This window comes from Winogradskyella sp., assembly GCF_003712105.1.
Taxonomy (GTDB): Bacteria; Bacteroidota; Bacteroidia; order Flavobacteriales; family Flavobacteriaceae; genus Winogradskyella.
The window spans coordinates 576714-692056 of sequence record NZ_RHLG01000002.1; the positions used below are offsets into that span (position 1 = coordinate 576714).

The 115343-nt window shown below is 33.8% G+C and carries 106 protein-coding genes and 3 tRNA genes (2 of these 109 cut by a window edge); 46 read left to right on the plus strand and 63 right to left on the minus strand.

What is annotated here, in order from left to right:
• The 16 genes from ED556_RS07190 to uvrA form a co-directional block, all read right to left on the minus strand.
• Nucleotides 1-115, minus strand: the start of a protein-coding gene (locus ED556_RS07190) for a DUF1801 domain-containing protein (protein ID WP_296321377.1). 320 nt of this gene lie to the left of the window's left edge; the window shows 115 of its 435 coding nt (coding positions 1-115); it begins with the start codon at nucleotides 113-115; its stop codon lies beyond the left edge, outside the window.
• A gap of 98 nt (nucleotides 116-213) precedes the next feature.
• Nucleotides 214-915, minus strand: coding sequence for a hypothetical protein (locus ED556_RS07195; RefSeq protein ID WP_296321381.1), 702 nt, complete (start codon nucleotides 913-915; stop codon nucleotides 214-216).
• Between the two features lie 48 nt (nucleotides 916-963).
• On the minus strand, nucleotides 964-1722 hold the full coding sequence (locus tag ED556_RS07200) for an AraC family transcriptional regulator (protein ID WP_296321383.1): 759 nt from the start codon (nucleotides 1720-1722) through the stop codon (nucleotides 964-966).
• A gap of 12 nt (nucleotides 1723-1734) precedes the next feature.
• Nucleotides 1735-2253 carry a GNAT family N-acetyltransferase gene (locus ED556_RS07205; RefSeq protein WP_296321385.1) on the minus strand — a complete coding sequence of 173 codons (519 nt, stop codon included), beginning with the start codon at nucleotides 2251-2253 and terminating at the stop codon, nucleotides 1735-1737.
• Nucleotide 2254: 1 nt separating this feature from the next.
• The gene (locus tag ED556_RS07210; protein ID WP_296321387.1) at nucleotides 2255-3172 is read right to left on the minus strand and encodes a PhnD/SsuA/transferrin family substrate-binding protein; all 918 of its coding nucleotides are present in this window, start codon (nucleotides 3170-3172) and stop codon (nucleotides 2255-2257) included.
• 115 nt (nucleotides 3173-3287) lie between these two features.
• Complete coding sequence (locus tag ED556_RS07215; RefSeq protein WP_296321389.1) at nucleotides 3288-4079, minus strand: sterol desaturase family protein; 792 nt, start codon at nucleotides 4077-4079, stop codon at nucleotides 3288-3290.
• A gap of 78 nt (nucleotides 4080-4157) precedes the next feature.
• The gene (locus ED556_RS07220) at nucleotides 4158-4724 is read right to left on the minus strand and encodes a Crp/Fnr family transcriptional regulator (RefSeq protein ID WP_296321393.1); all 567 of its coding nucleotides are present in this window, start codon (nucleotides 4722-4724) and stop codon (nucleotides 4158-4160) included.
• A 120-nt stretch (nucleotides 4725-4844) separates the two neighbouring features.
• Complete coding sequence (locus tag ED556_RS07225) at nucleotides 4845-5576, minus strand: hypothetical protein (protein WP_296321395.1); 732 nt, start codon at nucleotides 5574-5576, stop codon at nucleotides 4845-4847.
• A gap of 67 nt (nucleotides 5577-5643) precedes the next feature.
• Nucleotides 5644-6210: a Crp/Fnr family transcriptional regulator gene (locus ED556_RS07230; protein WP_296321396.1), complete on the minus strand. Its 567-nt coding sequence runs from the start codon at nucleotides 6208-6210 to the stop codon at nucleotides 5644-5646.
• Between the two features lie 226 nt (nucleotides 6211-6436).
• The gene (locus ED556_RS07235) at nucleotides 6437-7657 is read right to left on the minus strand and encodes an alpha/beta fold hydrolase (protein ID WP_296321398.1); all 1221 of its coding nucleotides are present in this window, start codon (nucleotides 7655-7657) and stop codon (nucleotides 6437-6439) included.
• A gap of 126 nt (nucleotides 7658-7783) precedes the next feature.
• Nucleotides 7784-8773: a DUF6090 family protein gene (locus ED556_RS07240; RefSeq protein ID WP_296321400.1), complete on the minus strand. Its 990-nt coding sequence runs from the start codon at nucleotides 8771-8773 to the stop codon at nucleotides 7784-7786.
• 317 nt (nucleotides 8774-9090) lie between these two features.
• Complete coding sequence (locus tag ED556_RS07245) at nucleotides 9091-9996, minus strand: hypothetical protein (protein WP_296321403.1); 906 nt, start codon at nucleotides 9994-9996, stop codon at nucleotides 9091-9093.
• A gap of 184 nt (nucleotides 9997-10180) precedes the next feature.
• A complete protein-coding gene (locus ED556_RS07250; RefSeq protein WP_296321405.1) occupies nucleotides 10181-12592 on the minus strand; it encodes a thiamine pyrophosphate-dependent enzyme in 2412 nt (803 codons plus the stop codon).
• A 155-nt stretch (nucleotides 12593-12747) separates the two neighbouring features.
• Nucleotides 12748-15591 carry a metalloprotease gene (locus tag ED556_RS07255; protein ID WP_296321408.1) on the minus strand — a complete coding sequence of 948 codons (2844 nt, stop codon included), beginning with the start codon at nucleotides 15589-15591 and terminating at the stop codon, nucleotides 12748-12750.
• Nucleotides 15592-15598: 7 nt separating this feature from the next.
• Nucleotides 15599-16285: a TIGR00730 family Rossman fold protein gene (locus tag ED556_RS07260; protein WP_296321411.1), complete on the minus strand. Its 687-nt coding sequence runs from the start codon at nucleotides 16283-16285 to the stop codon at nucleotides 15599-15601.
• 56 nt (nucleotides 16286-16341) lie between these two features.
• Nucleotides 16342-19170 (minus strand): excinuclease ABC subunit UvrA, encoded by a 2829-nt coding sequence (gene uvrA, locus ED556_RS07265; protein ID WP_296321414.1) that lies wholly within the window; start codon nucleotides 19168-19170, stop codon nucleotides 16342-16344.
• A gap of 121 nt (nucleotides 19171-19291) precedes the next feature.
• On the opposite strand from uvrA, the gene ED556_RS07270 reads away from it, so the two are divergent.
• The gene (locus tag ED556_RS07270) at nucleotides 19292-19819 is read left to right on the plus strand and encodes a hypothetical protein (RefSeq protein ID WP_296321418.1); all 528 of its coding nucleotides are present in this window, start codon (nucleotides 19292-19294) and stop codon (nucleotides 19817-19819) included.
• Between the two features lie 47 nt (nucleotides 19820-19866).
• Here the strand turns inward: ED556_RS07270 and ED556_RS07275 are convergent, their stop codons facing one another.
• The 4 genes from ED556_RS07275 to ED556_RS07290 form a co-directional block, all read right to left on the minus strand.
• Nucleotides 19867-22599 carry a zinc-dependent metalloprotease family protein gene (locus ED556_RS07275; RefSeq protein WP_296321421.1) on the minus strand — a complete coding sequence of 911 codons (2733 nt, stop codon included), beginning with the start codon at nucleotides 22597-22599 and terminating at the stop codon, nucleotides 19867-19869.
• 72 nt (nucleotides 22600-22671) lie between these two features.
• A complete protein-coding gene (locus ED556_RS07280) occupies nucleotides 22672-23388 on the minus strand; it encodes a hypothetical protein (RefSeq protein WP_296321426.1) in 717 nt (238 codons plus the stop codon).
• Between the two features lie 10 nt (nucleotides 23389-23398).
• Nucleotides 23399-25102, minus strand: a complete 1704-nt coding sequence (gene ggt, locus ED556_RS07285) for a gamma-glutamyltransferase (protein ID WP_296321430.1) — start codon at nucleotides 25100-25102, stop codon at nucleotides 23399-23401.
• Nucleotides 25099-25701: an acyl carrier protein phosphodiesterase gene (locus ED556_RS07290; protein WP_296321433.1), complete on the minus strand. Its 603-nt coding sequence runs from the start codon at nucleotides 25699-25701 to the stop codon at nucleotides 25099-25101. The genes ggt and ED556_RS07290 overlap by 4 nt, the downstream gene beginning before the upstream one ends.
• A 130-nt stretch (nucleotides 25702-25831) precedes the next feature.
• Here ED556_RS07290 and glmM point away from each other — a divergent pair, with 130 nt between their 5' ends.
• The gene (gene glmM / locus ED556_RS07295) at nucleotides 25832-27220 is read left to right on the plus strand and encodes a phosphoglucosamine mutase (RefSeq protein ID WP_296321438.1); all 1389 of its coding nucleotides are present in this window, start codon (nucleotides 25832-25834) and stop codon (nucleotides 27218-27220) included.
• 6 nt (nucleotides 27221-27226) lie between these two features.
• On the opposite strand, the gene ED556_RS07300 is transcribed toward glmM, so the two are convergent.
• Nucleotides 27227-28108, minus strand: coding sequence for a lysophospholipid acyltransferase family protein (locus ED556_RS07300; RefSeq protein ID WP_296321441.1), 882 nt, complete (start codon nucleotides 28106-28108; stop codon nucleotides 27227-27229).
• Between the two features lie 57 nt (nucleotides 28109-28165).
• On the opposite strand from ED556_RS07300, the gene ED556_RS07305 reads away from it, so the two are divergent.
• The 6 genes from ED556_RS07305 to hemN all read left to right on the plus strand — a co-directional run bounded on the left by ED556_RS07305 (nucleotide 28166) and on the right by hemN (nucleotide 31472).
• Complete coding sequence (locus ED556_RS07305; protein WP_296321444.1) at nucleotides 28166-28819, plus strand: rhomboid family intramembrane serine protease; 654 nt, start codon at nucleotides 28166-28168, stop codon at nucleotides 28817-28819.
• Nucleotides 28820-28941: 122 nt separating this feature from the next.
• Nucleotides 28942-29028, plus strand: a tRNA-Ser gene (locus ED556_RS07310).
• 78 nt (nucleotides 29029-29106) lie between these two features.
• Nucleotides 29107-29181 (plus strand) — tRNA-Pro (locus ED556_RS07315).
• 131 nt (nucleotides 29182-29312) lie between these two features.
• A tRNA-Arg gene (locus ED556_RS07320) sits at nucleotides 29313-29386 on the plus strand.
• A gap of 182 nt (nucleotides 29387-29568) precedes the next feature.
• Entirely contained in the window at nucleotides 29569-30033 is a 465-nt protein-coding gene (locus tag ED556_RS07325) for a hypothetical protein (protein ID WP_296321447.1), read from the plus strand.
• 77 nt (nucleotides 30034-30110) lie between these two features.
• Nucleotides 30111-31472: an oxygen-independent coproporphyrinogen III oxidase gene (gene hemN / locus ED556_RS07330; RefSeq protein WP_296321451.1), complete on the plus strand. Its 1362-nt coding sequence runs from the start codon at nucleotides 30111-30113 to the stop codon at nucleotides 31470-31472.
• A gap of 7 nt (nucleotides 31473-31479) precedes the next feature.
• Here hemN and ED556_RS07335 read toward each other — a convergent pair whose 3' ends face one another.
• From ED556_RS07335 to ED556_RS07380, 10 genes are all read right to left on the minus strand, one after another.
• Nucleotides 31480-31620, minus strand: a complete 141-nt coding sequence (locus tag ED556_RS07335) for a hypothetical protein (RefSeq protein WP_296321453.1) — start codon at nucleotides 31618-31620, stop codon at nucleotides 31480-31482.
• An 11-nt stretch (nucleotides 31621-31631) separates the two neighbouring features.
• Complete coding sequence (locus ED556_RS07340; RefSeq protein WP_296321456.1) at nucleotides 31632-32339, minus strand: sulfite exporter TauE/SafE family protein; 708 nt, start codon at nucleotides 32337-32339, stop codon at nucleotides 31632-31634.
• On the minus strand, nucleotides 32340-32786 hold the full coding sequence (locus ED556_RS07345) for a FixH family protein (protein ID WP_296321459.1): 447 nt from the start codon (nucleotides 32784-32786) through the stop codon (nucleotides 32340-32342).
• A gap of 22 nt (nucleotides 32787-32808) precedes the next feature.
• A complete protein-coding gene (ccoG, locus tag ED556_RS07350; protein WP_296321461.1) occupies nucleotides 32809-34230 on the minus strand; it encodes a cytochrome c oxidase accessory protein CcoG in 1422 nt (473 codons plus the stop codon).
• A 48-nt stretch (nucleotides 34231-34278) separates the two neighbouring features.
• Complete coding sequence (locus tag ED556_RS07355) at nucleotides 34279-35247, minus strand: cbb3-type cytochrome c oxidase N-terminal domain-containing protein (protein ID WP_296321464.1); 969 nt, start codon at nucleotides 35245-35247, stop codon at nucleotides 34279-34281.
• Nucleotides 35244-35438, minus strand: a complete 195-nt coding sequence (locus ED556_RS07360; protein WP_296321467.1) for a CcoQ/FixQ family Cbb3-type cytochrome c oxidase assembly chaperone — start codon at nucleotides 35436-35438, stop codon at nucleotides 35244-35246. Before ED556_RS07360 ends, ED556_RS07355 begins: the two co-directional genes overlap by 4 nt.
• A gap of 3 nt (nucleotides 35439-35441) precedes the next feature.
• A complete protein-coding gene (gene ccoN / locus ED556_RS07365) occupies nucleotides 35442-37646 on the minus strand; it encodes a cytochrome-c oxidase, cbb3-type subunit I (protein WP_296321470.1) in 2205 nt (734 codons plus the stop codon).
• 6 nt (nucleotides 37647-37652) lie between these two features.
• Nucleotides 37653-37835, minus strand: coding sequence for a cbb3-type cytochrome oxidase assembly protein CcoS (gene ccoS / locus ED556_RS07370; protein ID WP_296321473.1), 183 nt, complete (start codon nucleotides 37833-37835; stop codon nucleotides 37653-37655).
• A gap of 88 nt (nucleotides 37836-37923) precedes the next feature.
• On the minus strand, nucleotides 37924-38310 hold the full coding sequence (locus ED556_RS07375; protein ID WP_296321475.1) for a hypothetical protein: 387 nt from the start codon (nucleotides 38308-38310) through the stop codon (nucleotides 37924-37926).
• The gene (locus ED556_RS07380) at nucleotides 38307-40694 is read right to left on the minus strand and encodes a heavy metal translocating P-type ATPase metal-binding domain-containing protein (protein ID WP_296321477.1); all 2388 of its coding nucleotides are present in this window, start codon (nucleotides 40692-40694) and stop codon (nucleotides 38307-38309) included. Before ED556_RS07380 ends, ED556_RS07375 begins: the two co-directional genes overlap by 4 nt.
• A gap of 141 nt (nucleotides 40695-40835) precedes the next feature.
• On the opposite strand from ED556_RS07380, the gene ED556_RS07385 reads away from it, so the two are divergent.
• Entirely contained in the window at nucleotides 40836-41060 is a 225-nt protein-coding gene (locus ED556_RS07385; RefSeq protein WP_296321480.1) for a hypothetical protein, read from the plus strand.
• A gap of 96 nt (nucleotides 41061-41156) precedes the next feature.
• Here ED556_RS07385 and ED556_RS07390 read toward each other — a convergent pair whose 3' ends face one another.
• Entirely contained in the window at nucleotides 41157-41990 is an 834-nt protein-coding gene (locus ED556_RS07390) for a universal stress protein (RefSeq protein ID WP_296321483.1), read from the minus strand.
• Nucleotides 41991-42138: 148 nt separating this feature from the next.
• On the opposite strand from ED556_RS07390, the gene ED556_RS07395 reads away from it, so the two are divergent.
• The gene (locus tag ED556_RS07395) at nucleotides 42139-42405 is read left to right on the plus strand and encodes a heavy-metal-associated domain-containing protein (protein ID WP_296321486.1); all 267 of its coding nucleotides are present in this window, start codon (nucleotides 42139-42141) and stop codon (nucleotides 42403-42405) included.
• 19 nt (nucleotides 42406-42424) lie between these two features.
• On the opposite strand, the gene ED556_RS07400 is transcribed toward ED556_RS07395, so the two are convergent.
• The 5 genes from ED556_RS07400 to ED556_RS07420 are packed head-to-tail and all read right to left on the minus strand — an operon-like array spanning nucleotide 42425 to nucleotide 46268.
• On the minus strand, nucleotides 42425-43606 hold the full coding sequence (locus tag ED556_RS07400) for a class I SAM-dependent methyltransferase (protein ID WP_296321491.1): 1182 nt from the start codon (nucleotides 43604-43606) through the stop codon (nucleotides 42425-42427).
• Between the two features lie 7 nt (nucleotides 43607-43613).
• A complete protein-coding gene (locus tag ED556_RS07405) occupies nucleotides 43614-44708 on the minus strand; it encodes an AI-2E family transporter (RefSeq protein ID WP_296321493.1) in 1095 nt (364 codons plus the stop codon).
• A 38-nt stretch (nucleotides 44709-44746) separates the two neighbouring features.
• Nucleotides 44747-45250, minus strand: coding sequence for a TrmH family RNA methyltransferase (locus ED556_RS07410; protein WP_296321495.1), 504 nt, complete (start codon nucleotides 45248-45250; stop codon nucleotides 44747-44749).
• Between the two features lie 9 nt (nucleotides 45251-45259).
• Entirely contained in the window at nucleotides 45260-45592 is a 333-nt protein-coding gene (locus ED556_RS07415; RefSeq protein WP_296321497.1) for a hypothetical protein, read from the minus strand.
• A 13-nt stretch (nucleotides 45593-45605) separates the two neighbouring features.
• Nucleotides 45606-46268, minus strand: coding sequence for a DUF4159 domain-containing protein (locus ED556_RS07420; RefSeq protein ID WP_296321498.1), 663 nt, complete (start codon nucleotides 46266-46268; stop codon nucleotides 45606-45608).
• Between the two features lie 24 nt (nucleotides 46269-46292).
• Between ED556_RS07420 and ED556_RS07425 the strand changes: the two genes are divergently transcribed.
• A complete protein-coding gene (locus ED556_RS07425) occupies nucleotides 46293-47024 on the plus strand; it encodes a thioredoxin family protein (protein WP_296321500.1) in 732 nt (243 codons plus the stop codon).
• Here ED556_RS07425 and ED556_RS07430 read toward each other — a convergent pair.
• The 3 genes from ED556_RS07430 to tsaD all read right to left on the minus strand — a co-directional run bounded on the left by ED556_RS07430 (nucleotide 47021) and on the right by tsaD (nucleotide 49459).
• Nucleotides 47021-47728, minus strand: coding sequence for a 16S rRNA (uracil(1498)-N(3))-methyltransferase (locus tag ED556_RS07430; protein ID WP_296321502.1), 708 nt, complete (start codon nucleotides 47726-47728; stop codon nucleotides 47021-47023). The two genes, ED556_RS07425 and ED556_RS07430, sit on opposite strands and share 4 nt — an antisense overlap.
• Nucleotides 47729-48355: a peptidylprolyl isomerase gene (locus ED556_RS07435; protein WP_296321505.1), complete on the minus strand. Its 627-nt coding sequence runs from the start codon at nucleotides 48353-48355 to the stop codon at nucleotides 47729-47731.
• A gap of 81 nt (nucleotides 48356-48436) precedes the next feature.
• Complete coding sequence (tsaD, locus tag ED556_RS07440) at nucleotides 48437-49459, minus strand: tRNA (adenosine(37)-N6)-threonylcarbamoyltransferase complex transferase subunit TsaD (RefSeq protein ID WP_296321507.1); 1023 nt, start codon at nucleotides 49457-49459, stop codon at nucleotides 48437-48439.
• Between the two features lie 111 nt (nucleotides 49460-49570).
• Here tsaD and ED556_RS07445 point away from each other — a divergent pair, with 111 nt between their 5' ends.
• From ED556_RS07445 to ED556_RS07470, 6 genes are all read left to right on the plus strand, one after another.
• The gene (locus ED556_RS07445; protein WP_296321510.1) at nucleotides 49571-54013 is read left to right on the plus strand and encodes a translocation/assembly module TamB domain-containing protein; all 4443 of its coding nucleotides are present in this window, start codon (nucleotides 49571-49573) and stop codon (nucleotides 54011-54013) included.
• Between the two features lie 149 nt (nucleotides 54014-54162).
• Nucleotides 54163-55149 (plus strand): 6-phosphofructokinase, encoded by a 987-nt coding sequence (gene pfkA, locus ED556_RS07450; protein WP_296321515.1) that lies wholly within the window; start codon nucleotides 54163-54165, stop codon nucleotides 55147-55149.
• Between the two features lie 19 nt (nucleotides 55150-55168).
• A complete protein-coding gene (gene gap / locus ED556_RS07455) occupies nucleotides 55169-56170 on the plus strand; it encodes a type I glyceraldehyde-3-phosphate dehydrogenase (protein ID WP_296321517.1) in 1002 nt (333 codons plus the stop codon).
• Between the two features lie 87 nt (nucleotides 56171-56257).
• The gene (locus tag ED556_RS07460) at nucleotides 56258-57121 is read left to right on the plus strand and encodes an N-acetylglucosamine kinase (RefSeq protein ID WP_296321520.1); all 864 of its coding nucleotides are present in this window, start codon (nucleotides 56258-56260) and stop codon (nucleotides 57119-57121) included.
• Between the two features lie 97 nt (nucleotides 57122-57218).
• Nucleotides 57219-57395, plus strand: coding sequence for a hypothetical protein (locus ED556_RS07465; RefSeq protein WP_296321523.1), 177 nt, complete (start codon nucleotides 57219-57221; stop codon nucleotides 57393-57395).
• Between the two features lie 94 nt (nucleotides 57396-57489).
• On the plus strand, nucleotides 57490-58827 hold the full coding sequence (locus ED556_RS07470; protein WP_296321526.1) for a M24 family metallopeptidase: 1338 nt from the start codon (nucleotides 57490-57492) through the stop codon (nucleotides 58825-58827).
• Here ED556_RS07470 and ED556_RS07475 read toward each other — a convergent pair.
• Nucleotides 58805-60088, minus strand: a complete 1284-nt coding sequence (locus tag ED556_RS07475; RefSeq protein ID WP_296321529.1) for an MFS transporter — start codon at nucleotides 60086-60088, stop codon at nucleotides 58805-58807. The two genes, ED556_RS07470 and ED556_RS07475, sit on opposite strands and share 23 nt — an antisense overlap.
• Before the next feature lies 1 nt (nucleotide 60089).
• Complete coding sequence (locus tag ED556_RS07480; protein ID WP_296321531.1) at nucleotides 60090-61733, minus strand: carboxyl transferase domain-containing protein; 1644 nt, start codon at nucleotides 61731-61733, stop codon at nucleotides 60090-60092.
• 155 nt (nucleotides 61734-61888) lie between these two features.
• On the opposite strand from ED556_RS07480, the gene ED556_RS07485 reads away from it, so the two are divergent.
• The 7 genes from ED556_RS07485 (at nucleotide 61889) to ettA (ending at nucleotide 66779) form a co-directional block, all read left to right on the plus strand.
• Complete coding sequence (locus tag ED556_RS07485; protein WP_296321534.1) at nucleotides 61889-62419, plus strand: NAD(P)H-dependent oxidoreductase; 531 nt, start codon at nucleotides 61889-61891, stop codon at nucleotides 62417-62419.
• A gap of 2 nt (nucleotides 62420-62421) precedes the next feature.
• Nucleotides 62422-62703 (plus strand): GNAT family N-acetyltransferase, encoded by a 282-nt coding sequence (locus ED556_RS07490; protein WP_296321536.1) that lies wholly within the window; start codon nucleotides 62422-62424, stop codon nucleotides 62701-62703.
• 1 nt (nucleotide 62704) lies between these two features.
• Nucleotides 62705-63142 (plus strand): MarR family transcriptional regulator, encoded by a 438-nt coding sequence (locus ED556_RS07495; protein WP_296321539.1) that lies wholly within the window; start codon nucleotides 62705-62707, stop codon nucleotides 63140-63142.
• A 55-nt stretch (nucleotides 63143-63197) separates the two neighbouring features.
• Complete coding sequence (locus tag ED556_RS07500) at nucleotides 63198-64067, plus strand: pirin family protein (RefSeq protein ID WP_296321541.1); 870 nt, start codon at nucleotides 63198-63200, stop codon at nucleotides 64065-64067.
• Nucleotides 64068-64092: 25 nt separating this feature from the next.
• A complete protein-coding gene (locus tag ED556_RS07505; RefSeq protein WP_296321544.1) occupies nucleotides 64093-64809 on the plus strand; it encodes a pirin family protein in 717 nt (238 codons plus the stop codon).
• A gap of 96 nt (nucleotides 64810-64905) precedes the next feature.
• Entirely contained in the window at nucleotides 64906-65088 is a 183-nt protein-coding gene (locus tag ED556_RS07510) for a CAL67264 family membrane protein (protein WP_296321547.1), read from the plus strand.
• On the plus strand, nucleotides 65088-66779 hold the full coding sequence (gene ettA, locus ED556_RS07515; protein ID WP_296321550.1) for an energy-dependent translational throttle protein EttA: 1692 nt from the start codon (nucleotides 65088-65090) through the stop codon (nucleotides 66777-66779). The genes ED556_RS07510 and ettA overlap by 1 nt, the downstream gene beginning before the upstream one ends.
• A gap of 71 nt (nucleotides 66780-66850) precedes the next feature.
• Here the strand turns inward: ettA and ED556_RS07520 are convergent, their stop codons facing one another.
• Entirely contained in the window at nucleotides 66851-67075 is a 225-nt protein-coding gene (locus tag ED556_RS07520) for a hypothetical protein (protein WP_296321552.1), read from the minus strand.
• Nucleotides 67076-67360: 285 nt separating this feature from the next.
• Here ED556_RS07520 and ED556_RS07525 point away from each other — a divergent pair, with 285 nt between their 5' ends.
• From ED556_RS07525 to ED556_RS07540, 4 genes are all read left to right on the plus strand, one after another.
• Entirely contained in the window at nucleotides 67361-68707 is a 1347-nt protein-coding gene (locus tag ED556_RS07525; protein WP_296321556.1) for a microtubule-binding protein, read from the plus strand.
• An 83-nt stretch (nucleotides 68708-68790) separates the two neighbouring features.
• Nucleotides 68791-69822: a hypothetical protein gene (locus tag ED556_RS07530; protein ID WP_296321559.1), complete on the plus strand. Its 1032-nt coding sequence runs from the start codon at nucleotides 68791-68793 to the stop codon at nucleotides 69820-69822.
• A 33-nt stretch (nucleotides 69823-69855) separates the two neighbouring features.
• Nucleotides 69856-71817: an AAA family ATPase gene (locus tag ED556_RS07535; protein WP_296321561.1), complete on the plus strand. Its 1962-nt coding sequence runs from the start codon at nucleotides 69856-69858 to the stop codon at nucleotides 71815-71817.
• A gap of 15 nt (nucleotides 71818-71832) precedes the next feature.
• Nucleotides 71833-73068 carry a DUF6638 family protein gene (locus ED556_RS07540; RefSeq protein ID WP_296321563.1) on the plus strand — a complete coding sequence of 412 codons (1236 nt, stop codon included), beginning with the start codon at nucleotides 71833-71835 and terminating at the stop codon, nucleotides 73066-73068.
• A gap of 54 nt (nucleotides 73069-73122) precedes the next feature.
• Here the strand turns inward: ED556_RS07540 and ED556_RS07545 are convergent, their stop codons facing one another.
• Nucleotides 73123-75927 (minus strand): trypsin-like peptidase domain-containing protein, encoded by a 2805-nt coding sequence (locus tag ED556_RS07545; RefSeq protein WP_296321566.1) that lies wholly within the window; start codon nucleotides 75925-75927, stop codon nucleotides 73123-73125.
• A 122-nt stretch (nucleotides 75928-76049) separates the two neighbouring features.
• On the opposite strand from ED556_RS07545, the gene ED556_RS07550 reads away from it, so the two are divergent.
• From ED556_RS07550 to ED556_RS07580, 7 genes are all read left to right on the plus strand, one after another.
• Entirely contained in the window at nucleotides 76050-76586 is a 537-nt protein-coding gene (locus ED556_RS07550) for a hypothetical protein (RefSeq protein WP_296321569.1), read from the plus strand.
• Nucleotides 76587-76607: 21 nt separating this feature from the next.
• Nucleotides 76608-78296: a hypothetical protein gene (locus tag ED556_RS07555; RefSeq protein WP_296321572.1), complete on the plus strand. Its 1689-nt coding sequence runs from the start codon at nucleotides 76608-76610 to the stop codon at nucleotides 78294-78296.
• 27 nt (nucleotides 78297-78323) lie between these two features.
• Nucleotides 78324-79979 carry a SulP family inorganic anion transporter gene (locus tag ED556_RS07560; protein ID WP_296321575.1) on the plus strand — a complete coding sequence of 552 codons (1656 nt, stop codon included), beginning with the start codon at nucleotides 78324-78326 and terminating at the stop codon, nucleotides 79977-79979.
• A 33-nt stretch (nucleotides 79980-80012) separates the two neighbouring features.
• The gene (locus ED556_RS07565) at nucleotides 80013-80573 is read left to right on the plus strand and encodes a Crp/Fnr family transcriptional regulator (RefSeq protein WP_296321577.1); all 561 of its coding nucleotides are present in this window, start codon (nucleotides 80013-80015) and stop codon (nucleotides 80571-80573) included.
• A 90-nt stretch (nucleotides 80574-80663) separates the two neighbouring features.
• Nucleotides 80664-81461 (plus strand): type 1 glutamine amidotransferase domain-containing protein, encoded by a 798-nt coding sequence (locus ED556_RS07570; protein WP_296321579.1) that lies wholly within the window; start codon nucleotides 80664-80666, stop codon nucleotides 81459-81461.
• A gap of 11 nt (nucleotides 81462-81472) precedes the next feature.
• Complete coding sequence (locus ED556_RS07575; protein WP_296321581.1) at nucleotides 81473-82327, plus strand: hypothetical protein; 855 nt, start codon at nucleotides 81473-81475, stop codon at nucleotides 82325-82327.
• 145 nt (nucleotides 82328-82472) lie between these two features.
• On the plus strand, nucleotides 82473-82928 hold the full coding sequence (locus ED556_RS07580) for a hypothetical protein (RefSeq protein ID WP_296321583.1): 456 nt from the start codon (nucleotides 82473-82475) through the stop codon (nucleotides 82926-82928).
• A gap of 3 nt (nucleotides 82929-82931) precedes the next feature.
• Here the strand turns inward: ED556_RS07580 and ED556_RS14635 are convergent, their stop codons facing one another.
• Together ED556_RS14635 and ED556_RS07595 are read right to left on the minus strand one after the other, a co-directional pair.
• Nucleotides 82932-83882: a bifunctional helix-turn-helix transcriptional regulator/GNAT family N-acetyltransferase gene (locus ED556_RS14635; RefSeq protein WP_366663743.1), complete on the minus strand. Its 951-nt coding sequence runs from the start codon at nucleotides 83880-83882 to the stop codon at nucleotides 82932-82934.
• Between the two features lie 68 nt (nucleotides 83883-83950).
• On the minus strand, nucleotides 83951-84970 hold the full coding sequence (locus ED556_RS07595) for a formimidoylglutamase (RefSeq protein ID WP_296321586.1): 1020 nt from the start codon (nucleotides 84968-84970) through the stop codon (nucleotides 83951-83953).
• Between the two features lie 101 nt (nucleotides 84971-85071).
• Here ED556_RS07595 and ED556_RS07600 point away from each other — a divergent pair, with 101 nt between their 5' ends.
• Entirely contained in the window at nucleotides 85072-85956 is an 885-nt protein-coding gene (locus ED556_RS07600; RefSeq protein WP_296321589.1) for a chromosome partitioning protein ParA, read from the plus strand.
• Between the two features lie 64 nt (nucleotides 85957-86020).
• Here the strand turns inward: ED556_RS07600 and hutI are convergent, their stop codons facing one another.
• Both hutI and fumC read right to left on the minus strand, forming a co-directional pair.
• Nucleotides 86021-87262 (minus strand): imidazolonepropionase, encoded by a 1242-nt coding sequence (hutI, locus tag ED556_RS07605; RefSeq protein ID WP_296321592.1) that lies wholly within the window; start codon nucleotides 87260-87262, stop codon nucleotides 86021-86023.
• Nucleotides 87263-87365: 103 nt separating this feature from the next.
• Nucleotides 87366-88763 carry a class II fumarate hydratase gene (gene fumC, locus ED556_RS07610; RefSeq protein ID WP_296321594.1) on the minus strand — a complete coding sequence of 466 codons (1398 nt, stop codon included), beginning with the start codon at nucleotides 88761-88763 and terminating at the stop codon, nucleotides 87366-87368.
• 140 nt (nucleotides 88764-88903) lie between these two features.
• On the opposite strand from fumC, the gene ED556_RS07615 reads away from it, so the two are divergent.
• Together ED556_RS07615 and ED556_RS07620 are read left to right on the plus strand one after the other, a co-directional pair.
• Entirely contained in the window at nucleotides 88904-89548 is a 645-nt protein-coding gene (locus ED556_RS07615; RefSeq protein ID WP_296321598.1) for a GntR family transcriptional regulator, read from the plus strand.
• A 14-nt stretch (nucleotides 89549-89562) separates the two neighbouring features.
• The gene (locus ED556_RS07620) at nucleotides 89563-90813 is read left to right on the plus strand and encodes a serine hydrolase domain-containing protein (RefSeq protein WP_296321601.1); all 1251 of its coding nucleotides are present in this window, start codon (nucleotides 89563-89565) and stop codon (nucleotides 90811-90813) included.
• Here the strand turns inward: ED556_RS07620 and ED556_RS07625 are convergent.
• Nucleotides 90803-91465 carry an ABC transporter ATP-binding protein gene (locus ED556_RS07625; protein WP_296321604.1) on the minus strand — a complete coding sequence of 221 codons (663 nt, stop codon included), beginning with the start codon at nucleotides 91463-91465 and terminating at the stop codon, nucleotides 90803-90805. The two genes, ED556_RS07620 and ED556_RS07625, sit on opposite strands and share 11 nt — an antisense overlap.
• Before the next feature lie 30 nt (nucleotides 91466-91495).
• A complete protein-coding gene (locus tag ED556_RS07630) occupies nucleotides 91496-94069 on the minus strand; it encodes a DUF5916 domain-containing protein (protein ID WP_296321607.1) in 2574 nt (857 codons plus the stop codon).
• Between the two features lie 195 nt (nucleotides 94070-94264).
• Between ED556_RS07630 and ED556_RS07635 the strand changes: the two genes are divergently transcribed.
• A complete protein-coding gene (locus ED556_RS07635) occupies nucleotides 94265-94522 on the plus strand; it encodes a hypothetical protein (RefSeq protein ID WP_296321609.1) in 258 nt (85 codons plus the stop codon).
• A 44-nt stretch (nucleotides 94523-94566) separates the two neighbouring features.
• Here the strand turns inward: ED556_RS07635 and ED556_RS07640 are convergent, their stop codons facing one another.
• The 9 genes from ED556_RS07640 to ED556_RS07680 form a co-directional block, all read right to left on the minus strand.
• On the minus strand, nucleotides 94567-95145 hold the full coding sequence (locus tag ED556_RS07640) for a type 1 periplasmic binding fold superfamily protein (RefSeq protein WP_296321612.1): 579 nt from the start codon (nucleotides 95143-95145) through the stop codon (nucleotides 94567-94569).
• 56 nt (nucleotides 95146-95201) lie between these two features.
• Nucleotides 95202-97601 carry a TonB-dependent receptor gene (locus ED556_RS07645; protein ID WP_296321615.1) on the minus strand — a complete coding sequence of 800 codons (2400 nt, stop codon included), beginning with the start codon at nucleotides 97599-97601 and terminating at the stop codon, nucleotides 95202-95204.
• An 84-nt stretch (nucleotides 97602-97685) separates the two neighbouring features.
• Nucleotides 97686-98018, minus strand: a complete 333-nt coding sequence (locus ED556_RS07650) for a hypothetical protein (protein ID WP_296321617.1) — start codon at nucleotides 98016-98018, stop codon at nucleotides 97686-97688.
• Nucleotides 98015-98509 carry a DUF6787 family protein gene (locus ED556_RS07655; RefSeq protein WP_296321619.1) on the minus strand — a complete coding sequence of 165 codons (495 nt, stop codon included), beginning with the start codon at nucleotides 98507-98509 and terminating at the stop codon, nucleotides 98015-98017. Before ED556_RS07655 ends, ED556_RS07650 begins: the two co-directional genes overlap by 4 nt.
• A gap of 29 nt (nucleotides 98510-98538) precedes the next feature.
• The gene (locus ED556_RS07660) at nucleotides 98539-98976 is read right to left on the minus strand and encodes a DUF6146 family protein (protein WP_296321625.1); all 438 of its coding nucleotides are present in this window, start codon (nucleotides 98974-98976) and stop codon (nucleotides 98539-98541) included.
• Nucleotides 98977-99144: 168 nt separating this feature from the next.
• The gene (locus ED556_RS07665) at nucleotides 99145-99792 is read right to left on the minus strand and encodes a DUF937 domain-containing protein (protein ID WP_296321628.1); all 648 of its coding nucleotides are present in this window, start codon (nucleotides 99790-99792) and stop codon (nucleotides 99145-99147) included.
• 99 nt (nucleotides 99793-99891) lie between these two features.
• The gene (locus ED556_RS07670) at nucleotides 99892-100845 is read right to left on the minus strand and encodes a D-2-hydroxyacid dehydrogenase (RefSeq protein ID WP_296321630.1); all 954 of its coding nucleotides are present in this window, start codon (nucleotides 100843-100845) and stop codon (nucleotides 99892-99894) included.
• Between the two features lie 24 nt (nucleotides 100846-100869).
• Entirely contained in the window at nucleotides 100870-101931 is a 1062-nt protein-coding gene (gene serC, locus ED556_RS07675; protein WP_296321778.1) for a 3-phosphoserine/phosphohydroxythreonine transaminase, read from the minus strand.
• A 77-nt stretch (nucleotides 101932-102008) separates the two neighbouring features.
• Entirely contained in the window at nucleotides 102009-103055 is a 1047-nt protein-coding gene (locus ED556_RS07680) for an acyl-CoA reductase (protein WP_296321634.1), read from the minus strand.
• 161 nt (nucleotides 103056-103216) lie between these two features.
• Between ED556_RS07680 and ED556_RS07685 the strand changes: the two genes are divergently transcribed.
• The gene (locus ED556_RS07685) at nucleotides 103217-103570 is read left to right on the plus strand and encodes a 4Fe-4S dicluster domain-containing protein (RefSeq protein ID WP_296321637.1); all 354 of its coding nucleotides are present in this window, start codon (nucleotides 103217-103219) and stop codon (nucleotides 103568-103570) included.
• Between the two features lie 135 nt (nucleotides 103571-103705).
• Nucleotides 103706-104653, plus strand: coding sequence for a hypothetical protein (locus tag ED556_RS07690; protein ID WP_296321639.1), 948 nt, complete (start codon nucleotides 103706-103708; stop codon nucleotides 104651-104653).
• Between the two features lie 59 nt (nucleotides 104654-104712).
• On the opposite strand, the gene ED556_RS07695 is transcribed toward ED556_RS07690, so the two are convergent.
• Nucleotides 104713-105879: a vWA domain-containing protein gene (locus ED556_RS07695; protein WP_296321642.1), complete on the minus strand. Its 1167-nt coding sequence runs from the start codon at nucleotides 105877-105879 to the stop codon at nucleotides 104713-104715.
• A 185-nt stretch (nucleotides 105880-106064) separates the two neighbouring features.
• On the opposite strand from ED556_RS07695, the gene ychF reads away from it, so the two are divergent.
• The 3 genes from ychF to ED556_RS07710 all read left to right on the plus strand — a co-directional run bounded on the left by ychF (nucleotide 106065) and on the right by ED556_RS07710 (nucleotide 111980).
• Entirely contained in the window at nucleotides 106065-107159 is a 1095-nt protein-coding gene (ychF, locus tag ED556_RS07700; protein WP_296321646.1) for a redox-regulated ATPase YchF, read from the plus strand.
• A gap of 162 nt (nucleotides 107160-107321) precedes the next feature.
• On the plus strand, nucleotides 107322-109175 hold the full coding sequence (locus tag ED556_RS07705; RefSeq protein WP_296321649.1) for a DNA topoisomerase IV subunit B: 1854 nt from the start codon (nucleotides 107322-107324) through the stop codon (nucleotides 109173-109175).
• A 102-nt stretch (nucleotides 109176-109277) separates the two neighbouring features.
• Entirely contained in the window at nucleotides 109278-111980 is a 2703-nt protein-coding gene (locus ED556_RS07710; RefSeq protein WP_296321652.1) for a DNA gyrase/topoisomerase IV subunit A, read from the plus strand.
• 7 nt (nucleotides 111981-111987) lie between these two features.
• Here the strand turns inward: ED556_RS07710 and ED556_RS07715 are convergent, their stop codons facing one another.
• The 3 genes from ED556_RS07715 to ED556_RS07725 are packed head-to-tail and all read right to left on the minus strand — an operon-like array spanning nucleotide 111988 to nucleotide 113532.
• A complete protein-coding gene (locus ED556_RS07715; RefSeq protein WP_296321655.1) occupies nucleotides 111988-112776 on the minus strand; it encodes a TerC family protein in 789 nt (262 codons plus the stop codon).
• A 1-nt stretch (nucleotide 112777) separates the two neighbouring features.
• Nucleotides 112778-113164 carry a hypothetical protein gene (locus ED556_RS07720; protein ID WP_296321657.1) on the minus strand — a complete coding sequence of 129 codons (387 nt, stop codon included), beginning with the start codon at nucleotides 113162-113164 and terminating at the stop codon, nucleotides 112778-112780.
• A gap of 44 nt (nucleotides 113165-113208) precedes the next feature.
• Nucleotides 113209-113532, minus strand: coding sequence for a helix-turn-helix transcriptional regulator (locus ED556_RS07725; RefSeq protein ID WP_366663744.1), 324 nt, complete (start codon nucleotides 113530-113532; stop codon nucleotides 113209-113211).
• Nucleotides 113533-113876: 344 nt separating this feature from the next.
• Here ED556_RS07725 and ED556_RS07730 point away from each other — a divergent pair, with 344 nt between their 5' ends.
• Complete coding sequence (locus ED556_RS07730) at nucleotides 113877-115022, plus strand: M14 family zinc carboxypeptidase (RefSeq protein WP_296321662.1); 1146 nt, start codon at nucleotides 113877-113879, stop codon at nucleotides 115020-115022.
• Nucleotides 115023-115094: 72 nt separating this feature from the next.
• Nucleotides 115095-115343: the 5' portion of a winged helix-turn-helix transcriptional regulator gene (locus tag ED556_RS07735; RefSeq protein ID WP_296321665.1), read on the plus strand. It continues 231 nt past the right edge of the window; the window shows 249 of its 480 coding nt (coding positions 1-249); the start codon lies at nucleotides 115095-115097; the stop codon falls past the right edge of the window.

A 115343-nucleotide genomic window follows, 5' to 3' on the forward strand; every position in this document is an offset into this window, starting at 1 on the left:
TACTAATTAGCTTTATAAGTTCATAACTATCGGCTTTCTTTTGTTCATTATCAACATAGGATTCTATGAAATCAGAGACATTGACTTTTGTTTCGGTGGTTTTATTCTTTGCCATTATAGTGAAAATTGTCTTTCTGAAATTTACAAAATAAAAAGCAATAGCGAGATAGATTTAACCAACTCGCTATTAAATAATCCATTTTTATAAATCATTTATTTTGTATCTAGATTAGCATGTTTATTAATTAAATAGATATACATTACATACATTATTGCTAGAACAGGTATTGTGGTTTGAAAACCAAACTCGGTCGCAAAATCAATATTCATTGTAGCTAATAGGTCTCTTGTAGATAAATCTGCAATCGAAAACATGAAAATGATATTGAATGTAAAAATCCCGATAATCCAATTTCGTTGGCGTTTGGTTCTTTTAATATTGTTTTTCTTTTCAGTTTTAAAGAAAAGGTATAGAACTATTGCACTAAATATAAGTTCTAATGCGACAGCTAAATAGGGTTGTGAGTAGTATAATCCAGTACCAACAGATAATGTGTCAGTACCAAAAATATTGTGAGGATATCCGCCTAAATAATCAACCAATGCATGCAAAGCCAGAAGTAAAGCACTAGTTACACCAACTTTTTGACTTTTGAATAGCAATAGTCCGAGTGCATAAGATAAACCTATCCATCCTAGTATCGGTAGTAGATCATGGCTGTAAATCATCTCTACTGAGAGATTGTCTAAGGATACGTCTAAAACATTTGTGGGTTCTGTTGGTTCAATACCAAGAAAGTGGAGCACAAGCCATAATAAATCTGGAAGTTGAGATATAATAAGGAAGAAGATTAAGCTTCCTTTTGGCGCTTTTTGTTTGGCTATTAGTGCTGTTGTATAATGTCCTGCTAGCATAATTAGTGGTTTAATTAGTTAATAATTAATCACTAGCAAACTACTTAATTAATTTTCCGAAATATTGTACAAAACAGCTGAATTGATAAATGCTTTCGGTGTAAACCCTAGATTTTCTTTAAATGCTCTTCCATAATGAGCATTATCGTAAAAACCATAATGATGCGCAGTTTCAGATATACCTTTTTCTTTGAGCATCATTACAGACTCGCAGATTCTAATCCATAATTGAGATCGTCTAAAAGTGGATCCAGTTTCTTCATTAAAAAAATGTAAAAATCTACTTTTCGAAAGATGAATGAGATTAGCACATTCTTCGGCTTGAACCCATCTGTGTTTATTTTTGTAGATATAATCTAGTACTGACAGAATTCTTTCACTAGCATTTGATTCAAATTTTTTGAAACTGCTACTCTCTTCAAAATTCTTTTCAATACATTCAGCTAAGGATGCGATGTCTATTACATTATTTATAAAATCTTTTGCAGGCCTGACAAGGTTAGTAATTAACTCATCATTAAAATAATAGGGTTTATCTCTTATCAATGAATTTATATAAAAACCTATTCTTGAGTGTGGATTAAAGAAGATATGCAGATTATTTCCTTTCGATTCTAATCGGTGTAAAATATTTGGTTTTATAAAAACTGCAGTTTTAAAGGTTGTTTCTTCAGTATTAGCTATTAATGTTAAAGTACCTTCGATGGGTATGCTTATTTGAATGGCATAGTGTTTATGCATCTGATTTTTCTCCATGGAACCAATCAAAAACACCCAATCTTTTTTCCTATATACAGTAAGCTTCAAAATGTTATTTGTTTAGATTGTTTTGACATAAACATCAACACTTATTAATTCACCATTTTTAATCTCGCAATCTTTCATTGTTTTTTCATGGTGAAAATCAAGTTTGGCCATTGCTCGTTTACAATTTGTATTCTCCGTTTCTACGAAACCTTCAATTCGTTCAAGTTTAAGCTGATTTAATCCATAATTAGTTATTAATGGCATTACTTCATTCATAATGCCTTTTCCCCAAAACTCAGGCAATAACCAAAGGCCTATTTCAGCCTTCTTTTCTTTGTGGTTTATATCATTAAGTCCACCAGCTCCATAAAAGGTTTTATTATCCAAATCGCAAATTGCCCACCACATTTGTTTCTTATCAGCATACCATAGCATTTGTTCTTTTGTAGCTTCTAAGCTATCGAAGCTAATACCGTAATACTTAATTACATCAGGATGTGAAAGCCCTTTGAAGATATATTTCAAGTCTGAATCAATAATTTCTCGAAGCAGAAGTCTATTAGTTTTTATGGAAGAAACATTTTCACTCATTTTAAATGCCTAACATCTTTAAAATATTATCGAGATGAGTTTTATTACCATTAACTTCTCTAAATGAGTTGTAGTATTCATCAGAAATTTCCTGAAACTTATCAGCTTGTTTTGCCTCAGACCAACCCGCTTTTATCGATTCGAAAGCATCGGCGTTTTCTGTATGTAGATTTAACAAAAGTTCAGAAATGATATCTTTTTCTTCTGAAGACAATGCATTGTTTACCAAAACAGGACCTAGAGGTATTTCATCTGAGACCCATAATAATTTCACCTTATTTTTAAGTGTTGTATCTGCATGGATTTGTTTGTAGTATTCATTGCTGCCAATAGCACAAAAATCTGCTTCACCATTCAATAATTTCTGAAAGGTTGACGTATGATTACCGCCGTATTTTACCTCTTTAAATCTTGATTCAGGTTCAGTTATATTAATAGCACTTAAAAAAAGTCTCGGAACCAAATTACCAGATGTTGAACCTTCTTTTACAAACATCATTGTTAGCTTTTCAGCATTTTTATTTATATCAGAATCGTCTTTTATGCTATCGTTATTAGTCAGAAATACGGTTTTGTAATTATCTATTGCATCTTCTTTGATATGCATATTCGCAATAGGAAGCATGTGCTCATTATCTGACGAAAGCGCTAAATATCCTAATGTGTTAATTAATGCAATATCGACTTCATTCGATTTTATTCCTGTAATAAAAGATTCAACATCTGGATAACTCTTAGTACTAACATCACGCTGCAATTTATTCTCTAATTCTTGCGCTAACAGTTTCATGTTTTCTAATCTATTATTTGTAGCGTAAGTATAAGTAGCAAGTCTAATTGACTTCTTATTTAGGTTACAACCCATGCAAAAAAGGCCAGCAATACCAGCTAAAAATATAACATAAAGTATTCTCTTCATAATGTGTTTTATATGCTGCTAATAAGAAATTTGTCAGTTTACTTTAGTGAAACATAAGTGACTATTTCACATCGCAGAAAGATAGTAAATTGCAGCGAATTCAATTAAAAAATGCTTAAGCCTTATTTTTTAGGTTTGCTCTAATTGAGATGTCTTTAAAGCTTATCATTTCCATTATCTTACTCGAAGCTCCATCATAAAATCCTGTTTTATTTTCATAACTTTTTGGGTTTTTGAAGGTGCCAAATATGATATCATACAATGGTAGTCCGCAATAGTTATATGCATGAATGCCTCTGCCATGATGAATATTATGAGATTCAGGACGTTGAATTAGATAACCAATCCATTGTGGTGTTTTGACATTGGCATGTTGAAAAATGGACATAAAATTGGTAACAAGAATAATGAAAACTGTGGCTTCGGGTGTAAAACCAGCTACGAGCACCAAGCAAAGCGAACTAAGTGCAGTCCAACCTATCATATCAACTGGACTAAAATAAAATGCGCCAAAACTATCTAATCGCTCAGCACTGTGGTGCATTTGATGAAAAACTTTCCATAAGAAATCACTATTGTGCATTGTTCTATGCCAGATATATTCACCAAGTTCATAGACGAACACCCCAACAATTCCACCAAACACAGTACCTAAACTTGTAAGGTCTAACAATTGATATTTTGATAAAAAGCCATCCCATAAGTATGGTAAATAAGAGGATAATAGAAAGAATAAGATGAAAGATAAAAAGCCCTTTAACTTCCAAAAATTAACATGTGGTAACTTCTCTGCAGGACCTATTGCTTCCCAGATTATAAGCCCGCCATAAATAATATAGACTATGTACGAAACGGGATTCATGAATACTTCCTTTAATGATGGAAGTGTTGATAATAAATTTTCCATAGATTTTTAATTTTTACTTTTAAGCTGCAAAACTATATCAGCTGTCAAGTAAGAACTAAAAAAAAGGCTTGACCTATGTTAGGAATTTAGTTTTGACCTAATTCTGCTTAGACTTTCAGGATGAATACCCAAATACCGAGCAATTTTGTTTACAGGGATTTGGTGAAGATAATTTCTATGAGATTCAAACATTTGTAAGTAGCGTTCTTCTGCAGTTTTAGATAAGAAGTCTTTTTCTCGATTTGATTTTCGGATATAAGCTTGTTCAGTAATAATACGTCCAAATTGATTTACATCGATTGAATTAGCATATGCTTCCATCAGGGCGTCATGTTCTATTCTTTCCATTTCACAATCGGTCAAAGCTGTTAATTTTATATCCGATGGTGTTTGTGTTAAAAAGGATGTTAGGGCACAAACCATTTCGTTAGTAAAGAAGAAATCAATAATTTTTTCTGTCATGTAACTTTTAATGACCAACTCTACAATTCCACTGTTTATAAAGTAAACATGTTTTTCAGTTTGATTATAATCTGTGATTACATCACCCTTATTGAATAGAATTTTTTGTGTAGAAAATGGCAGTTTTTCAATGGTTTGATATTTGTTTTCAACCACACTTTTATAAAATTCGATAAAATGCATAATCTACAATACTAATACTTTTAAGTCTAATGTTAAATATAAAATCACGAAGTTTTAAGCGCTCTGAATCAGACGATTAAAAATAATAATTTTTCAGAAAGTAGAGTAGTGGTGATCTTTTTATAAGGACTCATTTTTTTCTAATAATTTCTTAAAGATTATAAAATGAAAGAAAATAATTGTTGCTGGAGCAAAAGCAGGAATCCAACTGAACGGAAATGTGCCAAATTGTTGTACTCCAGGTAGGCCATTTTCTATGGCATGATTAGTAATTATAGTTGCAGTTACTAATACCGAAATTATATCAGTTAACCCAATAAAATTCCATACCCAAGTTAAGCCCTTGGCATAAGACTTTTTTTGTCTTAAAGCCATAACTACAGGGATTACTAATATGGCTGTAATAATATCACCAGCGCCACCGATATATGCAAATGATTTTGGTAGCCCACCGTATGCATAAACTAAAAAGAAAAACACGCCAACAAACCTGAAAATATGCACATACACCAGTTGGTCTAATCTTATGTTTTGTAACACAGTTTTAAACCAGGATTGCCTTAATACATACAGCATGTAGAATGCTAAAAGTGGTAATGCCACAGTAACAACAATTAATGGAGGAAAGGTATTCTGAACAAAAACTCCTGTAAGCGATACTAAAGCAACAATGACGAGATATGTCCAGTAAAATATTAGGATTTTGTTTCGGATTTTTATCCCGGCTTCAGTTTTGCCTTTATAATATGCTTTGTTAGCAGCGTTTGCAATTAAAAATATTGGAATAGTTACAAATGAGACTATGAAGGTAATAGATAGCCATAATGGTACTTGAGTAATAGATAGGTCCATATTATTTTTTTTACAAATATGGACAGCATAATTAAATTACAAATTGCCATATGGTAACTTAAGGATTTTATTTAATCTCTTTACGAATTCTACTCAAAGAATATTTGGTGACACCTAGGTAAGATGCAATCATGTGTAACGGAACTTGTTGTACAATTTCTGGATGTGTCTTAATCAGGTTTGAATATCGTTCTTGAGCAGTTTCTTTATGGAGAGCTATCATGCGTTTTTTTAGAAAAACATGGTTAAGTGTAAGCATCATGCGACCCCATTCGCGAAATTCTGGTATATTATGAAAACAATATTGTACATCAGTAAAACTGATGCTGTGGAGTTTAGCATCAGTTAGTAACTCATAGTTTTCTTCGCTTGGTTGTTGCTCAAAAAACGATAAGAAATCATTTAAAAAGTCTGGAGCTGAAAAAAACCGAGTCGTAATTTCGTTGCCTTCTAGATCAATAATATAGCATCTTACTATTCCCGATTCTAAGAAAAATGACTTTTTACTGGTTTTGCCTTCATTTATAATCAACGTACCTTTAGTTAACGTTTCTTCTTTAAAAAACGTTGCTATTAAGTCTGCTTTATCATCAGACATTGATTTTATTTTTTTAAGGTAATCTCTAAGTTTCATGGGTATTTCAAATCCGAAGTGTACATAAACATCTAAAGAAAAATCTTCTCCTTAATTAGCTATGTTGCGTACACAAGCGTTGTCTTTTTCATAAATATGTATGTCATTAATTCATGGCAACCGCCTTTTACAATTGTTAGTTACGAATTTAAAGTTATTAATTTTCAATTATGCACTGGTCTAAGCAATTCCCAGTGCATTTTAACCTGTGCTGAACGCAGTCGAGTTACAATTGTGAAATCCAGTTATTTAAAAACTTTAAGTAATCTTCTCTAATCCAATTTGTATTTTTACTGAATAAGGCATGGCCTGAGTTTTCAAGAATTTTTATGTCTAAAGACAAGCTGGGATTACTTTTTAATAATTCCTTTATTCTTGCTTGACTCTCTGTAACTGGGACATTCTCATCTTCGTTTGCAAATATCTTTAAGATTTTAGTGTCTGATTTAGACATTAAAGGAATCGGATCAAATTCTCCATTTTTATCCCACCAAATTTTTCGTTTTCCTCTAGCTCGTTTGGCAAAAACTATTGAAAGTGGCTTAGCTACAAACTCAGGTGCTCCACTATTTTTTATATCATTCATGATCTCGAATTTTAATTGCTCATTTGGTGTTGTTGAAGCACCAACAACATCAATAATAAAATCTAAATCTTTAGTGTCTTTATTTACCAAATGGCTAATCCATCCGCCTTGACTAATTCCTATTACGCCTTTTTTGCTAAACTCAGTTTTTTTATTGTTTGATAAGTAGTTTAATGCGGCGGTGATATCATCAGAAAAATCTTGAAACGAAGCAGTATGCCATTCTCCTTCAGACTTACCACATCCTCTTTTATCTGGTAATAGTACCATATATCCATTACGAGCTAAATAATTGGCCTGATGCATATACCAAAAACTATTTCTATCACTTATACCAGACCCGTGAATAAAAACAACTGCAGTTGATTTGTTAGTATTATAAGGCGTCATTAATAGTCCTGCTAATCTAACATCTCCATTAAAATATTCTACTTCTTCTTGTTTGTAAAATTCATTTTTTAGTTTGGTAGCGGTAAATTCTGTTTTCGAGGTTTTTACATTCAAAATCGAAATAGAATCGATGTTATCAAATTCAAAATTTACTTCAACTGTTTTAAGATTTTTATCTGTGGAAAATTTATTGCCTTCAATATGTGTTAATCTTAAATTTTTGAGATTATTACGAAGACTATCAAAGTAATTTAATTGAAGCCCATCTTGAGATCCCCAAGTGATTTGATAGTTTTTATTGTTAGAGGATTTGTACCAACCAACTCTTGAATTTAGTAAAGGATTCTTTTCTATTTGCTTATAATCGTATTGAATTCGTTCTTGCTTTGGCGGGATAAAATAAAGACCTGTAAGTACTAAAAATATAAGAGCAAAAACTGCTAATAGTGATTTTAAAATTTTTTTAATCATAAGATTTAGATTTAGTAATGTGGAAAAATTTTACTTGTATATAGCAGTGCCATTTTGAAGTTAAACTTAAAAAACACTATCCAAAACTATAAATCAAGATAATCAGCAATTACTTATAAGCCATTGTCAATCTTTCGTTTTTTGCCATGTTACACTATCATTTTGTTTCAAAATAATCTCATCCTTCTCTTGCGTTATCGTATAAAAAAAGATATGAGTACTGATTAATTTACTTTTCGAAAACATAAAAAATTCACCAGACAAATCAATATTACTTTTATAAAGTAATCTATCGTCTTCTTCATATAATGTTACAACTGCGCCTGGGAAACCTTCAGATACCCAATCACCAATTAGAATTTTTGAAATGTCTCTATCAAATCCTAAAACTGTATAATCTAAAGGCTTATTAAGTAGATTCGCTAGTTCTTTATAACATGTAATCGCACTTTGCATATAATAAATTGCATGTTGAAAATGCTCATTAATCCCTCTTTCAGATAATAATTTGACATTAGCTTTATATCGGTCATCATTTAAAAAATATTCAGCAAAGGCATCCTCATTATATCTAATGGCCCATTTATAGTTATAAATTCGATAATCAAGAATATCTTTAACATACTCACCTATCCTATCATCCAATAAATCTACGTAAGATTTTTTTTGATTGAGTAGATACAATTCTTTCATTACATTACTATATTCTGCAGGTATAGCGCTGTTCATTAGAAGCAATTTATTATACACATTATTAGATAAATCAACTCTATCTGAAGTGCTTGTTAAGCGCCAAAAATCTAGAGTAATATAGCGATAATCTTGTTCCTTTAGATCCGTATTTAATACTAAATGCGTCAAGGAATCTTTTTCTTCGTAAAATGATGCAATATTTCTAACAGAACTAATGTTGGCGGCCAACTCCTCAAATAGTTCCTCAAAAACTAATTTCACTTTAGCTTCTGCATTTTTTTCTTCATTATAATTATTAACTGCCAGAGCAATTAAAATTCCGATCACAACAAGGATGATTTCTCCAATGGCATAAATCAAATACTTACTGAATTTATTTTCGGAGAGTAATCTCTGGCGGATTTTTCTGAAGAACTTAATCATAAGTTTAAAGTTGGTTACTCTAAAGGTATGATAATAAATTAACTATTGATTTTGAAAAATGTAGAACGGTGTTCGTGTATGGTTTGTGTGGAAAATCATAGCTCATTTTCCGTCATTACCGAAAGATAGTAAGTTGTGTGTGATTCTAATTAGGAATTGCTTCGCCAGTTCGCTTCGCTCTTTGAAGTCGTAATGAACTCTAGCCGTTGTTAGGCATAGTTATTTTATTCGATGTATTGGATTTTCTGTTTGTAATTCTATGTTCTTGAGGAAGTTTTGTCAAGTCCATTTTTCTGAAAATGAGAGATGTATTATCATTACCTATCATCTTTTTCAATTAGTCCTGAAGGCGTTACTTTATCCGTATATAGGATATGTGTATATCGATTTGGTTCTTCAGGAAATTTCTTAGATAAAAACATTTTATAAGATAAGGTAGTATTATAAATATTTTCCTTTCTTTCGATAGTGTTAATTTTTAATCCTGTACCATCATTATTTAACATGCTGCCTTCACTAAAAACATGATTAATGGACATGATTTTTTTAGAATCAAAATTAACAGAATCTTTTACCAAGTAACCTCCAATTCTTACTTTATCAAAAAAGGGTGTAAAAGAATTATGCACATTTCCAGTTAGAGTAACTATTTTGGTGTTCGGATATTTATTATGAATGTTGCGTATTTCCCTGTACATGGACGAATCTCTGGTTGAAGATGGGTAAGAATTATCAATGAATTTTAAAATGATTCTTTCATTCTTAATGCTCTTGTGCACTAAATCAAGCCATGCTATACCATTTCTACCATCAAAATTTTTTCTACGAAAGAAATCCAACGCTTTTAATTCGGAAATTGACATCTCGTCTGACAAGTTATTCATAAGTGATGACCGAATTTCCATAGCCATTATCACATTATCTTCATGTTCAGTAATTAGATCACATAACCCATAAGCAAATTCAGCAGGTTCATTTGTTCCGTGCATTTCACCTATCATTAATAGTTCAAAATTTGCTATTTCATCGTAAATCGTGTTGCTCAATTTTGATAAGCTCTTAATTGGTATTGCGCTCTGTTTCAAATCCTTTTGCTCTTCTGTCAATTCTGCAGAATTTTCAATAATATTAGATGTTTCATCAGATGCTCTTTGTTGTACTGTATGTTCTTTACAAGAATGTAATCCAAGCAGAACAATAAATAGAAGTAAGACTTTTTTCATTCATAATGATATTTTAACTCTACAAATGTAGAGAATATATTTAATTTCTACAAATGTAGAATTGGGTTTTAAGTCTTGATTTTCAATTGGCTACAGTGGTCTCTGCTATGAATAGTTGTGGAAAATCACTTATGATTTTCTATTTTAAACGAAAGCTAGCCAAAAGGCTTGAATTAAGTATTTATTACCTCAACCTCGGATAATCCATCGGGCTCACTTCGTGCATTACATCGTAAACGGCTTCAAAAATATCCTCAGCTGATGGTTTAGAGAAGTAATCACCATCAGTACCATATGCTGGTCTATGAGGTTTTGCAGTTAATGTTCTTGGTCTGCTATCCAAAAGCTCATATGCGTTTTGAGTATTTATGACTTCGTTAAGTATATAAGCCGAAGCACCACCAGAAACATCTTCGTCAATGACCATTAAGCGATTAGTTTTTGCTACACTTTTAACAATATCGTGATTAATATCAAGCGGAAGTAATGATTGCACATCAATAATTTCGACATTAATACCAACTTCTAACAATTCTTTAGCGGCTTGCTCTACCAGTCGCAATGTTGATCCGTATGATACTAGGGTTATATCTTCACCTTCTTTAAGTGTTTCTACGACACCAATAGGTGTTTTAAAGGTACCAATATTGCTCGGCATTTTTTCCTTTAGTCGGTAACCGTTAAGACATTCTACGACTAAAGCAGGTTCGTCAGTTTCTAACAAAGTGTTATAAAAACCAGCAGCTTTAGTCATGTTACGCGGCACCAAAACATTTATACCTCGAATAAGGTTTAAGATGCCGCCCATTTGTGAGCCTGAGTGCCAAATACCTTCTAATCTGTGCCCACGTGTTCTTACAATTAATGGTGCTTTTTGCTTGCCTTTAGTACGGTAATATACTGTTGCTAGGTCGTCACTCATTATTTGTAAGGCATACATTAAATAATCGAGGTATTGTATCTCTGCAATTGGTCGTAGTCCACGCATGGCCATACCAATACCTTGACCTAAAATAGTCGCTTCGCGTATACCTGTATCTGCTACACGTAGTTCACCAAATTTTTCCTGTAAACCTTCTAATCCTTGGTTAACATCACCAATATAACCAGCATCTTCACCAAATATTAGTGCTTCCGGATTGGCATTGAATAAAGCTTCAAAATTATCTCGTAAAATAACACGGCCGTCAACATCTTTGGCATCAGTATCGTAAGTTGGTAATACTTCTGTTTGGTCAATTGCCTTTTTATCAGACACACTATATAAATGCGAACTGTACAAGGGTTGTACGCGGTCTAGATATTCTGAAATCCATTGTTGCAATGCCAGTTTCTCGTTGGAGTTTTCTGAAACCACATAGCGCAACGCTTTACGTGTGGCAACAAGTATATCTTTTCTTAGAGGTTCAACCAGCTCTGCTAAGTCATTCTTAAGTTTTGTGATAAATACACCGTTAGCGCTAGAATTTGCCAATTGTTCTAAAAGGCTTATAGCTTGGTTACACTCAACCTTTATGGGATTTATAAACGTGTTCCAAGCTGCTTTTTTACCGTCTCTAACGTCTTTTTTAATACTTTTTTCTAAGGTAATAAGCTCATCATCAGTAGCGATGTTGTTTTCTATCATCCAAAGGCGCATCTGAGCATTACAGTCGTACTCAACTTCCCATGCCAATCGGTCTTTATCTTTATAACGTTCATGCGAACCTGAAGTCGAATGCCCTTGAGGTTGCGTCAATTCTTGAACATGTATTAAGACAGGTACATGTTCTTTTCTTGATATTTGCCCGGCACGTTGATAGGTGTCTATAAGTTCGGGATAGTTCCAACCTTTTACTCTGAAAATTTCGTAACCGTTTGTGCCTTCTTCTCTTTGAAACCCTTTTAAGATTTCAGAAATATTCTCTTTAGTTGTTTGGTGCTTGGCGTGTACGGAAATACCATAATCATCATCCCAAACACTTATTATCATTGGTACTTGCAATACACCAGCAGCATTTATGGTTTCAAAAAACAAGCCTTCGCTTGTACTTGCGTTACCAATAGTTCCCCAGGCAATTTCATCTCCATTTACCGAAAAATTTGTGCTGTCAATTCCGCTGACATGGCGGTATATTTTTGATGCCTGTGCAAGCCCTAATAATCTTGGCATTTGCCCGGCAGTAGGAGAGATGTCTGAGCTTGAGTTCTTTTGCTGTGTTAAGTTTTTCCATTGACCATTTTCATCTAAACTGTGGGTTGTAAAATGGCCTCCCATTTGTCTACCAGCAGACATGGGTTCTTCTTTAAGATCTGTATTGGCATATAACCCTGCAAAGAACTGCTCAATGGTTAATTCGCCAATTGCCATCATAAAAGTTTGGTCACGATAGTAACCAGAACGAAAATCACCATTTTTAAACGCTTTAGCCCAAGCAATTTGTGGTACTTCTTTACCGCCACCAAAAATTCCGAACTTGGCTTTTCCCGTTAATACTTCACGACGCCCAAGCAAACTGCACTCACGACTAGTGACTGCGATCTTATAATCGTTTAAGACTTCGGCTTTGAAATCTTCGAATGTAATCTCAGTTTTAGTTTGTGGGTTGGACTTCATGGATTATAGTGATTTTAAAGGTGCAAAATTAGTCAATTTAGAGGTCTTTTGCAATGCTTAGATATGTTATAATATTGATAAATTCTTAATAATTTCAAAAAAAATTGAAATATTATCAAAAAAATAAAAATAATTAACATTTCAATAAGAATATGTTAATACCATTTACGAGTGAATAAACTGAGTAAAACTTGAGGGTCAACAGTAAACATGAACCTAATTTTTTGGTCGTAATTTGGCTGGCCAATTTCCCAACCATTATTTGAGTAAAGTGGAAAGAATATTTCGAAATAATCTTGTACTAGATTGAGTCTAATACCTGAATCGTAAACAAATTTTGGACTGTTAAATTTGTTTTTAACCAATCCTACATCACCGTAGAGTTGAATATATCTCCATATGGAAGTGCTAAAGTTAGCCGTAGTCATCCATTGGTTTGCAAAGGCCGTGTCTAGCACTGACTTAAATCCGCCTTCAGCAATAATAATCTGTTGACTAAAAATACCTGAAGCTTCGGAACGCCCTAGGTAATTGAAATCGAATAGGTAATCTGTAGGTCTGTCTAAAGCAAAACTGAAAAAATTTGAATCAGGATCAGTATTATTATTTAAGAATGTACCCGCAAAAAATCTGAAATTAAAATTTCTATTATTTTTTGATAGCTTACGGTACTCATAATTAATGGCGAATTTGCTGAAATTACTAGAGACTTGAAAGTCTGCAAAAAACCTTGAGAAGTTTATAATTCCTGGGCTCGACCTTACATAGCGTAGATTTAATACACCATAATCTGGTTCTTCTTCAATCTCATCTATAATGGCATCAGGTCCAATAGTGCGTGCTATATCCACATAACGTAACCGAATTAGATGTCTTTTGTCTGAGCGTAAATCATCCTTATCTCTAAAAGCAAAACTAATATTAGGACGTATTCGTCTAAAAAATGCATCTTGCGCAAAGGATTGGTAACTGGCATCAATACCATAGGTTATATTAAACAGATTGGTGTCATCTAAATTATGCGTATAAAAAATCGTACCTGAGCCTCTAATAGTTTTCGAGCGTGTAGCATATTGTGGTGAGAACTGATAATTAAGTCGTTTCCTTAATATGGTTTTATTATACACTTTTGTACCTAATGTTAACCCATCATAAATGTTTTTAAACTCAACCAATGGCATAAAAAATACTTGATTATAATATGGGTCTTCAACATCTTTAAAAATCCTAAACTGTAGCGGTTTTGACCAAAATGCAGAACCAGTAGTTGACCTATAGTTATCACGTTGATTAAACTCGGGCACAATATTATCGTAATCTAAAACTAATCGGTCAGTACCATAGTTTGGAATTGTATAGGTTTTAGTGCCTTGTATGCTATCTATCCAAATTTTATTAACTACAGTATCATTCTTTAAGCTAAAGAGCGAGATAGGCATACTAACATCGCGCTTATTCTTTATAGTTAATTGAATTGAATCTTCAGTAGTTTTAATCTTAGATAGCTTAAAATCTATTTTTTTGCGTGTATTTATGTAATCGGTAAAAAACCAATCAATATTCTTATTTGTTTTCGATTTAATATAGCTTTCAAATTGCTTAGGCGAAGTATTTGGTTTTAAACTATTATCAGAAAGATAGGCTTTAATCAATGTCTTAAAATCAATATCTTCGGCATAATCAGATAGGTATTTTAGTCCAATACCAGATTTGTATTTCCCGGCAATATTTGCATTGAATTTTGTTAAAGAATCCTTAGATATTGTGATGGCTTGGTCATTATTTTTCCTAGCTGCTTCCATAGAGTACAAGTAGTATTGTGCATTGTAATCTAAGTCTGCAATATGAAATGCTCTAATTCCCCATATGTTGGCTAAAGTTCCAAGAAGTTTACTATCTGGGTGATAATCTTCTACATATTTCATTAAAAAATAAATGGTTAAGCCATCATTAAGCCAATGCTCTTTGCGCGGATTTACCAGGTGAATATTGTAGATATACTTGTTGAGTGCTGTTTTTACAAGCTTAAGTTCATACTGAAAGTTATTTTTAAACGGTCTTAAAAAGCTTGGCAATTGATTTAAACCATACAATGGGTTTTTATTATAATCTACGCCGCTTACTAATAACTTTTCGTGAGGATATTCTCCAAGGTTTTCGGTGAGAAATTTAGTAACTCTATCTGCAACTAACGCTTGAGATTCGGCCGTAATGCCTTTTTCTTTGATATCAGTAATTAACGTAAAATCATCTGTGGTAACTTTACTAAACATATCACTTTGGTTAAGCGATAAGTAATGGTCTACTCGATTATTTCCTTCTAGTTTGGTTGTTTTAAGAGCATTTGAAACCGTAGTTTCAATAACATTCAATTCAGACGTTAAGGTATAATTGCTTGGATAGGTGAGTATTAAACTTACGTTAGACTTTGGTATATATAAATCGTCAATATTTTTATTGCTATAATAATTCCATTTACCATCATAAACCGCAGGAAGCAAATACCAATATTTTAACTCGAAATTCTTTTCATCTGTAAACCCATAATCTGTAAACGAAGCATCGGGTAAAACAATAGAATAGTCAAGTTCTATATTGTAGAATGAATTTGGCAATAATGGTTGAGCTAGTTTAATCTTAATGACATCTACCTGGTTTTCTAAGCGCTCAAAACTTAGGGAATTATTACTATTATCATTGATGCTATTGATATAAGTAAAGCCACGTTGTTCATCTTTTGCAAGATGAAATTTGGTGTTAAACTCTTCTTCGAAACGTTTTGCTAGTGCAGTAGACTTGTTAGAATAACTATGAATCCAATCGTTAAGGTAAATTTCAGTTAAGGTGTCGGAGGTTGTATTCTTATAACTTATAATTTGGGTAATGTCTATCTTCTTTTTATCGACATTAATAGCACCATTTACTGCAATCTTATTTTGAGCTAAACTCAATGCAGCAATTAGAAATAGGTTAAAAGTTATAAGTATTCTTTTTATCAAATTATATTTAGAAATTAGGGCTTAAGTCGTATTCTTTGTAGAATGCATTTAATATTACAATGACTTCTTCTGATGTATCAACAACATGGAATAAGTCTAAATCCTTTGGGCTAATATTTCCTTCTTCAAGAAGTGTATTTTTTATCCAATCCACTAAACCACCCCAAAATTTACTACCAACCAAAATTATTGGGAATGAGTGTATTTTATGGGTTTGAATTAGTGTCATTGCCTCAAAAAGTTCGTCTAACGTACCAAAGCCACCTGGCATTACAACAAAACCTTGTGAGTATTTTACAAACATTACCTTACGAACAAAGAAATAGTCAAAGTCTAAACTTTTATCTGAGTCTATATATGGATTGTCGTGCTGTTCGAAAGGTAATTCAATATTCAATCCAACAGACGTACCGCCAGCTAAATGCGCACCTTTATTACCAGCTTCCATAATACCTGGTCCGCCACCAGTAATAACACCATAGCCATTTTCTACAATGTTTTGAGCGACTTCTACTGCAAGTTTATAATATTCATCCTCTGGTTTAGTTCTTGCCGAACCAAAAACAGATACACATGGGCCAATTTTACTCATGCGCTCAAATCCATTAACAAACTCACCCATGATTTTAAAAATAGCCCATGAGTCGTTTGTTTTAATCTCGTTCCAGCCTTTATGATGATTTTCTTTTCTCATTATTTTGTGGTTGATTGTTTAGTTTGTGTCTTTATTTATGATTGTAATATGACAAATTAGTTTAATTCACGTAACAAAAACTTTGCCGTATGGCTCTTTTTATCTTTAATTAACTCCTCTGGTGTACCCTTTGCTACAAGCTGCCCGCCACCTTTTCCGCCTTCATAACCAATATCTATAATATAGTCAACGGTTTTAATAACGTCTAAATTGTGTTCAATAATTAATACTGTATTACCTTTATCTGCAAGCTTATTTAAAACTTTCATTAAAACATTAATATCTTCAAAATGTAAGCCGGTTGTGGGCTCATCTAATATATAGAATGTATTTCCTGTATCACGTTTACTTAATTCTGAAGCGAGCTTAATGCGTTGTGCTTCACCACCAGAAAGTGTCGTACTTTGCTGTCCAAGAGTTATATAACCTAGTCCAACATCTTCAATCGTTTTAAGTTTCCTATAAATCTTAGGAATATGCTCGAAAAATTTCACAGCTTCCTCAATAGTCATGTTCAAGACATCACTTATGGATTTTCCTTTGTATCTAATTTCTAATGTTTCTCGATTGAAACGTTTGCCTTGGCAAGTTTCGCACTCTACATAAACATCAGGTAAAAAGTTCATTTCAATAACCTTAAGTCCACCACCTTGACAGGTTTCGCAACGACCACCAGCAACATTAAAACTAAAGCGTCCTGGTTTGTAACCACGAATCATAGCTTCAGGAATTTGAGCAAACAACTTCCGAATTTCATCAAAAGTCTTGGTGTAAGTAGCAGGATTACTTCTTGGTGTTCTACCTATAGGCGATTGGTTAATGTCTATTACCTTGTCAATATGTTCCAAACCCTTTACACTTTTGTATGGCATAGGTTTTTTAACCCCATTGAAGTAATATGCATTCAGTATTGGATATAGTGTTTCGTTAATTAAGGTCGATTTACCACTTCCTGAAACACCTGTAACACCAATCATTTTACCTAATGGAAATTCTACATCAATATTTTTAAGGTTATTTCCTGTACAACCTTTAAGAACTATTTTTTTACCATTTCCCTTACGACGTTTTTTTGGAATGGAGATTTCTTTTTGGCCATTTAAATACTCAGCTGTAAGTGTATCGAACTTCAAAAGGTCTTTGGGTGTACCTTCACTAATTATTTTACCGCCATGTTTGCCAGCATATGGACCTATATCAATGACATGATCTGCACGCTCTATCATATCTTTATCGTGTTCTACAACAATAACAGAATTACCAACATCTCTTAATGATGCCAGTGAGTTGATAAGTTTTTCATTATCACGCTGATGTAAGCCTATACTTGGTTCATCAAGAATATAAAGTACACCTACAAGCTGTGAACCTATTTGAGTTGCGAGCCTAATACGTTGCGCTTCACCACCAGATAATGATTTAGAGCTTCTGTTTAATGATAAATAGGTTAAACCTACATCTAATAGAAATTGTACACGACTTTTAATCTCTTTTATAATTTCGCTTGAAATTTTTTGTTGCTTATCGGAAAGTCTATCTAATAGATGTTCTGCCCATTCACTCAATTCAATAATATCCATCATCACCAAATCTGCGATGCTTTTGCCATCTACTTTAAAATAGAGGGATTCTTTTCTTAATCTAGAACCGTGACATTCTGGACATAATTCTTTATCCATAAACTCTTTTGCCCATCTCGCTAAGGATGTAGAATTGGATTTATATTGACTTTCGATAAACTTGGCGACACCTTCAAAATCTATATCATATTTTCTCGAAACGCCAAGTAATTTGCTGTCGACAGTAAATTTTTCTTTTCCGCCATAAAAGATCATGTCTTTTGCTTGCTGCGGAATATCTTTCCATGGGTCACTTAAAGAAAATTCGAAGCGTTGCGCAATAGTATCAAACTGTTTAAAAATCCAACTTTTTTTCTCAGGACCATGTGGTGCTAAAGCTCCATTTTTTATGGATAAAGATTCATCAGGCACTAACTTTTTTTCATTAACGACATATACTTCGCCAATACCATTACACTTTTGGCATGCACCTTTAGGTGAATTGAATGAAAAATTATTAGGCTCAGGATTAGGATAAGAAATACCCGAAGAAGGACACATGAGATTACGACTAAAGTATCTTGGTTCATTGGTGTCTTGATCAATAACCATTAATACATCATCTCCATGATACATAGCTGTATTAATCGATTCCATAAGTCGTTTCTCATTATCCTGAGAGTCATCAATTTTTAGCCGGTCTATAACTATTTCTATATCATGAGTTTTGTAGCGGTCAAGTTTCATTCCTTTTTCAAGGTCTACGATTTCACCATCTGTACGCACCTTAACAAAACCTTGTTTTCCGATTTGCTCAAATAGCTCTCGATAATGTCCTTTTCTAGACCTAACTACAGGTGCTAGAATATTAATTCGCTTTCCGTTATACGCATTTAGAATAAGGTCTCTAATTTGCTCATCATTATAGCTAACCATTTTGTCACCAGTCTCATAACTATAGGCATCTGCGGCACGTGCAAAAAGTAAGCGCAAAAAGTCATAGATTTCTGTAATGGTGCCAACAGTAGAGCGTGGTGATTTGCTTGTCGTTTTTTGTTCTATTGCAATAACAGGCGATAGTCCATCAATTTTATCTACATCAGGGCGTTCAAGATTTCCTAAAAACTGACGCGCGTAAGCAGAAAATGTTTCTATATAGCGTCGTTGCCCTTCGGCATAAATGGTATCAAAAGCTAAAGATGATTTTCCACTACCAGAAAGGCCTGTAATAACAACTAACTTCTCTCGAGGAATAGTGACGTCTATATCCTTAAGATTGTGTACTCTGGCGCCTTTTACTTCTATAAAATCATCGAATGAACCCATTACTTGGCTTTACTTTTTTGAGGATTGACAAAGTTGCAAAGGTACGATTTTTAGTTGTTAATTTAATAGGACATATAGCTACAGAATTACTATTATTGTTACCTAATTAAAACACTATTACATGAAATTATTAGGAATAGGCTCAAGAATAAATCATTCGGACTACGGAAAAGGTGTAGTAACCAATGTGACGTCTCAATATTATTGGGTTACATTTATTGATAATGGGTTAGAGACCATAGAACTTGATTCGGAATTTGAAGTGATTGAAGCAGCTGAAGATGATGTAGATACAGTTAGTTTTTATGAGGTTGAAAAGAGTTTGCGTGATATATTGAAAAAGTGGTCTGATGTTTCAGAAGTTATTAGTATTGGAGATAAATGGAAAGGTGGAAAATTAATTTTAGAACCTGGTGATACTAATTTACAAAGTAAAGAATTGCCTATTGATACCTTTTTCCATAAAATAACTATGGTACGTGACAGACTTCGTGTTATGGAACAAAAGATAAATTCAAGCAAAAATTTGGACGAACAAGAAAAGATTGATTTACAGCAGTATATTACAAGAAGCTATGGCAGTTTAACTAGCTTTAATGTGCTGTTTAAATTGAAGAGTCAACAGTTTGTGGGACAGAAGAGTAAATAAAAAAAGCCGAAGAATTATCTTCGGCTTTTTTACAATTTATACTTAGGTTATTCAATAATAAGTTTTCGTGTAACAGTCTTATCACTATCATTAACTTTCATGATGTAAATTCCTGAACTCACATTTTTAAGAGAGATTTGCTCATTAAAACGAGATGTTGGATCAAATGATCTGTTGTATACTAGTTTTCCGGATATATCATATACATCTATATTTATGTCCTTTCCTGAACCAGAATTAAATTCTAGATTGAAATCCCCACTATTTGGATTAGGATATAGTGCAAAATCATTGAGTTCAAAATCATCTGTATCTAAAGTAATTTGCGTGGTAGTCGTACAAAGCTCTAAAGACCATTCATTAAAGGTGCCACTATCTGAGGTAGCTTGGTCTACAGCAATTACAACCCATTGACCTGAAGGATTTGCATTGATGAAATCGTCATATCCTAATGCTGGAGCGTAAGTTCCAGTTGTAGGTGTGCCACAAACTATTGCAGGTTCATTTTCCTTAAATGTAGCATCTATATCTTCAAATCTTGCGGTATTACATGATCGGTTCCAAACATTGGTAAAATTACCATTTGGGTCTTGAATCTGAAGAATTAAATCACCTGTCCAGCTATGAGTTACATCTACAGAAACTCTCATATCCGTAATCGGAGTTGTTTCAGTTACATTTAATGCTAATGCGACATTCCCTCCAGTATTATCAGGTATAGGTGCATTAGCAACTCCTGATGAGTAAGTGTTACAATCTTCAATAACAGTAACGGTTGCACCGATAGAGAATGACTTAGACATTGCGAAAAAGATGTTTCCTACCGCTTCAATTTTTATTCTACAAAATGGCTCATTAACAGACGGGAATGTAACATTCTCAGAACCATCATTTGATGTGTTACTTACCAAAGTTGTAAATGTTGTACCACCATCAGTTGATAGTAGAATATTTACGTTGCTAGTGTTAATGCCATTAGCCGTAGTACCTGCAACATCCCAAGTAATAGTAGTACTTGACCCTGATGGGAAGCTTTCGTTTGTTGTATTTGGTGCTGTAACTATAAATGGCCCTGTGTTAGCTACAGTAACAGACATGTCGTCTCTGTTTGTTTGCCCACCATTAGGTGATTGGTTATCTCTTACAGTTAAGGCAAAATTCATTGTTCTTGCAACATTTGGAATCACTTCCCATTGTGGAGTTAGATTATCTGCAAGAACATCTTCTATGCGAGGAAAAGTTCTTTCTGGACTTGTAGAAGGCGAAATTGATCTAAACATAGGACCTGTAGTATCTGTTGGACTTGGTTGTCCTGCAACTGTACCTATATCGACTTGTTCCCAACAAAAAGATACTGTACCACCATCTGGGTCACTTCCAGTACCAGTTAATGTAAACGCAGTTCCATATGGAATAGTAAAATTATTACCTGCCTCAACAGTTGGAGGCATATTACCATTACCAGTATTTACAGAACATGTAAGATTCCCAGCATATTGACCAGTTCCAGTAACTCTGTCGTACATCTCATCAATACTAATAGCATTGAAGTGGTCATCACTATTTGATTGGATGTTATCTCCAGCACAGATACCAGCATAGGCCATAATAGTTGTACCACTACCTGGTTCTACTGATGTACTGGCATTTCTATTTCCTCCTGAGCAATTAGCTTGACTACCATTAAACGTATGATTTGCTCCAAAATGATGTCCAATTTCATGAGCTACAAAGTCAACGTCAAATGGGTCTCCAGTAGGATTAGGTAAACCAGTTACAGCACGAGCTTTTGTATTACTAAAACAAATACCACCTAAAGAAGCTACACCGCCACCACCAGTAGAGAATACATGTCCTACGTCGTAATTAGCAGTGCCGATGTTAGTATCGACTATAGTTTGATTTTGAGATAGCATAGCAAACCCATCATTGTTTGTATAACCATCATTTTCAGCCAAGAATATAATGCTCGTTCCAGACATCGTATTGATGTTATCAACTAAAATCATGGTTGCAGATAGATCTCTCTCGTACAATCCATTAACTCTAGTCATAGTTACATTCATTGCTGCAAGTACGGTAGCACGTTTTACTGCATCTGATGCAGCTTGTTGACCAGCAGCATCAACATGGAAGGTTGAATATTCTTGAGTACACGCCAATGCTAGTCGAAACGTTCTAAAAACACTATCATTAGCATTTCGTAAAGAACTAACACTTGCATTTTGTTGAATTTCATTTCTAGTGGTTAACTCATCCGTAAGTTGACATCCAATTCTATCTACATCAGAGTATAGGTTTTCTTTGGCGTAAAGCATATAAGAATTTAAATCTTCTGTATATGGATCGATGTAATAGGTTTTACCAATTGTATATATGACAGCATGAAATCCAAATACAGTTGTACTGAAGCGTATAGTAGTTCCAGGATCATCAATGTTAATTCCCACATACGACTGGATTTCAGGATGCTGAGCAGCAAATTCTGGTTCCATTACAGACGCTTCATAAATCTCATAGCGTTCCATTTCGCCTTTTGCATTCGGAAATGAAACAAATGTATCTGAAGATACATTCAATGAACGGCTAACAGTACTAGATAGTGTTTGTTTTAAGTTGCTAAGTTGTAAATTATAAACATCAAATTTTGATGGAGTAGAGGTTCGCTCAATACGTTGATTTCTCTCAAGCTTAGACGCATTTACTTTTGTCCAAAATGAATTATTTTGAGAAAAACCAATTATCGGAATAAATAAAAGGAGTACGTAAAAATTTTTCATGGCCTTGTTGTTAGACTATAAATTTACAATATTCTCACGTATTTTTTTGTAAGGTATCTAACACTTTTAGAGTTAGTTAGTCTTTAAATTGGTAATTTCTAGGTTTAGAAATAGAATTTTGTGAAAAGTAGGAAGTTCAGCACCGCTTTTTGTTGTTTTCCAGTCAGACCACGAAGCTTCTAAACCATCAATTGGCAATAGGTCTGTCCACATTTGGTAACTTTTAGGTTTGCCTTCACGATCAAAATGCCATAAGTACGAGTCCCCTGGTGTAGAACCACCTGATGTGTATGTTACTAATAAAGCATCTTCATCTTTATCAGTCTTTACTAATCGTCTTTCGGTACCTTTATCAAAGACCTTGTATGGTGCTGCAATCCAAAAGGAATCATTGTTAAAATAAGCTTCAGCTTTACCTATTAATTTTTGTTTATCTGTGCCTTCATATTTTTGTTTTGCCACATAAACGCTTGATAGACTGGGTTTTTTTAAATGCAACATAACTTTGAAATCGTTCCATTGTACTTCGCAACTATCGGCTGATTTATACCATTTATAATGTTGGCGTCCTTTAAACGTCCATTCAATATAATCTGTACTTAAATAGGCATCATGATTTAGTGACTTTAGCATGTTTATTGCTAATTCATCTGCCATTTTCCCCTTTGTACCACTAGGTAAATCTTTATCGTATCTTATGTATAAGAATCCAAAAAACAGTAAAGATGGTAGTGTAAGGAATATAATAATTCCAAAAAATACTTTGAGAATCCGTTTTAATTGTTTCATTTTTCTTTTTTTAAAAACCTACAGCAGTATCGTCACCGCGTTTGTCAGCGCCACCTTCTAATTGCCCATTTTCTAAGATTAAAATGCCATCTACTTTTCCTATTACAGGAGTACGCTTTTCGTTAATGATATAACCTTTTTCCTCTAATTGTTGTTTTAGACTTACATCAAACGAATTTGGCTCCATTCGAATTTCATCAGGTAACCATTGGTTATGAAATCGAGGTGAATTAACAGCTTGTTGCATCGACATATCGAACTCATGAACATTTAAAATAGTTTGTAAAACAGAAGTGATTATTGTAGATCCACCAGGTGTTCCTAATGTCATATAAAGTTCGCCATCTTTTTCTACAATAGTTGGTGTCATAGAGCTCAACATTCTTTTTTCTGGAGCAATACTGTTAGCCTCAGCACCTATAAGTCCATAATAATTTGGTTCACCAGGTTTACTGCTAAAATCGTCCATTTCATTATTCATAAAAAAACCAAGCTCCTCAACATAGACTTTAGAACCATAGGCACCATTTAGAGTAGTGGTGACGGCTATTGCGTTTCCAAATTGGTCAACAATAGAGTAGTGGGTTGTTTCTTCACTTTCATAACCTACAATTTCGCCATGAGATAAAGAGTCGACTGCGGTTGCTTGTTTAAATGAAAAATCTTGTATCCGATTTTGTAAATAGACATCACTAGTTAATGTTTTAACAGGTATGTCTACAAAATCTGGATCACCTAAGTAATAACTGCGATCTGCATAAGCGCGTTTTTCTGCCTCTACCAATACCTGAATCGTTTTAAGTGAGTTATGACCGTAGTCTTTTAAGTCAAAATCCTCAATCATTGTCATAATTTGATTTAGACAAATACCACCTGATGATGGTGGCGACATTGAGGTAATCACTAAATCATCGTATTCAAACCGAATGGGTTTCCTCCATTTCGCTTCATACTTGGCTAAATCTTCTGCGGTAATAATGCTGCCAATACCTTGCAAATGTTTTAACAGTAATTTTGAAGTTTCACCTTTATAAAACTCATCTCTTCCTTTTGCTATAATGCGTTCAAGAGTTTGAGCTAATGCGAAATTCACGATTTTATCACCAGATTTTAATTCGTTATTAAAAACGAGCTTGTTTCCATTTACAACTTTAAAAATGCTATCGTATTTCTTAAATCTTTTAGCTTGACTTTCAGTAATTGTAAATCCATTTTTTGCTAAATCTACAACGGGTTGTAAAATTGAATTTATATCCAATTTTCCGAAGCGTTCTTGTGCTTTAAATATCCCAGCTATAGTTCCAGGAATACCTATCGCCAAAGCTCCTTGAGTACTTTTTCCTTTAATGACATTTTGGTCCTCATCTAGGAACATATCTTTTGTAGCAGCTAACGGTGCTTTCTCTCTGTAATCGAGTGCACCAACTTCGCCATCAGCTAATCTATAGATTAAAAATCCGCCACCGCCAAGGTTCCCAGCATAGGGATAGGTAACTGCTAAAGCCATTTCTGTTGCCATCATAGCGTCAAATGCATTACCTCCTTTTTTGAGTATTTCAACACCAATTTTTGATGCTTCCTCACGAGCGCTAACCACCATAGCATTTGAGGTTACTAAACCTCTATTGTTAGCCGAACTAGTCTTTTCTTTTTTAATCTCTTTACAGCTAAAAGCGAAAAGTATTAGCAGATAAATTGAAAGGTAATGTCTCATAAATCAAATTCTTTTTCTAGAGCTTTGCGTTTTTGTTCTGTTGCTTCAACTAAATCTTTAAAGAAGAGCGTGAAATCTTCTTCAAATTCTTGATAGTATTCTTTTAATTCCTTTGTGGCTTCATTCATTTTAGAACGATTTTTTGTGCGCCTATTCATGCCATTAAGCACTTTTTGTATGCCTTCAATTTTTGCATAGCTTAGAAGCCAATTGTCTTCAATCATAAATGGTGTTAGATATTTAAATCGTTTTGGAAGGATATCAAAATGTGTTTTAAGATTCGAATAAAATTCTTGCACGTAAGTTGCTAAAGGAATATTAGAATACTGATCCCAGTTTTTGGCTAAAAAGTGGTCATAGAAAATATCAATAATAACACCACTATAATGCCCATAGGTTTTGTGTAAACGCTTTGTACTTCGCTTAAAAATCTTATGTGCATCGGTATACGAATCTATAAAACGGTGCAAAATAATACCGGCTTGCATTGCTGTAGGATACTTATCAAAACGTTTTCCTCTAATACCATCAGCAGCAAAATTGCCAACAGTTAATAATTCATTATTGCCAGACAAGTAAATATGGGCCAAAAAGTTCATCGTTCGAATTTACAAATTCATAATCACAAAATGTAATTTATACGATATTCAAAAATTATTTGTCAGTAGATGTTTCTTGTTCTTGTACTAAAATAGTTTACCATTATATTTGCGGAAAATTAAATACAACATGACACTTATAAAATCTATTTCAGGAATTCGAGGAACAATTGGCGGAAAAGTAGAAGAGAATTTAACACCAATTGATGCTGTTAAATTTGCTGCTGCCTACGGAACCTGGCTTAAAAATCAACGTCAAAAAGACAATTACCGAGTCGTAGTTGGGCGTGATGCAAGAATTTCTGGAGAAATGATACAGAGTTTGGTCATGCAAACACTTGTGGGTATGGGAATTCATGTTATAGATTTAGGACTGTCAACTACACCAACTGTTGAGGTTGCTGTACCAATGGAACATGCAGATGGTGGTATTATTTTAACTGCTAGCCATAACCCTAAACAATGGAATGCGCTGAAATTATTAAATGCTAAAGGCGAATTTTTGAATGGTGTTGAAGGAAAAAAGATATTAGATATTGCAAACTCTACTAATATGGAATTTGCCGATGTAGATCATCTAGGTAAGATTACAATAAACCAAGCATATATTGATATGCATATAGATGAGGTGTTAAATCTTTCTCTAGTAAATAAAAAAGCAATTGCTGCTGCTAATTTTAAAGTAGTTGTTGATGGTGTAAATTCTACTGGCGGAATTGCTATTCCCTTGTTATTAGACCGTTTAGGTGTACATCCAGTAAAATTATATTGTGACCCAACTGGGCATTTTCCTCATAATCCAGAGCCTTTAAAAGAACACTTAGGTGATTTGGCGAAAGCTGTAGTAGATGAACATGCTGATTTTGGAATTGTAGTTGATCCAGATGTAGACCGATTAGCTTTTATGGATGAAAAAGGAGAGATGTTTGGCGAAGAATACACTTTAGTGGCCTGTGCAGATTATGTGTTAAGTAAAACTCCTGGAAATACTGTAAGTAATATGAGTTCTACTCGTGCTTTAAGCGATGTCACAAAAAACCATGGCGGAACTTATGAAGCAAGTGCTGTTGGTGAAGTCAATGTTGTTGAGCTTATGAAGAAAAACAATGCTATTATCGGAGGTGAAGGTAATGGTGGTATTATCTATCCTGAATTGCATTACGGACGTGACGCTCTTGTTGGTGTTGCATTATTTTTAAGTTTATTGGCAGAAAAGAAAATGCGAGTGAGTGAGCTTAGAGCAACGTATCCTAACTATTTCATGAGTAAGAAAAAGATACAATTAACACCAAGCTTGGATGTTGATGCTATCTTGAAGACTATGGAAGCTAAGTATAGCCATGAAAGATTAACAACTATTGATGGTGTTAAAATAGATTTTGAAAATAGTTGGGTACACTTAAGAAAAAGTAATACTGAGCCTATTATTAGAATATATACTGAAGCACAATCACAAATTGAAGCTGACGAACTTGCTGATAAGATAATTGCAGAAATTAAAGCGATAGCAAATATCTAAACCCAATTAAGTAGGTTTTTTATCCTTGTGTTTCCAGCGTTTATGTGTCCAGAGGTAATAGACAGGATTGTCTCTAATCTGTTCTTCTAAAAGTTGATTAAAGGTTTTCATTATCATATAATCCTCTTCTTCTTGAGGGTGTTCTGTGATTAGTATAATGTCTGCTTCATAGTGGCCACGTTTTACTTTATTTATTTTAACGTAACCTACAGGGAAATTATACTTTTTCGCAGTAGTTTCAGCACCAATAAAGCATGGCACTTCAATACCCATAAATTCTAACCAGTGATTTGTTTTTTTGAGCTTTGGAGACTGATCACTTAAAAATGCAATCATTCTCGGGTCATTATTTGCTATGACTTCCTCAATTCTAGTAATTGTATTTCTAGTATCAACAAGTTCAGTATTAAATTTTGAACGTATACGTCTAACAAGATTATCGAAATACGTATTGGCAATTTTCTTATAGATTACAAGCCCAGGAAGATTTATGTGTGATTGCATCGTAGTACACCACTCATAACTGGCGTAGTGACCAAACATAACCAAACAACTCCTTCCGTCTTTTTCTAGCAGGTGTAAAACTTCAGGGTTTTTAACCACAAAACGTTTGTGCATTTCAGATTTAGAAATGCTCATAGTTTTTATCATCTCTAAAAACAAATCACATAAATGACTATAGAATTTAGAGCAAATGGCTTCTATTTCCTTTTGAGACTTCTCAGGAAAAACTAATCTTAAATTAGATTTCACAACCTTTTTACGGTACTTAAAAATTCTGTATATTAAGAAACAAACAACATCCGATAACATATACAAAAGCCTAAAAGGCAGTATTGATATCAACCATAAAATTGGATAAATAAGGATGTATGCTATGAGTTGCATTCAGGTTTATTTTATAGCACAAATATATACTATCTTTGAACTATTAAGAGCGACTTTATGTACAATTTAAGTATAGTGACTATTGTTATAATTGCGGCTAATGTAATTATTTCATTTAAAGGTTTTGAAGACCGACTTTTTTTTGAGCGATATAAATTTAATGTAGGAAGTATAAGACGCAATGAGCATATCCGAATGCTTAGCTCAGGATTTTTGCATGCAGACTCCATGCATCTACTATTTAATATGTTTACGCTCTATTTTTTTGCAAACCCTGTAATCGATGCATTAGGTAGTTTCAATTTTATTATCATTTATATCGCAAGTCTTATTTTTGGAAATCTACTATCTCTATATTTTCATAAAGATGAATACTGGTACAGTGCTATAGGTGCTAGTGGAGCAGTGACTGGAATATTGTATTCAGCTATTTTGTTAGAACCTTCTATGAGCCTATATATGTTCTTTGTTCCAATTCCTATACCAGGTTATGTTTTTGGAATTGGTTACTTATTATACTCCATATATGGCATGAAAAAGCGCATAGGTAATATTGGTCATGATGCGCATTTTGGTGGTGCGGTAGGAGGATATGCTGTTACACTGTTATTATTACCTTCTTTGTTCAAAACTGACTTAGGTCATATTGGTTTATTGGCTATTCCTATTTTAGTTTTATTTGTCCTTTATAAAACTGGGAAATTATCTTAAAGTCTCTCTTATAATTAGTTAGATAATATCTTAAAAAACTAAAAAAAATTGTTGCGTTCTTAAATACTAAAAGTTACATTTGCATCCGCAATTTTAAGGAACGTTCTTTATTTGTGATTTTAGGAGAGGTGCCAGAGTGGTAATGGAGCAGATTGCTAATCTGTCAACGCGTAAGTGTTGCCCGGGTTCGAATCCCGGTCTCTCCGCCAGAATGAGAATAGAAAGGCCAACACACCGGCTGGCCCTTTCGCTAAAAATGTCTACCAGACATTTTTTTACACTCAGTCCGGGGTGTAGCGTAGCCCGGTTATCGCGCCGCGTTTGGGACGCGGAGGTCGCAGGTTCGAATCCTGCCACCCCGACAAAAAGCTTAATTGAGATTTTTTAGAAAGTTTACTTTCATAAAAAATTGAAGAGGGCTTTTGTAAAAAGCACAGCTTTTTGCAACAACACATTTTCAGGATCACTGAACATAGGGAAGTAATCCTTGAATGGTCGCGTAGCTCAGCTGGATAGAGCATCTGCCTTCTAAGCAGACGGTCACAGGTTCGAATCCTGTCGCGATCACGAATACATAGTTCGATAAGAAAAAACGCCAAGCTTGCTTGAGCGTTTTTTTGTTTGTACTATTTTCAAAGCGGAGCGCTTTGGATATATAATCCTGTCGCGATTACAAAACGCCTTACTAGAAATAGTAAGGCTTTATGTTTTATATCTTTACTGCATTATTCTTAAATCGTAGATCATTAATGGGAATTTCAGCCATTGTTCAAAATAGCATTGTTGATAGAACACAAATTTTTGTCCCTACTTTTAATTTCGGTCAGTTTCAGCGCTGGGTTGGACATGATAAATTGAACTATAAAATTGAACTAAATTTCAATGATTTTATAGATTTAATAAGTGAATATTTTGAAAATTTTAGACAAGCTGAAATGCAAGATGACGACCAAGAAGGTTTTGACGAACTCATAAAGTTTAAGCAATTGGGCTGGCCTACTTTAGATGTACTTAAGAAAACGGATTTAGATTTACTCTTTAGATTAATAAAGTTTAATGCATACGACATGCTTCATTCTGTACTTCCATATATAGAAGAAACTAAAACAACAAATACCCTATATTCTATTCAATCTTTAGAGGAATTGGACCTTGACGATGGTCTTATATCAATAACTGGTGTTTGCTTTAAAATTGAGCGTGAAACAGTTTAATTTTAAATTCATTATGACAAAAATCATCTTTTAAAATTCTTTTCAACTTTAGATTTGCACAAGTTTAAATCAATTCTATGTGCACTTTAGTTTCAAAATATAATGTTGCTGGTCCAAGGTACACCAGTTATCCTACTGTTCCGTATTGGAATCAAGATCAATTCTCTTTAAAAGCCTGGAAATCATCATTGAAACAACGTTTTTATGAACGTAAAGATGGTAGAAAAATTAGCCTTTATATTCACTTACCTTTTTGTGAGTCAATGTGCACATTTTGTGGTTGTACCAAACGCATTACTAAAAACCATGATGTTGAAACTCCATACATAAAAAGTTTAATAAAAGAGTTCAGTATGTATGTAGATCTATTGGGCGAAAAACCAATAGTATCTCAAATACATTTAGGTGGTGGCACTCCTACGTTTTTCACTCCAGACAATTTAAGTATGTTGATTAATGGCATCTTGATGATGGCTAGAAAGCCCGAAAATGTTGAGTTTAGCTTTGAAGGACATCCTAACAATACTTCAAAAGAACATTTAATTGTACTTAATGAACTTGGATTTAAGCGTGTATGTTATGGTGTACAAGATTATAATGAAAAAGTACAGAAGGCTATCAACAGAATTCAACCGTATGAAAATGTTTCTAGAACAACATTAACTGCAAGAAGTGTAGGTTATGAATCTGTAGGTCATGATTTGATTTATGGATTACCCTTTCAGACTAAAGAAGATGTAATCAATACTATTGCATCTACCGTAAAGCTTCGTCCAGAACGAATAGCTTTTTATAGTTATGCTCATGTGCCATGGATTAAAGGCAATGGGCAACGTGGATTTAAGGATTGTGATTTACCTACTGCAAAACAAAAACGAATTCAGTATGAAGTAGGAAAAATGATGTTACTTGACGCTGGATATGAAGACATAGGTATGGACCATTTTGCTTTACCAAATGATGAATTGTCTAAAGCAAAGGCTTCAGGTAATCTGCACCGAAATTTTATGGGCTATACATCTCGTAAAACCAATTTAATGATTGGCCTTGGTGTTTCTGCTATAGCAGATAGTTGGTATGGTTTTGCTCAAAATGTCAAGAGTGTTGAAGCATATCAAGATTTAGTTAACAAAACTATTTTTCCAGTATATCGTGGTCATATCTTAACTAATGAAGACTTAGTTATAAGACAACACATTTTGAATCTAATGTGTCGTTTTGAGACAAGTTGGGAAGATGACGCTCTATACTTTCCTGAAATTCCAGATGTATTAGTCAAGTTAAAAGAGTTAGAACATGATGGACTCGTAAATTTGTACACCCATAAAATAGAAGTTACTGAGAAAGGAAAACCCTTTGTGCGTAACATCTGTTTACCTTTTGATTTGAGATTACAACGAAAAAAACCAGATACTAAGCTCTTTTCAATGACGATTTAATAGTTCACTACTTTTTTGAATCTATTTCTTGTCGCGATTTATCGTTAGAAGCATTATTGATGCTTTCAATTGCAAGTGTACAGCTTAGTAAGCCTAAGAATAGTATTAGCGCTGCAACTATTATAAAAATTAAAATGTAAGTATCCATAACTATTTGATTTAATGACAGCTATGTTTTGAAGATGTTTGTTCAACTGCTACCATTTCTGTTGGTGATATATACTTTATTCCTAATCCTAATCCTCTTAAAATGAACAATAGTCCTATTACAACAACAAACACTGGAATCAGTTTCACAATACGTGTTTTTATTGTTCCTTTTAAAAAATTACCTATGTAAATAGCACTTGTCATAAGTGGAATAGTACCCAGCCCAAAAAATACCATATACAAACTACCTTGCCACATACTACCAGTGCCTATAGCACCAAAAACTGCCATGTAAACTAGTCCGCATGGTAGTAGTCCATTAAAAAATCCTAGAGTAAAAAACGTGCCTGGTTCTTTCTTTTTTATTTGAAACCCAATCTTCTGCTTAATTTTTGAAACAAGATTATATATAGGCTTAGAAAAGTTATATCTATTGAAATATTTATTGGGAATTATAATAACAACTATCATAAGAGCACCTATAATGATCGATAGCTGTTGCTGTAAGCCAAACAGTTGCAACCGTTTGCCTAATAATCCAAAAATGAAACCAAGAGCTGCATAAGTAAATAACCTGCCGCTATGATAACTTAGTATTTCAAGTATGCGTTTAGATTTACGCTTTCTATCTAATGGTAGCAAAAAAGCAATAGGGCCGCACATGCCAACACAATGTAAGCTACCTAACAAACCCAATATTAACGCGGAATAAACCATTTAATATGTTATTGCTTTTTTGTATAAGTAGGTTTCGTTATTGGTTTCCCATTCTATAGTTATGTTCCACCGACCATCGAGCAGCCTATTGTCAGGTATGAGCAAATTAGACGTGTTTAGAAGTAATGGAAAATCAAAATCCAGTTTCTGATTCGATGGTCGATATAGGAACACTTTACCTTTGGTATTTGTTTCATTGATTTCTTCAGGAAAGCTTATAAGCCATCCTTCAGTTGTTTTCTTTCCTTTAATAGGTTGTGATAATGTTTTCAAATTAGACTCATTATCAATTTCGTTTTGGTAGGCCATTTCTTTAGCATAATATTCTTCCGTTACTAAATCATGGCTATACTTTTTATCTGTACTCATAGTAATGACGAGATATAATATAAAGCTCATAAACCCGAGCATCCCTAATACAATCCCTTTTCCCCAATTCCATTTCATAATTCTATCTTTTAATATTTAACTATCTATAATTTCTAGGTCCTAAAAAGGCCGTTGTTGTCGTTTCTATTAAATCGTTATTACTGTAAACACCTATTTCTAGTCTGTCTTTATCTCCATTAAGTGCACTTGCATTTAACTCTATAAATAATGTACCTTCTGCTAATCCTTGTTGAGGCACAGTAAATTTTTCATGCGATACTACTGAAATAGTTCCGTTGTGAGACAGGATTTTAAAAGTGACATCTTCGATATCTTCAGTAGTCTTATTTACCAATTTGTACGTGTAAACGTTGCTTATAACATTGTTTGCTTTCCGTTCGTATAGCTGACCAGGTAACCTTAGAATGCGAGCTTCAACATCATTACGTAGGAATAGCATTCCTATTAAAACGGCAGTTAAAATTCCTAATACGGCACTGTAACCTTTTAATCGTGGACTAAATGTAAATTTTGCTTTTTTCTCAATATTATCTTCACTAGCATAGCGGATTAGGCCCTTTGGAAGTCCAACATTATCCATCATCTTATCGCAAGCATCAATACAAGCTGTACAGTTTACACATTCTAACTGTGTACCATTTCTGATATCAATTCCTGTGGGACAAACATGAACGCACTGAAAACAGTCTATACAATCTCCTTTACCAGTTGTAGCTCTATCTTCATTTTTTTTGAATTTTGCTCTTCCTTCTTCTTTTTCACCACGTTTGTGGTCATAGGCGACTACAATAGATTTATTGTCTAATAAAACACCTTGCAATCTACCATAAGGGCAAGCAATTATGCATACTTGTTCTCTAAACCAAGCAAACACAAAATAGAATACTCCAGTAAAAATAAGTAGTGAAATAAATGTACTTAGATGGTTTAATGGCCCATTTGTTATGTATCTTAATAATTGATCACTACCTATGAGATAGGCTAAAAAAACGTTGGCTATAAGAAATGAAATGATAAAAAAGATACTCCATTTCAATGTACGCTTTTTTATCTTTTCGGCATTCCATGGCATTTTAGATAAGCGTATTTGTTTACCTCTGTCACCATCAATCCAATATTCGATTCTACGGAATACCAATTCCATAAAAATGGTTTGCGGACAAATCCAGCCACAAAATAATCGACCAAAAGCTACCGTAAAAAATACCACAAATACAACACCGATAATCATCATAATGACAAATAGGTGAAAGTCTTGAGGCCAAAAAGGTTGTCCAAAAATATTGAAACGTCGTTCTAATACATTGAACATTAAAAACTGGTTGCCTCCAATTTTTAGAAAAGGTGAAACAAATAGAATAGTGAGTAAGCCATAGCTTACAAGTTTACGCCATTCATAGAAACGTCCTTCAGGTTTTTTTGGAAAAATCCACGACCGCTTTCCTTCAGCTGTAACAGTACTTATACTGTCTCTAAATATTTCATTTGGAGGTGTTTCCATGAATTAATTTAGTATAAGCTTAACTCGTTTTATTGAATAATTTGATATTTAATTATCTGCGTTGATTAGGACTTCCTCTGTAGTTTCAGTAGCCTCTATTTCTGCTTCTTGTTCCACAGGTTCTTCTTCAATTGATGCATCTGGATCTATCCAAATATCTCCTTCTGCAGCTTTTGGTTCAGCTGGTATAGTGCCTTGAAAACCTAAGATATAACTGGCTACTTGTGCCATTTCTGAAGGTTTTAATTCTGTCTTCCACGGTACCATACCTTTTCCATCTCGACCACCTTCTGATATAGTTCTAAATACATTTTTAATGCCACCACCAAGAATCCAATATTCGTCTGTTAAATTTGGTCCAATACCGCCGCCACCATCAGCTTTATGGCATGCTACACAGCGTTCGTTAAAAATGATTTTACCTGCATTTATATCACTTGCTTCGGTAAGTAGAGTTACAGTATTTACATCTACTAAATCCTTAGCAGTTTTTTTCCATTCTTCAATTTCTGCTTTTGCAATTGCAACCTCAGTATCATATTCTTCAGATTGGGTATAGTCTCCAAAAACATGAAAACGTGCCAAGTAGATTACTCCAAAAAGGATAGTTGCATAAAACCCATATAACCACCATGGTGGTAATTTATTATCGAGTTCTAATATGCCATCATAGTTATGGTCTAGTATAATTTCATGTTCTTCTTCTATAGGTTTGCTACCTAATAACTTTTTGTACGTTTCCTTAAACCATTTGAATTGGTTAGCTTTTTCTAAAGCCATTTTCTCATCAAATCGTTTTTGTGCTTCTAGATCAAGTGATAAATAAAGCACTCGTTGTAGAGCTGCAACGCAGACCTCAATAGCCATCATGAACAGAATCACAGTTCCTAAAATAACCCAATACCAAACTTGAGAAAGCGATTGTAATGGTGCCTCTGCTGAGGTCACGTACATTAGAAATATTGCACTGATTATTGTAAAAAGTGTAATACGAATATAGGATGCGGTTGTTCTCATGATTGATTTGATTTTTTGATTATACTATCGTCTAATGGAATTTCGCTTACTTCTTTTATATGCTGTTTTTTAGCAGTGAAAACCCACCAAAAAAGAGCAGTAAAAAAGATGAAAAAAATGAGTAATGAAATGATAGGGTATATTTCTACGCTATCAATCTGTTCTAGGTTTTGTTTTACAAATTTTAACATCGCTTATTCGTTTAAATTTACTGCAGTGTCACCTGCATTTTTAACTTTAATATCTGTACCTAATCGCTGTAGATAAGCAATAAGTGCAACGACCTCTCGATCTTTCATATCTATAAAGTCTTCATTATTATCTTTTGCATACGTTTTATCAGCCTCATAGGCTTTAGCAAAATCTGGATCTGTATAGAGGTTTTGTTCAATTTTTGCTCCTTGCTCATCCATCGATTGTTGTGCGTTTTCAATGTCTTCTAAAGTATATGGAACACCTAAGGTTTTCATAGCTCTCATTTTATCTTCAGTCAGGCTCTTGTCGAGTTCATTTTTAATTAACCATTTATATGAAGGCATTATTGAACCCGAAGATGTGCTTTGAGGATCGTAAAAATGATTTAGATGCCAATTGTCACTGTATTTGCCACCTATACGCAATAAGTCTGGTCCTGTGCGCTTGCTTCCCCAAAGGAATGGATGGTCGTAAACAAACTCACCAGCTTTTGCATACTCGCCATAACGTTCTACTTCGCTTCTAAATGGCCTCACCATTTGTGAGTGACATGCATTACAGCTTTCCCTAATGTAAATATCGCGACCTTCTAGTTCAAGAGGCGAGTATGGTTTTACGCTACTAATTACAGGAACATAATCGTCTACCATTAATGATGGAATAATTTGAACCATACCACCAATAAGAATTGCGATTGTAGCATAAATGGTAAGTTTTACCGGACGTCTCTCTAACCATGTGTGGTAACCTTCTTTAGCTGTACGCTTTTTGGTTACTTTTTGTAGTGGTGCAGCCTCAGCAAGTTCGTCTGTTACTTTCTGTCCAGCTCTTGCGGTCATAATTACATTATATACACCGATTAAAGCTCCTACAACAAACATACTTCCGCCAATAGCACGCATCCAATACATTGGAATAATCTCGCTTACCGTTTCAAGGAAATTACCATATACTAATGTGCCATCAGGGTTAAATTGTTTCCACATGGATGCTTGCACAAATCCAGCTACATACATTGGTAAAGCATACATAATGATACCTAGTGTACCTACCCAAAAATGAACATTAGCCAGTTTTGTTGACCACAACTTTGTTTTAAATAGTTTAGGAATTAACCAATAGACCATTCCGAAGGTTAAGAAACCATTCCATGCCAATGCACCAACATGTACATGAGCAATAACCCAATCACTAAAGTGAGCAATAGCGTTCACATTCTTTAGAGATAGCATTGGACCTTCGAAGGTTGCCATACCATAACCAGTAATAGCTACTACCATGAATTTTAAAACAGGGTCGGTTCTTACTTTGTCCCACGCACCACGTAACGTTAATAGCCCGTTAATCATTCCACCCCAAGAAGGTGCTATAAGCATAACCGAAAATGCAACTCCAAGATTTTGTGCCCAATCTGGTAGTGAAGAATACAATAGATGATGTGGTCCTGCCCATATATAAATGAAGATGAGTGACCAGAAGTGTACTATTGATAATCTATAAGAATATACAGGTCTATTAGCAGCTTTAGGTACAAAGTAGTACATCAATCCAAGAAATGGTGTTGTTAAAAAGAAGGCTACTGCGTTATGGCCGTACCACCATTGTACTAGCGCATCTTGGACTCCGGCATAAACCGAGTAACTTTTTAGAGCACTAACAGGGATTTCAATACTGTTTACAATATGGAGTACAGCGACAGTAACAAATGTTCCTAGGTAAAACCAAATGGCTACATATAAATGGCGTTGCCTTCTTTTTAAAATTGTACCAATGAGGTTGGCTCCAAAGGCCACCCAAACTAGTGCTATGGCAATATCAAAAGGCCATTCTAATTCGGCATATTCTTTTGATGTCGTATAACCTAATGGTAAGGTTATAGCTGCCCCAACAATAATTAATTGCCATCCCCAAAAATTGAAATTACTTAGCCAATCTTTCCACATTCGGGCTTTAAGTAATCGTTGCGTAGAGTAGTAGACTCCTGCAAAAATTGCATTACCTACAAAGGCAAATATTACGGCATTTGTATGCAAGGGTCTTAATCTACCAAAGCTAAGCCACGATATTCCATCTGTAAGATTAGGGAATAAGAACATAAATGCGAGTAATAGTCCTACTGCCATTCCGATAATACCCCAAAACATTGTTGCTACAATGAATTTTCGGACTATCTTATTATCGTAATAAAACTGTTGTACTTCCATAGTTTTTTAGTTGTTTGTACTATTTGTATTGGGTGATTTTTCTGTTTTTATTTCGTCTTCAAAAAGAATTCGTATAGATGGAGTATAAGTGTCATCATATTGTCCTTTTCTCACAGAAAAAATGAAAGCAACAAAAAAGACAAGTGCTACAATAACACTAATTGCTAACAGCATATAAATAATACTCATACCTACCTGAATTTGATTGTAAAACTACCATCACTTTTTACCAAAAAAGATGACTTTTATCAGTTTGCATATTTTCTTTTTTACACTATTATACTTCTATGTACAATAATGCCAGTTTTGCCTTTTGATTGATAGTACTAAGCCTATTATTTAAGGGGCATGATGGAGCTTCAGCCATTTGATTATTCGACTTGTATATTGCGTTTAGTTTTTCTATAGCATGAATGAAATTTTTTAAAGTCCGTTGCCAGTATTTTTCTATTGTAGCACAAATCAAAATTTGCTTGTATTGAACTTGTTGTAAGTGTTCTAATTGTTTTTCAAATTGATTTAACCAAGTCATTCCAGCCAGACTTTTTTTATCATTAAAGTTGTTATGTAACAGACTCACAATTTCATTAGTTCCGTACTCTTTTGCTGCTATTACAAATGCTAAATCAGGATTGCTTGATTGCATAGATTTTACAGATTTCATACTCTTAATTTTTTGGTTACCAAATAGGTGTATATTGTTGTAAATACTACTATACTTATAGAACTTAGGGGCATTAGTATAGCCGCTATTACAGGTTTTAAATGTCCAGTTATAGCAAATCCTAGTCCAATAAGATTATATAGTAATGAGAAAATGAATGCATATTTAATGATGCGAATTGCTTTACGTGACAGAGAAAAAAACTTTGGGAGTAATGAAAACTGATTAGCATCTAGGATACCATCACATGCTGGTGAAAAAACATTGATGTTTTCTGAAATTGCTATACCAACATCACTCTGCGCTAGTGCTCCTGCATCGTTTAAACCATCACCCAACATCAAAACCTTTTTTCCTTGAGATTGGAGTTTTTTTATAAAATCTAGCTTGTCTTCTGGTTTTTGATTAAAAAAATACTCTGTGTGTTTTGGTAGTAATTTTGAAAGTGCTTCTCGTTCATTGTCATTATCACCTGATAAAACAATAAGATTGTACTTTTTTAAATTATTGAATGTTGATTTTAATGCGTTTCGGTAATCGTTGCAAAAACTGTAAAACCCTTTATAATCGTTAGAAGTTGCTACATGTACTTGAGTTGTGTTGTGATTTTCAACTTGATTTTGAGTGTGGTTTGATTGATTTATATAATTAAGGCTTCCAGCATATATATGTTGCTTATTTTTTGAACCATGAATTCCTTTGCCAACATCTTCTTTAAAATCATCTAAAGTGTAAATTTCTTCACTTTGTAACCATTGGTATAATGCTCTACTAAGTGGATGATTCGAAGAACGTAATGTATTGGTTAGTAAATTTTGTTCTTCTGGGTTTAGTGCTTTACCATGATAAGTAATATTATTTTTTTCGCTAGTTGTAAGCGTACCAGTTTTATCAAATACAAGTGTATCTAATTGTGACATCCGTTCGATAATCTCAGCATTTTTTAAGTACAGTTTTGCCTTGCCAAAATAGCGCAGAATATTACCTAAAGTAAAAGGTGCTGCTAGTGCAATTGCACAAGGACATGCTACGATAAGCACAGCCGTAAATACATTTAGAGCTTCAGCAGGCAAATACCACAACCAAAAACCGAGTGCTAGAATGGCAATGCTAATAATTACAAGTGTAAAGCGTTTACTAATCTGATCTGTGAGCGTCTGAAAAGCTGATGTATTCTTTTTATTGAACACATCATTTGACCAAAGTTGTGTAAGGTAACTCTGTTCGACGGCATTTATTACTTCTAATAAAATGCTTCCACCTGCTTGACGGCCGCCAGCAAATACTTTACTGCCAGAACTCTTAGCAACGGGTTGTGTTTCGCCCGTTACAAAACTATAATCAATAAAAGCATTACCAGAAATTAAAATAGCATCAACAGGAATGAGCTCTTCATTGCGTATTAAAATTCTATCGCCTGGCTGTAAATTTTTGATTTGGGTCTGCTTTTCTTCATTACTGTCTTTGGCTAATTGAGTAACTGCAAGTGGAAAGTAAGACCTGTAATCACGCTCAAAAGATAAATACGCATAGGTTTTTTTCTGAAAGAACTTGCCAAGCAATAAAAAGAATACTAAACCAGATAGACTGTCAAAAAAACCTGTACCAATATCTAGTATAACTTCTAAAGCAGATCTAACAAATAAGACACTTATTCCAAGTGCGATAGGTACATCTATATTAAATAGTTTTGAACGTAGTCCTTTAAATGCAGAAATAAAATAATCCCAACCTGAATAAAAAACCACAGGTAATGCAAACAAAAACATTAACCAACGGAACACAAATTTGAAACGATCCAACCAAAATTCATCTACCTCAAAGTATTCAGGAAATGATAAAAACATGATATTCCCAAATGCAAATCCTGCAACACCAAGTTTATATATTAAGCTACGGTCAGTTTTCTTTTGTTTAGTATCATCGTCTTCTAACGAAATGTATGGCTCATAACCAAGTCGAGTAAGTAGTTGAACTACATTAAAAAGCGAAAGCGCTTGAGTGTTAAATTGTATTCTAACCGTTTTTTCTGGGAAATTAACCTGTGAACTAATGATACCATTGTTTATTTTCCCAAGATGTTCTAGTACCCAAATACATGAACTACAATGAATAGAAGGTATTAAAAGGTTAACGATTTGGGTATCTTGCTCATTAAATTCAAGTAATTTAGATGCTATTTGCTCATCTTTCAGATAATCAAACTTGCCCTCAAAACGAATAGGTGAAATACCCGGTGATTGTTCGAGGTCATAATAGTAAGTGAGGTCATTCTCGTTTAATATTTCGTAAACAGTTTTACATCCATTACAACAGAAGTGTTTGTCTTGAAGCACAATAGTTGTGTCTCTGCAATCATCACCACAATGGTAACAACTTTCCATAGTCTAATTTTTCAAATTTGCTTATACCTGAGGCAAAATTGAATATTAATCACTTCTTAAAAGATGATAAAAATCATCTTTTAAGATTTTTTTGAATTAAAGAATTGTATTAGTTCTTAAATTGTTAGAAAAAAGTATAGCATGAAAACCAATGGAATGTTTTGGTTAGCATTAACAACTTCTATTCTCATAATAGTAACCATTTTTGCGGCCATGAATCTCATCTTCTCAACGGTATTTTATTTAACTATTGTTGGTCAAGTATTACTTGTTTTTTCAGTTGTTAAAGTCCTAAAAGACGATTATAAAACTGATAAAACATTTGAAGATTTCTATGAAGATCGATCAGACTTAGGAAGAAATTAGTTCATCTCTGACAGAATAAAAGAAGCCCTTAACTACGCTGTTAAGGGCTTCTAAACAATTATTATTAACCAATACTAATAATCGTTTATATCATTTTTACATCTTTACAGTTAGCACCGGCATTTTTGCATGATTTGCAACATCTTCGCTAATGCTACCTTGCAAGAAGTGCGCTAATCCTTTTCTACCATGAGTAGGTATTGCAATAATATCAGCGCCAACTAGCGCAGCATATCTCATAATACCTTGTTCTACAGTATAATCAGAAAATCGCTTTACTGTTTTTATCGCTTCAACTGGATTAGAATGTTTCACTTCTTTAAAGAAGTCTAATAAGACGTCGTCCATTTCATAAGTAGTTTTAAAATTATTAGCTGGAGTGTTTACATATAAAAACTCTAAACGTGTACCGAGCATTTTATTAATTTCAACTATACGATTGTAAGCAGAAACAGTCTCGAGTTTAAAATCACTTGCATACAATACAGTTTCTGGTGCAAAGTTTAAATCATTATCCTTTATTACTAATACAGGTATCTCTGAAGAGCGAACTACTTTTTCTGTATTGCTGCCCATAAAAAATTCCTCTAAACCTTGACTGCCATGCGATCCCATTACTATGAGATTTACATCCAGTTCAATTGCCATTTCGGATACAGATGCAAAGCTTAAATGCTTTTGCAGTACTGGTTCTACTATTACACCATCTAAAAAAGAAACTTGAGTAAACTCTTCAAATTTCTTGCCTATAAGTTTACTGTAATAAAGTGCTTCTTCAAAATTATTTGGTTCTTTAGTTAAGCCACTTTCAATACCAGCCATATGGGTAAGAACAATCTTGGCGTTAACACGTTTTGCTATAATTGCAGCTACTTTTAAAGCTTTTTTTGATGTGTCTGAAAAGTCTACGGGTATTAATAGTGTTTTCATGAGAAAAGTATTTGTGTGATATAAAATCAAAATTAGACTATTGATATTTCAAAAAAGATGACATTTATCATCCAATTAAAAACTAGGTGATATATGTCATAATTTATGCATAATAAACCTGTTATGTTTGTTGCAAATTAAATTGCATATGAATACCAAGGTTACTATTCAGAATTTAAAATGTAGCGGCTGTAAAAATTCCATAATTAAGCACATCAAAAAGGTCAATGGTATAAGCAATATCAAAATCGACATAGAATCTAGTGAAGTTGCTTTTGAATATGCTACAGAAAGTGCACATATAGAGTTGCGAAAAGCTCTCTCAGCACTTGGATATCCTATAACTGGCGATCCTAATACTATTATGGATAAAGCAAAGTCTTACGTGCAATGTGCAATAGGCAGATTACAGTAACTTCTTAGTTATTAAATTATTATTTTACTTTTTTACAGATTATGATTACTCTAGAGTTGTTAAGATCAGACGTGAAGAATAGGTAAACATCACCGCCATCTTTAACCTTAAGTTTTCTACGGATATCACCTACCGAAAGTGGAAAGTTACGAGTGGTAACATTGGCTTTAGAGATACCTTCTTTTGAAAATGCTTTCTTATTAAACGGGATACATTTCACAATCATAAAACGTCTACCTGGGAAATTTAAGAGCTCATCTGAAGTGTATAAATGCGAGTGCTGATGAAGTTTTGGAATGTTTAGTTTATCACTTAGTATATTAAATGCACCTGCCTTTAAAATTGCAGAATTTGATTCGTAGAGATAGGTAAGAGGCAAGCTATATTCTGGAATAGTATTGCTTTCTTCGTTAAAACTAAATTGAAATGTTTGAGGACTTGTTTTTGTAAGATTTACTGCCTTAATTGTGAATTCAGCGTCATAATCGCGCTCTAAAATCCAGAGTAATTCTTTCACGTCATTATTAACAGCAACAATATGCAATTCCTTTGCAAACTTTAAATTATTTCTTGTAGCTTTTATATCTAGCAGTGGTGATGTTTTTATCATCACATTTTTAGCATATTTAAAAAACAGACCTTGAAACGTTTTTACATTTGGTGTACAATCGGACAATAAGAATACTTTGTTTTTAGAATCATCTCTACGTGATGGGTCGATATATATCCAATCAAATGGTTTGTCTATTTGTTTTAAGGCGTCAATTCCATTTTCATTACGACATTCTATATTAGAAATATTTAAGTTCTTATAGTTATGTTTTACAATTTCTGACAGTTCAGAATTAATTTCGCAATGGGTAATATTTTTTACCTGTTTTGAAAAATAAAGACAATCAACACCAAAGCCTCCAGTTATGTCTATTAAAGTGTCACCATTTATTAATTGCGCTTTATAATTTGCTGTTTTTTCAGAGGAAGTTTGCTCTATATTTAACTTGTTAGGATAATAAATATTCTTAGTATTATACCAAGATGGAAGTTTGATTTCACAGCGTTTTTTAGCTTCAATTTGCTCGATGATGTCCTTAGAATCAATATTCTCAAAAGGAACACCTTTCAGCAACAACGAAGTAATATCCGTCTTTAGATTTTTTGATATAAACGCTTGAACTTCGGTATTTAAAATGTCTGGATTCAAAAGACAATTACAAACCTTTGGTTAGTTTTTTAACCACTTTATATTCAGATAAAAATTCTTTAAGTACCACTTTGATAGCTGTGTAAGTTGGTACTGCTATTATCATTCCTACAATACCGAATAGGATTCCTGCTATTATAATTACTAAGAATATTTCTAATGGATGCGATTTTACACTTTTTGAAAAGATAATAGGTTGACTTAAGAAATTATCAACCAATTGTGCTATTACAAAGCCAAGCATTACATATGTGGTTTTTGGTAATATCTCGTTATTGAAACTTAATTCTTGACCTAAGCCGCTTGTTATACTTAAAAATAGCATTAAAAATGCACTAACCAATGGACCAACATAAGGCACTAAATTGAGGAGCGCACATAAAAACGCTATAACTACTGCATTATCAATTCCGAAAATGAGTAGTACAATCGTGTAAATTATAAATAGGATAAGTATCTGAAACACCAAACCTATAAAATAGCGAGATAATAAATCTTTAATCTTATTGAAGGAGTTTTTTGATTTGTCTTCATTGCCTTTAGGTACAAAAGCCATAATACCATTTTCAAAAAGTTTACTGTCTTTTAAGAAGAAAAACGAGATGAATAAGACCGAGAATAAACCAATGCTAAAACTGCCAACGCCACTAATAACGCTATTTAAAAACGATGGTATAGCAGAGAAATCGAATTTAGATAGCAGGCCAGATTCTTTGATAGATTGTTCGATATCTATGTCATTAAACTCAAAATAGTTTACCAATTGCCCATAAATATAATTGATATTATTATTGAACTCAACTGAGTTAAGCAATGCCAAACTTTTGCCCTGATCTTTAATAAGTGGTATAAACATAGATACTAAACCAATGAGAATACCAATAAACATTAACATAGTAACAACAACTGCAATTGTTGCATTGAATTTAAGTTTGCGTCTTAAAAATAGAACAACGGGTCTTCCAATAAGCGAAATTACAGCAGCGACAGCTATGTAAACAATAACAGATTGTATTTTGTATAGAAAATAGAGAACTAGTGTAGTCGCAACAAGAATACAAGTAGCTCTTAAGATTCCGTTTGCAATGGTTTTTGAATTCATATCTCAAAGATGCTGAAATAAATTTAGTAGTACAAATTTCAGGAATTAAGTTGGTTTGTTATTTCGTACAATGCAATGCTAGTGGCCTGAACGACATTCATGCTGCTATTCTCACCATACATGTTTATGTGCATAATATCATCAGCTGTGCTGAGTATACCTTCTGAAATCCCCAAATTTTCATTGCCTAATACTAATACAATAGGCTTGTTTTTGTTTAATTGAAGTTCATATAATGACTTACTATTGGTCGTAATTTCCAAAGCTATAATTTGGTAATCTTTTTCTTTAAAACGTTGAATTACCTTATTAATGTCTATACCAACCTTGTAATTAACATACTTTTCGGTAGAACGTGATGTCTTCTTCATGCGTTTACCAAGCTCAATATCTTCACCGCAAAAAATAAGTTCTTCAACTCCAAAAGCATCAGCTACTCTAAATAGGCTTCCAATGTTTGGCGCATTGCTAATAGCATCACAGACAATAGTTATTGGGAATTGTTGTTTCTTAAAGTTTGAATTGTAATGAGTACGCTGCAATTAGGAAAGCTATTTTACCATTGTTCTATTAAATGCACTTGACTTCTTCTTCATTTCTGACCAAAACCAAAGAGGAATAGCACCACTTAATGTTGAGATGTATCCATAATCCCATAAGAAGTATGTTACGACTACAGCTGCAGCAAACCCAAAAAGGACCATTGTGTAGTCATCATCAGCATAAAGTCTATTTATATGCTTTTTTGTAAAATTGCCACAATGCTTACAGCGTTCATTAATTTCATTGGTACCTAATTCCATTAATAACTCATGTCGATTAGTAGCTTTGGTTTTTATGTAATTATCTTTTTTGCAAGATGAACAACGATAACTTAGTTTCATAGTTTTAATAAAATCAATTTACAAACACATATTTTACGATGTTAGCACCCATTTTTAAGGCTTTTTCACGAATATCTTCAGGGTCATTATGTACTTCTTGGTCTTCCCAGCCATCACCTAAATCACTTTCAAACGTAAAGAGTAGTAATAGTCTACCCTCATGAAAAATACCTAAAGCCTGTGGTGCTTTTCCATCGTGCTCATGAATTTTTGGAAGCCCATTAGGAAAACTATACTGAGCATTGTAGATTGGATGTGTTTTAGGAATTTCTATTAGGTCTTTATTTGGGAATACTTTCTTTAACTCCTTAGTAATATAAGGTTCCATGCCATAATTATCATCGATGTGTAAAAAGCCGCCCGATAAGAGATAATTCTTCAAATTCTCTGCATCTTCTTCACTAAAAAACACATTGCCGTGACCCGTCATGTGTAACAAAGGATATTGAAAAATATCAATACTACCAACTTCAACAGTTTCAATACTCTCGCTAATATTTGTGCCAATATTGTCATTGCAATACTTTACTAAGTTTGGTAATGCCGTTGGGTTACTGTACCAATCACCGCCACCATTATATTTTAAAACAGCTACACTTTGTGCATTAATCGTTAAACAAATTGTAAAACTGGTACTTATTGTAAGTATTATTTTTTTGAGCGTACTAAAAATCATATCTCAAATGTAATAAGAATGTTTATGAAAACTAAAGCCTTAACATTATTTATAATTCCCTTTTTATTAGGTACTACAAAAAATATTGAAAACGATTATACAACAGATACAAATCCGGTGGTTCTGGAACTATTTACATCTCAAGGATGCTCGAGCTGTCCGCCAGCAGATGAGTTGCTAAAAGAAGTAAGGTCTGATAATGTGATAGCATTATCTTATCATGTAGATTACTGGAATTATATTGGATGGAAAGATCCTTTCAGCAAAAAAACATTTACAGATAAGCAACGTAAATATGGCAGTAAGTTTTATAGTAGTACTATTTACACACCGCAAGTAGTAATAAATGGTAGGGAGCATTTTGTTGGCTCTAAGCAACGATTATTACAACAAAAAATACAAGAGTATTCAAAGCAAAATCACAAAAGTGAAATAATTGTAAGTAAGGCCGCTAAATCATCTGACTATGTGACGTTTGATTACAATATTGAGAATTTAGACACTAATGATAATCTTAGAATCGTGCTCGTAATTGATGAACGTAAAACGTCTGTTAAACGAGGAGAAAATAGAAATAGAGAGCTTATTAATAGCAATATCGTAGTATCAGAACAAAAGTTTAAGCTCAATACGTCTAAAGGTAAAGGTTCTATACATATACCAAATATAGTAGAAGATAAGGACGACTTAACGTTAGTACTTATTTTAGAAAATAACAACTTAGATATCCATACCGCAACTCAAGTTTCACTTTAAAGAGTGTTATAAAAAGCGATTGAGTGGCAGGCAACAATAGCAGCAGTTTCTGTACGTAAACGTGTTCCCCCAATAATAACAGGTACAAAACTGTTTGCTGTTGCCTGTTTTATTTCGTTTGTGCTAAAATCACCTTCAGGCCCAATTAGTATAGTTACGTCTGAATTTGGTTCTATAACACTTTTTAGAGATTTACGCTCGGTGTCTTCGCAATGGGCGATGAATTTTTGACCAGTTATATCTTGGCTTATAAAATCTTTAAATGCAGTTAAAGGTCTTAATTCTGGCATATAATATTGCAGAGATTGCTTCATTGCGGATTGAATAATCTTTTCAAAACGTTCAGTCTTTATAACCTTTCGCTCACTATGGTCACATAACAACGGCGTTATAGTATCAATACCTATTTCAGTAGCTTTCTCTAAAAACCATTCGAAACGGTCGTTCATTTTCGTTGGAGCCACAGCTAAGTGCAGTTTATAAGTTCTTTTATTGTGTTTTTCTTTCGAAATAATGTTACCAGTACAATGTTTTTGTTCTGCTAGAGTTAGTTCGGTTGTAAAAACCCAACCTTTGCCATTAGTTATATTTAAAGAGTCACCAACTTTTTTACGAAGTACTTTGACAATATGACGACTTTCGTCTTTATCAAAAACAATAGTATTGTCATTTTCAGAAATATCTGGATTATAGAATAACTGCATTTACTTCTTTTGAACAATTTTAAGAACCGTAATCTCTTCAATAGTTTTATCGTCTTCAGTTTTTTGGAGCACGTAGTGTCTTTTTGGATACTCATCAAAACTAAACGTATAACCAACAGGCTTGTCTGCTATGGCTTTTTCGAAGCGCTTAGAGAATGTTCCTTTTTTAACCCATCCTAAATCGCCGCCGGTTTTAGCTGTTGGGTGCACTGAATAAACTCTGGCTAAATTATGAAACTTATGCTCACCATTTCTTATACCTTTTAGAATATAAGAACGCAAGGAATTAATTTCTTGCACAGGTGTTTTGTTGCCATCAAAAAGCATGATACTAGCACGATAATGAGAGGTTGTTTTTTTATCTATGACTTTATAGATAGTCTTACCAGTCTCAGTTTTTATAACTTTCTTGCCACCTTTTGATAAGTTTAATAACTCTGTGGCGAGTTTAGATTTATGTTTTTCTTTATTAAAGGTAATAAGCTTGCCTTCAATGTCTTTGGAGTTGGATTTAATAAAAGCCTTTGCATCTTCAGTATTTTGTATTGAATCTAATGATGTCTCAATACCTTTTTGTGCAAACAGAATTGCGGGAATTAGAAATAATAATAAGAGGACTTTGTGCATAGATTATCTTCCTTTTAATGAATGTATTAAACTAATCTTTAGGTTAAATATAAATAGATTTTAGGCTAAAAATAAACTTTACTAAATCTTTAATCTGGCTGTTGCCATAATATCAAAATCAGAGAAATCCTTTTCTAAATATTTTAGATAACCTACAATTCCAATCATTGCTGCATTATCTGTAGTGTATTCAAACTTTGGGATATAGGTTGTCCAACCAAACTTATGTTCACCATTTTTTAATGCCGCTCTAATGCCTGAGTTAGCCGAAACGCCACCACCAATTGCTATGTGTTTTATACCCGTTTGTTTAACAGCTAGTTTTAATTTATCCATTAAAATTCCAATAATAGTATACTGTATTGAGGCACAGATATCATTTAAGTTGTCTTCAACAAAGTTTGGGTTGTTCTTAGTTTCTCGCTGAACAAAGTAAAGAATTGCGGTTTTTAAGCCAGAGAAACTAAAATCAAGACCATCAACCTTAGGTTTTGTGAATTTAAAAGCTTTTGGGTTTCCTAATTGCGCGAGTTTGTCTATTTGTGGTCCAGCAGGATAACCCAAACCTAAAATTTTACCACTTTTATCATAAGCTTCACCAACAGCATCATCAATGGTTTCACCAATCACTTCCATGTCAAAGTAACTTTTAACTTCAACTATTTGAGTGTGTCCTCCAGAAATAGTCATTGCTAAAAACGGAAAAGGTGGTTTTTTGTAACCGTCTTCCTTGATAAAATGCGCCAAAATATGCCCTTGCATATGATTGACGTCTATTAGTGGAACATCTAAACCATAAGCTAGGGACTTCGCAAACGACGTTCCAACAAGCAATGAGCCCATTAATCCTGGACCCCGCGTAAAGGCAATAGCATGCAATTGCTCTTTGGTAATTTGTGCTTGTTTTAAGGCTCGATCTACAACTGGTACAATATTAGATTGATGTGCTCTAGAAGCCAATTCAGGAACAACACCACCATATTCGGCATGTACGTCTTGGTTTGCTACAACATTACTTAAGATATTATCGTTACAAAGTACAGCAGCTGATGTATCATCGCATGAAGATTCAATTCCTAAGATGTATATATTTTCTTTTGCCATTGGTTATGATTAGGCACAATAATTGTTAATTTTGACTTATAAAGTCCAAAACGTTACTATTTCCGTATAATCAAAGACAAATATAACAGTTTTGCTGTCATTAAAATTATAATGAAGCGTATCAAAAGAGTATTAAAAATAATAGGAAAAATAGCAGCAATATTAGTGCTGCTTTTTGTTATTCTGGTACTCATACTATCTATTCCTTCTGTGCAAACCAGATTAGGTAAGTACGCGACAAAAAAAATTAATGAAGATTATAAAACCAATATCAATATTGGAAAAGTCGGGTTGCAATTTAATGGCGATGTAGAGCTCAAGGAAATCTTGATAAAAGATTATAAGTTAGATACGCTGATAGCAATAAATGAGCTTAACACATCTATAATTAGTCTAAGTAACTTATATAATAACAAACTGACTTTTGGAGATATAGATATTGAGGATTTGTATTTTAATCTTAAAACTTACGAAGGTGAAACAGATACAAACCTTGATGTTTTTGTAGAACGTTTTGAGGATGATAATCCCAGACAAGGACCAAGTAGTTTTTTAATGTCATCAAGTGATGTTTCCGTATATAATGGTGTGTTTTTACTAAGTGATGAGAATAGAGAAAACCCTGAAGTTCTTAATTTCTCCAAGCTTAATATTAACGCTACTGATTTTGTAATAAGCGGACCTGAAGTTCGTACTCGCATCAACACATTAGGGTTTGTAGATAGTCGCGGTGTAAGACTGGAAAATCTTTCAACAAATTTTGAATATACTCTTGATCACATGATGTTTAATCAACTAAACATTAAAACCAAAGCTTCAAATTTATTGGGCGAGCTTCGTTTTGATTATAATAGAGAAGACTTCAAAGAGTTTACAGATAAAGTTGAACTTACTGCGAGCTTTAAAGATTCGTATGTTCAGTTAAGTGAATTAAATTCATTTTATAACGAATTTGGAACGAACCAACGCGCAAGCCTTAATGCAAACTTTTCGGGAACATTAAATGACTTACAAGTTTCAAACTTAAATGTCAGTACATCCAGAAATACCAAAATTATAGGTGATATTAATTTTAAAAACATTTTTAATAATTCTGAGGAAAACTTTGTTTTAGATGGCCGGTATCGTAATCTTTCTTCAAACTATAGGGACTTAGTTGCATTGTTGCCAAATGTACTTGGTAAATCTATTCCAACCATATTCGAAAAAGTTGGAAATTTTAGACTTACTGGTTCCTCAACAATAACTAATGAATTGATCAATGCCGATTTAGATATTAATACAGAATTAGGTAAGGCAAAAACCAATTTAAAACTAACAAATATTGATGATATTGACAATGCAGATTATATTGGTAATGTTATACTTGAAGACTTTAATATTGGCGTTTTAGTCAATGACCCATTGGTTGAAAACACATCGCTTAACCTTGACGTCGAAGGGACAAGCTTTAAACTCGATGATATTGATACAAACATAAAAGGTGAAGTATCGTATTTAGATTACAACAACTATCGGTATACTGGAATACTAGTTTCTGGAGATATTGGTAAGCACATATTTAACGGAAAACTAAATGCTAAAGACCCAAATTTAATATTAGATTTTAATGGGCTTGCAGACATGTCACAAGAAATAAGAAAGTTTGACTTTAAAGCAAATGTTACATACGCCAATTTAAAAGTATTGAACTTCGTAGATCGCGATTCTTTATCAGAGTTTAGAGGACTTGTAGATATGGCTGTTACTGGATCAACATATGACAATCTTCGAGGAAGAATAGATGTAAAAAACACAAGTTATAAAAACCAAGATAAATTATATTCTTTCAAGGATTTTGATATTGTATCTAGCTTTAATAATGATATAAGAACCATTAAAATAAATTCTCCAGATATAATTAACGGTAAGATTACAGGAAAGTTTAAGATTGAAGAAATATTAAAGCTCACCGAAAACTCTTTAGGCAGTATTTATACAAATTATAGCCCACATGAAATATCTGACAATCAATTCTTGAATTTTGATTTTAAGATATATAATCAAATCGCAGCAGTATTTGATAAGGATTTAAGTTTAGCACAAAATACTAATGTAAAGGGCAGAATAGAGACTGATGAAAAAGGATTTGAACTTGAATTTAGCTCCCCAAAAATTTCGTTCAGAGATTATGTAGCCACTCGTATTAATTTAGAAGTAGATAATAGCAACCCTGTTTATAATACATTTTTAGAGGTCAAGCAATTAGAATCTGATTTTTATAGTATTACGGATTTTGATTTAATTAATGTCACAAAAAGAGATACGCTATTTGTAAAGTCAGAATTTAAAGGTGGAGAAAACCAAGTCGATGACTACAATATCAATCTTTACTACACCATAAATGAAGATAATAATTCGGTTCTAGGATTTCAGAAATCAGACTTTAAATTCAAAGGATTTGATTGGTTTATAAATTACAATAAGAACAATCTTAATAAGATTACATTCGACAAGACACTAACTAATTTTAAAATTGACGATATTCTTATAAATCAAGGTCAAGAAGAAATGTTACTTTCGGGTGTGTTAAGAGATTCTACTCATAAGAATATAAATTTAGATTTCAAGAATGTTTATCTAGAAAAAATTACACCTACCATAGATAGTTTAGCGCTTTCAGGACGTGTTAATGGTAAACTCGCTTTACTACAAAACGATGGCATATATCTACCTAAGTCCGATATTACGATAGAGCAATTTAATGTTAACCAATATAATTTGGGTAACCTACGAGCTTTAGTTGAAGGCGACAACTCACTTACCAAATATAACCTTGATATTAATTTGCAAAATGGAAGTGTTAAAACTCTCGATGTTGATGGCTATGTTGATGTAAATACAACACGACCAAATATCAATGTTGATGTAGGTTTTGACGACTTTTTAATTGATCCTTTAAACCCTTTAGGTGAAGGAGTTATTAGTAATATTCGAGGGTTAGTTTCAGGTAATGCTAAAGTTACTGGAAATTTGAACAAACCTAGTATTGATGGAGAATTGCTGTTAGATAAGGCAGGTTTAGGCATCCCATATCTTAATGTAGATTATAGTTTCGATTTTGATTCGAGAGTAACTCTGCAAAAGCAACAATTTATATTTAATAATGTTGCTATGACAGATTCTCGATATTTCTCAAGAGGGTTTTTAAATGGTTTCATAGAACATAATAATTTTAGTGATTGGCAATTAGGTCTGGATTTGTCAACTGATCGACTCTTAGTTTTAGATACAGAAGAGTCTGAAGATGAATTGTATTACGGTACAGGTTTTGTTTCAGGTGAAGCTAATATTACTGGATATACCGATAACCTTACAATTTATGTAGATGGGAAAACCGAAGACGGTACAGTATTTAATATTCCGTTAAACGATGCAGAAAGTTTTGGTGACAACTCTTATATAAAATTTTTAAGCCCAGATGAACGCGTTAAACGCGCAAAAGGTGAAGTAGTAACTCAGACAGAAATAAAAGGATTAAACCTTGAATTTAATCTTAATGTAGAACCAAATGCAGAGATTGAGATTGTTATAGATAAAGATTCTGGTAGTACTATAAAAGGGCGAGGAGAAGGTATTCTGGGTATTTTTATAAATACTAATGGAAAGTTTGAAATGTATGGTGATTTCTCTGTATTTGAAGGTGTATATAATTTTAAATATCGTGGCATTGCTGAGAAAAAATTTACTGTTGAACCCGGAGGAAATATAGTTTGGTCAGGTGACCCATTGGGTGCTGAAATTAATCTTAAAGCTTTGTATTCTACCACTACTAATCCTTCTGTACTTTTGGATGCCCCAATAAATCGTTCAATTCCTGTAAACCTCGAAATTAATCTTACAGGTCAGCTTGAACGTCCTGATCCTGATTTTAGATTCGATTTTCCAAATGTAGGTTCTACTATTAAATCCGAGTTAGATTATAGATTATCTTCAAAGGAAGATCGAGATAACCAAGCTCTTTATTTGTTAGCTACTGGTGGTTTTGCAAGTGGGTTGGCAGACTTAAACATCTCTGGTACAATTTCAGAACGACTAAGCGGAATTATCGGAAGTATTTTTGGAGATGATAATGACAATTTTAAAGTTGGTGTAGATTTAGATTTAGCACAAAACAATCCAGATTTTGATACACAAAGTAGAGTAGGACTTACCCTGCAAACTAAACTATCAGATAAAGTAATTATTAATGGCAAAGTTGGTGTACCTTTCGGAAGCACAACACAAACTACTATTGTTGGTGATGTTCAAATAGATTGGTTATTAAATGACCAAGGAACATTGAGAGCAACAGTATTTAATAGAGAAAACGCAATTCAAAATTTTGGTGATCAAATCAATTTTACACAAGGTTTAGGTATAAGCTACAATGTAGAGTTTGATGATTTTAAAGAGCTAATTCAGAAAATCTTTAAAAGCCAGGATAAAAAAGATAAGCCTAAACCTAAAAAAGAAGATGCTAAAGAAGAAGAATTGATGTCTGATTTCATGAAAGTCAAAGAGAAAAACAACTAACAATTCTCTTTTTTTGTCAAAATCTCAAAAATCTAATTAATTATTTATCAACTATAACGTTTGAGATTCATCTTACTACTATTTTTTTACATTTTACTTACATTTTTATGTGTTAGGTTTTATAATTTTACCATAAATAAACCTAAATAATGCATAAAACAATTAAAAAAATAGGCGTAATGACTTCTGGTGGTGATTCACCAGGAATGAATGCCGCTATACGGTCTGTTGTTAGAACATGTGCTTATCATAATATTGAATGCTTCGGTATTTACAAAGGTTATGAAGGTTTAATTGATGGTGATTTTATTCCTTTAGATGCCCGTAGTGTAAGAGGTATAATTAATAAAGGTGGTACATTCTTAAAGTCTGCACGAAGTAAGCGCTTTAGAACTAAAGAAGGTAGAAAAGCTGCTCACGACCAACTTTTAAAAAATAATATAGACAGTCTAGTACTTATTGGTGGCGATGGAACATTCACAGGTGGTTTGGTCTTTAATCAAGAATATGGTTTTCCTGTAATGGGAATTCCTGGTACAATTGATAACGACATCAATGGTACAGATAGAACACTAGGTTATGATACTGCACTAAATACGGCAGTTGAAGCTATAGATAAAATCCGTGATACGGCACATTCTCATGACAGATTATTTTTCGTTGAGGTTATGGGACGTGATGTTGGGCATATTGCCTTAAATGCTGGTGTCGGAGCTGGTGCGGAAGAAATTCTTATCCCAGAAGAAGATATGGGAATAGATAGATTAGTAGAATCTTTAGAGCGTAGTAAAAAAAGTGGTAAATCATCAAGTATAGTTATTGTTGCTGAAGGTGATAAAATAGGTAAGAGCGTTTTCGAATTAAAGGATTACGTCGACGAAAATCTAGATGAGTACGATGTTCGAGTATCTGTTTTAGGTCATATGCAGCGTGGTGGTTCTCCTACGTGTTACGATAGAGTATTAGCGAGTAGAATGGGTGTAAAAGCTGTTGAATCCTTAATAGAAGGAAAAAGTAATTTCATGGTAGGTACTATCCATGATAAAATGGAGTTGTGCCCATTAGAAAAAGCAATTAAAGGTCATTCAAAAATAAATAAAGAATTAATCCGTGTGTCAGATATAATGACCACATAAAACAACAAAAAAGAAAGAAATGGGAAATTTAAAGTTAGGTATTAATGGTTTTGGTAGAATCGGTAGAATAGTATTCAGAGCTACTGTAAAGAGAGATGATGTTGATGTTGTAGCAATTAACGATTTACTAGATGTTAATCATTTAGCATACTTATTAAAATATGATTCTGTACACGGTCGTTTTGATGGTACTGTTGAGGTAGAAAATGGACACTTAGTAGTAGATGGTAAAACAATTAGAGTTACTGCTGAGCGTGATCCTAAAAACCTTAAATGGGATGAAGCTGGTGCTGATATCGTGGCAGAATGTACTGGTATTTTCACTACCCTCGAAACTGCACAATATCATATTGATGGTGGCGCTAAAAAAGTAGTAATATCTGCTCCAAGTAAAGATGCACCTATGTTTGTAATGGGTGTAAATGATGATGAGTTAACAGAGTCGCATACTATTGTTTCTAACGCTTCATGTACAACAAACTGTTTAGCACCTTTAGCAAAAGTTATCGAGGATAATTTCGGAATTGAGGAAGCGCTTATGACTACAATTCACGCCGCAACTTCAACTCAGTTTACTGTTGATGCACCTTCAAGAAAAAATTACAGACTTGGGCGTAGTGCTATCAATAACATAATACCTACATCAACTGGGGCTGCAAAGGCTGTTGGTAAAGTAATTCCTGAGCTTAACGGAAAGCTAACGGGAATGGCATTTAGAGTACCAACTGCTGATGTTTCAGTTGTTGATTTAACAGTGAAAACAAAAAAAGAAACATCTTTAGAAGAGATAAAAACTGCTATTAAAAAAGCATCAGAAGGTACAATGCAAGGTGTTGTTGGCTATACTGAAGATGCAGTTGTATCTCAAGATTTTGTAAGTGAAGTGCAAACTAGTGTTTTTGATGCTGAAGCATGTATAGAGCTTAACAGCACATTCTTTAAGTTAATATCTTGGTACGACAATGAGTTTGGGTACTCTAACAAATTAGTAGATTTAGCACAGAAGATTAATTCACTTTAATCTATAACTATAAGAAGATAAAAACTAAATTCCGTAGGATGATATGTAACAACAACCTGCGGAATTTTAATTTAAAACTAAATCAACATGATTTTAATTACTGACGGTGGCTCTACTAAATGTGATTGGATTGCAATAGGCAATGATGGTGAACAAGCTGCAGACAAAATAAGAACCAAAGGGCTTAACCCTGCAATTATAGAAGAGAAAAAACTGAGAAAAACTGTTCGTAAAAGTAAAGAGCTGATGGCTTTGGCGCATGATGTTACCCATGTATTTTTTTACGGAGCAGGTTGCGGAACAGAAAAACCAAGACAATTATTAAAATCTGTTTTAGAAAGCCACTTTCCTAAAGCACTCGTTGAGGTTAGAGAAGATACTTATGCGGCTGTTAGAGCATGCATTAATACTAATGATGAAGCCGCTGTGGTTTGTATTTTAGGTACAGGCTCTAACTGCAGTTACTATGACGGTAATGAACTTCACCAAAGAGTTGATAGCTTAGGTTATACATTAATGGATGATGCGAGTGGTAATTATTTTGGTAAGCAATTAATTAGAGACTATTACTTTAATAAGATGCCAGAAACGATTAGGGTGGCATTTGAGCATAAACACAATTTAGATGCAGATTTTATTAAGTATAATCTCTATAAGCAGGCCAATCCTAGTGCCTACTTAGCTGACCATGCAGAATTTATGTTTTTAAATAGAGATTCAGAATACATAAGAAACGTAATTAAAAGTGGTATACGTGTTTTTGCTGATAACATGATAATGCAGTTTGAGGAAGAATTAAAAACTGGTGTACCTGTTCATTTTGCTGGCTCCATAGCATATTTTTCAAGTAACGAAATAAAAGAAGTTGCGGAAGAATTTGGTTTTACGGTCGGTAATTTTGTAAGACGTCCAATTGATGGACTAGTAGATTATCATATAAAAAACCTATAAAATTTGCTGTAAAAAGCTGTTAATAAATCTACATTTGACTATTGTAAAACTTATATTTTGGTTTTATCTTTGTCAAAACTTTTGAAAGACAACAACTATGTTCGAATTTGATCAATATTTAGGATTTTTAGCATTTTTAACCATTTTAACCATAGGGTTCTGGTTAATGATTTTCCTTTTAACTTTTGTAATACCTTATTGGGTGTTTGGGTCTTCTATTGAACGTGTTAAAGAAATTTTAGCCGAAAGAAAAGCTAAACGAGAAGCTAACTAGAATTTAATATTTAGATATAATAGACTAAAGAGTTCCTATGGGGACTCTTTTTTTGTGCTATTATTTCGGTAATTTAGTAATCTAAATTGTTACTATGAGATTCCTTACCGTTTTACTTTTATTAATCACAACACACTTCAATGCGCAACAGATTCTTCCTGAAAGAGCCCGTGCTGAAGTAGTTGACGAAATATTAAAAGACAGATTCAACAACTTGCTTCCAAAATTGATGGATAACGCAGGTTTTGATATGTGGATTTTAATATCACGTGAATATAACGAAGACCCAGTTCTTAAAACTATGTTGCCAGCAACTTGGTTAAATGCACGCAGACGCACCATACTGGTGTTCCATAGAGATAAAGCCAATGATACAATAGAAAAATTGGCTGTAGCTAGGTATAATTTTGGAGAGAATATTATGTCCGCTTGGGATAAGGAAAAAGAACCTGATCAATGGAAACGATTAATGCAGATAATTGAAGAGCGAAAACCAAACGCGATAGGGCTCAATTATTCCGAGCACTTTAATATATGCGACGGAATTGTTAAGACTGATTACGAGGAATTTATGAATAATCTTCCAGATGTTTATGCTTCTAAAGTAAAATCTGCAGAAAAATTAGCGATAAGTTGGATAGAAACAAGAACTGAAACCGAGATGATTATATATAATCAGTTAGTGGATATTACTCACGATATTATAGCTGAGGCTTTTTCTGAAACTGTTATTACTCCTGGTATAACGACAACAACAGATGTTGAATGGTGGATGCGAGATAAGGTGACTTCTTTAGGTCTAGAAACATGGTTTCATCCTACAGTAGATGTGCAACGTACAGCTGAAAAATTAGGAAATCACTTATATGCATTTTCTAATAGACCCGAAGATATGGTAATCTTGCCCGGTGACTTATTGCATTGCGATTTTGGTATAACTTACTTAAGGTTGAATACCGATTGTCAAGAACTAGCCTATGTTTTAAAACCCAATGAAAAAGAGCCGCCTAAATTTTTACGAGATGCTTTAAAATTAGGAAATAGGGTTCAGGATATTTTTACATCAAATTTCCAAACAGGAAAAACTGGGAATACAATACTTAAAGAATCTCTTGAGCAAGGCAAGTCTGAAGATTTAAGACCTGCAATTTATACACATCCATTAGGAAGCTATGGACATTCATCAGGTACCACACTTGGTATGTGGGATTCACAAAATGGTGTACCTGTTAGAGGTGATTATCCTTTACAGGAAAATACAGTTTATGCTATTGAATTAAATACTACAGTAACACTACCAGAATGGAAGCGCGATATCCGCGTAATGCTTGAAGAAGCTGGGTTTTGGAGCGAAAACGGATTTAGATATGTCAATGGAAGACAAACAAAACTTTTAACGATTCCTAGAGTTAAAGATCATCAAGGGAACTAGTTGAGTGTTTATAGAACATATATGAAGCCACTAAACCTACTAGAGTAAATAATCCCATAACTCCAAAAGCATGTTGCAAACCAAGAGCACCTTTATTAGCATCCAAAAAATAACCCATTAGCAAACCAGCAAAAATATCTGGAGTATAGCCAACTACGGAGATAAAACCAACAGCAGTTCCTGTTACTGCTAAAGGAATTTTTGCCTCTTCTAATGTTGCAAAATAGAGCACACGAGCAGAATAAACACCTAAAGCCATTGTACCAATCGAGAGTACAAACATTAAAGTTTTAGTATCATCAATAATACCTAGATAAAAAATTAGACTTGTAACAGTCATTAATAAAAATCCTATCATAATCCAAAGTGATGCTCGAGTTCTATCAGCCAATAAACCTATAACGATACCAATAGCTGGTCGTAAATACAATAAATACGTACCAACCTTTGCAGCTTCAATTTTATTATAAAGCATTACTTCCTCCGCATATTTGCTAAAAAGATCTGTCATTTTATAACCATAGTAAGCACAAAGGATTATAATCATGAGTAGCCAAACTGCTCGATACTTCATAACTAATTTAAAGTTAGTTAAGGTCAATAATTTGGCATTATTTTCAGATTTTAACCCTTCTTTATCATGTAATCTTAAAAAGAAAAATACAATAATCCCTATTAGCAAAACGGCAATAGAGGTATACCATATCACTTGCTTAAAAGCCAATTGGCGTTCCGTCACCGATGTCAATTCAATATCTTTTGTAATGAACAAGGAAAAAATGACGACACCTGCAGAACCGAATAGAGCGGCTACCAAACCGCGTCCACCATCCAAAAAGCCGAAAGCTATGCCTTGTTTATTAGAACCACCCCAAATTCTGGTGGCTTTAATCATTGCTGCCCAGAACAAGAAAATGGTTGTAAAACCCCAAAATCCGTATAGAATACGAAGATTAAGAAGCGACGGATATGTTGACAAATAAAAGCCACCTAAAGCAGTTAGAACTAATGCTGATGACATTAATATATTAGGTTTAAATCGATCAGCCAGTGGTCCACCAAAAAGGTAGGACACTAAAGCGACAGTTCCATAAGCCGCAAAACAACCACCTAGTTCAGTATCTGAAATGGAAAACGATTCCAAAAAAGTATTTCTAAAAATACGTTGTAAAACAAAGGGCAAAATAAAAACAGCCTCTGCGGCTAATATCAATAATATTATAACGTACAGAGGCTGATTCTTAGTTGAGTTATCTGCCATATTATACTTGCAATACACCTAAATTAAAAGGCTTCTCGATTGGAGCGTGGTTTGCAGCTTCTATTCCCATGCTTATCCACTGACGTGTGTCAAGTGGATCAATAATGGCATCTGTCCAAAGACGTGCAGCGGCATAATACGGCGATACTTGTTTATCGTATCTGGATTTAATCTTATTATAAAGTTCTTCTTCTTTTTCCTTTGTAATAGTTTCACCTTTCTTTTTAAGTGAAGCTGTTTCTATTTGAAGTAAGACCTTGGCTGCCGATTTACCACTCATTACAGCCAATTCAGCACTTGGCCACGCCACAATAAGTCGTGGATCATATGCTTTACCACACATGGCGTAATTTCCGGCACCATAACTATTACCAATTACAATCGTAAATTTAGGTACAACAGAGTTACTGACTGCATTAACCATTTTTGCGCCATCTTTTATAATACCACCATGTTCGGATTTGCTTCCAACCATAAATCCAGTAACATCTTGCAAGAATACCAAGGGTATTTTCTTCTGATTACAATTGGCAATAAAACGTGTTGCCTTATCTGCTGAATCGTTATAAATTACACCTCCAAACTGCATTTCGCTAGGTTTAGTCTTAGCACCTTTAGTTTTTACTATCTGACGTTGATTTGCAACAATACCTACTGCCCAACCATCGATACGTGCATATCCTGTAATTATAGTTTGCCCATAACCAGCTTTGTATTCTTCAAATTCTGAATTATCGACCAGTCTATTAATAATCTTATTCATATCATATTGGTCAGCTCTACTTTCAGGAAGAATACCATAAATATCCTCAGGGTTATCTTTTGGTTGTTCTGCTTTTACTCTATTAAATCCTGCTTTATCGAAATCTCCTATTTTATCAACGATATTTTTAATAGTATCCAATGCGTCCTTGTCATCCTTAGCCTTATAGTCAGTGACTCCAGAGATTTCGCAATGCGTAGTCGCCCCACCAAGGGATTCATTATCTATAGTTTCGCCAATAGCAGCTTTCACTAAATAACTACCAGCTAAAAATATGCTTCCAGTTTTATCAACTATTAAGGCTTCATCGCTCATAATAGGTAAATAAGCACCACCAGCCACACAACTTCCCATAACAGCTGCAATTTGGGTAATTCCCATACTGCTCATTACCGCATTATTTCTAAAAATCCGCCCAAAATGTTCTTTATCAGGGAAAATCTCGTCCTGCATTGGTAAGAAAACACCAGCACTATCAACCAGATAAATAATTGGTAATTTGTTTTCTATAGCTATTTCTTGAGCTCTTAAGTTTTTCTTTCCTGTAATTGGAAACCAAGCTCCAGCTTTTACTGTGGCGTCATTTGCTACAACGATACATTGTTTGCCTTTGATGTATCCTATTTTTATGACAACTCCACCAGATGGACATCCGCCATAATCGTTATACATATCTTCTCCTGCAAATGCACCAATTTCGATTGATGTTGACTTTGAGTCAAGCAGATAATCAATACGTTCTCTTGCCGTCATCTTGCCTTTGCTATGGTGTTTTTCAATATTTTTTGTACCGCCACCAAGTTTTACCTTAGCTAAGCGACTTTTGAGAGTAGAGAGTAGAAGTTTATTATGATCTTCGTTTTTATTGAATTTGATATCCATGTATAAGATTATTATATGGTACGAATTTACAAAACTAATTATTCATCTCTCTTTTGATATTCTAAATGAAATGTTAAATATTAATTACATGGAAATATATTCCTTGGAAAATAAAATAATTTAATCTATATTTGTAGTATCAAAATATGAAAGACATGAAAAATATAATAGCATTTGCAGGAAGTAATAGTAGAACATCAATGAACAAGCAATTGGCAACCTACGCTGCATCATTAGTAAATAATGTTAATGTAACCGTTTTGGATTTAAATGATTTTGAATTGCCATTATATGGTATTGATTACGAAAACGAGCATGGTATACCAGATAATGCAAAACGTTTTTATGAGCTAATTACATCTACAGATGGAATAGTACTATCCTTAGCAGAACATAATGGTGCTTATGCAACTGTATTTAAAAATTTATTTGATTGGATGTCTCGCATTAATCAAAAACTCTGGAGTGACAAGCCAATGTTATTAATGGCGGCATCACCAGGAGGTAGAGGTGGTGCTACTGTATTAGATATAGCTTTAGGTCGTTTTCCATACATGGGTGGAAATATAGTTGGAAAATTTTCATTACCTTCTTTCGGGTCTAATTTTCAAGATGGTGAGATTACAGATACTGAATTAAATAGTGTATTGCTTGAACAAGTAAAGCAATTTGAAGACAGTATATAGCCATGAATATTCAACACATAGAAAATGGAGCCAAAGGTGAATTCTACTATGAAGTAGAAGGGCAAAAGTTAGGGTTAATGACCTATAATTATGCTGGGTCTGATAAGATTATTATAGACCATACTGAAGTAGATGAGTCTTTAAAAGGGCAAGGTGTAGGTTATAAATTGGTCGAAGCTTCTGTTGATTTTGCTAGAGGAAACAATTTAAAGATCATGCCACTCTGTCCATTTGCAAATGCTGTTTTTAGAAAACGCAGTGAATATCAAGATATAAGATTTTAATATGGGTGATTTAGCTAAAGATATCAATTCAAAGTTCGAAAATAATAGGGTGAAAGCATTGCTTAATATTATTTATACAGCCAATTGGATCAGTAGCATTCAAAATGAGTTTTTTAAAGGCTTTGGTATTTCACCTCAACAGTATAATATACTGAGAATATTAAGAGGTGCAGAAGAGCCCTTAAAAGTACAGACTATAAAAGATCGAATGTTAGAGCGTTCACCAAACGCTACGCGACTCATGGATAAGTTATGTGCAAAAAACTATATTGAGCGTTTAACTTCAGAGCGTGACAGACGTGTAGTTAAGATTATAATCACTAATGAAGGAAAAGAATTGTTGGACTCAATTCCAAAAAACTTTAATAGAGATTTATTAAAAAACTTAAATGAAGAAGAGGCAAGCCAATTAAGCGATTTGCTTGACAAAATGCGATAATCGTATTTTTTTAATCATTTATTTTCCATGGAAAATAAATAAAAATTAAGAAGTTATGAAACTAAATACAATAAAAAGAGTAGGAAGAAGTGATTTTGTAAATATGGGACCAATACGTTTGCGTCAGCCTATACCAACAAAAGATATTGACATGATAGATCCATTTATTCTATTACATCATTATGGGCCATACACAATTACCCCAGAACGTAATCCTTTTGATTTGGGTCCGCATCCTCATCGAGGTTTTGAACCCGTAACGTTTTTGTTTCAAGGTGAACAAATGCATAGAGATTCACTAGGTAATGAAAGTGTTGTTAAAGCTGGTGATGTACAATGGACTACTGCTGGACGAGGAATAATTCATGCTGAAGGACCACACAAAGACTTTGTGCAAAAAGGTGGAACAATTGAAGGTATTCAATTATGGTTAAATCTTCCTCAAGAGAAAAAAATGATGCAACCTAATTACCAGCATGCAAAACACGAAGATTTTAATATCATTTATTCAGAAGATAAAAAAGTTGAAACTCGAATTGTTGCTGGAGAATTACAAAGCACATACGGTAAAATTGGCACACAAACACCTGTAAATGCTTTTATTATTGATGCTAAAGCTAATGGTGTTGACGATATTGTATTCTCAAGTAAACACCAGGGATTACTTTATTTAATTAAAGGAAGAGTAACCATAAATGGCACTACGTCTTTAGAGTTAAATGAAAACCAATTGGTTGAATTCAATCAAGATGGTGATGGATTTAATATAGAAGCCGGGCAAGATAGTTTGCTATTGTTCCTTTCAGGAGAGCCTTTAAAAGAAGAAGTAGCTACTTATGGTCCGTATGTGATGAATACACAAACCGAATTGTTGGAAGCAATGCGTGATTACCAAATGGGTAAAATGGGATTTCTTCCAGCTTAATTATAAATCAATAAAATTTAAAACTATGAAAACAATACTTCACAAAGCAAATACAAGAGGTTATGCTGACCATGGTTGGTTAAAATCTCATCATACATTTAGTTTTGCAGGTTATCAAAACCCAGAACGTATGAATTTTGGAATGTTACGCGTGCTAAATGACGACGTAGTACAGCCAAAAATGGGATTTGGTACGCATCCACATCAAAATATGGAAATCATTTCTATTCCTTTAAAAGGTGCATTATCTCATAAGGATAGTATGGGGAATAAACGCGCAATTGAGGTTGGAGAAGTACAAGTAATGAGTGCTGGTACTGGTTTAACACATTCTGAGTTTAATGATAGTAAAACAGATGAAGTCAACTTTTTACAATTATGGATTATACCAGAAGAGAAAAGTGTACAACCAAATTATGAGCAACGGCAGTTTTCAGATGATGGTAAACTAAACAAGCTTCAAACTGTTGTGGCACCAAAAGATAAGTTAGAAGCTGAAGCTTTACCTATAAGTCAACAAGCTTATATTTATCGCAGTAAATTAGAAGCTAATAAATCAGTTTCTGTAGATTTAAAATCCAAAAGTAATGGTTTATATGTCTTTGTTACTGAAGGTCAAATAAATGTCTCTGATGTAACTTTAGAAAGTCGTGACGCAATAGGTGTTTCAGAGATAAATTCTTTAGAAATTAATGCAAGTAAAGACTCTGATTTAGTGATTATTGAAGTGCCAATGCGCTAGTTTAACTGCAAAATATAAAAGCATTCTTCTAAAGGTAGAATGCTTTTTAGTTTATTTCACGATATTTGCTTTAACTAACAAAATTTGAATTTAATTATGGCAATGAATAAAAATACTGTCCTTGCATGGGCAACTATTCTTATGATTATCATGGGAGTCGTACTAATATTAATGGGAGCTTACAGATATGATGATGTAGCAGGTTGGGGTTTTGCAACTGTAGGCTTTGGTTTTTTTGCGATTGCCTGGGTGTTTAATGCATTAAAAGGTCGTGTATAATGAGTGATGACAAGAAGATAATCTTTTCAATGTCTGGTGTTACAAAGACGTTTCAGTCTGCAAATACACCTGTACTTAAAAATATATACTTAAGTTTTTTCTACGGAGCCAAAATAGGTATTCTAGGCCTTAATGGTTCTGGTAAATCTACACTACTTAAAATTATTGCAGGTGTGGATAAAAACTATCAAGGTGATGTGGTTTTTTCTCAAGATTACACCGTTGGGTATTTAGAACAAGAACCGCAATTAGATGATGAAAAAACAGTCCTAGAGATTGTAAAGGAAGGTGCGGCAGAAACAGTTGCTATTTTAGATGAATATAATAGTATTAACGAGCAGTTTGGCTTAGAAGAGGTGTATAGCGATCCTGATAAGATGGAAAAACTTATGAATCGTCAAGCCGAATTACAAGACCAGATTGACGCTTCTAATGCCTGGGAATTAGATACAAAGCTAGAAATAGCAATGGATGCGCTTCGTACGCCAGACGGAGATAAAAAAATAGCAGTACTTTCTGGAGGAGAACGTAGAAGAGTAGCACTTTGTAGATTATTACTTCAAGAGCCAGATGTATTACTTTTAGATGAGCCTACAAACCATTTAGATGCAGAATCTGTTCATTGGTTAGAGCATCATTTAGCACAATATAAAGGCACTGTGATTGCTGTTACTCATGATAGATATTTCTTAGATAATGTTGCAGGTTGGATTTTAGAACTCGATAGAGGTGAAGGTATACCTTGGAAAGGAAACTATTCGTCTTGGTTAGATCAAAAATCTAAGCGTTTGGCTCAAGAGAGCAAATCTGCATCAAAACGCCAAAAAACACTTGAGCGTGAGCTAGAATGGGTTCGTCAAGGCGCAAAAGGCAGACAAACTAAGCAAAAAGCTCGTCTAAAAAATTATGACAAGTTATTAAGTCAAGACCAAAAACAATTAGACGAAAAATTAGAAATCTACATCCCTAATGGCCCACGTTTAGGTACGAATGTCATCGAAGCTGTCGGTGTGAGTAAAGGCTATGACGAGAAACTTTTATATGAGGATTTAAATTTTAACCTCCCACAAGCAGGTATTGTTGGGGTTATTGGACCTAATGGAGCAGGTAAAACTACTATTTTCAGGATGATTATGGGTGAAGAGACACCTGATAAGGGCGAGTTTAAAGTAGGAGATACTGCCAAGATTGCTTACGTCGATCAATCACATGCAAATATTGATCCTAATAAAACTATATGGCAAAATTTTAGTGATGAGCAAGAATTGATTACTATGGGTAATCGTCAAGTAAATTCTAGAGCATACTTAAGTCGCTTTAATTTTTCTGGAAGTGAGCAAAACAAAAAGGTTAACCTTTTGTCTGGTGGTGAGCGTAACCGTTTGCATTTGGCTATGACTTTAAAGGAAGAGGGTAATGTTTTACTTTTGGATGAGCCTACTAATGACCTTGATGTCAATACATTAAGAGCTTTAGAAGAAGGTTTGGAAAATTTTGCAGGCTGTGCAGTTGTAATCTCTCATGACAGATGGTTTTTAGATAGAATATGCACACATATCTTAGCTTTTGAAGGTGATTCTCAAGTGTACTTCTTTGAAGGTGGTTTTAGTGATTACGAAGAAAACAAAAAGAAGCGTTTAGGAGGTGATCTAATGCCTAAGCGCATTAAATACAAAAAACTAGTACGATAGTTTTTCAATCAAACTGATATAAAAAAAGGGAGCAATTTAATTGCTCCCTTTTTTATTAAAAGTATTGGTAATTAGTTGTCACCATATAGATGACCACCAGTAAAGTCTTTATACGAATCGTCCATATCCTTAAATGCATTCGTCTCCATTAACTTCTTGTTCTGAGCTTTCAATTTGTACATTTTAATAATGGCAATACCAATTAAAACAATAAAAATGAAGCATACAGTAAGTAAGATGATAGTAAGCTGATGCGTACTTATTGCGGAAGAACTAAGTAGGAAAATTCCTTTCATTTTTTATGAATTAGATTTGGTTACACTGCGAATATAGTAAAAATGTCGAATGTATAACTGTTTAAGAATAAATATTTTACAAATAACTTATGAACAATCCATCGATTAAGTGTTTATAAAATCTGTTAAAATGCATGTATTTATTTGATTTATAAGCTTTAAATAACTGATGTAACATTTTTATATTTTCACTTACTTATATTTTACGATATAGTTTTTATAGTCATAAAAATTACCGAAATTGCTTAACTAAAATTGTTCAACCTAAAAAATACAAAATATACTATGTCTGATGATTTTGACTTATTAGAAACCAACTCTCAAGAAAAACAGGAAAAGGTAGATGTCAATTGGGGTAAGGCCATTGACCAGATGAAATCTAAACTAGCTCAAGAAGACGACCCAGAAAGTCGTCAAAAGATTCTTAATGCAACCTTAGATAATGTTGTCGATATGGCAGAGAAAGATAGAACAACACTTCTTGATGCTATAAAGGATTTAACAGACTATCAGGACGAGGTTGGTATCATGTTCGAAGGATTTTCAGCATTAAATAAAGCGGAACAAAAAATCATTGACGATGCCATAAAGCGTTTAGAGCGCGCAAAAGTTGAACTCGAAGACGCTCAAAATAAGCCTGATACATGGTGGAATAATCTTTGGGGTCGTAAAAGCAAGATCAAAAAAGCAGAAGATGAGCTAGCATCTGCACAAAAAGAACGTGATGCTGCCGATAATAAGGCTAAAGCAATGTTTCAAGAGCGTATTGAGACTGCTGATGTCCAAACCCTTTTAAATGAACTTTCTTTTAAAAGTCAAGCCGCTATTAAGCGACTTAAAGACAGAGAAGTTGAAATTAAAGAAGTCGAAGATAAACTTCAAGATGCAATTGTAGAAGCAAGCAAAAACCACACCAAGGCTTTAGAAAAGAAAGCTGAAGTAGAAGACAAGCTTGAAGCAGTATATGCATTATTAAAACAAGCACGTCAGGCATTAGCAGATGTTGCAGATAAGCAATCTACTGAGTACTCTGAAGCTTTATCTAAAGTGACTAAGCTAGAACAGTCGGTTGAAGAGCTAGAAGGTTTAAAAAATGCATATACCACATTAGCAGCTTCTAAAGATAGTTTTGTTCATAAACATAACTTAACAATTAAAGTATTGACATCTTTAAGAAGTAACCTACAAACCCACCGTGCTAAACTTAAAAGTGATACGGACGAGCGTTTAAAATATTACGACGGTTATGTAGTAGCGCTTAAGGCACGTACGGACCAAGAGTTTGCGGCTATCCTTGAACATCTAGGTGTTAAAACCGATGAGCATATTGGTGAAACTCTTGCAGCGATGCATACCGCTAGTGCAAAAGCACGTCAGGATATGATGGATAATATTCCAGTACATGAAAAAGTGATGCAAGGTATTTATGGTAGCTATGCTGAAGCGCTTAAAGAAATTAGAAATAAGGATGTAGAATTGCAAAAGAATTTTGCAGACCGTTATGGTATTGATATGAAAGAGATTTTTGATGAATATTATAATTCTGAAAATACAGTACCAAATCCTGAAGGTGATAATTCTGGTGAGAGTCCTGACCCAAAGCCTGAAGCAGAAGATGATTTATTAGGGTAATGATTTAGTTGGTAGTGTTCAGTAGATAGTTGGTACTAAACTACCAGCTTCATACTGATGACTGCGTACTGCAAACTAAAAATATGATTGTAACTCCATTAGATTCCGCGCAATTAGACTCTAAGCAGCAGTATGTCTTTTACCATCGTATGGTAGACTTTACTGTAAAAGAGCTCATTGTTAAGATGCAACAACAGCAGTTGTGTGGCGAACAAGAATTGGTGTTTTTTAAGCAATATTGTGATTTGTTACTGTATTCTATAGAGGCCATGCGTGTAAAATACATGTATGATGATGAGGATAACATGAAAATAGACCTTACAGATTCCGGTTTTCCTAACTATTTAGAGTTTCGATACTTATTTAACGACTTAGCGCTTCGTGAAGAGTATTTAAATCGATTGACACCAATCGATGTCATGCAGGATGAGTTTTTAGATACGTTGATGCGCAAAAAAGAACCTATTAAAAAATCAAGATTATTTCAAGCCGCTTCAATAGTCTATTATACAAATGTCAAACAACAGTACATTTTTAATCGCTTTGTACAAGGGAAAATTTTAAAATCACCTATTGGTATTTCAGAATATATGACGAGCTGGAGTTTTTACGATGTGTCTCATAATAGGCCATTTGTCTGTTTTATGTACTTTAATTACGATGGTAAAGACCCAAACAAGAATAAGTCCGAAATATATCAGGCCATTAAACAATCGGCTGATAGAGAGCTTAATATTGATGCTATGGCTTATGCTATAGATAGGAAATTACCAGAAGTTTTTCCAAAGCATATTAAGCGGATAGATTTAGGACCACTACATAATGTGTTTGCGAAGGATGAAAATGAAATAACACATGCCATTTTAGACGGCATAGCCAAAAAGGAGATTCCTATAGAGAGTTATGCGTTTTCACTTAAAATAGATGAAGTAAAATCTACTTCAGAATATAAAGAAGGTAGCTTTTTTAATAAGCAAACTTTTCAGAAATGGGGCGAAATTGTAAAACAAAAATACGTTTTAGCACCACATCGTATTATACAATTACTCTATAATAAAACCCCAGAAGTTATAGATAAATTGGCAAAACCACCAATTCAAGTGAGTGATCTGTAGAAATCATTCAAATCAAAAAATATTAAAATATAGATGGAACACAATTCAACTTTTCCTATAAAACAAACTGAACTCGATATGCTTCGTGATGAGGCAACCTCCTATATCAAAAGTATCCAATGGGAGCAAGGTGAGCGCGCTCGTAATAAGGATAAAGATGCTCAGGATGAGTCTATATTGTTGTATTTGTCTCGTGCAAAAGGAAATGGAGGTACAGAAGTAACTTCGGTTTCAAAAACCATTTTAGAGCTTAAAAAGCGCTTATTGCCAGAATCTGTAGCACTCCCTGTAAAATTAAACCATACACTATATGCTGTGCAAGAAGGTATTGGCTTAGGGTTATGGATTAGAGACAGTTATTATGATGCGTCTGGACTTTCTACATTGATAGAAAACAAATCAGCATTAGATTCTAACGGTAAGCGCGAATTTGAAAGCAAAATGCATACGGCTACTGCTTTTATGCTCTTCTCTTTGTCTTATAAGATTTTACATGATTTAAAACCTATTGCATCAGACGATTTAAGTGTGATGAAGCAGAAATTTGCAGGCATACCTGAAGTTTCGTTTTTAACACCATTAAAAGGGATTTCGTGTAGTTTGTTTTATTACGATAAGTATTTAGGCCATCCAGAGATTATAAAATCAGATAAAGATGTAATCGATTTTACTGTGGTTTATTTTGAGGCTTTAATTTCCGAAATTCAATTGCGTAAGAGCACTTTAGAATATACTGAAACTATAGTGGATAGGGCTTATAAGCTTGAAAATAGTGACTTTGCTATAGATGGTTGGAATAATACCTTTGAAGGTACTGCTAAAAGTGTAGAGTTTAATAAAATTCAGTTTGAACAAATTGTAGGTAACCGAGATGCAAAGCATTTTGCACGCCGTCTTACTGAGCGAATGTTAAGCTATGATTTTGAAGCCAAAAAGAATCCGTTTCAAGAATTAGGTGGCTTTATGCCTGTATTTATGGGATATGGAATTCCGGGAACAGGAAAAAGTATGCTTATTGCTGCTATTGCTACACGATTGAAGGAACATTGTGACAATTTAGATATTCCATTTTTATTTCATCCTATGCCAGATACTTTGATAAGTACATTTCAAGGTGGTTCTGCTGAAAAAATGGTAGAATGGATGAAGCCATTACAAGATCCAACAAAGCTAATTTTTGCACCTATTGATGATGCAGAAAATAACTTACAGGAGCGTACAGCTCAAGGTGTTTCTGCTGGTGTTAAAGAAGTTATTGGTGTGTTTTTAAGATATACCGAAGGCGCCTATGCCGTAAATTATGGAAATAGCTCAATAGGACTGTTTACCAATTTGCCTGAGATGCTAGATAAGGCAGTAATTTCGCGTGTTCAAGGGCGTTTTAAAATAGATGGCGCCCGAACTGAGCATGACTTTTTAGACCAAGACCATATCTGGTGGAGAAAATTACAAGACACAATGCCAGATTTTGTAAATATGAATAATCCAGATGGTTATAACTATTTAGACGATCAAGGATTAGCAAAAAGTATGGGAGACATACTTAAAGCTGTTGAAAAGCCTACGGAAGAACGTGTCTATGACACTTTTGAAAAAGTAGAAAAACAGCATAAGCACGATGACCATATGTTTTATGCGAGCTTATATAAAGAAATTCAGAAGATATTTCCATTCTTTTCATCTCGTGATGTAAGAAATATTCAATCTGCAATATCATTACGTCTCACTGATTTTGATTTGGAAGATGATTGGTTCGAGAATCCCGAAATTTATTTCAAAAAAGATTATGAAACCAAGTTCAAAATGCTTCAAGAATTGATGAAAGCAAACATGAAAGGCTTAAACTTCTCCGACATAAGACGTCAAGAGGTAATACGATACCTAGACAATGTCGCCACTATCGCAGACACAGACTTTAAGCGTAAAGTTGATGCTAGAGTTAACCAATTAAACATCGAAACTGAAGCTAGAGAGCAGTTTGGAAAGCAAGATTAACTACAGAAGAATTAAATGCAAAAATTAAAAGCAGCTAATTTATATAGAAGTGAACTGATTCCAGTAAGTGGAAAATTAGTAGAGCGCTATAATAAGTGTCTTTTAAAATTAGGTTTTTCTAAAACCAAACTCAAAAAGTTTTCTATTGATGGTATAGGATGGAGCCCTGAAATTGCCGAAGAGAAGAAAGATGACAACTATCTGTGTAATGGTCCATCTAATCCTCATGGTATTATAATCTCTCCATTACAGAACAGAAAACCTGTGTATTCACCATATCACTCTTTTGATCGTGATATGATGCAGTTAATTTTTAAAACCTATTCGAAAAAAATTAATGACATTACCAGGGATTCGGCAATAATTATTGATTTTGACCAAAAAATAGATGCTTTCTATGAACCTCTTGATGTTTTAAAATACGATGAGATTACCATTAATTTTCATTTAATGGATAATTTGTATCATCAACAGCGAGAGCAATTTGAATTGATTGAAAAATTCAAAACCAATCACAATTTTATTGATGAAGAGCTACAATCTCAAATTTTAGAATCAGCTAAAGCATTTGGAGATTTAAGAGGTAGAGATTTAGAACTACCTAATCTTAAGTTTAAGACAGATTCTTTTTATACCAAAGCTTATAATGGTGTTTACGTGCTTCGTGACTTTATTAAACCAATTGTGGTTTTTGAAGATCAGAAGTCGTATAAAGAAGCTATTAAAGATACAGTACATGATGTATTAATGTATCATATTTCGCATATCGAATTAATTGAAAAGCTTAAAGATCATATTATTATTGAGAGCAACCTTGAAGCTACAGTACATACTGCCAAATATGATAGGGTTAAAAAGTTTGAGTTTGCGCAATTACTCAAAGAAGTGAATCATCCTGTAAATGAAATTCTAAATAACAGTGTTTTGTTTAAGAGCTATCTAAATAAACTAGATGTTAAAGCTCGTAAACAAGTAATGGGTGTAGAGCTGTATCTTGAACGTTTAGAGCGAAGTAACGCGTATAAATTGGAAGATATGGTAGATATGCAAATGTATTTTGCGTTACACAAACCGCATTCGTCGCTATCGGTTAAACATCAGGATTTAATTTGGAAGCTATTGGTTAATGTTTCACCTAAGGACGTGTTATTCTTATACTGGTACGATAAAGACCAATTTTATAAGAATTACGAAACATGGGATGAGTCATTCAAAGATTGGGTAATTAGTACTATACAAAAGAACATATAAGCAAAAAAAGCTCGGTACAATTACCGAGCTTTTTTATTTGACAGTATATTCTTTTTAGTCCTTCATTATTTTATATACAGTTGTCTGATTAGTATCAGATTGTTTTAATCTAATAAAGTACAGGCCAGTTCTATAGTTACTAATATCTAATTGTACAGAACGCTCATCACTTATTTCAATAGAGTTAATAAGTTTTCCTGTCATGTCAATAATGTCAACATTACTAATATTGACCCTTGAGTCTATAGTAACGATGCCGTTAGAAGGGTTTGGATATATTTTAAAGTTCGAAAGCGTATTGTCATTAACACCTAATACTACACGTGGAGCAAAAGAATATACGCCTTCTATACTTGAGAAATTTCCAGTCAAAGTTACACCACCATTGTAGGAACCAATAACTGCTGATGAAATTTCTCCATTACGCGGACCTCTATTGATAAATAAATCTGACCTCGTATATGTTCCTCCTGCTGCACTTACGGCACTTTCCCATCCTGCAATCTCAGCTTCAGTAAAATAGAATGTTATATCAACATCACCATTAGTAATTGTATTGCCAGTAGTAAGGTTGAATTGTTTATCCATAGCTAAATCTCCTCCAGTAGAGCCAAGGAAAGGTTGTCCTCCTGTACCAGATCTTGAAACTCCTATATTAGTACACCCATAATCTTCTGCAGAATTATTAGTAATACTAGCCATAACACCACCAGACGTAGAGTCATAACCATAAATTGTTCCAGGACCATTTACTGAAGCTTCATTAGAATTCAGACCATCATTAAAGTCAGTTTGGATTGGTGCCTCACCTTGAGCTGTTAGCGATATATTATCTAAAGCCATTCCATACGCCCAATTACCTAAGTCATCGTAAAAAAATGAAAGAAGCACATTTGATTCACCTACGACCGATGCTAAATCAAGATTCATGCTACCCCAACTATTGAATGTCACTATCTCAGAGCCAACATTTTGCCAAGTAACTCCACCATCAATGGAAGTTTGTACAAACGCATCTGAAGCATATTGATCCCCTGAATCTAGATAGATGATATCAAAATTAAGGCTAGCGCTATTTACATTCGATAAGTCAATTGCTGTAGCATATTGTAACCGTTCTTGACTCATATCACAATTACAAGCATCATCATTAACAAATACAACATTAGTGTCGTTTCCGGCAGCACTCCAGTTTGTAGAGGAAGCCGCAGCAGAATCTCCTATAGCAAAATTTGATACACCATTTCCACTTACGATCCAATTTGATAAATCACTTTCAAAATCTTCAAATATTAATTGTGATTGACTACCAACATCTGGTGTAAAGTCATCATCCACGAGCGTATGCATAAATGAACTGTTAGTGCTCAATGTTGCATCACCACCATTTGCATTTAAAGAAAGATCCAAAGTAAAATTCTCGTCACCTTCAACAAATCCGTCATTATATATTCTTATTGTAATTTGTTTGTCACTTTCATCACCAGCTGCAAAAGTTATTGGGTTTATACTTAAGATTTCATAATCTGTGCCTGCTGTTGCAGTTCCGGAAGTTGTTATGGTTACATCGGCATTTTCAGACGGTGCCATTGCGATTCTCAAATCGAAGGTTAAGTCTTGAAAATTACAATCAGAGCCTTCTGATGATGCACTAGGAATAGCACCAAAACTAATCCTAGGAGAATCTGGGTTTGGATCATCGATTGCACCGTCAATTGCTGTAATGATACTTCCAAGATCATTAATTATTTCATCAGATCTACCTGCAGCACCGTTTGGACAACCACCAGTATTGTGCAGTCCAATTACAAGGTGATCACTAAATCTTAATACAGGAGAGCCAGAACTTCCACCTTCAGTATCATGAAAATATTCAACTCGTGCACCACCATTACCAGCATTTGTTACTGTTGTAAAGCCACCTGCACCAGGATTTGTATCTGTAAATACTGCTATCTCATTACGTCTTCCACCTGGATGCTGTGGATGATAAATACGTTCTCCAACGGCTGGCGGAACAGAAGCGAGGCTCAAATACCCATAAGTATCTGTTGGATTAACCGGTAATTGCACTAAAGTGTAATCTAATCCAGCTCCAGTCTGTATAAATGTTGCCGAAGTTGCAACGATATCTGTAGCATCAGCATTAAGCCCTGAACAATCTGTATTACGGTAATTAAACCAAAACTCTGTATTCGCTGCTTCACCTGCTGTACCTATACAATGATTGTTAGTCATGACATGACCTTCAGATCCAAGTAACCAACCTGTACAAAGGCTAGTGCCTCCAATAACCAATCTACAAATAGCATTAGACTTTCTACCTATTTCAGTATTGTCATAACATGCCGCTTGTTCTCTTTCATCTCCACCACAAACTGATTCAAATTGTTGAGCGTTTGTTTCAAAAGCACCAGTAATTTTATCCATAGGATAACCATATGCTACTTTTGTAATATCAAACCCATAGTGGTTTTGATTTCCATTTTGGCTATGAAGTTCTACAATTATATGGTCGTCAAAAATTGTTCTAGACCAAAATTCATCTATTCTGTCTTGATTAGCATTAATGACTTTACCTGAACCAGAGTAAATAAATTCTTGATTATTAGATTCTCCATAAATTCTTACGTAGTCATTGTCATTCAGATCAAAGTTTTCAAAATATACCTTAATATAGCCTGAACCTGTAGATCTAAATTCTTTAGAATATACAATACCGGAATTAGTAGCATTGTATTCTGCGCTTGATGAAAAATTAACCTCAAACTCATCACCGATTTTTAAGGGCGCTGAAATCTCTTGAGCGTTAACAAATAAAGCGATTGTTAATGTTAAAAATAGTAGGGTTTTTTTCATAATCGAATTTTTTATAGAACGATTTGTTTGCGCTAATATAGCCAATAAAAAAACATATAAAAGTAAAATTTGTTTTGTGCGTAACATTAATCTAATTTAGGTGTCTAATAAATAAAGTAATTATGGGACTAGAATTAATAATCTTTATTGTGGCTGTTCTCTTTGGTATCTTTATATATTGGAGAGAATCGAATGGAAACGGAGCATATAGAACTCTTAATAAAATTGTGAATAGTAAAGAGTTGCAAATGGCTGCTGATAACCCAAAGGGCTTTGTTTATAAACAAAGTTTTATACCGAGACTTATTTTTGTTGTTGTTTTGGTACTAATAGCAGCACTTATCTTAGAATTTTTAACGCCTATTGCCGTTTTTTCTAGTTATAATGGTATTTCTGCGTTTGCTTCCTTTGCTGCTGGTACCTTGTTAGGGACATATTTGGCAAATTTTGTAATAAAATCTACTCAAGTTATTGAAGAAAAAAGTGATTCTATAGGAGATATAGTTGGTGATGCTGTAGAAAAAGGGAAAGAATTTATTGGTGATTTAAAGAAAGAAGAAGAACCAAAAATAGAAGATGTAAAAAAAGAAGTTGAAGAAGACATTGAAACTGAGACCAAGTCTGCTAGAGAAAGGCTTAAGGATAAAGGCCTAATGTAAATTTTCAAGACAAATATAACTATGATAAAATCATATTGGAGAAAAGGTAGGAAGCAAAAAATTATTACAATAGTATTAAGTCTAATACTATTAATATTAGTATTTGTTTTAAGAGACGACTACCAACCAGCTTTATTATTTATTAGAAAGTATTTTTTCATTATAGTTGTTTGTTTATTAGTGCTAATCCTTGGATTACGGAAGTTTCGAAAAACGGCTAGCACAGGAAAACGTCTAGGAATACTTGGGTTATTGCTATTGTTTTTTGGACTTTTGTATACGCTAGGATGGCATTATGGTATGTACGATTACATGAAAACCTATAATGTATTCAATCATCTTAATAAGCAAGAAATACATGAGTTACCATTGACTCAGAATGAACGTATTCAACCTTTGCGAAATATTTTTTCTATGGCAAATGAAAGTGTTGGTGAGACCAAAGATGTGTCTCTACCTCATTTGGTTAGAGTAGATGATGAGAATAAATGGACCATGGCTATTCAGCCAAGTGAGAAATATATCATGCAGCGTATAAGTGATAATTCTGAAGAGGTATTTTCAGTAAGTAGCACGACACCGTTTCCGCGATTCTCTAATGAAAATAGAATACCAGTTACCTTTTCTATAGGTGAAACCTTAAAGTTTAGTAGAAACACTTATAATGCTGTGGTTCAAAGATTTAATCCATGGATGTTATTTAACTACGAACCAAGTGATACCTTTTATATGAAAGATGATAGTGGCGAATGGGTACAAGTCGTAAGTCTTATTAAATGGAAAGGCTTTTTCTTTCCGTATCCTACATTTGGAGGTGTTATGATAATTGATAATGGAGTGCACGATTTTAATGATTATCTGGAGCGCATTTCTATAGGTAAAGGAACTTTTGTTCCTCCTTCCGAAATAAAAAATTACGCTTTTTTGAATAAGCAAAACACGCTTTCGGAAAAGGTATCCCAATTGCAAGCTGAATCATTGAAATTCTTGGGAGGTTTTAGTGACCCATTACCATGGAACATGGAAACGGCGGTAAAAATTCCTGATATGCCTGAAGATCAAAACCAACAACCTTATGTCACAGATTTTGATTTTGTTGGCAGTAATACCAATGCATATAGTGGATTGTACCATTGGTTTGGTTTAGAACCTGTAGGAGATGAACGTACGAGTTTAAGCTATAGTGTTTTTATTCCTGCTGATGGAACTGATAAACTATATTATTATGACCATGCTAAAAAGAAACAAGGTTATGCTGGTGTTTCTGCGATGCCATTAAAAATAGTAGAATCTCGCAAGGAGTTTGATTGGGAAGCCAATAAACCTGTTGAGTTTAGGCCGTACATAAAGGATATTGCAGGAAGAAAACGCTTATTTTTCCTTGGTACTGTATCTGCCATCAACAAAAAGGGTCAATTTGATGGTTCGGCAACACCAGATTTAGCATTGGTGGATAGTGAATATCGTGATGTTGTTTGGATTGATGTAAAACACCCAAGCTCATGGGATGAAACCATTTACAAACAACTTAACGAGGCTTGGCGTTCTAGTGAAGGCATTGGGTATTATTTTAACGAGCAGCCTAAACCAGTCGAAGATTATGAAAAATCAATTGATTCTCTAAAGATAGAAGCGAAAACCAATGATAATGCTGAGCAAATAGAAGCTCTGGAACGCAAACTAGATTCTTTAAAAGCACTAAATAATTAAAATCTATAATCTAACTAACCATCACAAATGATTTCAAAATATTACGATTTTAAATTTTTAAAAGGAGATTTAACAGGCGGATTAGTCGCTGGTATTGTAGCATTACCTTTGGCATTAGCCTTTGGTGTACAATCCGGATTAGGTGCTATTGCAGGACTTTATGGTGCTATTGCTGTCGGAATATTTGCTGCCATTTTTGGAGGTACATCAACACAAGCTAGTGGGCCAACAGGTCCAATGACAGTTGTTTCTGCAACATTAGTAGCGGCTGCTATTGAAATGACGGGAAGCCTAGATACAGCGATGCCAATAATTATAGCAACATTTCTATTAGGTGGACTGTTTCAGATTTTATTTGGCTTTTTAAATATAGCGAGCTATGTAAAGTATTTCCCATACCCAGTAGTATCAGGATTTATGAGTGGTGTAGGATTAATCATTGTAATTCTACAGTTATTCCCTTTTGTAGGTTTAGGCTCTGCTAAATCAACTTGGTTGGTTATTCAGGATTTGCCGAGGTTATTCGCAGAATTTAACTGGCAAGCACTTGCATTAGGTCTACTTACTGTTCTTGTATATTATGTATTTCCTTATATAACTAAAGCTATTCCAAGTGCATTAGTGGCTTTAGTTGTTGCTTCTTTAGCGGCTTACTTTTTGCAATGGGATATACCTATTATAGGTGAAATTCCTTCAGGTTTACCTTCTGTACAGTTAGATGGAATTTTCTCCATAGATTCAAGCGCATATTCACTTATTGCTGAATACGCCATAATACTTGCAGTGTTAGGTTCAATAGATTCGTTATTAACGTCTGTAATAGCAGATAATATGACAAAAACCAAGCATAATAGTAATAGAGAACTTATTGGTCAGGGTATCGGTAATACGATAGCGGCTATTTTTGGTGGTATTCCAGGTGCTGGAGCAACTAAAGGTACAGTTGTTAATATTAATGCTGGTGGACGTACCAAACTTTCAGGAACTGCTCATGGCTTATTCTTATTAGCAGTATTATTAGGTCTTGGTAAATTGGCGGGTTATATTCCACTATCTGTACTTGCTGGACTGTTAATCCCGATAGGATTTAAAATCATAGATACTAAAGGCTTAAAGCATTTGTTAGCTGTTCCTAGAGCAGATGCAGTAGTGCTTATTCTTGTTCTATTAATGACCACCTTTGGTAGTTTGATTCAAGCTGTTGGTATTGGTGTATTACTAGCGTCTTTGTTATTTATGAAACGTGCAAGTGACATTGGTGAACAAGGTATGGAAGTTGGAACTTTAGCAGGATTTGATGGTGAAAAACCTTGGCAGGACGAAGAACAATTTTATAACAATTACAAGGATAAAGTTTATATAAAACACTTGTATGGACCATTGTTCTTTGGCTTTACATCACATTTCCAAAACGAAATTAAGATTATTCCAGATGGTGTAAAGGCCTTAATTATTCGTATGGATCGAGTCCCTTACGTAGATCAATCAGGTTTGTATGCTTTAGAGAATGCCATTTTGGATTTAGAAAAGAAAGGTATTCAGGTCATTTTAACGGCCGTACAAGAACAACCTATGGACAAATTAGTATCAATAGATATTGTACCAGATTTAATCTCTAAAGAACATATTTTTGATTCAATTGAAGATGCTTTTGATTATTTGAAATCTCATTTCCAACTTTAATTCATTTAGAAATAATGTTTTTGGATTAACTCCATGAGTTTACTTTTTAAAAAACATATACAAGAGATACTACCTAAGCTTTCGGATGACGAATTCAGTCATATTACTTCTTTTTTTAAACCTTTAAAAAGAAAGAAACATCAGTTTCTTGTTCAAGAAGGTGAGATGGTTACCAATGAATACTGGGTAATAAAAGGTTGTATAAAGGCTTATTATCTTGATCAAAAGGGAAAGGAACATATCTTACAATTTGCCACAGAGAATTGGTGGATTACAGATTTTAATGCTTACTTCAATCAAGTTAAGGCCACTATTTATATAGATTGCATAGAAGATTCTGAATTACTTTCTATAACCTTAGACCAAAGGAATCAGTTATGTAAAGAATCGCACAATATGGAGCACTATTGGCGAGTAAAATCAAACTATGGATATGCAGCCCTTCAACAACGAATACTTTCATTGCTTTGGATGTCTGCAGAAGACAGATACAACCAAATGCTTAAACTATATCCTAATCTTTTTCAGCGTGTTCCAAAAAAGATGATAGCCGCATATTTAGGTGTTTCTAGAGAAACATTAAGCAGATTATAATGTGACATACATCACACTAATAATGTGATTTAGGTCCTATGCCGACTGTAGGCCTTACCCATAATTTTGTAGTGTAAAAATTTAAACACTATGAAAAAATCATTTTTAGCTACGATTATTCTAATTCTTACACTTAGTAATTGTGTAAATACGAACAAGAAAGACAATGTAGAACATACTTCCAATATTAAAACAATACAAAACGATAAGAAGAAAATATTATTTGTATTAACAAGTCACGATGCATTGGGTAACACCGGAGAACCAACAGGATTTTATTTAAGTGAAGCTGCTCATCCTTGGAAGGTGTTAAGTGATGCAGGTTACGCGATTGATTTTGTAAGCCCAAAAGGTGGTAAAGCACCAGTTGATGGTTTTGACTTAGACGATGAGATAAACAAGGAGTTTTGGAACAATCAAGGCATTAAACAAAAGATTGAGAACACATTAACTCCTTCTCAGATTGTCCCAGAAGATTATGTTGCTATTCACTATGTAGGTGGTCACGGCACAATGTGGGATTTTCCAAATAATAAGGATTTGGCCAAAATAGCTGCTACCATATACGAAAAAAATGGCATCGTAAGTGCAGTATGCCACGGTCCGGCATCATTGGTAAACATCCAATTAAGTGATGGTTCTTACTTAGTAGATGGTAAGAAGGTAAGTGCATTTACAAACGAGGAAGAAACAGCTCTTAAATTGGAAACTGTTGTTCCGTTTTTATTGGAAACAAAATTAAGAGAGCGTGGCGCCATAATTGAAAAATCTGACTTATGGCAAGAACAAGTAAGCGCAGATGATAGATTGGTAACGGGTCAAAACCCAGCATCTGCCTCAAAGTTAGGTGAAGTTGTCTTAGAAGAAATTCAAAAAATTAACCATTAAAATACACTATTATGAAATATTTATTATCTATTGTACTATTATCAACCCTTAATTTAAATGCTCAAAAACTTACTGAAATATGGGAAGTTGAAGGGTTAGAAGCTCCTGAGTCGATTGTTTACGATTCAAATTCAGATGTTTACTATGTGTCTAATGTTTCTGGGCAACCAGCAGAAAAGAACGGTAAGGGATTTATCTCTATTGTTAACAGTTCTGGGGAATTAAAAACAAAACAATGGATTACAGGTTTTAATGCACCTAAAGGATTGGGTTTATATTACAACCACTTATTTATTGCGGATATAGACCAAGTTGTGGTGGTCGATGTCATAAAAGGTGAAATCATTAAGAGATTTAATGCAGAAGGTGCCACTTTTTTAAATGATATAGATATATCTAGCGATGGATCTGTATATGTCAGTGATACTTTTGGAGGTAATGCTATTTATAAAATAAAAGATGATACTATTACACTCTGGTTAAAATCAGAAGATTTAAATTTTCCTAATGGTCTAGAGATAGTGAACAATAAACTATATGTGTCTAGTTGGGGCGTTGTTACTAATCCTGAAACTTTCGGGACAGAAGTTCCAGGAAAATTAATAGAAGTTGACATCAATACAAAAGAAATTAAGACTCTTACGAAGTCCATAGGCAATTTAGATGGCTTAGTTGCTGTAAATAATGGATTTATCGTTTCGGATTGGATTGATGGAAGTCTTTTATCAATTGACAAATCAGGTAATTCTTCTAAAATTAAAGACTTAGATGCAGGCTCAGCTGATTTTTATTATAATCTTACGGAGCGTATAATTTTAATACCAATTATGCTAGAAAATAAGCTCTTAGCTTTCAAAATAAATTAGTCATTATTAACTGATTGTTTCTGTAAACGGTTCTAAGTGGTCTTAGAACCGTTTATTTTTCATATCGTGCTTTTCAGTTCTTAAAGGCATTGCTTTAGTTGTAACATTCTTATCAAAACATATACCCATAAATAAAGGCTGTATTATGGGTTTAGGCATACATAAATGGAAATATTCTAAGCAATCGCGAAGACTATTTTCTGTGCCACAAAAAGACCCAGTTACAAAAGCCCAAAACTATGATTGGGAATTTAAGTTAGGATATTGGAAAAACGCATCTGACATATTAATTCGCATCACACTTTTTATTGTACTGGTAACAGTTAGTATACGAGTTTGTAATAGATGGATGCGTTACGAAAAGCAACTCGTACAGTATGAGTTAAAACATCAAGAACTAAGAGATAATAGAGGCTTTAAATTTTTAGTCAATTCAGGTAAGTATCGGCTAGATACGGGCAATTACCGTGGCGCTTTATCAGAGTTTAAGCTAGCCATGGCTATATTTCCTGATGATAAAGAAGTTAAAGAGCTTTACAATCAGACTATAATGGCGTTATGTTATAATTGTAATACTAATTGTGATGAATTCGTTAATTGAGTTTCAAAACTCCAATAACATCTTAATATCCGATCGATTATAAGGGCTATCTTTTTCCAATTCTAATTCTTTAAAACCATACTTTCTATACACATATATAGCATTCTCTAATTTGGTATTAGAATAGAGCAGAAGGGCTTTTAGTTCTTCTTGTTTAGCAAAAGAAATACAGTGTTTCATCAATTGCTGACCTATTTTCTGACCGCGTTCTTCTGGAGATACAGCCATTTTTGTTAACTCTAAAATTCCTATGGTATCAGTAGGCATAAGTGCAACAGTTCCAACTACTTTGTCATCCTTTTTTGCAAAGAATATAAAACCACCTTTATCTATAATGTACTGCTCGGGTTTACTTAGCACTTCTTCATCATAAGCCTCAACATAAAAGAAGGTTTTTAGCCATTCAATGTTCAAATCGTAAAACGCCTCTTTGTGCTCAGGTCTGTAGTTAATAATATCTATGTGTTGTTTAATGCTTTTATCTATGTTTTCTAATATCATTAGACTAAAATCTTTACTTTTAAAAGCATCCTCCATTTTATCAAGATGCTCTAATAATGAATCCGTTTTTTGAGTAGTAACTTGCTTTATTGTTTTATTAATAGCTTCCCATACAGGCTTTAGCTGTACAAATAATTGTTCGCCCTTTTTGGTTAGTAGTATTATCTTTTTTCGCTTATCAAGTTTATGACTTTTAATATCTACATAACCTTTGTCTCGTAGTTTGTTTACAAATTGGGTTATTGCAGGTTGAGTAAAATTGATAAGATTTACTAATTCTTTGTTTGTAATACCATCATAGTTGCTAATTGTTTTAAATACGGGGAATAGGTAAGGGTCAAAATCAATGTGGCAAGTGTCATATACTAATTGTGTCTCGCGCATAACGTAATCGCTTATTCTTTTTAATCTAGACCCTATTCCTAAATGGCCATATCCTCTTAAACTATCCATGTAAATTAATAATTATATAAGTACTTATGTAAATGTAACTATTTTTGAAATTGTATAGACATAAATCTCTAATTATTTTTTGCTTTAATAAAATCTGTGATTAAATAGGAGATAAGCTTACCAACTTGAGTTTGGCTTTTCTTTTTTGGTGCGGCTTCACAGATATGTAGGTATGTTGCATTTTTATGGCTAGCCATTTTACTCACAAACTGCCTTGCTTTATTAGCTGAAAAACCACTTGGAGTTAGTGCGCTACTTGGAATGTTCTCTATGGCGTCACAATCTATTTCTATACCATAATTTGAAGTAGAGACATGCTGAAGTCCACGTTGCATTCCTACTTTATACTTCACTTGGTTACGTACAACCAAGTCTTCAAAAGTGCAATAGTCGATCGTTTTTATTTCATTTAAAGTATCTAAACTTTTTTGTGATATATAGTTTTCATGTAATCCAAATATGAAATAATTCTTTAAAAATCCTTCATTATAGGCATAACTAAACCCATTACCACTATGACGACCTTCTTCTGGTCTAAAATCGTGATGAGCGTCAAAATTTATAGCATTAATAGGCTTCTTTAATGCTAATGATGCACCTTTAATATTCCCGTATGCGTTGTTATGGCCACCGCCAATAACTATAGGTATTTTACCTGCTTTTATAATAGAAAATACGAGATGAGATACATCAGAGTCAATAGTTTCGGTTAGTTTTCTGGCTTGGGTAATTCTTTTTTTATTAGTTAGAGTTTCATCTTTTATAGATTTGAGTTCTTTGGAATAATCCAAATGACCTAAGATTAACACTTTTCTTGGATCTATAAATACATTACTTTGGATATTTAATAGAATTTTTTTTGTGGTATTCCAAGCCTTATAAGTGCCTGGTATTCCGTGATTTGCTATAACACCAATATCTTCACATATACCAAAAATCACATAGTCGACATCCATACTTTCAATAGCGTCGTATATGTTTGTGAAGTTGTTCATCAACTGAACATGTTCGCCAAATTTAATCTCGCCTTTGCGAGTTTTAACAAGTGTATCACGTTCGTTAGAAGTAAGTACAATTAAGTTTTGCATTAGCTAATAATAATTTAAAATAAATGTACAGCTTATAATTTTAGCGAACATAAATTAAAAATTAAAAAACAAGAATTATCAAAAACTCAAAAACAAAAACTATGAGCGGAACAAGTAATAACATAGGTTTAAAAGTAGCTTTAGGTATTTTGGTCGCACTATTTTTAGGAACAGGATTTTATGCTTCTAAATTATATAGCGAAAAAAAGGAAACTGAAGCCACATTAGTTAAAGAGAAAAAACAAGTAATGAATGATCTTAATGTAATGGCTCAGCAATATGACGCTGCCATTGGAGAAAATGAAGTTGCAAACGAAAAGTTAGTGGCTGCTAGAGATCGTATTCAAGGTTTAATGGACTCACTTAAAGTATCTCAAAATAGCGTGAATAGCCTTTGGAGATACAAAAAGAAATACCTGGCTTTACAAGAAGAAATGGATGTTCTGTTAGAAGAGAACGACCGTTTAAAAGTTGAAAATGAATTATTAGCAACTACTTTAGATAGTACTCAAATTCAATTAGCAGAGCGTTCGGCTTTTACAGATTCTCTTTTGGTTCAGAATACAGAACTAGCAGATGTTGTTAAAGATGCAGGTGCTTTACAAACTATTGGGCTTAAAGGATTTGGGGTTATAGAAAGAAGTAGCGGAAAGTTAATCCCGACAGAGCGTGCAAGGCGTAGCGATAAAATTAGAGTATGTTATACCGTTGCTCGTAATACGCTTACTGAAGCTGGAGATAAAGAATTATATGTACAAGTTATTGATCCAAATAACAATGTTTTAGGTGCTAACAATCAAGTTGAATTTGAAGACAAAGTGTTGAATTACAGTTTGATTAGTCGTTTTAATTACGAAAACAGAAATTTAAATATATGCGAATTTATAGCGCAAGATGATGATGAAAGATTCTCAAAAGGGCGCTATGTGGTTAATGTATTTAATGAGAAAGAATTAATTTCTTCATCAGAATTTTCACTGAAATAAGATAGGAAATTAAGATTGGTTGGTTAGTTTTATAAAAGCCTGAAGCAGAACAACTTCAGGCTTTTTAATTTTCCCATACTTGACCATTGATAATTACGGTATCAATAGGATTATGTCCAAATTCATAAGGAATTTGTGCATAATGATTCATAGGTTTTGTAATAATCACATTAGCTTTTTTGCCTCTAGTAATACTACCATACATATTACTAAATCCCATGGCATAAGCACCATTTATGGTTGCTGCATTGATGGCTTCTTCAGGTGTGAGTTTTAGCTTAATGCAAGCAGTACTTACAACAAAGTTCATATTTCCACTTGGCGTAGATCCAGGATTATAATCTGTTGCTATTGCAAGTGCTAAACCAGCATCTATGATTTGGCGTGCTGGTGTATACGGAATGCCTAAGAAATACGAACATGCTGGTAAAGCTACAGGCATGGTATTACTGTTTTTAAGGGCTTCGATGTCTCTATCGTTTAATTCCTCGAGATGGTCAACAGATAATGCATTATGATCAACACCGAGTTTCACACCACCTAGTATATTGAACTGATTGACATGTATTTTTGGTATTAAATTATGTGTTGCACCAGCTGCAAGTATAGCTTTGGTATCTTCTACCGAAAAATAACCATCTTCACAAAACACATCAATGTATTTTGCAATTCTTAAAGTTGCCGCTTTCGGAATAAGCTCCTTTATAATCTTATTAACATAAGCGTGTTTATCATCTTTATATTCAAGCGGAATAGCATGAGCAGCTAATAATGTCGGTGCAATCTTAGCTAAACTTTCTTGCTTTATCCGTTTTATGACTTTAAGCATTTTGAGTTCTGCTTCAACCGTCAATCCATAACCTGTTTTTATTTCTACAGCACCAGTACCCATTGCAATCATCTCATCTAATCGCTTAGTCGATTGCTCATACAAATCATCCTCAGAGGTGTTTTGCAGTTGCTTTGCCGAATTTAATATGCCACCACCACGATTTGCAATCTCAGCATAACTTAAGCCATTAATTCGGTCAACAAATTCTGAAACACGATTGCCCGCATATACAATATGTGTATGCGAATCGCACCAAGATGGCAACACAAGTTTGCCAGTAGCATCGATTACGGTTTCTGCTTCAATACCATCACAAAAGTCCATCGTGCCAAACTCCACGATTGTGTCATCTTGTATATAGAGGTAAGCATTTTCAATTACCGGTAAATGCCTCATATCTTGCCCTTTAACAATGGTAACCATGTTTTCATGGACTTGCACTAATTGCTTTATGTTTTTAATTAAAATGGACACAATAGGTTGATTTTGACTAGGTAAAAATTCAAGTTACGAAAAAAAAGAAAATGCCACTTCGAAAGACTATCGAAATGGCACCTTTTTTACATATTGGTTGTGTTTATTTTAAGCTACCAACCATGTCTTCTGGTTTTACCCATTCGTCATATTCTTCGGCAGTAACATAGCCTAAATTAATGGCCTCTTCTTTTAAAGTTGTTCCGTTTTTATGAGCAGTATTTGCAATTTCTGCAGCTTTATAATAGCCTATTTTGGTGTTCAATGCGGTAACTAACATTAAAGAGTTGTTTAATAATTGATTAATCACTGCATGATTTGGCTCAATACCTGAAGCACAATGCTCATCAAAACTCACACAAGCGTCACCAATAAGTTGTGCAGAATGGAGTAGGTTAGCGGCCATCATTGGTTTAAATACATTAAGCTCGTAATGTCCTTGAGTACCACCAACAGACACTGCAACATCGTTACCAATAACCTGTGCGCAAACCATAGTTAATGCCTCACATTGTGTAGGATTTACTTTTCCGGGCATAATTGAACTTCCTGGTTCATTTGCAGGAATAATGATTTCTCCAATTCCAGAGCGCGGTCCAGAAGCCATCATTCTTATATCGTTAGCAATTTTATTTAATGACACAGCAATTTGTTTTAAAGCGCCGTGTGTTTCAACTATAGCATCATGCGCCGCTAAGGCCTCAAACTTATTCTTTGCTGTTATAAACGGTAATCCTGTAAATTCTGCGATATACTTAGCCACTAAAACATCATATCCTTTAGGTGTGTTTAATCCTGTACCAACAGCGGTACCGCCAAGTGCAAGCTCACTTAAATGTTTTAGAGTATTCTCGAGGGCAGTAATACCATGGTCTAATTGTGATACATAGCCTGAAAACTCTTGACCTAAGGTCAACGGTGTAGCATCCATTAAGTGTGTACGACCAATCTTAACACAATCGCTAAATTCTAAAGATTTTTTGTGTAATGTGTTACGTAACTGAATAATACCAGGAATTGTAGTTTCAACCACTTTTTTATAAGAAGCAATATGCATACCCGTTGGAAAAGTATCATTTGACGATTGAGACTTATTAACATCATCATTTGGCTGAATGGTTTTTTCACCTTCACCAATAATTTTACCAGCAATTTGATGTGCGCGATTAGCAATCACTTCATTCACATTCATATTACTTTGCGTTCCAGAACCTGTTTGCCAAATTACTAAAGGGAACTGTTCATCGTGTTGACCATCTAAAATTTCATCACATACCTGAGCAATAAGATCGCGTTTTTCTTCAGCTAAAACACCGAGTTCGCAATTAGTATAGGCTGCTGCTTTTTTAAGATATGCAAAGCCATATACTATTTCTAAAGGCATTGACGCTGGCGCACCAATTTTAAAGTTATTACGCGAGCGTTCTGTTTGCGCACCCCAAAGCTTATCTGCAGGTACTTTTACTTCGCCCATAGTGTCTTTTTCTATTCTGTAACTCATGGTTTTGATGTGTTTTCTTTGATAGTGCAAAGTTACGATTTACCAATATGATTTGTTTAACAGAACTCAGAATTTTTATTGTGATTTGTCTAATTAAAAATATTATATTAATATTGTATACAATATACAGTATGTAATTTATGATTACACAAAAATCACTAAGAAGCCAAATTATTGAGGTCGTATGGCAATTAATTATAGATGGAAAAATAAAGCCAAATGAGCCTTTACGCGAAATTCATTTGGCTGACATGCTAAATGTTAGCAGAACTCCTTTAAGAGAAGCGCTTCAACAATTAGAACTTGAAGGTATAGTTAAATCTGAGCCAAGAAAAGGTTTCCGGCTTTCAGATCTTTCAGAAGAAGAACTAAAGGAGATATATCCGCTTAGAGCAAAACTTGAATCATATGCTCTTGAGTTGTCAGGCATTCCTTCTCCGGAACAAATAGATGAGTTGATTTCTATCAATCATAAAATGGATACATCCAATGACCCCAAGGAACTTGTGGAACTTGATGAAATTTGGCATGGGTTATTAATATCTAACTGTAAGAATAAGAGCTTAATGAAAATGATAAAAATGTTGCATAGACAATCTCAACGATACGAGTATGCTTACATGGATTTTGGTAATATGGTAAAGTTTTCAATTTCTCAGCATGCAGGCATAATAGAGTATTTAAAAAAAGGACAACTAAAAGAAGCATCAATACTATTTGCAGAAAACAATATGGTTGGTATGGATGCGCTAATCAATTCACTTAAATTAAAGCACAACAATTAATTATACGTCATCAAATGAACAGAGCAATTTTTATTCTGGTTATAGCCTTTATGGTTGTTTCATGCAAACACGAAACTGAAACTACAAACCAATTCAAAAATGATTATTCAGCAATTCAAGATTCTTTATCCTCTAAGCTTAAAGCTGCAAACAAAGATGGAGAGGTTGTAGGTTTTTCAGTAAATATAGTTGACCAAAATGGTTCTATTTACAACAAAGGTTTTGGATATCAAGATTCAAAGAACACTATAAATTATCATAAAAACACCGCACAAAATATTGGTTCTGTTGCAAAAACATTGCTAGGTATTTCTCTACTTAAAGCTCAAGAGTTGGGTAAATTAAACATAGATGATCCAATAAATAAATATTTACCTTTTGACGTTGTTCATCCAAAATATCCAGAAATTCCAATAACCATAAGACATTTAGCTACTCATTCATCATCAATAATTGATAATGAAGAAAATTATTTAAGAGCGTTTATACTAGAAAACGAAGACGTAAATAATAAAGAAGAAGTTGCTTTTAGTCACTTTCAAAAACCTGAAAAACGTATATCACTTCTTGAGTTTTTAGAATCATGCTTATCTGTAAAGGGGCAATGGTATACTGTAGAAATGTTTTCTGACAATGCGCCGGGAGATACCTTTGAGTATTCAAATTTTGGAGCTGATATATGTGGATTGGTTATAGCTGAAGCTACAGGAATGTCATATGCTGAGTTTACGTCAAAGTACATATTTGACGAACTCGACATGAATAATTCTGGTTGGACAATTAAAAGTATAGACTCATTGAAGCGGTCTAAATTTTACCTTTTTAAAGACCAAAAAATTGCAGACTATACAGCAATAACTTACCCAAATGGTGGTTTGTTTACATCTAGTGAAGACTTGGGAAAGTTCTTAACTGAGCTTATTAAAGGTTATGAAGGAGATGGAACATTATTGTCTAAGGCTGGATATAAAACCTTTTACCAAAAACAGTTTAACGAGTCCTTAAATGAAAAAGGACGAATAAATGTTGGGGTTTTTAATGAGTATAACAACGACTTTATTGGTTCAAAAGAATTGCTGATTGGTCATAATGGTTCGGATTTTGGCTCATTTGCTTTAATGTACTTTAATCCAAAAACGAAAATTGGAACAATTATAATGTCTAATACAGATATTGATTACAAAGACGACATTGTTGTTCCGGTAATTAAGGAAATTTGGAAAAATGTTATTGAATATAAAGATAGTTTAAAACCTAATCCGTAATCTTTCCATCGACCATAGTTAGCTTTCTATCGGCCATATTAGCAAGTTCTTGGTTATGGGTTACAATAACAAAGGTTTGCTTAAACTCTTCTCTTAGTTTGAAGAATAATTGATGTAATTGCTCTGCTGATTCGCTATCTAAATTACCTGAAGGCTCATCGGCAAAAATTAGTTTTGGATTGTTAATCAAAGCTCTTGCTACCGCAACGCGTTGTTGTTCACCACCAGACATTGCGTTTGGCTTATGGTCAATGCGCTCACTTAATCCTAAATACGTAAGGAGTTCTTTAGCGCGTTTCTCGGCTTCAGCTTTTGGTGTTTTGTTTATAAATGCTGGAATACACACATTCTCTAACGCAGTAAACTCAGGTAATAATTGATGAAACTGAAATATAAAACCAATATTGGTATTTCTAAATTTAGCTAAAGCCTTATCATTCAATGTTGAAATATCGGTACCATTGATTAGTAATGAAGTATCTCTTTTATAATCAGGCTTATCTAATGTACCTAATAGTTGTAGTAAGGTTGTTTTACCAGCACCGGAAGCACCAACTACTGACACAATTTCGCTTTCGTCAATAGAAACATTTACACCTTTCAATACGTGCAAATCCTTATAAAATTTATGAATGTTTTTGGCCTTAATCATATAGCATACGAAAATACTATTTTAATATGATTATAGCATTGTGTTAGAATAATATGGATGAGTAGGTATCATATTGCGCGAATTTCTAAAATCTCGAGAGTTTCTATAACTCAGTCTATTTAAACGTGCCTGTCTAGTTTCAGCCTTACGTTTCTTTTTGAAAATTCCTTTTAAACTATTAGAATCAATAAAATACTGTAGCCTTACTGAAAGGATATGGTTAATATCCTGATCAAACAGATTCCCTAAACTTTCGAAATAACTGTCTTCAGAATTTGTATTAGAATTGAATAATTGATTTCTATATAGTGCTGTTAAAAAGCTTCCTGGACCCACTTGCCATGTATAATTAAGGTCTAAATTCCAGGTATTGAAATTTACATTAGAGTTCCCAAGGCCTAATTCCTCAAAAGTATTGGCTTGTTCTATTACACTTCCGTCGTCTTGTAAAAAGTAGGGTCTATCATCGTAAGTCACTGTAGTCCAGAAGTTTCTTAGCGTAAGTGACACTGTATGAAACGGGTTAAAGGTATAACTACCAGACATCGTATTTTCTATGGTTAATATATCTCTTTCACCAAAAACAATTTCATCCGGTAAATTGTTAGAATTTATAGCAAAACCTCTACTACCTTTATTATTATTGTAAGAATATCCAAATCCAAGTCTAAATTTGTCACTAAGTCGTAAAGAAGGCGCAATACCTATACCGTAACCAAAAAGGTCGCGTTCACCGTCAAAAATTGCGAACGTATTGGCATCAACACTAACCGATAATAATTTATTGTCATTGGTTTGAATACCTCCGTTTATTGAGCCGATGTTTTCAAAAACGAAAAAGCGTTTGTTGTCAAAATCACGAGGCTCGAAAAAATCAAACTGCTTACCAGGTTCAAAGTTAATGTTGGCATTAAACCACATGAGCTTTTTGGTTTGTCCATTAACAAATATACCAAGGTTTGTTCCTGTAAATGTACTCGGCTTGTACAAACGTCTGTAATTCACATAAAAATTAGCAAAGAAGTTGTTTAATTTCTCTGTTGGCTCAAAAATTCTGTAATTAACGTCAATACCAAAGTTGTTAAAGTTATTTCTAAAGTTGACACCTAAATCATTGATATCAAAGTTTTCGTTAGAAAAACGGTGATCAAAACTATATCTAAACTTACCATGTGCTTTCCCAACTCTTATGAAGGAACTTAAACCAGTCTCAACGCCAGTTTCGAGATTTCTGTTACTCATTCTTACATTACCTCGAATATTGTAAGTATTTCTTTTATTAGAGATATTTGCCACTAATGCCGTGGCATTGGCGTCTCTAAAGCTTCCTTCTCGCAAAACATTAGTATTAACTAAGCTAACCGAAGAGTTACCGTTAAACTGCTGGTCAATAACAAATACATTGTAGTTGGTAAAAGGCTCTAAAGTTTGTGATCTGGTTTCCTCGGTTACAGTATTCCGAACAGTAACATCTGTTTTTTCAGTAATGGCATTTAGGATTGCGACACCAAGTCCTTTTTTGGTTCTCCCAGAAAGCTTTAATGCATTTAGTACTTTGACTTCACTAGGAAAATCGCCAACGAGTTCTTCGTCATCATCTAAGTTTAAACTACCAGATGGACCACCACCAATTCGTCGTGAGAAGAAAAGGCCGCCTCTATTAAAAAGGTCTACACCTTCTTGGAAAAACTGCCGTTGTTCGCCAAAAGTCTGTTCAAAAGGTCCTAGATTTAATACCACATTATCAAATCCAGCTTGGCTGAAATCTGGGATTAATGTAGCGTCTAATGTAAAGTTTTCAGTAACACCATATTTTAAATCAACACCTAATTTGTATATAGGTTTGGCTTCATTATTAAAAACAGTAGAAGTAAATGGGTAAAAGATTAATCGAGTAGGAGGTTCAATATCTTTTATGCCTTTTAATTCGCCATGATATAGACCAATATTACCTTTGGTTCTGTCTAAAGGATTCCAAGTGTATTGTGTGTTATTTACCTGAAAACGTCTGTGAAATTGTAAGCCCCACGTTTCTACATCTTTTGAAAAACGTAACGTTCTGTAGGGAATTTTCATTTCTACAATCCAACCATCATCCACTATTTTAACAGCGCTATCCCAAACAGCACTCCAACCAAAATCTTCTCCGTTTGATGGATTTGCAACAGCATCAGCTTGCGTTCCTGAGCTAAAAACAAAAAACTCTGTGTCATTTTGCGCATCATTATTAGGGTTAAGAACTAATAAGAAAAAGTCTGACTGTCCAAAATTATCACGGCTAGTCAATTGCCTTTGAATGTCCTCAGGTTTATCATATAAATAGGCTGAAACATATATCGCATCGTCATCATAAGCCATTTTAACAAGAGTCTTTTGATGAGGAAGCGCTTCCACACCCATTTCTGGTCTAAATTGCGTAAAGTCAGTTGCTGTTTCGGCTTCTGTCCAAACAGCATCATCTAAAACACCATCTATTTTAGGAGCGTTAGATGTTCTCTTAATATTCAATACCTTTTTAACGTCTGGGTCGATATTAATTTCCTGAGAAAACACAGTAAAAAAAGAAGAGATTAATAAAAGCGATAAAATTGAACGTAAGTTCATAATTGATTGATGATGATAGTTAATTTAGAATTAAAGACAGTATAATCTTACGATTGTTACAGTTTTATTAGACAAAACTAACTTCTGTTGTATTAAATGCTCTTAAGTAAACGTTAAAGTAATCTTTATAAAATGCCAAAATGTCTTTAATTGTTTTTGGAATACTTATTGATTTAGAATAAATAAAAATTATTAATGAAAAAATACCCCAAATTAGTATGGAGTCTGCTCTTGGATGTCATAGGGTATGTATCCTTTATATTTCCGCCTTTCGATTTTATATGGGCACCACTATCTGGTTATCTTATGACTAAGCTTTATAAAGGAAAGCCCGGGCGCATCGCTGGTATTATTGCTTTTATTGAAGAGGCATTACCTTTTACTGATGTCATACCTACATTTACGATTATGTGGCTTTATACCTATACTATCAAATCAAAAAATAAAGCATAAAAAAAAGCACCTATTAGGTGCTTTTTTATGAGTAAGACTCTTAACTATTGAATAGTAACATTAACAAATGTAATATTAAAATCTTCTTCACCACCAGTAGCAATTCCAAATGGATTAGAATCATCAACAGTAACAGGTTCATGAATTAATGTAATGTTTACATTTCCAGTACTTGCAGCACCAGCAACCCATGTAGTGTTAACACCTAATTTAGTTCCATCAGGGCCATCAACATCACCAGCGTCTCTTGTCATTGTTAAGCCAATACCATTAACAGCGTATACAAAAAAGTGCTCGTCTGCTTCAGGGATAATGTCATCGTTTAATATATCATCAATGTCTGGAGCTTCACTTTCGTTTGTAATAGCCAAACTTAATCTATAAGTTGCACCTGCCGTAAATGGACCACTAATAGTGTTATTGAAAGTGCCTTCTTGACCATCTGGAGCATTATTACTTAAAGTTACCACATCCATAGCGTTAGCAGTGTTTGTGAATGTAAGTACAACGTCAGTAATTAGCTCCACTTCATTAACTGGAGCAGGATTATCATCATCATCAGAACACGATGTAATCAGCGTAAGGCAAAATAATGCCGCAATAAGTAATTTACTTGTTTTCATAGAATTTAAATTTAAAAAATTGATTTTCATAGGTATATAATTTTATGGTGTATGTTTTAATAATTAAGTTGTAATTGTAAAGTGATATTACGTCCTGGTTCGTCGGCAAAAAAGCGTAAACCATTTAAATAATTTCTATATGATGTGTCAAAAATATTATTTACGCCAAGCGCTACATTTAAACTGGTTTTATCGCTTAAATTAAATGTTGCTTCACTGTAAAAATGTAATAGGTGATAAGCAGGTGGTGGTGTGCTAATATCTATTTCAAATTCTTGACCTGTAAGTTGGTCAGTGACAGTGTAATTAAAATCTGGAAATTCGTTTTGTTCAAAAACCCACTCAGACCTCAGACTTGCTGAAAAATTATACCAATTACTATTGGTGTATGTAATCTGGTTTGCAGTATTAAACGCAGGAATATTTATTAAAGGTAGATCCGTATTTAAATCATTACCCTTAATAAAAGATGATTTGTTTTGCAGTTGCAGATTATTTGTTACATCATACGTGGCGTTAATATCAAAACCAAATAACTCAGCATCTGTTTGTTCATAAACCCAAATCGCAAAAGCACCTCGGTTTTCTAAAGCATCATCAAAAGGTCTTATATAAATATAATCGTTGATTCTGTTATAAAATACTTCTGCTAGTAAATTGAATTTAGAAGTGGTGAATGAGTATGATGTCGAAACTCTATTAGCTACCTCTTTGTTAAATCTAAGATCTCCTAATTCAATTCTTGCTAGTGCATGGTGCAATCCATCGCTAAACAATTCCGAAGGATTTGGAGGTCTACTTGCTAGACTGTAATTAAATAATACTTGATTCTTATCGTCGATATCATACTTAATCCCAGCAGATGCTGAAATATTATGATAGTTAAATACTGGATTTGTTAAAAGCTGTGTCGATAATTCTTCTATAACAATATCTGCAAAATCAACATCATAACCTTGTTCTTCCCATCTAGATCTTCTGTAAAACTTTTTGGCATCTATACGATTAAAATCATACCGTATACCAGCATCTGCTAGTAAATCATCGTTTATTTGCCATTCTGTAGTGGCATATATCCCAAAATCATACTTATCATAATCAGGGATAATTCGTCTTACACCTGTATCAGGGTCAGCAAAATTATCTTGATAACGACCAAGAAGCCCAAAATTGTACTTACGCTCTAAATTTGAATCTAAATTTACATCTGCCGATAACGTGTGCGTTTGTAATATTAAATCTACTGCAGGTATATTTCTACGGTCACCAATTCTAACATCAAATTCTTGACGTCTATTGTTTTGATAATCGTATTGCAAACTTACTCTTCCAAAATTTTGAAAGCGTCGGTAATAATTAATCTTTGCTAAATGATGTGTTATCTCTTGTTTAGGAACATTTATATCATAAGTAAAGTCATTAATTACCAATGGTTGCCCAGAATTTATAGATTCTCTTAAATCAAAAAGATTACCAACATGTGATGTTCTTAAAATACCAATTTCATTATCCAAGAAGCTATAAAAGACTTCAAAACCAGATTCGAACTTCTTTTTACCGAATCGTGTGGCAAATCCTTTTGATTCTAAGCCCGTATTGGATAGGATATAATCAGGAGCCTCAAAATCTCCATTTCTTTTGTAAGATCCTTGTAGCTGAGCAAACCATCCAGAACTATAGTTTTTGTTAAGAGTAGAAGTAATATTATATCCTCTACCATTAGTTTGCCCACCAATTATTGTACGTCCAAATAAAGTATCTTTACTTATACTTCTATTAGGTTTAATGACAACAACACCACCAACGGCATCACCACCATATACCAAAGCACCAGAACCTTTGATCACTGAAATTTGATTTGCACTATTAATATCAATATTTGGAGCATGGTCAACACCCCATTCTTGATCTTGTAAACGCACACCATTATTCATGATCAAAATTCTACTACTATGCAGGCCATTTATCATTGGTTTTACAATTGTATTTCCTGTATTTATAGATGAAACTCCAGGTACTTCTTTTAAAGCATCGCCAAGACTTAAGCTGCTATATTTTTTTAATGTATTAGCTTTAATAAGTGTTTCTTGACTTGTAGAAGTAATCTTTTTAGTTGCTCCTGTTTTTACTGAAACTTCATTTAATTCTTCGATATGATGTTCAATATCAATAGCTTTAAATGTATCACCATTTATTTCAAAGGTTACTGTTTTAGTCTCGCACGCAACATGAGAGATTACTAGCGTTATTGGGCCATTACAGAGCTTTTCAATTTTAAACTTTCCATCACTGTCTGACGCAGTATATTTATCAAGTGTTTTGATATAAACTGTGGCACCGACAATTGGTGTTTTGTCATGAAAATCTGTAAGCTCTCCAAGCAGAATGTTCTTACAATTCTGTGAAACTCCCGTAAACGTAATAGCAAAAGCAACTATTGCAAAGATTTGCTTCATTAAAATAATCTATAAATAATATATTGTTGTCTATCTGGTATGTGCAATGACGCATACCGATATACATTAGGATTCGTTTAAATTTTAAACGAAATGCGGAGGACCGCGAAGTGAAAATTGAAGTTTTTGATAATCGCTTATGAAGTTGTATTGCGAATTTATCTCATCAGATATATTATCTAACGTTAAGACTTCAACTTTTTTGAATTTATCAACATATTGAGTGTTGAGTTTAAATTTATAAAACTCACAATCTATATCAATCTCGTGAAGGTGCGAAGAAGATTCGCCATAACATACTTCATGCTCATGGTCTTGAAACCCATGAGAGAACTTTACCAATGTTGGAGTAATAATAGCAAATACTAATATTACAGAAAGTAATTTAAGTATGATATGTAACTTTTTCTCTTTCAATCTATAAAGCGACTAAGACCAAATCTGCGCAACATTTTTTTTTCGAATTCCCAGAAAAATTTGTGTTGTCCAAAAATCCAGCCGAAAAATACCAATAATATTTGATAAAAAACGAGCCCAATGATAATAAATAAAAACCAATAAACTGCAGGATTTAGATTTTCTTTAGTAATACCTAGTAATTTTATTATTGGCCGACCAACATACATCGAAGAGCTTCCTGTAATTGCAAAAACGATAAATACTCGTATCATTTCCCATTTGGCCTCTAAAATCCACTTGGTCTCTAATTTTTTAAATAAGAAAAGAACAAATTGTAATAGCCCAAAACATATTGCAATTGCTAGGATAATGGTGGCTATTACACCAAATTTGCTCGCCATTGCATTTGCAATCTTATATGATGTATATCCTAAAGCTAATAATCCAAGTATGGGAAATATTAACTGCCAGTTTTGGCTAATTTCCCAGCGTTGTTTAAATTTTTCCATAGCGTTTTAAAAAACGCTACAAATTTACATTAAATTCTGACGACAAATGGTCCTAATTTTTGATTATAAGTTAATTGAAAATAAATAAAGTAGTTATATAACTTATAGTTGATTTCGTAGCCATAATCTTCATGCCTGTTGTAATCAATTGTAAGTTGATATAAGTTTGGATCAAAACGTAATGGCTGATTAACTCTCATGTTCCAGTTAGTTACATAAATTTGATTACGAGTTTCTAGGAAGTCTTGCGAATAATAGTGACGTGGTCTAGCCGTGCTTTGTAGCCATCCGTTGAACCCAGGCTCAATAATAATGATTTCGTAGGCGTTTTCATCACTATCAATAATTACGGTATCATTGTCTACCAAACTTTCTTCGCGTTCATCTGAAACAGGACTCGGAGCATCGATAGATTTGCAGCTCGATACCATTAAAATAATTACCAAAAATAGAGTAGTAGCTTTCATTGTATAAAGATATTAAATATTGAATTGTTCATTAAAATTGTTTTACAAATTAAATTAGTGCAACTCGTCTTCACAACTGGCATTGAGTTAACTCGTAGTTTTGATTAGTAAAGCGACAAAAAAAGCAGCCAAAGTAGCTGCTTTCTAAATATATGTATGAGATGTAAACTATCTTCCGAATAATCCACCTAGTAATCCGCCTAATCCACCTTTTTTCTTAGATCCTCCTAATACCATACCCGCAACATCATCAATTACACTTCCATCTCCGTCTGAGTCTAATACTTGCTCTAAAAAGGTTTGTTCTTTAGTTACTGCACCGCTTTGACTAGCTCCGCCTAACAATCCACCTAATAATCCACCAAGATCACTTTGAGAACTTACATTAGTTTGGCGTGCTTGTTTACCCAAAATCCCCATTAATATTGGTGCAGCAATTTTTAGTATATTACCCACTGAACCGGCATCTATACCAGCTTTTTGACCAATGACTTGCTCAACACCACCTTGTCTATTTCCTAAAACATGACCAAGAATTTTTCCACCATCAATTTTTACATCATCATTAACGCCACCATTAAACAAATCTCCTAAATTGTCTAAGATACTACCATCATGCTTACCATTTAAAGCACCTATTAATCCTTGTGCTCCCTGAGGAGTAGAAGCATTGCGCTCCATGGCTTTCATTAATACTGGTAAAGCCATTGTTAATACACTACTCGTTTTATTTTGGTCTGTCCCTGTAGAACCAGATACACCACTTATAATGGTTTTACCTAAATCACTGTTTAATAAGTCGAAAATTCCTGCCATTGTTTGTTTAAATTAAGGTTATAAATTTCTAATTGAAAGGTACAAAAAAAGTCCTAACATATATTAGGACTCTATTGTTCTAAAAAAGTCACAAAAAACTTAATTTTTTAAAATATCAATTATTTGTGTTGCCAATTCTACACCAATTCTATCTTGTGCTTCACTAGTGGCTGCGCCTGTATGTGGTGTTAATGACAATGCAGGATTCATAAGTAATTGAATTTCTGGCTGCGGCTCTTTTTCAAACACATCCAACGCCGCTCTTGCAACTTTACCGCTTTCAATTGCTTTTACAAGTGCAACCTCGTTAATCACGCCACCACGAGCTGCATTTGCAATGATTACGCCGTCTTTCATTTGATTTAATTCAGCGTCATCAATAATATAATCTTTCTGGGCAGGAACATGCAATGTTAAAAAATCTGCCTGTTTTAAAACGTCTTCCTTTGAAATCGTAGTGATATCGAAACTTAATTTTTGACCATCAAAAAAGTCCAACTCCAGCGTAGTATTTTCTATAAATGGATCAAAAGCAACAACCTTCATCCCAGCACCAATAGCAACCTTTGCTGTTGCTTGGCCGATTCGTCCAAAACCAATAACTCCAAGCGTTTTACCTTTTAGCTCTGTGCCTTTAGCATACGCTTTCTTAAGTTTTTTGAAATTGCTATCGCCTTCAAGTGGCATATCTCTGTTTGAGTTATGTAGAAATCTTGCTAAACCATAAAAATGACCAAATACTAGTTCTGCTACAGAATGCGAAGATGCGGCAGGTGTATTTATAACGTGTAGTCCTTTTTCTCTTGCATATTCAACATCAATGTTATCCATACCAACACCACCGCGTCCAATTATTTTCAAACCTGGGCAGTTATCTATAATATCTTTTCTAACCTTTGTAGCACTTCGTACTAAAAGTACACTAATATCTTTGTCGTTTATGTAATTCTGGAGTTGTTCTTGTGCGACAGTAGTTGTAGATACCTCAAAACCTGCCGCTTCTAGCGCATCAATACCACTTTGAGAAACACCATCGTTTGCTAAAACTTTCATATATATTTTATTCTATTTTTTTTGTTACGCTTTACTTTCTAATTCACTCATCACCTCAACTAATACCTTAACACTATCTAATGACAAGGCATTATACATTGAAGCTCTATAACCACCAACACTTCTATGTCCATTAAGACCATTAATTCCTGCCTCTTTCCACATGGCATCAAAAGTTTCCTTTAGATTTTCATTTTCTAATGTAAAAGTAGCGTTCATGAAAGAACGGTCTTCCTTAACTGAATATCCTTTGAAAAGTGGATTTAAATCAATTTCAGAATAGATTAAACGCGCTTTTTTCTCATTCTCTTCTTCAATGGCTTTAATTCCACCTAAATCTTTTAACCATTGCATCGTAAGCATAGATACATATACTGCAAAAACTGGTGGTGTATTAAACATACTGCCTTTACCTATATGAACTTTATAATCCATCATTGATGGAATTTTTCGCGATACCTTACCAAGAATATCTTCTTTAACCACAACTAGTGTTGTTCCAGCCGGTCCCATGTTTTTTTGAGCCCCAGCGTAGATTAAATCAAACTGGGTAAAATCTAAAGTTCTAGAGAAGATATCGCTACTCATATCACATACCATTGGTATTGGTGATTTTGGGAAATTCTTTATCTGAGTTCCAAAGATTGTATTGTTGGATGTACAATGGAAGTAATCGTAATCTTCAGGGATTTCGTATCCTTTAGGAATATAGTTAAAACCACCACTTTCTGATGAAGCTACCTCGTAAATGTCATCATAGATTCTAGCTTCCTTTATTGATTTAGAACTCCATGTACCAGTATTAAGATATCCAGCACGTTTCTCTAACATATTAAGCGCAACCATTAAAAACTGAGTACTTGCGCCACCTTGAAGAAATAAAGCCTTATAACCTTTACCTTCTAAACCTAGCAGTTCTAAAGCCAAAGAGCGCGCTTTTTCCATCACGTCAACAAATGGTTTACTACGATGTGATATTTCGATTAGAGATAAACCATTATCAAAATCTAAAAGTGCTTCTGATGCTTTTTGCATTACTGATTTTGGCAGCACACATGGTCCTGCACTAAAGTTGTGTTTTTTAATCATGGTGTATTAATTTAACCTCTGCAAAGGTGACGATTATAAAAGAAATTACCATTAAGAAATTGATAATTTTTAGGCTATAATTTCAACAAGAAATCAACAGTATCGACATTATCCGCATAATTCCATAATTGAGGGTTTTGAGATGCTCCAAATAAAATTTCATCAGCTAAAAAGCCATTAGCTACTACACATTGTATATTATCTTCTTGAGTTTTAAGAAGTGTTTGAAGTTCCTCAACACTATTGTAGTATTCATAGAAAAGCGTAGCAATGGGGGAACCAAAACTTTTATCTTCTTTTATCATTAGGAAACCATTCTCTAACATATCGAACTCACTCATTAAATACACCGCCTTGTTGTAATCGTAATTATTGGCATACTTTGTTTCGTTAATAATGTCTTTCCACTTAAAAATGGCCTTAAAAAATTCATCAAAGTTATAACCATTAGGGACGTAAAGTTTTGAAACGTTTCTGCAACCCAAACCGTAGTATCTAAAAATATCATCGGATAGGGCTTCTAAGTCTTCTTGCGATTCATCACCAGTAAGTACAGCTATCGAGTTTCGATTCTTTCGTATTATAGCCGGTTTGTCTTTGAAGTAATATTCAAAATATCGTGCAGTATTATTACTACCTGTAGCAATAACAGCATCAAAATCTGTAAGTTTTTCTTCAGTAAATTTTATTTTCCCTTTAAAGCCCGGCTCAACAAACTCCAAATATTTTGATAAAAAGGGAAGAAGGTGCTTGTCGTTAGAAGATTGTTTCACCAACACTTTATGACCAGATAATAGAACGCTTAAAAAATCATGAAAACCTACTAAGGGTATATTACCTGCCATAATTATGGCTATGTTTTTAGTATCGATGTTTGTAAAACTGTAATTACTAGTCCAAATAGTTAAATTTTTTTCCGATAGATTATCTGCCCAAGATTGCAAGGCAAAGGCAAGATTCTTCTTTGTAAACCAACCATTAGATTCCTCAGCTAACTTCAACTGATGTTTAAATCCATCGATTAGACTTTTATCTATATCAGCTTCTTTTGGTGAAGGTGTAAACTGACTTAAAAAGTTGCCCAATTTTACAAAAGCGTTAACTCTTTGTTGTAATTCCATACATGGTTTGGTAATAAATGGTTTTGGCTTTATTTTTGCATCTGCAAAATTACGGAAACGAAATGAGCAAGAAAAGGTTTGATTTTGATAAATGACTATGATTTGCGAATTAAATCTGACCAAATGAAAACGATCTACCCCAGATTAAAAGATTAAAAACTATGGCAATTATAATCACAGACGAATGTATAAATTGCGGTGCATGCGAGCCGGAATGCCCAAATACAGCCATTTACGAAGGTGCCGACGATTGGCGTTATAAAGATGGTACGAGTTTAACAGGTAACATTGTATTACCAAATGGTAACGAAGTAGATGCAGATGAACCTCAAGTCCCTATTAGTGATGAGTACTACTACATTGCACCAGATAAGTGTACAGAATGTATGGGCTTCCATGAAGAGCCACAATGTGCTGAAGTTTGCCCCGTTGACTGCTGTGTGCCAGATGAGGACATTGTAGAAACTGAAGAAGAGTTGCTTGCAAAGCAACGCTTTATGCATCCTGAAGATTAAAAATCAAGCTATATATTTCATCCAAACCCAAGTTATTGCTTGGGTTTTTTTATGTCTAATTTGTAAGTAATTAGCTAATAAAAAATAATCCTTAAATTAGTGATGATAAATTTTTGAAAATCAAATCACTAGCTTATGAAAAGGTTTTTCAAAATTATACTTTGCTTCTTTTGTATCATGGCATTTAATTGCGATGATGATGACGATACCATTTCTCTTGGCCTTCTTGCTCAACATCGTGGCATTTATATTAATGATTTTTATACTGCCGGAATTTTAGGAAATTCAGTTTTAGAAGACAATTTAATAGATTGGATAGATGTCAATGATTTTACCGATGTTTATCTATATAATATAGGTGCTGCACTCGGAGATGGTTTGGATAATGATCTGCGGATTTTTGTAGATAAGGCGCACGATGCAATGCCTTATCTTAGAGTTTCTTTTATTTCTGCTGGATTTGGAGATTCCTTTACTGAAATTGAACATTACCATGATGGACGAAGAGATAGTAGACCAGACGGCATACTTAGTGAAATAGAATTCTGGAATTCAGGCATGGACTACGCATCAAATTATGCGCCATGGATTGATAAAGTCAATGACTTAAAATTTACACCACCACCTGGAGAAACTGTACCTCTAAATCCTGGAGTTACTCGTCAGTTTTATATTGGTAAAATAAAAGACCCAGGATTGCCACCAAGTCTTACTATTGCTAAAGAGTTAGTAACGCATCATGATGAAATATTTTTGACGAATTATCATACAGATGCCTGGGAACTATCTAGTTCTACAGCAGAGAATTCAATAGTTAACAAACTTAATTTATTGTCTCAAGCAGGTATGGAGTTGAATAAAGAAGTGAATATTGTTATTCTCTTCAATGTAAATCAAACATCGGCTTCTCCAGAAATTTGGGATTATTTCTCTACAACAGGAATGAATAATGAGTTTGAAGATGCTTACGTTGAATGGTTTAATGACTACGATGCGAGTACAGATATTACGAATAAAGCCTACCTGAATATAAAAGGCTTTGGTATTTACAGATATACTGATGCTATTTTAGCGAGACCTTGAGAGAATCTTAATTAAAACAAACAACCCAAGCATTTCTGCTTGGGTTGTTTTTATGGTTTTTAAAGTGCTTTCTTGTTTGCCTGCTTTTTCATGACTTTCAAAACCTCTTTGCTAAATGATAATCTACCGTTTTCATCAGCTGTTTTTTGTTGAATATACGCTCGTTTTTTCTTGAGCAATTCCTTTAACTTGGCATTGTCTACTTTACGTTTTTGTGACAGGTTCTTCACAATGGCTTCTTTTTCCTCTAGAGTTTTACCTTTTAAATTATCAGGAAGCTTATCATCTTCAATATCTTCTATTTTAAAATCACCTTTATCGTAATCACTTACTATTTCTTGATAACCATAGAGTACTTTTTGCCCAGCTTTACTCTGTTTGTATTCAGCACGCGCGCTATTAGCTGTTGCTGAACCACTTTCATAGACAGCCATCGACTTAGCTTTTTTACTGTAATTAAGGGTTCTTTCGCTTTGAGTCCCATAATACATACGAGTATCGTCAATATTTCGCGACAAGCGATTTATGTCGTCGTCATAAGGCGTGGCAATGGCATAGTCTTGAGCATCTTGGTCTAGCATTAAAAATTCGCCATTAGTACACGATGCCATATTTTTAAAGTGTGGAATTGCCTCACGACAGGCATTGCCTAATTTAATCGTATTGATAGTAATTCCTTTTTCTGCAGCTAGCCTACAGCTTTTAGTATATTTTACATCATCTTGATAGTCCATATGTGGTGGACAGTCGCCAACAACAAAGATGGTTCTATAGGTTTTTTTATCTGTTGACCATTGCATTTGAGTTATGGCTTCATGCAGTCCTTGATTAACACTTTCTGGTGAATCGCCACCACCAGCGGCGTTAATTTCTAAAAGTTCTGTATAAGCCTCATCAAGATCTGTAGTCATGGCAATTTGTTTTGTGACAAAATCATCGCCACGATCTCGATAAAATACCATACCCATTTTTAGGGTGTCGATATCACCGTCTTGTGCCAATTCACTAACGATATCCCAAATTTTTTCTTTGGCTGTACCAATTAAACCACTCATGCTACCTGTAGCATCAAGGCAAAATACTATTTCTGCATTTTTTGTTGGATGAAGTGCCTTGGTTTCTAAAACGATAGCAACATTATCTGTGTCTATGTCTTTTGTACTTAAATTTTTCTTGCAATTAAGGAATATGATTCCCAGGATAAGAATCGAAATCTTTGTTTTCATATTTTTTGATTTGATGAATTTTGAGCTAATCTAAAATTGAGTCCACTAAATAAAAATCAATATTGAGTAAACAAAGAATCCTAATGAGTAAACTATGGTAATGAATGAGTGACTTTTTGCATTTATAATTTCAATATTTATTTATTCTAATTAACTACATTTGCAATCGCTAAAAATTAAGTGATATGAAAGCCGGAATCGTAGGATTACCAAACGTAGGAAAATCAACCTTGTTTAACTGTTTATCTAATGCTAAAGCGCAAAGTGCAAATTTTCCGTTTTGTACTATTGAGCCTAATATTGGTGTGGTTAATGTTCCTGATCCAAGGTTGTCTAAATTAGAAGAGCTTGTTAATCCGGAGAAAGTAATACCTGCAACAGTAGAAATAGTTGACATTGCTGGTTTAGTTAAAGGTGCTAGTAAAGGTGAAGGATTAGGAAATCAATTTTTAGCAAATATTCGTGAAACTGATGCTATTCTTCATGTCTTGCGTTGTTTTGATAATGATAATATAGTACATGTCGATGGTTCTGTTGACCCCATTAGGGATAAAGAAACTATTGATATGGAACTACAGTTAAAAGACCTTGAAACTGTAGAGAAAAAGCTTGATAAAGTTAAGCGTGCTGCCAAAACAGGTAATAAAGAGGCGCAAGCAGAGGAAGCTGTTCTTAATACCATTAAAGCAGGTTTGGAAGCTGGGACATCAGTAAGAGCTTTAGAGTTTTCAGATGAAGATTATGCAGATTATGTAAAACCGTTACAATGCATAACAGACAAACCCGTAATGTATGTGTGCAATGTTGATGAAGGTTCAGCAACCACTGGTAACACTTATGTGGAAAATGTACGTAAAGCTGTTGCTGAGGAAAATGCTGAGGTTTTAGTACTTGCAGTAGGTACTGAAGCAGATATCAATGAGCTCGATGATTACGAAGAACGCCAAATGTTCTTACAAGATATAGGACTTGACGAACCAGGTTCAGCTAAGTTGATTCGTGCAGCTTACAAATTATTAAATCAGCAAACCTATTTTACTGCTGGGCAGAAAGAGGTTAGGGCTTGGACAGTCTCTGTCGGAGCTACTGGACCACAAGCTGCAGGTGTAATTCACACTGATTTTGAAAAAGGCTTTATTCGTGCTGAGGTAATCGCTTATGATGATTATGTATCATTAGGAAGCGAAGCAAAAGTTAAAGAAGCAGGTAAAATGCGCGTTGAAGGAAAAAATTACATCGTAAAGGATGGTGATGTAATGCATTTCTTGTTTAATGTGTAAACTACTTTTGCAGATTCAAAATTCGATTTATTAGTTCTTAATATTCAGGCTAAAGTTTTTCAACAATAATCTACAGTTATTGTTAATTACTTTGTGTTACTGCTGTTTCATTTTTTAAGTTAGTATGCTATATTAGCCATCCGACCTCAAACATCTTATTTTATGGCTGAACAGACCAAGTATACTGAAGATAATATACGCTCGCTCGATTGGAAAGAACACATCCGAATGCGACCTGGTATGTACATTGGTAAACTTGGTGATGGATCTTCAGCAGATGATGGGATTTACATTTTAATTAAAGAAGTACTTGATAACTCTATTGATGAGTATGTAATGGGTGCTGGGAAAACCATTGAGGTTTCCATTCAAGGCAATAAAGTTATTGTACGTGATTATGGCCGAGGAATTCCATTAGGTAAGGTGGTTGATGTAGTTTCTAAAATGAATACCGGTGGTAAGTACGACACCAAAGCTTTTAAAAAGTCTGTTGGCCTTAATGGTGTTGGTACTAAAGCTGTAAATGCGCTTTCGACCTATTTTAGAGTTGAATCAACTAGAGATGGCAAATCTGCATCAGCAGAGTTCGAATTTGGTGAGCTTACTAATAAAGATTTTCTAGACGAAACAACACGCAGAAAAGGTACTAAAGTGTCTTTTGTGCCAGACGAATCTATCTTTAAGAACTATAAATTCAGAAATGAATATGTAATTAAAATGCTTAAAAACTATGTATACCTTAATCCAGGCTTAACCATAGTTTTTAACGGAGAAAAATTTTACAGCGAAAATGGTCTTAAAGATTTGCTTTCAGAGACTATAAACGAATCTGATTTATTATATCCAATAATTCATTTACGAGGCAATGATATTGAGTTAGCACTAACACATAGTAAGACTCAATATAGTGAAGAATACCATTCGTTTGTTAATGGTCAGAATACAACTCAAGGTGGTACGCATTTAGCAGCATACAGAGAAGCAGTTGTAAAAACGATAAGAGAGTATTACGGAAAAACTTACGATGCCTCAGATATTCGTAAGTCAATAGTTTCAGCAATAGCTATCAAGGTCATGGAACCTGTTTTTGAAAGTCAAACAAAAACTAAGCTAGGTTCTACAGATATGGGTGGCGATTTACCAACTGTACGTACTTACATTAATGATTTTGTAAAACGTCAGTTAGATAATTTTTTACACAAAAATCCAGATACAGCAGAAGCTATTCAGCGTAAAATTTTACAAGCTGAGCGCGAGCGTAAGGAGCTATCTGGAATACGAAAATTAGCCAAAGATCGTGCTAAAAAGGCAAGTCTTCATAACAAGAAGCTCCGCGATTGCAGAGTCCATTTTGGAGATACTAAAAATGAGCGTAATCTTGAAACAACCTTGTTTATTACTGAGGGTGATTCTGCCTCAGGTAGTATTACTAAGTCGAGAGATGTTAATACCCAAGCTGTATTTAGCTTAAAAGGAAAACCTTTGAACTCCTATGGATTAAGTAAGAAAATTGTTTATGAAAATGAAGAATTTAACCTTCTACAAGCGGCATTAAATATTGAGGAATCTATTGAGGATTTGCGCTATAACAACATTGTAATTGCAACTGATGCCGATGTTGATGGTATGCATATCCGTTTGTTGTTAATTACGTTCTTTTTACAATTTTTCCCTGAGGTTATAAAAGAAGGTCACTTGTATATTCTTCAAACGCCTTTATTCAGAGTAAGAAATAAAAAGGAAACGATTTACTGTTATACAGATGAAGAGCGTCGTAATGCCATAGAAAAATTAAAGCCAAAACCAGAGATTACTCGATTTAAAGGTTTGGGTGAAATTTCTCCCGATGAATTTAAATATTTCATTGGAGATGATATGCGTTTAGATCCGGTAATGCTAGATAAAGACATGTCAATTGAAGAATTATTGTCCTTTTATATGGGTAAAAACACACCATCACGTCAAGAGTTTATTATTAATAATCTTAAAGTTGAACTAGACGTTGTTGAACACTAATTAAATTTAAAACTTGTCATTCTGAACTTGTTTCAGAATCTAACATTGTTTAAAATATATAAGAATGAGATGCTGATTTAATTCAGCATTACAAAATAGAGAATGAGCGAAGAACACGAAGAATTAGATAATATTAATAACGAATCTCAGGAGCCCCAAGAAACCATAACCAAGGTGACTGGTATGTACAAAGATTGGTTTTTAGATTACGCGTCTTATGTAATCTTAGAACGTGCTGTACCTGCTATTGAAGACGGTTTTAAGCCTGTGCAACGCCGTATCATGCATTCAATGAAAGACTTAGATGATGGGCGTTACAATAAGGTAGCTAACATTGTTGGGCATACAATGCAATATCATCCTCATGGTGATGCAAGTATTGCAGATGCAATGGTGCAAATAGGTCAGAAAGATTTATTAATAGACACTCAAGGAAACTGGGGAAATATACTTACTGGAGATAGAGCAGCAGCGTCACGTTATATAGAAGCCAGACTTTCAAAGTTTGCTTTAGACGTGGTTTATAACCCTAAGATTACTGAGTGGCAGGCTTCATATGATGGTCGCCGAAAAGAGCCTATCAATTTACCAGTAATGTTCCCGCTATTATTAGCTCAAGGCGGAGAAGGAATTGCTGTAGGGTTGTCAACAAAAATATTACCTCATAATTTTATTGAACTTATTGATGCTTCCATTAAGCATTTAAAAGGAAAACGATTTACTATTCTGCCTGATTTTCCAACCGCTGGTATCGCAGATTTTACTAATTATAATGATGGTAATCGCGGTGGAAAGGTTAGGGTAAGGGCTAAAATATCTCACCATAGTAAAAACACACTTGTTATTACTGAGATTCCGTTTAATACCACTACCTCTTCACTAATTGATTCGATCTTAAAAGCCAATGATAAGGGTAAAATTAAGATTAAGAAGATTGAAGATAATACAGCTGCAGAAGTCGAAATCCTTGTGCATTTACCATCAGGTATTTCACCAGATAAGACTATAGATGCACTATATGCATTTACGAATTGTGAAGTTTCAATTTCTCCATTAGGTTGTGTTATCGAAGACAACAAACCATTGTTTATTGGGGTTTCTGAAATGCTCCGCCGTTCTACTGACAATACAGTTCAGCTTCTAAAGAATGAACTTGAGATTAAATTAGGTGAACTGGAAGAACAATGGCATTTTGCATCTTTAGAGCGCATTTTTATCGAAAATCGTATTTACCGAGATATTGAAGAAGAAGAAACTTGGGATGGTGTTATCAATGCAATTGATAAAGGTCTAAAGCCACATATTAAGCACTTGAAGAGAGCAATTACTGTTGATGATATCACGCGTTTGACTGAGATTAGAATTAAACGTATTTCAAAATTTGATATTGATAAGGCACAACAGAAAATTGAAGCACTCGAAGAGCAAATAGCAGAAGTTAAGCACCATTTAGCAAATCTAATTGATTATGCTATAGCGTATTTTACACGTTTAAAAAAGGATTATGGAGAAGGAAAAGAGCGTAAGACAGAAATTCGCATTTTTGATGATGTAGATGCAACCAAAGTTGTAATTCGTAATACAAAACTTTATGTAAATCGCGAAGAAGGATTTATTGGTACTTCACTTCGTAGAGACGAGTATGTTTGCGATTGTAGCGATATTGACGACATCATTGCTTTTACCAAAGATGGTAAGATGATGGTTACAAAGGTTAACTCTAAAACGTTTATTGGTAAAAATATTATTCATGTTGCTGTCTTTAAAAAGAAAGACAAACGTACCATCTACAACATGATTTATCGAGATGGCAAAGGTGGCGCTTCGTATGTTAAACGATTTGCAGTTACTTCCATTACACGCGATAGAGAATACGATTTAACCAATGGCAATAAAAGTTCCGTAGTTTGGTATTTTTCTGCTAATCCTAATGGTGAGGCTGAAGTAGTCACGGTATTATTACGCCAAGTAGGAAGTATTAAAAAACTTAAATGGGATATTGATTTTGCTGATATTCTTATCAAAGGACGCGCTTCGAAAGGAAATTTGGTCACTAAGTATTCAATAAAACGTGTAGAGTTAAAGGAAAAAGGTGTTTCTACGCTTAAACCCCGTAAAATATGGTTTGACGATACAGTTCAGCGTCTAAATGTTGATGCACGAGGTGAATTAATTGGCGAATTTAGAGGTGAAGATCGTTTATTAGTTATTAAACAATCTGGTGTTGTAAAGACTATCATTCCTGAATTGACAACACATTTTGACTCTGATATGATTGTTCTAGAAAAATGGGTCCCTAAAAAGCCTATTTCTGCAATCTATTACGATGGAGATAAAGAACGTTATTACGTAAAACGTTTTTTAATTGAAAACGAAGGACGTGAAGAAACATTTATTTCTGAACATCAAGACTCACAATTAGAAATTGTTTCTACAGATTGGCGCCCAATGGCTGATGTTGAATTTACTAAAGTAAGAGGTAAAGACCGTAAACCTAATCTCGAAGTTAATCTTGAAGAATTTATTGCGGTTAAAGGGATTAATGCCCTTGGCAATCAATTGACAAAAGATAAAATAAACCAAATCAATTTATTAGATCCATTACCATTTGACCCACCAAAAGAGGTGCATGCAGATGAATTAGATGTGGTTGATGAAGAAGTTATTAAAACCAACGATGAGCAACCTCTAGAAGGAGAAATTAAAGTAGATTTAGATCCAACACCAAAGTCAGATTCAAAGCCAGAACAGGATTCTGATGAAGACTTAGATGTAGATGATAAAGGTCAAGTCACATTATTCTAAGTAAATATTACTTCTTTCTTTTGGAAATTCTATAGTTCAAAAATTCTACAAATAGTGAGAACGCTATAGCAAAATACAAGTATCCTTTTGGTATCGCACCGACTTCGTTTCCAATAAATTGTGTGTGAGATAGGTGAGCAGCTTCAGTAATTAGCATAAAACCAATTAGGATTAAAAATGCTAAACCAAGAATTTGCATACTTGGATGATCGTCTATAAATCGGCGAATTGGGTTCGCAAATGCTATCATAATTATTATAGAAATGACTACGGCTATTATCATTAAAACCAAGCTATAATTTGGATTTGGGTGTAACCCATTTGTCATACCAATTGCTGTGAGTATAGAATCTACAGAGAAGATAAAATCTATAATAAGGATTTGAGTAATAGCCTGCGATAAGCTTTTTACAGCTTTAGATTTAGTTTCATCTTCGTCATGTTTTGGAGATTCAACTTTTTCACGTATTTCGGATGTACTTTTATATATTAAAAACAATCCACCTGCAAACAGAATAACTGCTTGCCAGCTCATATGAAGCTCTATCCAAGAATTTTCAAGAGAATAAAAAGGTTCTTTCAGCCCAACTAAGAATGATACAAAGAACAATAATATAATACGCTGCACCATGGCAAGAATAAGTCCAATATTCGTGGCTCTACTTCTTTGATGCTCTGGTAACTTATTAGCAACGATAGAAATAAATACGATGTTGTCTATTCCCAGAATTATCTCGAGGAATGTAAGTGTTAATAGGGCAAAAATGGCATCTGCTGAAAGTAAAAACTCTAACATATTATTTAATTCTATAAGCTATTCCTTTTTCTACACGAGTTGGCTTGTTAAGCTTTTTAATTGCTAATTTATACTCAAAAGTATAAGAAGTATCAGTGGTTGAAAGAATCTTCATGTGGATAGCATCATCTTCAGATGTGTTCTTTGGGTTAATTTTTTTGAGAATAAACTCGCAGTCGTTTATCCAGCGTACACTAGAAGAATCGACCTTTCCATCAAAATAGTCAATACTATAGTCCTCAGTTCTTACAAAAGTTCCCGTTTTTTGCTTTCCATCAATAGTATAAGAGAATTTAAATTCCCCAGTTTTGTATGCTTTGCAATTACGCTCAACGTTATAACAGCTTGTCATAATTAAAAGAAAACCTAATAGGAGGACACGTTTCATAATTCTTTCTTGAAATTGCTTACAAAAATAGGGAATTACAAAGTTTAATTCTGATAACTTTCAAAACTACCGTCCTTATAAAAAATGATAATTTTTTCTATGTCTTTAGATTGAGATGATTTTTCGGATTTTAAAATTGGAGCTACGGGTGAGTTTTTAATTTCAGTTTTTTCTTGAGCTTCAATTTTTGGAAATTCACCTTTACCATTCATTAGCCAATACAAATCTACTTCGGGGTAGGCATGAAGTACCTTCATGATAAAATCTAAACTTGGCTTATTTCTGCCAGATAAAAGATGTGAAATACTAGAACGCTGTACACCAATTTTTTCAGCAAAACTTGATGAAGTTTCGCTATAGAAATTCATGACTTTTTGTAAACGAATTGTAAATTCTGAAGTGTTTATCATTGTAAACAGCGATTTTTAAAAATATACGTTACAAATGTAACAATAGTTGTTCGATATTAGAATAAAATTCGAATATTTAGTTTTAAAATATAAAACTTATAGTTTATGTAATAATATATAAATAATTGATTAACAAATATTTGTATAATACAAAATTAATTATAAATTCAATTCTGTAAAGACGTTGAAATCTTCATCACAATTGTACCTAAATTTGTTTAGGATTGTAACAATTGCATCCAATTCATATGTTTACAAATGTAAATTTACAATTGTATACCTTTGTTTTTTAAATTGGATTTATGACATTACAATTGTTGTCAGATTTATACACGTCTTGTAAAGAACAATCTTTATTTGGACGCTATATTACCAACTCTGATATTGAGGTGATATTAGATAAGTATAATTTAATATCTCAGGTTAAGGTTGAGGGATTTTCTGTTGAGAATAGACCAATTCATTCTATCAAAATTGGCAATGGAAAAACGAAAATTTTGCTTTGGTCTCAAATGCACGGTAATGAATCTACCACTACAAAAGCAATTTTTGATTTGCTAAATGCTTTTTTAACCCATATTGATGAGCTACAGCAAATTTTAAATACATGTACATTGCTCATATTACCGATTTTAAATCCTGATGGAGCCCAAATGTATACTAGAGTCAATGCTAACAAAGTTGATTTAAACCGTGATGCACAGGATTTATCGCAACCAGAGAGTAAAGTATTGCGAGAGTGTTTTAATAGATTTCAACCGAATTATTGTTTTAACCTCCATGGACAACGTACCCTATTTGGAGCTGGTAATACGGGCAATTCCGCAACGTTGTCGTTTTTATCACCTTCAGTTGATAGTGCCAGAACTGTTACAACTACACGTAAAGTAGCAATGGCAATCATTGGACATATTAATAAACAACTCCAAAATGATTTGCCTAACGCCATTGGCAGATATGATGATGGATTTAACATTAACTGCGTAGGAGATACCTTCCAGTCATTAGGTTCACCAACCGTATTATATGAAGCCGGTCATTATAAAGATGATTATAATCGCGAAAAAACCAGAGAATATGTGTTTAAAGCTTTATTCTACGGTATCAATTACATAGCTCAAGGCCTAGAAATTGACAATTATGAATGGTATTTTAATAGCCCTGAGAATAAGAAGAACTTTTTCGATATCATAATTAGAAATGCGAAGGTAAATTCAGACGGTGATATTCAGGATATTGCAATTCAGTTTAAAGAGGTTTTAATAGATGATGGGATTACATTTTTACCAATTGTAGAAAAAATTGAAAATTTGGATGGTTTTTATGGGCACCGAGAAATTGATGCAGAAGGTAAAGAAGTACTGGATGAAAATAAATTGCCGTTAAAAGTTGCTAACGAAATCGATTTCGTAGTGTTAAATTTTAGCAAAATATTGATAAAAGTGTAATGTTTTCGATTTTTACTTGTTTTTCTTCAAGGAAAATGTCGTATTTTTGCATTTAATTCAACAAATCAGAAGATGGCAAAGTTTAAATTAGACGAGATTGATCACCAAATTTTGGATATGCTTATTGACAATACGCGTATTCCATTTACAGATATAGCAAAAAAATTATTGATTTCTGCTGGTACGGTTCATGTACGTGTTAAAAAAATGGAAGAAGCAGGTATTATCAAAGGCTCTTCACTAACCCTTGATTATAAAAAATTAGGATATTCTTTTATTGCTTACGTAGGTGTATTTTTACAAAACACGTCTCAGACTAAG

Bases quoted from the DNA above. Each gene is read 5' to 3' on its own strand.
- ED556_RS07615 (WP_296321598.1), top strand. From the start codon at position 88,904: ATGATTACACAAAAATCACTAAGAAGCCAAATTATTGAGGTCGTATGG.
- ED556_RS07470 (WP_296321526.1), top strand. From the start codon at position 57,490: ATGAGATTCCTTACCGTTTTACTTTTATTAATCACAACACACTTCAAT.
- ED556_RS07475 (WP_296321529.1), bottom strand. From the start codon at position 60,088: ATGGCAGATAACTCAACTAAGAATCAGCCTCTGTACGTTATAATATTA.
- ED556_RS07275 (WP_296321421.1), bottom strand. From the start codon at position 22,599: ATGAAAAATTTTTACGTACTCCTTTTATTTATTCCGATAATTGGTTTT.
- ED556_RS07710 (WP_296321652.1), top strand. From the start codon at position 109,278: ATGAGCGAAGAACACGAAGAATTAGATAATATTAATAACGAATCTCAG.
- ED556_RS07535 (WP_296321561.1), top strand. From the start codon at position 69,856: ATGGAACACAATTCAACTTTTCCTATAAAACAAACTGAACTCGATATG.
- ED556_RS07305 (WP_296321444.1), top strand. From the start codon at position 28,166: ATGTACAATTTAAGTATAGTGACTATTGTTATAATTGCGGCTAATGTA.
- ED556_RS07360 (WP_296321467.1), bottom strand. From the start codon at position 35,438: ATGTTAAAATTTGTAAAACAAAACCTAGAACAGATTGATAGCGTAGAA.
- ED556_RS07620 (WP_296321601.1), top strand. From the start codon at position 89,563: ATGAACAGAGCAATTTTTATTCTGGTTATAGCCTTTATGGTTGTTTCA.
- ED556_RS07545 (WP_296321566.1), bottom strand. From the start codon at position 75,927: ATGAAAAAAACCCTACTATTTTTAACATTAACAATCGCTTTATTTGTT.
- ED556_RS07570 (WP_296321579.1), top strand. From the start codon at position 80,664: ATGAAAAAATCATTTTTAGCTACGATTATTCTAATTCTTACACTTAGT.
- glmM (WP_296321438.1), top strand. From the start codon at position 25,832: ATGACACTTATAAAATCTATTTCAGGAATTCGAGGAACAATTGGCGGA.
- ED556_RS07695 (WP_296321642.1), bottom strand. From the start codon at position 105,879: ATGAAAACAAAGATTTCGATTCTTATCCTGGGAATCATATTCCTTAAT.
- ED556_RS07655 (WP_296321619.1), bottom strand. From the start codon at position 98,509: ATGGAAAAATTTAAACAACGCTGGGAAATTAGCCAAAACTGGCAGTTA.
- ED556_RS07465 (WP_296321523.1), top strand. From the start codon at position 57,219: ATGTTCGAATTTGATCAATATTTAGGATTTTTAGCATTTTTAACCATT.
- ED556_RS07510 (WP_296321547.1), top strand. From the start codon at position 64,906: ATGGCAATGAATAAAAATACTGTCCTTGCATGGGCAACTATTCTTATG.
- ED556_RS07195 (WP_296321381.1), bottom strand. From the start codon at position 915: ATGCTAGCAGGACATTATACAACAGCACTAATAGCCAAACAAAAAGCG.
- fumC (WP_296321594.1), bottom strand. From the start codon at position 88,763: ATGAGTTACAGAATAGAAAAAGACACTATGGGCGAAGTAAAAGTACCT.
- ED556_RS07280 (WP_296321426.1), bottom strand. From the start codon at position 23,388: ATGAAACAATTAAAACGGATTCTCAAAGTATTTTTTGGAATTATTATA.
- ED556_RS07405 (WP_296321493.1), bottom strand. From the start codon at position 44,708: ATGAATTCAAAAACCATTGCAAACGGAATCTTAAGAGCTACTTGTATT.
- ED556_RS07625 (WP_296321604.1), bottom strand. From the start codon at position 91,465: ATGATTAAGGCCAAAAACATTCATAAATTTTATAAGGATTTGCACGTA.
- ED556_RS07480 (WP_296321531.1), bottom strand. From the start codon at position 61,733: ATGGATATCAAATTCAATAAAAACGAAGATCATAATAAACTTCTACTC.
- ED556_RS07730 (WP_296321662.1), top strand. From the start codon at position 113,877: ATGACATTACAATTGTTGTCAGATTTATACACGTCTTGTAAAGAACAA.
- ED556_RS07385 (WP_296321480.1), top strand. From the start codon at position 40,836: ATGAAAACCAATGGAATGTTTTGGTTAGCATTAACAACTTCTATTCTC.
- uvrA (WP_296321414.1), bottom strand. From the start codon at position 19,170: ATGGGTTCATTCGATGATTTTATAGAAGTAAAAGGCGCCAGAGTACAC.
- pfkA (WP_296321515.1), top strand. From the start codon at position 54,163: ATGCATAAAACAATTAAAAAAATAGGCGTAATGACTTCTGGTGGTGAT.
- ED556_RS07340 (WP_296321456.1), bottom strand. From the start codon at position 32,339: ATGGTTTATTCCGCGTTAATATTGGGTTTGTTAGGTAGCTTACATTGT.
- ED556_RS07495 (WP_296321539.1), top strand. From the start codon at position 62,705: ATGGGTGATTTAGCTAAAGATATCAATTCAAAGTTCGAAAATAATAGG.
- ED556_RS07595 (WP_296321586.1), bottom strand. From the start codon at position 84,970: ATGCAAAACTTAATTGTACTTACTTCTAACGAACGTGATACACTTGTT.
- ED556_RS07445 (WP_296321510.1), top strand. From the start codon at position 49,571: ATGAAGCGTATCAAAAGAGTATTAAAAATAATAGGAAAAATAGCAGCA.
- ED556_RS07375 (WP_296321475.1), bottom strand. From the start codon at position 38,310: ATGAAATCTGTAAAATCTATGCAATCAAGCAATCCTGATTTAGCATTT.
- ED556_RS07485 (WP_296321534.1), top strand. From the start codon at position 61,889: ATGAAAAATATAATAGCATTTGCAGGAAGTAATAGTAGAACATCAATG.
- ED556_RS07210 (WP_296321387.1), bottom strand. From the start codon at position 3,172: ATGAAGAGAATACTTTATGTTATATTTTTAGCTGGTATTGCTGGCCTT.
- ED556_RS07500 (WP_296321541.1), top strand. From the start codon at position 63,198: ATGAAACTAAATACAATAAAAAGAGTAGGAAGAAGTGATTTTGTAAAT.
- ED556_RS07505 (WP_296321544.1), top strand. From the start codon at position 64,093: ATGAAAACAATACTTCACAAAGCAAATACAAGAGGTTATGCTGACCAT.
- ED556_RS07490 (WP_296321536.1), top strand. From the start codon at position 62,422: ATGAATATTCAACACATAGAAAATGGAGCCAAAGGTGAATTCTACTAT.
- ED556_RS07690 (WP_296321639.1), top strand. From the start codon at position 103,706: ATGAAAAGGTTTTTCAAAATTATACTTTGCTTCTTTTGTATCATGGCA.
- ED556_RS07680 (WP_296321634.1), bottom strand. From the start codon at position 103,055: ATGGAATTACAACAAAGAGTTAACGCTTTTGTAAAATTGGGCAACTTT.
- ED556_RS07325 (WP_296321447.1), top strand. From the start codon at position 29,569: ATGGGAATTTCAGCCATTGTTCAAAATAGCATTGTTGATAGAACACAA.
- ED556_RS07270 (WP_296321418.1), top strand. From the start codon at position 19,292: ATGAAATTATTAGGAATAGGCTCAAGAATAAATCATTCGGACTACGGA.
- ED556_RS07420 (WP_296321498.1), bottom strand. From the start codon at position 46,268: ATGATTTTTAGTACGCTCAAAAAAATAATACTTACAATAAGTACCAGT.
- ED556_RS07575 (WP_296321581.1), top strand. From the start codon at position 81,473: ATGAAATATTTATTATCTATTGTACTATTATCAACCCTTAATTTAAAT.
- ED556_RS07540 (WP_296321563.1), top strand. From the start codon at position 71,833: ATGCAAAAATTAAAAGCAGCTAATTTATATAGAAGTGAACTGATTCCA.
- ED556_RS07250 (WP_296321405.1), bottom strand. From the start codon at position 12,592: ATGAAGTCCAACCCACAAACTAAAACTGAGATTACATTCGAAGATTTC.
- ED556_RS07565 (WP_296321577.1), top strand. From the start codon at position 80,013: ATGAGTTTACTTTTTAAAAAACATATACAAGAGATACTACCTAAGCTT.
- ccoS (WP_296321473.1), bottom strand. From the start codon at position 37,835: ATGAGTATTATTTATATGCTGTTAGCAATTAGTGTTATTGTAGCACTT.
- ED556_RS07230 (WP_296321396.1), bottom strand. From the start codon at position 6,210: ATGAAACTTAGAGATTACCTTAAAAAAATAAAATCAATGTCTGATGAT.
- ED556_RS07395 (WP_296321486.1), top strand. From the start codon at position 42,139: ATGAATACCAAGGTTACTATTCAGAATTTAAAATGTAGCGGCTGTAAA.
- ED556_RS07335 (WP_296321453.1), bottom strand. From the start codon at position 31,620: ATGGATACTTACATTTTAATTTTTATAATAGTTGCAGCGCTAATACTA.
- ED556_RS07220 (WP_296321393.1), bottom strand. From the start codon at position 4,724: ATGCATTTTATCGAATTTTATAAAAGTGTGGTTGAAAACAAATATCAA.
- ED556_RS07260 (WP_296321411.1), bottom strand. From the start codon at position 16,285: ATGAGAAAAGAAAATCATCATAAAGGCTGGAACGAGATTAAAACAAAC.
- ED556_RS07530 (WP_296321559.1), top strand. From the start codon at position 68,791: ATGATTGTAACTCCATTAGATTCCGCGCAATTAGACTCTAAGCAGCAG.
- ccoG (WP_296321461.1), bottom strand. From the start codon at position 34,230: ATGGAAACACCTCCAAATGAAATATTTAGAGACAGTATAAGTACTGTT.
- ED556_RS07725 (WP_366663744.1), bottom strand. From the start codon at position 113,532: ATGAATTTCTATAGCGAAACTTCATCAAGTTTTGCTGAAAAAATTGGT.
- ED556_RS07640 (WP_296321612.1), bottom strand. From the start codon at position 95,145: ATGAAAACAAGTAAATTACTTATTGCGGCATTATTTTGCCTTACGCTG.
- ED556_RS07670 (WP_296321630.1), bottom strand. From the start codon at position 100,845: ATGAAAGTTTTAGCAAACGATGGTGTTTCTCAAAGTGGTATTGATGCG.
- ED556_RS07300 (WP_296321441.1), bottom strand. From the start codon at position 28,108: ATGCAACTCATAGCATACATCCTTATTTATCCAATTTTATGGTTGATA.
- ED556_RS07290 (WP_296321433.1), bottom strand. From the start codon at position 25,701: ATGAACTTTTTGGCCCATATTTACTTGTCTGGCAATAATGAATTATTA.
- ED556_RS07580 (WP_296321583.1), top strand. From the start codon at position 82,473: ATGGGTTTAGGCATACATAAATGGAAATATTCTAAGCAATCGCGAAGA.
- ED556_RS07240 (WP_296321400.1), bottom strand. From the start codon at position 8,773: ATGATTAAGTTCTTCAGAAAAATCCGCCAGAGATTACTCTCCGAAAAT.
- ED556_RS07555 (WP_296321572.1), top strand. From the start codon at position 76,608: ATGATAAAATCATATTGGAGAAAAGGTAGGAAGCAAAAAATTATTACA.
- hemN (WP_296321451.1), top strand. From the start codon at position 30,111: ATGTGCACTTTAGTTTCAAAATATAATGTTGCTGGTCCAAGGTACACC.
- ED556_RS07635 (WP_296321609.1), top strand. From the start codon at position 94,265: ATGAAAAAATACCCCAAATTAGTATGGAGTCTGCTCTTGGATGTCATA.
- ED556_RS07665 (WP_296321628.1), bottom strand. From the start codon at position 99,792: ATGGCAGGAATTTTCGACTTATTAAACAGTGATTTAGGTAAAACCATT.
- ED556_RS07600 (WP_296321589.1), top strand. From the start codon at position 85,072: ATGAGCGGAACAAGTAATAACATAGGTTTAAAAGTAGCTTTAGGTATT.
- ccoN (WP_296321470.1), bottom strand. From the start codon at position 37,646: ATGGAAGTACAACAGTTTTATTACGATAATAAGATAGTCCGAAAATTC.
- ED556_RS07345 (WP_296321459.1), bottom strand. From the start codon at position 32,786: ATGAAATGGAATTGGGGAAAAGGGATTGTATTAGGGATGCTCGGGTTT.
- ED556_RS07435 (WP_296321505.1), bottom strand. From the start codon at position 48,355: ATGCACAAAGTCCTCTTATTATTATTTCTAATTCCCGCAATTCTGTTT.
- ED556_RS07390 (WP_296321483.1), bottom strand. From the start codon at position 41,990: ATGAAAACACTATTAATACCCGTAGACTTTTCAGACACATCAAAAAAA.
- ED556_RS07520 (WP_296321552.1), bottom strand. From the start codon at position 67,075: ATGAAAGGAATTTTCCTACTTAGTTCTTCCGCAATAAGTACGCATCAG.
- ychF (WP_296321646.1), top strand. From the start codon at position 106,065: ATGAAAGCCGGAATCGTAGGATTACCAAACGTAGGAAAATCAACCTTG.
- gap (WP_296321517.1), top strand. From the start codon at position 55,169: ATGGGAAATTTAAAGTTAGGTATTAATGGTTTTGGTAGAATCGGTAGA.
- ED556_RS07550 (WP_296321569.1), top strand. From the start codon at position 76,050: ATGGGACTAGAATTAATAATCTTTATTGTGGCTGTTCTCTTTGGTATC.
- ED556_RS07425 (WP_296321500.1), top strand. From the start codon at position 46,293: ATGAAAACTAAAGCCTTAACATTATTTATAATTCCCTTTTTATTAGGT.
- ED556_RS07560 (WP_296321575.1), top strand. From the start codon at position 78,324: ATGATTTCAAAATATTACGATTTTAAATTTTTAAAAGGAGATTTAACA.
- ED556_RS07225 (WP_296321395.1), bottom strand. From the start codon at position 5,576: ATGGACCTATCTATTACTCAAGTACCATTATGGCTATCTATTACCTTC.
- ED556_RS07705 (WP_296321649.1), top strand. From the start codon at position 107,322: ATGGCTGAACAGACCAAGTATACTGAAGATAATATACGCTCGCTCGAT.
- ED556_RS07685 (WP_296321637.1), top strand. From the start codon at position 103,217: ATGGCAATTATAATCACAGACGAATGTATAAATTGCGGTGCATGCGAG.
- ED556_RS07380 (WP_296321477.1), bottom strand. From the start codon at position 40,694: ATGGAAAGTTGTTACCATTGTGGTGATGATTGCAGAGACACAACTATT.
- ED556_RS07355 (WP_296321464.1), bottom strand. From the start codon at position 35,247: ATGAGAACAACCGCATCCTATATTCGTATTACACTTTTTACAATAATC.
- ED556_RS07645 (WP_296321615.1), bottom strand. From the start codon at position 97,601: ATGAAGCAAATCTTTGCAATAGTTGCTTTTGCTATTACGTTTACGGGA.
- ED556_RS07205 (WP_296321385.1), bottom strand. From the start codon at position 2,253: ATGAGTGAAAATGTTTCTTCCATAAAAACTAATAGACTTCTGCTTCGA.
- tsaD (WP_296321507.1), bottom strand. From the start codon at position 49,459: ATGGCAAAAGAAAATATATACATCTTAGGAATTGAATCTTCATGCGAT.
- ED556_RS07415 (WP_296321497.1), bottom strand. From the start codon at position 45,592: ATGAAACTAAGTTATCGTTGTTCATCTTGCAAAAAAGATAATTACATA.
- ettA (WP_296321550.1), top strand. From the start codon at position 65,088: ATGAGTGATGACAAGAAGATAATCTTTTCAATGTCTGGTGTTACAAAG.
- ED556_RS07525 (WP_296321556.1), top strand. From the start codon at position 67,361: ATGTCTGATGATTTTGACTTATTAGAAACCAACTCTCAAGAAAAACAG.
- ED556_RS07215 (WP_296321389.1), bottom strand. From the start codon at position 4,079: ATGGAAAATTTATTATCAACACTTCCATCATTAAAGGAAGTATTCATG.
- ED556_RS07245 (WP_296321403.1), bottom strand. From the start codon at position 9,996: ATGAAAAAAGTCTTACTTCTATTTATTGTTCTGCTTGGATTACATTCT.
- ED556_RS07235 (WP_296321398.1), bottom strand. From the start codon at position 7,657: ATGATTAAAAAAATTTTAAAATCACTATTAGCAGTTTTTGCTCTTATA.
- ED556_RS07720 (WP_296321657.1), bottom strand. From the start codon at position 113,164: ATGAAACGTGTCCTCCTATTAGGTTTTCTTTTAATTATGACAAGCTGT.
- ED556_RS07660 (WP_296321625.1), bottom strand. From the start codon at position 98,976: ATGAAAGCTACTACTCTATTTTTGGTAATTATTTTAATGGTATCGAGC.
- ED556_RS14635 (WP_366663743.1), bottom strand. From the start codon at position 83,882: ATGGATAGTTTAAGAGGATATGGCCATTTAGGAATAGGGTCTAGATTA.
- ED556_RS07630 (WP_296321607.1), bottom strand. From the start codon at position 94,069: ATGAACTTACGTTCAATTTTATCGCTTTTATTAATCTCTTCTTTTTTT.
- ED556_RS07715 (WP_296321655.1), bottom strand. From the start codon at position 112,776: ATGTTAGAGTTTTTACTTTCAGCAGATGCCATTTTTGCCCTATTAACA.
- ED556_RS07430 (WP_296321502.1), bottom strand. From the start codon at position 47,728: ATGCAGTTATTCTATAATCCAGATATTTCTGAAAATGACAATACTATT.
- ggt (WP_296321430.1), bottom strand. From the start codon at position 25,102: ATGAGACATTACCTTTCAATTTATCTGCTAATACTTTTCGCTTTTAGC.
- ED556_RS07460 (WP_296321520.1), top strand. From the start codon at position 56,258: ATGATTTTAATTACTGACGGTGGCTCTACTAAATGTGATTGGATTGCA.